The organism is Kineosporia mesophila (assembly GCF_021129235.1).
Classification (GTDB): Bacteria; Actinomycetota; Actinomycetes; order Actinomycetales; family Kineosporiaceae; genus Kineosporia; species Kineosporia mesophila.
The window spans coordinates 1-115,343 of sequence record NZ_JAJOMA010000020.1 but is presented as its reverse complement, the minus strand read 5'-3'; the positions used below and the strand labels follow the sequence as shown (position 1 = coordinate 115,343).

Below are 115,343 nucleotides of genomic sequence, written 5' to 3'. Positions count from 1 at the left end.
GTTCTCGAGGCCATCGGCGCCAGAACGCTGTGGGTCGGCGAGGTCGGCGCCGGCACCCGGCTGAAGCTGGTGGCCAATGGCTGGGTGGCCACCGTGACCGTCGGCGTGGCCCAGTCGCTGAAGATGGCCGAGGCCTTCGGCCTGGACCCGGCCCTGTTCCTGGAGTCGGTGAAGGGCGGAGCCGTCGACGCCCCCTATGTGCAGATCAAGGGCCAGGCCATGCTCGACGGCGCCTTCGACCCCTCCTTCGCCCTGAGCGGCGCCCTGAAGGACGCCGGCCTGATCGAGGAGGGCGCCCGCGCCGCCGGCGCCGACCCGGCCTTCGTGGCGATCGCCCGTGAGCACTTCGCCCGCGCCGAGCAGGACGGCCACGGCGACAAGGACATGGGTGCGGTCTACCTGTCCTACTAAAAAACCCTTCCGTGATCATGCAAAACCTCCCCGGCGTTCTAGAACTCTCGAGACCACAGTTCTAGAACTCTGGGGAGGTTTTGCATGATCACGGACGAAGGGGCGGGGACGAGGGTGCCCACCTCCTCGACGAAGAGGCGGGCACCCCATCTCACCTCTAGCCGACCGTGACCTTCTGCTTCAGGTCGTTCAGCCCCGTCGCCGCGTCCCAGGTGCCCTGGTTGGCGACCTGGACGGCATAGTCCCCGGAAGCCGACGAAGCCGACGGGACGGAGAGGTAGACGTCGTACGTGCCGGCCGGGACCTCATCCAGAAGCCCTGTGAGCGTGACCGTCTCACCCGGCGCCCAGGTCCGTACGTCGGAGTGGTCCTCGAAGGCCACCGGGTGGGTGGCGTCCGCGCTCTTCAGCACCAGCTGCGCCGTGCGCAGGTTGTAGGGCGCGGCCCAGCCGTCGTTGCGTACGCTCAGCGACACCGAATCGTCCGAGACCGTGCTCTCCGTCATCACGAAGCGGTAGCCCAGCTTCTGGGCCGTCTCGGTGAGACCGGTCTCGCCCCAGCTGTTCAGCACGTCGGCGTTGTAGTCGCGGTTGAGGTAACTGTAGTGATAGCGCTGCATTTCGGCCGAGGCACTGGCCCACTCCGAGCGCGGTGCGTTCACTCCGCAGGTCTCCCCGCCGACCGGCAGGTAGGCGCTGTCGGCCTCCAGGTACTCCTGGTCGAGCGTGATCGGGTCGGACAGGAACGTGCCGTAGTCGTCGGCCGAGGCCAGGAAACAGTCGTTGTGATGGCCGATGCGGGCCTGGTCCGATCCGCTGAAGCCGTCCGACGCCGTCAGCGGATCGGCCGACCCCACGTACTGCTGCTTCGAGAACATGGTGCGGGCCGCCACCATCCGCTCGTCCGGCACCGCGTCGAGCAGGGCCTTCAGCACGGCGTTGCGCTTCTCCCAATCGGCGGCCGTGACCACCCCGGGGTTGGCCGGGTCGGCCACGAAGTGGTCGGTGTAGTAACCCTCACCCCACAGGCCGATGAAACCCTGCTGCACGAGCTCGATCACGTCGACGTAGTCACTGAAGACCGGTTTCAGCTGGTCGATGTGAGCCAGCACGGTGTCGAGCGAGGCGTCGCCGTAGGGCGCGCTGTACGGCCAGTCGCCGCCCTGCGCGTAGGCGAAGCGCACGATGACCGAGATCCCGGCCTCCCGCGCGGTGTCGAGGTCGGCGCGCACCTTCGCCAGGTAGGCGTCACTGATGGCGGCGCCGGAGGCGAAGTCTTCCAGGTAGAACACCCGCAGAATCTGGGTGATGCCCTGATCCCGGTATCCGGCAAGGGTTTGCGCGTTCAAGGGGGTGTAGCCGGTGCTGTGCGTCTCGGTGTGCTTGTAGAAGCCGCGTTCGGGGTTGGCGATCACGGCGTCGCTGGCCGTATAGGTCACCGTCTCGGGTTCGGCCGCCGAGGCGGAGAACGCAATGCCGCCGCACAACATCAAACTCGCTACCGTGCCCGCAAGGATCCGCTTGGTGTGTCGCATGGGTCGCAGGCTAAGGAGCGTCAGGTCAGCGCGGCATTAGATTGACGTTATGCCAACCATCGCCACCGCGAAGCGCGTGGAGCTCGAGGAGCTGCTGGAGTTCATCCGGCCGCGCCACCGGGCCACGCTCGTCACCACCCGCTCCGACGGCAGCCCACAGCTGTCCCTGGTCTCCTGCGGTGTCGACCCACAGGGCCGGATCGTCATCTCGACCTACCCCGAGCGGGCCAAGGCCATCAACCTGAAGCGCCGTCCCACCGCGTCGGTCTGCATCCAGTCCGACGAGTGGAACGGCGCCTACGTCCAGGTCGACGGCACCGCCGAGGTGATCGACCTGCCCGACTCGGTCGAGCCGCTGGTCGAGTACTTCCGCAGCATCGCCGGTGAGCACCCGGACTGGGACGAGTACCGCGAGGCCATGGTCAAGCAGGGCAAGAGCCTGATCCGGATCACCCCCGAGCGGTGGGGACCGATCGCCACCGGCGGGTTCCCGCCGGGGAGAGCACCCGCGTCCTGAATCGGTGAAAGCCCCTCAGGCCTCGGTGACGATCTCGAAGGCCCAGATGCTCGAGCCGGTGGCGGCGGGACCGTCGCCGGCCGGGCGGGCGCTGCCCTCACCGTGGCCCCGGGCGAAGGCCTGCGAGGACTGCCAGGCCTCGAAGTCCTCCTTGGTGTTCCACCGGGTGTAGACCAGGTACTGGTCGGTACCCTCGACCGGGCGCAGGAGCTCGAAGTGCTCGAAGCCCTTGCTGTTCTCCACCATGCCGGCGCGGGTGCTGAAGCGCTGCTCCAGCACCTCGCCGCGTCCACCGGGAACGGTCAGTACGTTGATGACCACATAAGACATGCCCCCATCCTGGTACACCGGGCGATCGGCCCGATAGGCGCAGTGCCGCGGCGCCCCCATTAGAGTGCCTCCTCGTGAGCAGCATCCTGTCCGGCCCGGTGATCGCCCTCGGCCTGATCACCTCGATCTGGAGCGTTCTGCTCTTCGCCCGGGACCGCCGGGCCAGCAACACCATGCTGCTGGTGCTGATCGCCTTCGAGGTGCTGCTGCTGGTCCAGCTGATCGTCGCGATCGTGCTGGTGACGCGCGGCGAACGGCCCGACGAGACCGCCACGTTCATCGCCTACGCCGCCAGTGAGCTGCTGATCCTACCCGCAGGAGTGTTCTGGTCGGCCGCGGACAAGTCCAGGACCAGCGTCCTGGTGATCTTCATTGCCTGCTTTGCCGTGGCCGTGATGACGGCCCGGATGTTTCAGATCTGGAGCACCGTCGGTGGATGACCCCCGCACCTCTGGCCCGGGACGGCTTCTCGTGGCCGTCTACGCGATCTTCGCCCTGGCCGCCTGCTCCCGCGCGATCGTCCAGATCGCCACGGAGTTCAGCAACGCCCCTCTGCCCTACCTGCTGTCGCTGCTCTCCGGCATCGTCTACGTGATCGCCACCCTGGCTCTCGCCCGCCCGGGAGCGACCTGGCGCCGGGTCGCGCTGGCCACGTGCACCTTCGAACTGGTCGGCGTGATCGGTGTGGGCCTGTTCAGCGTGCTCGACTCCGGCGACTTCCCCGACGCGACGGTCTGGTCGAACTTCGGGCAGGGCTACGGCTACGTACCGCTGGTGCTGCCGATGATCGGCCTGTACTGGCTGTGGCGCACGCGCACCCAGGTCCCGGTTACGCCGGTCTGACGCCACCTCCTCGCCCCACGGGGAGAACTCCGGCCGCGGTGGACCCGAAGAGGACCTACGACAAGCACTGGGCCCGGTAGAGGTCAGGTAGCGCTGACGGGGACCCGGGTGGCCAGCTGCCGCAGTGCCCGCTCGGTGGCGCTGCCCGGGTCGGCGGTGATGAAGACGACCTGCTGATCGTCTTCCGGCACCGCGAGCACGTCACAGTTCAGGCGCAGGCGGCCGAGTTCCGGGTGCTCGAGCGTCTTCACCTGGTGGCCGGGCAGTCTCACCGGGTTGCGCGCCCAGAGCTCGCGGAATTCCTCACTGCCGTCGCGCAGGTCGTTCAGTAGCCGGTTCAGGGCGGCGTCGTGCGGGTATCGCACGGCCGCGCCCCGCAGCCGGGTCACCACGATCTCGGCGAACTCCGGCGCCATCACCTGGGCGGCGTGGGCATCGGAGAGAAATCGGCGGCGGGCCAGGTTGCGGCCCTCCTGCGGCCCGAGAAGCGCTGCGGCAAGCGGATTCCAGCCCACCACGTCATAGTTCGCGGCAGTTACCACGGCCGCCGTGCCCGGCATCCGGTGCAGGAGACCGGCCACGTGAGGACGAACACGGCGAGCCGGCGCGGACGGCGCCTGCGGGGCGCTGCCGGCCAGACGGAACAGGTGGATGCGCTCAGCCGGCCCCAGACGCAGAGCTCCGCCGACCGCCTCAAGCACACCCGGCGAGGGACGCGGGCCCCGCCCCTGTTCCAGCCGGGCGTAGTAGTCCACCGACATCCCGGCGAGTTCGGCGACCTCCTCACGGCGCAGCCCGGGCGTGCGGCGACGACGGCCCGGGGGCAGCCCGGCGTCCACGGGGCGCAGCGCCTCCCGGCGGTCGCGCAGGAACCGGGCCAGTTCGGTTCTCGGCATGTTCCCTGAACGCGCTTTTCCCCGTGGTTATTCGGGTACCACCTGTACCTGGATAACTAGGGACGCGGGCGGCAGCGTTGGTCTCATGACTTCCACGATTGCGCTGGTCACCGGCGCCAACAAGGGCATCGGCCAGGAGATCGCCCGGCAGCTCGTCCGGGCCGGCCTCACCGTGCACCTGGGTTCCCGCGACGCCGGGCGCGGCCTCCGGGCGGTCGAGGAGATCGGCGGAGACTGCCACTTCGTCCAGCTCGACGTCACCGACAAGACGAGCATCGCGGCCGCTGCCTCGGCGATCGGCGCCCTCGACATCCTGATCAACAACGCCGGAATGATGGTGGACGGGGCCATCGGCCCCGAGGCGTCGGTGGACAGCTTCCGCACCACCTACGAGACCAACGTCTTCGGCGTCGTAGCCGTGACGAACGCCTTCCTCCCCGCCCTGCGCCGCTCGTCCGCACCCCGCATCGTCAATATCTCCAGCGGCACGGCATCGTTGGGGGCCAGCACCGACGAAGCTGTGCGGGCGTCCGCCGTCGGAGCCCCCGCCATGCACTCCCCCGCCGCCGTGAGCTACCGCTCGTCCAAGACCGCCCTGAACATGATCACCACGCTCTACGCCCAGGCCCTGCCCGAATTCCGGATCAACGCCCTGGCCCCCGGCCTGAGGGCGACCGACCTGAACGGCCGCGCCCGATCCCTGGGCGAAGACCCGGCCGAGGCCGCCGAGGGAGCGGTACGCCTGGCCCAGCTCGGCGACGACGGCCCGACCGGTGCGTTCTTCAGCTGGGACGGAACGGTGATGCCTTGGTAGTCAGGCGGTTTCGGCGTTCTTCAGCCAGCCGTGCCGGGTGATACCGGGGTCACCGCCGAGATATCCCCGCAACCCCGCGGCCGGATAGGGAATCAGGTTCTCGGGCAGATCCTGCACCGCGAACCACCGCAGCTGCAGGCACTTGTCCGGCTCCCGGTTGACCGGCTCAGGTCTCCACGCCTGCGTCCATCAACCGGACACGAAAGCCGTCCGCAATGGTCGTCCAGGCCCGATGATCGGTGGTCAGAACAACAGCCGCCATGGACTCTCCTTGATGCGGTGCCTCGGGCATGAAGACACGGGGCAGCCCAGTCCACTACGCCGATAGCGCAGTCGGGGAGCGGATCCCGGCTGGCCGAGTACACCGACGACGATCACGGTGGGGACCGGTGCCGGCTTGGGAAGGAGGTCCCGGGCACCGGCCCCCGCAACCTTCGGAAGGCCCACCCCGTTTGAGCCGTCCGAAGGTCTCAGGACCGCCCGACGCGGCCGACGGAGGGAGACCGCCGGGACGGACGGCCGATCAGGGTGATCCCTCTATCTGCCCCATCGGCAGCCACGAGGGAGTAACGAACAGGACGTCAGCGCCCCGTCCTATCGATGGCCTCTGTGCGCTACGTACTTCCGGGAGCGCTTCGATGCCCTCCAGCAGTGCCTGGAACTGGCGTGGTGCGATACCGGCGGGAAGGTAAACCTGGAACTCGCCGGTATCCAGAGTGGCAACGTATTTCACCGGAATGTGCTGGCTGCTCAAATGGCGCCGGAACTGCCCGGCGGTGAGCCTGGTGGGTCCTCCCGTCGGACTTCCGACGGCAGGTGCGCTTGTTTCTCGGTGAAGCTCGGCCTCAGGGGGAGGGCCTGATGCGCCTACGGACGTGCTGGTCATAACACTCCCATCTTCGAAAGCTACTGCTGTGCCAGGTTCCTGACGCGTTTCCAGTAGACGGCTCCCAAGGCGGAGTGGATAGCGGCGCGGTCGCCCGATGCTCATCAACTTGCAAACCATGCAATTCGTCTTCTGCAGTCGCTGGATCGGAGTTAAAGTCCGACAGGGGTGGAGCGGCTGCACGGGGGAACGGGGCTGAATGTCGACGTCCGCAGTGATGACGGGCTTGGTGGTACGCCGAGCCCGGCTTGGGCGCAGGCTTACTCAGGCACAGCTGGGACAGCTGACGGGGTACTCCTCCGCTCAGGTTTCCCGGTACGAGCGCGGCATCTCGCCTCTGACTGATGTCGATGTCCTACGCCGGTTCTGCACGGCGCTGGACATTCCTGTGGCCGAGGTCGGTCTGGCCGAAGCCGTATCCGAGCAGTATTCGATGGCAGCTCGACAGACCGGAACTACGGCCTACCCGCGTCTCTCCCCGCCTAAGGTGGACATCCTCAGGCAGGAGGACGACGTGCGGCGGCGAGCATTCCTTGCTCTATCAGCGACCAGCGCAGCTGGTCTGCCCGTGCTCGGGGAGCAGTCGGCGTCGTCATCACCGCAGACCACTGCTGCCGATGCCCTCGTTGGAGGCATCCGCGATGCGATGCTCGGCCTCAACGATCCTGGTTCCGATACAACCAACGGGATGCCTCGGCCGCTGTCGGCACAGTTGAGGCTCGTGATCGAGCAGGATGCAGGGTGCCGGTACAGGAGCCTGGCCCAAACTCTGCCTGCGCTGATCCGCGCCGGGCACCAGATGACCGAATCAGGCTGTGTACCCACGGAGGAGACCACTAGCGGTGATGCGCATGAAGCAGTCCTGGCGCAGGCATACCTGGTCGCAACCCGGGTCCTGATCAAGTTCGGCGACCAGCCGTTGGGGTGGATGGCCGCCGACCGCGCACGACAGCTGGCCACCGATCGCGATGACGCGCTCCTGGCCGGTGAGGCCACCCGACAGTTGGCCGTCCTGGCCCGCCGTTCCGGCTGGACCGATCAGGCGCTCTCCATCGCACTATCGGTGGCCGACGACCCGCGTCTGCGGCGAGCCGGCCGCGAGGGCACGGCGATGCGAGGTCTGCTGGTGCAGTCGGCCGCCTACACCGCTGCGAAGATCGGCGACGGTCAGGGCATGCGCGAACTCACCACTGAAGCCGCCGTCATCGCTGCCGGCCTGGCGGACGGTCCTGTGGTGCGCCGATACGTCGGCGGGTTCACCCCTGCGACGGTGGCTCTGCATCGCATCTCGGCCGAAACCAGCACGGGCGATCCCGTTACAGCCCTAGCCACAGCGCACGCCCTCACCCCGTCCCGCCTACCGACGATCGAACGGCGGGCCCGGTACTGGGGCGACGTCGCAACGGCCCAGGCCCTACGCGGTGACCGCGATGAATGTCTACGGGCACTGCTGGCCGCCGAGCATCTGGCCCCAGAAGAGACTCATGCCCGCCCCGCGATCCGAGCCCTGATCTCGGGTCTGCTGATGTCCGGGCGGACAACCCCCGACCTGCGGGCCCTGGCCTCTCGTAGCCGTGTCTCCCCCTGACACATTCGGACCAGGACGCACCGGCCGGGTCTGACCGCGCCCTTCGTCCTACAGGCCTGAGAGCCTCTCCTCAGCTGCTCAGCTCTCTGATCCGAGTCTCGAAATTCTGGATCGCCGCCATCTGCTCATCGCAACAGAGAGCGAACAGCGCCAAATCTGTTTCCTCGTACATGGCCAGTGTCGCGTTGCGGAGGGCACCCATGAGTTCATGCAGATGCTCAGCACCGGGAAGCGTGAACAGTTGCGCCGTGGCTATGTACCGATCATCAGGCCAGATGTCCTTGTGATTCAGGGTCTGACCTTGACGATGGACCACGATCAGGTGGCTTCTGGCATGGAGGTAGGACGCAATGACACCAGCAGCTGCCAAGCGCAACTGCTCACGCCGATCGGCCCGTCGTTCAATTCGACGAGCCATCAGATCGCCCAGGGTCACGAGTAGCCCGCCGATTACTGCCCCAATGAGACCCACGACTGCAGACGCCATCTGCCTACGCTAGGTAGATCCGGCACAGCTGTCCGTGTCTCGCCTCATTGTGCACTCCCGGAGCGACGAGATCTAACAGCATCGGCACTGGTCAAGGCACCTCTGTAGCCTCTGAACTGGAGCCCGCTATCGGATTCGAACCGATGACCTGCTGTTTACAAGACCACGATCCATTTCGGTCCTGACCAGGCGAATCATGGTTTGCCCTATCTCCTGGGACACGGATGGGGCACGAACCAGTCGAACGGGGTCTTTGGACGCCCCGCGCCGGCCGATCTGCGTGCCACATCTGAGTTGGCACCTGCACCCAGTGCCAGGTCGAGGTCTTGCCTCAGTTCGAGGCCCGATTAAACGGAAACCAGCCGGACCGGTGCGAGAGACTAGCGCTGTGATGGTGCAGTCAGCGCCTCCCAGGAGCGTGGGATGTCGTTGCGGGTCGCGATGCCCCGCCGGGACAATGCCAGCGGCTGGCCTGCACCGCCGAATAGCTCTCTTCTAGATCAAGGAGGTCGGAGTTTATGCCAGTTGAAACCATCGTCGTTGAGCTAGGTCTTCCATGGGGATTAGGAAAGATTGGTGGAACATGGCGCCCAGATGAAAGCGAGCGGGAAGCCGCATGGGAGATACTCGTTGAGCTGAGCACACGAGTTAGCCTAGCGCCCATTCAAGAGGGCCAAGGGGTGCTCAGGGAGACTTTGACTTCCTATTACTCCATATTTGGTATAACTCGAAATGTCCTGCGAGCCCATGGGCCATCGGTGGCAAGGCCAGAGTCTTCTAGAAACAATGTCTCTTTCGCATCTCTGGCTGTCACGGTTCTCAATTCGGGAATCAGACCGCTCCTGACTACATGGCACCCCGCACTCCTTGACCATGAGTTCCAGCGTCCGGAGAACGTTAGCCCGGTGCAATGGGAAAAAGATTGGCAGCGGGCACCAGAGCTCTATCGAGCCATTAGTGAGGTTCAGGAGCTTCTGCGTCTTTTCGCCGGAATTATGGCCGATGCCTGTGATGCGCGCCAAGTATTGACGTCAATCGAGGTCCCGCCTCCGAGTTCAAGGAATGGCTAGATGCGTATTTAGGAATAATATTTGGAATGTTCTTATCTCCAGACGGCATGTTGGCATTTCCGGATACCATGATCATCCGAGTGGATCGTCGGGGATCATCAAGAGGAGCTAGCTTGTGAGTGTCGAACCAAATTCCCAGACGCAGATGAAGAGTCCAGTAGCATTCATTAGCCACTCTAGCCAAGACAAGGATCGGTTCGTAATAAAGTTTGCGACTGAGCTCCGAGCTAATGGCGTGGACGCATGGGTCGACCAATGGGAAATGCTCCCAGGAGATAGTCTGATCGATAAGATCTTCAATATTGGAATTGCCAACGCAAATGCGATAATTGTAATTATTTCAGCAGCGAGCATTGAGAGTAAGTGGGTAAAAGAAGAACTTGATCTTGCAATGGTGAGGCGCCTCGAAACAGGGGCAAAGGTCATTGTTGTGCGCTTGGACGACGCTGAAGTCCCGACATCCCTACAGGGTCTTCTTTATGAAGCAATTGATCCAAATATTGACTGGAATTCTCAATTTGATCGTATTCTTCGTGCCATATTTCAAGTGCCAGATAGGCCGCCCCTGGGGCCACCTCCCAGCTTCGTGGGGAGCCTTCAAGCTAAAGAACTAGATCAAGGTGATGTTCGCCCGCCGGCCACCGCGCAAACTGTGATGGAACTGATTGCCGATCCGAGGAATAGAGTCCAGCTACATCAAACAGTTAAGCGGACGTGTGATCGTCTGGTTCAACGTCTGGGCGACGCGTCTTATGGCCAGAACGCAGAACAGCCTAACGGTGAACGGATCCAGGCAAGATTGGATCAATATGACGAAGATTGTGCTGATGTGGCCAGTTCAATATCAGTCGGTGTCTATTATGGCACTGCTGAGCACGATGGTCTCTGGGTGGGCAGCCTAAAGCAAATCATTGCTACTGCCAATCAACCTATCACCGGAACATACCACGCCGTATGGGAAGATATGCGCAAATATCCCGCGCTCAGGCTCTTTTATGCGGCTGGCATTGCTGCTGTCGATGCGGGTCATTGGCAGACATTGCGTGAGCTTTCTATGGTTAAGGTGCAAAGTTGGCGCGCAAGCAATGACGTACAGACCGCAGTGAATTATCTTGGCCCCGGGAAAGTGATCGAAAACGAGACAATGCACACTCTGCCAAGGGCTGAGGGCTCAAGGTATTATCATCCGGTATCTCGACATCTCCACCAAGTAGTCAAAAAAGATGTCTCGCCAGTCATTGACGGAGATGCCTTTCCACTGGCTTTCGAGCGCTTCGAAGTTCTCCGAACTTTATTAGAGGCCGATGCTACTGGTAATCACTATTTCTCCATGGGCGAGTTCGGGTGGCGAGCAGCAAAGAGGCAAACGTCAATACTCGACGAAGTCAATTCAGAATTAGATGATCTTGGTGAGGATTGGCCATTGCTCAAAGTGGGCGCCTTTGGTGGGGACATGAAAAGAGTCGCGGATTCACTGGCTGCTGTTCGTGATGTTGTCGGCTCCTCTCGGTACTGGCTCTGACCTTTGTCGGTATTCGCTAAGTATTTGAGCATCTTCAAGCCGTAGACGGGCCGTCCGTCGTCTCGGGTCGACCTGGGGTATGGACCCCAGGTCGGCTCCAGGCTCTTAGGAACGTAGATCCTGTTTCGAAATTGTACTTGTGCCCTATCGTTTAGACAGATAGCTAGGTATGTTAGGTACCCTAGACCTTTTTTGGTCGGATATGCATTGTCCATGCCAGATGGTTCGATCGGCTGGCGTCTAGCGAGATCTTGAAAACTGATAGCACGCTGCGCGTGTGACGTTACCCGTCCGGCCCGCGCGTGACTACGCATGTCGTCAGCGAGACACCGCGCGAGGCCGATCACCTCGGTCTGTCGGCTCACCTCCTGCTTTCAGTCACAACGACAAGCATTCCTTGGAGGCGTGGGAGACACAGAGGCGACGGGGCTTGCCTCCCGTTACCAGGTGCCGGCCGTGGAAGGAGATGTCACAATTTCCCCATGAAGTACCCGGATGACTGGTCAGGGATCCAGCGTGCAGGCGGCCCTTCGCGTTGTCTCGATCGTGATGGGTCTCTCGATGCTCTGGATCGGGTTCGACACAGACCGTGACGGCGTAAGGCTTCTCTTATTCATTGCCGGCGGTGCCGCACTTTTGGACGGCGTCATCAGACTCGGGCTCTAGGTATCGCGAGAACGTCGCGCATCCAACTCCCAATAGCGTCCAAGTAGCCTATCGGCGTAGAGGGCGTTCAGGCGCAAGTGATTCTGCGGTAATCACTTTGAGAGCCAACTCAGCGGTAGGCCAATCGTCACGTACACGACCTCAGAGCATCGGACTGACGAACCCCAATCCAAAGTGGCTCCGGCCGTGCCGCTGTCGCGGACAGAGGCACGGCCGGAGCCTGTTTCGTGACGCAGCCCGGCGGAGGGAGTGCTGAGCGCGTCACGTTGGTGGCCCCCACGGCGCGAGGTCTTCCCCGTCACTCGGCGCGGTGGGGGCGGTCTACGGGCGGGAAGTCGGCTTGGTCCCCGTAGTGCCGACTCCCCGCCTGTCCCCTGGCGCTGCCTGCCCGGGACAGCGCCTCCCCTGTTTCCCGCAGGGCTGCCGGCATCCGGTGCCGGGGGCGGGTGGGGTGCGCCTTGCTGACGTGAGGCGCGGGGCTTTGTGATTCCACTGCCGGCCGGTGGCTGCCTGGTCGATCACTTTCTGGATCACCGAGGCCTCCATCGGTCGGTTGGTGTTGTCAGGAAGCTTGTCGCGGATGTCTCCTGGGTGTCACGGTCCCGCTGGGGCACCCTCGGAGCGGGACGCGTCTACTGGGACGTTTCTGTTGGGGAAAACCATTCTGAAGATTAGACTTTGGGGATGACCGAATCGGGGATCGGCGCGGTACGGCGTTCGCTGGCACGGCAGTTGCGGGAAGCTCGCCTCAAGTCCGGAGTGACGTACCAGCACATGAAAGATGTTCACTTGGCGTCGAAGTCGGCGTGGGCCCGCTACGAGAACGGCCAGGTTCGCCCGGGCGTGGCCATGGTTCGCTATGCGTGCGAGGTCTTCAAGGTCGTCCCCGAGAAGCGGGACCTTCTGATCTCCCTGGCGGAGCAGGCGGACGAGCCGACGTGGTGGGAGCAGAAGGGCCGGGGGCTGCCGACGACTCCGGGGTTCGTCATGTACTTGGAGATGGAATCGTTCGCCTCGCAGATCCAGGTTTTCTCGCCGCTGGCCGTGCCGGGCCTGATCCAGTCCCCCGGCTATCAGCACGAACAGTTCGCAGTGACTCCCGGATTGACCACGTCTACGGCAGCGCGATTGGCGGAGGTCCGCACGACGCGCCAGACCGAGACGATCGGGCGGGCGCGACTGTCGTTCGTGATCGGGGAAGAGGTGCTCGCGCGCCAGGTCGGGGGCGCTGAGGGGATGCGAGACCAGGTGGCGTTTATGCGGGGCCTGGACGAGCGGGACGACGTGGAAATTCGGGTGCTTCCCTTCGCCGTTGGTGCGCATCCGGGCGGGCGGGGTGAGTTCAATCTGCTGACGTTTCCGGACAGCTCTGAGGAGCCGCCGCTCGTCTACGTTGAGGGGTACCTCTCGGGCCAGTACAGCTCTGATCCTGAGGTGGTCGCGGACCTAGCTGACAGGTTCGCGGTGCTCCACAGCAGCGCAGTCCCCATGAAGGAGTTCCTGACATGAGCGATACGCCTTGGATCAAGGCGCAGGCCAGCACCGACACCGGAAGCTGCGTCGAGATGCGCCAGCACAACGGGCAGATCGAAGTACGTGACACCAAGGCCCACGGCACCGGCCCGACCCTGACGTTCACCAAGGCCGAGTTCTCGGCCTGGCTGGACGGAGCCACCAAGGGCGAGTTCAACCACCTGATCGGCTGATGCCGGCCAATCGCAGGTAAGGCAAAACGAACGGCTCCGGCTATAGGTAGTAGCCGGAGCCGTTCTGCATGCAGATCACGACGGTACGTCGAATCAGTGGCGCAGCGTCTCGGTAGCTTCCTGCGCAGTGAGGTCCCAGTTATTGCGAGTCTCGCTCCACATGTCCAGAACATCGGCCAGGGCCGCAACGGGTGCGCCCGGGTAGCCGGCCGATTCCAGTTCAGCGGCGGCTACGGTGAGGTCCGGTTCGCTGAGGTAGCTGCCACTGCGCTGCTGAGCCAGGGCGAGCAGTTCGTCCCGGACGCCGTGCTCGTCGCCCAGGGCGTGGGCCAGGGCGGTCAGGACCCGGGCCCCCTTTTGATAAATCGAGTAGGCGGACTTCAGTGCTGAGGCTTTCCCCAGCTCCGGCCCGAGGTCTTTCACGATCACGTCAGTTCCCTCGAAGAGGGACCGCAATGCAGCCGTTGCCTGGCCCGGACCGGCCACGTACAGTGCTGGTTTCTTTCCCGTGCCGGGTACCGATCCGATGATGGCGCCATCCACGATCGTGGCACCGGGCAGGGACTTGCCGATGTGATCGAGCTGCTGACTGGTGACCGGGTTGGCTTCCACGAAAATCTTTCCGGTGACGTCGTACTGGCCGACGTCGGTGGCCACGGTTTCGGCGAACATCGGTGGGCAGATGCTCAGGATGATGTCGGAGCGCTCGACCAGGTCGCCGATGCTTAGCACGGCAGTGAGGTGACCGGCATCGGCGCGGGCCGTGGTCGCTTCACTGCGCCCCTGGGGACACCACAGCACGTCAGCGGCGTTCGTTCGGGCTTGGGCGGCGATCCCGCTCCCCATCCGCCCGGGATGCAAAATGCCGACGGTGGGCTGGTCCTTCAGCGTCACAGAGTCTCCTGACGTGCGGTGGTGGCTTCTACTTCGCGGCCTTCAGGACCTTGTCTACCAAGGCTGACGCCTGCGTCTGCAACGGCGAGCTGGATGCCGAGTTGTCGATCAGCTCGAACGGCCCGTGCGGGCGCATGTCCAGGTTGATGCTGTCCAGGTAGGCGGGCCAGTCAGCCAGCTTCGTAGTGTCCCGGGCGGCGCTGCGCTGTCGCATGTAGCGATGCATGGTGTCGGGCTCGCAGTAGACCCACACCAGCGTCGCTTCGCCACCCTTGGCTGTGATGGAGGCTGTGGTGCGGTCGACCCACGACTTGGCCTGGAACTCCCGGATGAACGGGGCAGCCACAATCGCGCTGTTGCCGCACTCGACGTTCTCCAGATAGGTCGCCTCGGTCGCTTCGTACTCCCGGGGCCGGATGCGCTCGACGTACTCGGACGACTCCCGATCGTGGGGAGAGTGCTCCAAGATCTCTAGGGCCGCCTCGACCACGGGCCGGGTGAGCGTGTCCTTGTCCAGCATCGGCCAGCCGGTCAGCCGCGCCAGGACGCGCGCGAGCTCGGACTTGCCCGAGCCGGGGAACCCGCCGATCAGGAGCACCTGAGGGGTGGCCGGCCGCCACGGGGTCGGGGTTGTCTCGCCGGGGAAGTTGACCAGGCGCCGGGACCGGGAGTGGTTCACGACCAGGCCTTCGGCCGCGAGGACCTTCATGGCCTCCGTGATCGTGAAGACGCTGACCTTCCACTCCTCGGCCATCTGGCGCGAGGACGGCAGCGGCTCGCCGTCCCGGAGCCGGCCGGACTGGATCTGGTTGCGAATGCTGCGGGCGATCTGCTGGTGCAGCGCCTCACCTCGGGTCAGCGGGTGCCCGTCCGTCGTCATCCTTCGCGTCTCCTGTCTGCTGCCTGCGGCCAACCATTCAGAGCCTAACAGTCTGATTGGTTGCATCGTCCCAGGTGAGAAGCAATCTTCCAGTCCAGTTGTTCCTAACAGTTGACTCATTCCCCATTCAGTTGTTAGCTTCCTCCCATCGCACCACGGATCATCACGAGGGGATACGAGATGAGAGCGGTTGGGGAAGAGCCGACGCGGGCCGAACTTCGCGAGATCGAGGCCGAGATGCCTCTGATCGAAGCGGCACTGGCCGTGGTCGATGCGGAAATTGCTATCGCACTAGCTGATTCGCACGCGGATGATCTGGCCTGGCGCCGGTTGCGCCGGGCTGAGGCCCGGGTGACGCGCCGGATGCAGGACTTCTACGCCGTGAGCTTCGGGCCGCTGGACGGTGCGGCGTGAGTGCGCTGAGCGCCGAACGGCGTGCGCATGAGGCCGCGACCTTTACCCGTTCCCTGTCGGGACGGGTCGGGCGTCAGGCGGCCATCGGCTACCTGGTCCTTCTGATCGTGACGCCGGGCGCCACGGCCATCGTGCACTGGGCCAGCAAGGAGAGGGACGCGGACTCTTCGGATCCGGTCTCTCGTGTGGTCGAGGTGCGTTGCTCCGGTGGGCACCTGGTCGCCGGAATCGACACCGGACGAGCGGACGGCGCACTGCTGGCCAAGAGCCTGCCGGAGAGCTGCTGATGTCCCGCTGGCTGAGCCCGTGCCCCAACTGCGGCATAACGGTCCATCTTCTGCTGAGCACTGATTTCTACTGCTCCACAACGTGTTACCGAACGCACTACCTGGCCAACGGCTGGCCGTTCGAAGATCTGAGCGACGGGGAGGCTCACCGATGAGCACCACACCGCACGACACCGACTCTCCAGGCGCGACTGCGGCGCCCCGACAGGGACGCGCCTGGCCCGTGCTGCTGCTGGCCCTGCCCGCGTTCGTCGCCATCTGGTCGGGCTGGGTTGAACTCGGGCGCCTGACCGGGTTCGGGCCGGTCAACCCGTTGCCGGGGATCTGGGAGGACGCGCGGATCAACACCGCGATCACCTTGCCGATCGGGGTCGAGACGTACGCGGCCTATGCCATGTGGGTCTGGCTCGGGATGGACGTCGGCCGCCGGGCCCGGACGTTCGCCCGGTGGTCCGCGATCGGCTCACTTGCCCTGGGAGCTGGTGGCCAGGTGGCTTATCACCTGATGGCAGCGGCCGGGATGACGAAAGCGCCTTGGCCGATCGTGGCCCTGGTCGCCTGCCTGCCGGTCATCGTGCTCGGAATGGGAGCCGCCCTGGCCCATCTGGTCCACGACGCTCCCGACACCGTGCGGGATGGCGCCGAGCGGGAGCGGCACGAAAAGGGGACGGCCGAGTACCTGGATCACCTCGACCGCCTCGCCCAGGGTGGCGCCGATCAGCCCGCCGGAGCTGGAACGCATCCACAACCCTGGCCGTCTGCGGCGGAGGCCTGGACCGAGAAAGCCATCACCGAAACCTTGATCCGCGAGCGTCAGCACGACCAGTCTGCGGAGACGATGCCGATTCGGCCAGCATCGGTTGACCAGGCAAAACGCAGCAACGCCAGCGCGGGCCGAAGCGTGAAGCGAACGGGTCGCAGTAATGCTGAGAAGGCCCGCACCCTGCGGGAGAAATATCCGGACTGGACAGTCGCCCGGATCGCTGAGCGCGTCGGGGTGACCGAGCGAACCGCCCGCCGCTACCTCAACGCCGCCCCGGCTCCCGAGACCGCCGAGCCGCAGGCCGACACGGGCACCGAGCCCGCATCCCTGGCCGCCTGATCTAACACCCGAACCACCGCACCGCGTCCACCCCGCACGGTCTGAACGCGGCGGTCCGTCATGCCCAGAAACGGACGGACCGCCACCCAATCAACGGGACTCGCAGCACCATCTTGGAAGGGGAACCACGGATGAGCACCGCCCCCAGATACGGCACCCCGCCGGACAAGACCCCGGACAACCACCCGGACACCAGCACGGACAAGCGAGAGACAAACGTCGTCGACCTGGCCGCCGCCCGCATCCGCTCGCTCCCGGACAACCACCCGGACGCAGGCCCGGACAGCAACCCGGACACCGAACCGGTCATCGGCGAGGTGCACGAAGGCCATTTCGACGTGGCCCTGGACGACGAACCGCAGACCGGCGGAGCTATCGTCGACGCCCTTCCGCTGCGGGGCGGAACCGAGAGCACCGGGTCCCGGTTGCCGATCATCCCGCCGAACCTGAGCGGATGGCAGAACGTCAAGGCCACAATTGAGGACGCGGTGCGGCTCGCCGCTCACATCAGTGCGTTTCACGCGGTCCGGGCCCCCTGGTACGCGGTTCAGGTGGCGTTCTGGGCCCTGGTCGGTGTCCCGGTGGTCATCGGTCATCAGCTGCGCTGGTGGTGGTTGGTCGAGCAGTTCGGCCTTCGTCAGCAGGCCGCCGCTGACAACGACGCGCAGGTCTGGTTGCGCCTGCACCGCGAGGTCAAGGCCACCCGCAGGTGGCGCGGCATCGTCCTGACCGGTGAAGCCCTGGCCCTGGCCATCGGTGCACCCGCGCTGTGGTTCCTGGCCCCGACGTGGCTCCTGGTCGCGATCCTGGCCGGTGCCGCGCTGCTGCTGGCCCGGATCGCACGTCCGGCGGACCGTTCGATCGTGGCCAAGGCCGTGGTCACCGGACGGTTCCGGCGAATGAACCCCGACATCGTCCTGCGTGCCTACTACGCGGCCGGTCTCGGGAACCCGGACAAGGCCGACAAGGTCATCACGTTCGCGACCCCGATGTCCCGCGACACCACAGGAACCGGTTCGCAGGTGGCGATCGACCTGCCGTTCGGCACCGGGTTCACCCACGCCCGCAACGCCCGGGCCGCTATCGCCTCCGGTCTGGATGTGTCGGTGCACCAGGTGTTCCTGACTCCGGATGAGTCCTCGGAGCGCCGTCACGAGCTGTTCGTGACCGACCGGAACCCGCTGGCCATTCCGGCCGGCCGATCCCCGCTCCTGGACTGCCAGCCCCGTGACATCTGGGCCCCGGCCCCGTTCGGCCTGGACGAGCGCGGACGCAACGTCTGGCTGGACCTGATGTGGATCTCCATCCTGATCGGTGCTCAGCCCCGTAAGGGCAAGACGTTCGCCGCCCGGGCCCTGGCGCTGTTCGCATCCCTGGACCCGTACGTTCGGATCCTCCTGGCCGACGGCAAGAACTCGCCCGACTGGGACAAGTTCCGGCTCGTCGCGCACCGGGCCGTGTTCGGAACCGTGCCCAACGCCCGGGACAACGATCCCGTGCGGCACCTGGTCGAGATGCTGACCGAGGTCAAGAAGCACATCGAAGACGTGAACGAGTTCCTGGCCACCCTGCCCACCAGCGAGTGTCCGGAAGGCAAGATCACGCGGGAGCTTTCACGGAAGTACCCACGGCTTCGGGTTTGGCTCCTGGTGATGGAAGAGTTCCAGGTCTACTTCGAGCTGGACGACCAGGAGACGAACAAGGAGATAGCCAAGCTCCTTTCGTACATCATGGCGGTCGGGCCGTCTGCCGGAGTCATCCTCCTGTCCAGTTCGCAGAAGCCGTCCGGGATCGGGGCCGGTGACGTCGGCCGGCTGTTCAACCGCTACCGCGACAACCACGCCGTGCGGTTCGCCCTCAAGTGCGGCAACCGCGTCGTCTCCGACGCCGTGCTCGGTGGCGACGCCTACCAGGAAGGATTCGACGCCTCCGCCCTGCCCTCAGCCCGGAACAAGTTCAAGGGCATCGGGATCCTTTACGGCGCGACGGATGAGACCCCCATCGTCAGGACGTACCTGGCCGACCACGGCGACGCCGAGAACATCCTCAAAGCCGCCCGCCGCCACCGCGAACGAGCCGGAACCCTCTCCGGCCACGCCGCCGGAGAGGAAGCGCCCCGCGAGGTGCGCGACGTCCTGGCCGACGTCGCCGCCATCTACTCACACGGTGAGCCCGGCCTGCACTGGCAGCACATCGCCGCCCGCCTCGCGACCACGTTCCCCGAGCACTACGCCGACATCAGCGCCGAGACCATCTCCGCCCAACTGCGGGCCCTGAAACTACCGTCCGTCAACGTCAAGGTCGCCGGGGAAACCCTCAAGGGCCTGCGCCACAAAGACCTGACCGCCGCCATCGAATCCCGCCAGGCAACCGCCTAAGACCCACCACGACACCCGATCGGCCTCGGGCTCAAGCCCCATCGTCCCGGCCGGGATCCGGCCCGGAAGGTAGCGGCAGCACCGCTACCCGGTAGCGGCAGCGCTACCCACCCCGCTACCACCCCAACCCCCACCTGACCTGCACCGGCGCTACCTGCGAGAAAGCAGGTAGCGGGTAGCGCCGGTGACCTCTCACGCCCAAAAACAGGCCCTGGAGGCCAGACGATGCGCTCCCTAGCCGCTACCGCCACCCACCACACCGCCGCTCTCCTGCTGGCCCGGGCCCCGATGCCGGCCGAACTCCTGGCCACCGGCGAATCGACCGCTACCAGCCACATCGCCGCGTGGTTCGCCACCACCGCAGGACTCCTCACCCTCACCGCTTTGATCACTTCCGGTTACGCGTTTACGTGCTGGATCTGGCCGTTCAAGCCCTGCCGCTACTGCCACGGGACCGGCAAGCGCCGGGCCCCATTCGACATCCGCGCCGTGCGAATCCACGGCCGCTGCAACGGCACCGGCCTGCGCCTGCGCTTCGGCCGCCGGGTCTACGAGTACCTGCGCACCGAACAACGCGGCACCCGCCGCTGACCCGAACTCTCCCCCATCGAAACGAGGAAAGCCGCTGTGACGACTGCCAACTCCGCCCCTCAGAGCAACCCGGGAGCCGAACTCCTGGACCGGGTGCGGGCTGCTCTGACCCGCTACGTCATCCTTCCCAGCGACCCCGCCGCCGACGCCGTCGTGTTGTGGATCGCAGCCACCCACGGCCTGAAGTTCTGGACGCACGCCGCCCGCCTGGTCATCCGAGCCCCCGAGAAGCGTTGCGGTAAGTCCCGGCTCCTGGACATCGTCGAGGCCCTGTGCTGGAACGCTCTGCTGACCGTGAATGCCTCCCCGGCAGCGGTTTACCGCAGCATCGGCAGCGATGACCCGCCCACGCTCCTGATCGACGAAGCCGACACCATCTTCGGCCCGGCCGCCGCCGGAGCGAACGAAGACCTGCGAGGACTGCTGAACGCTGGTCACCAGCGCAACCGGCCGACGATCCGCTACGACGCGTCCAAGAGCAAGGTCGAGAAGATCCAGACGTTCACGATGGCGGCCCTGGCCGGGATCGGCGCCATGCCCGACACCATCGAAGACCGGGCCGCCGTAATCCGGATGCGCCGCCGCGCGGACGGCGAATCCGTGGCCCCCTACCGCGAGCGTCGTGACGGCCCGGCCCTGCGCAAGCTCGCCGCCGAACTGAACAAGTGGATCCGCTCCCACCCCGAACTCCAGCACGCCGAACCTCCAATGCCGGTCGAGGACCGCGCCGCCGACACGTGGGAAGCCCTGGTCGCCGTCGCTGATCTCGCCGGGGGCACCTGGCCCGAACGCGCCCGTGCCGCCTGCGTCGACCTCACCACTGAACGCGAGGCCAACGCCGACCAGCCCCTACAGGTGCGGCTTCTGGCCGACATCCGCACCGCATTCGAGGGTGACGACGCGTTGGCCACGGCAACGCTCCTGGCCCGGCTGAACCTCGACGAGGAAGCACCCTGGATCGACTACGGCCCCCGGGGCGAAAGCCTCACCGCGACCCAGCTCGCCAAGCTCCTGCGGGAGTACGACATCCGGGTCAAGAACATCCGGTTCGCCAACGGCCACCAGGCCAAGGGCTACAGCCAAGCCATGTTCGCCGACGCTTGGGCCCGCTACTGCCCCCAGACGCCGGCCGACACCGAACCGGAGATCGAGGCCCAGGGACCCCTGTGGGAGCCGTCCCAGCCGTCCCAGCCGTCCCCGCCCTGGTCAGAGCATCCCCGCAGCCGTCCCACAGCCGTCCCCCATGCCGTCCCAGAGACGTCCCAACCGTCCCACTCCCCGACCGTCGGCAACGGGCCCGCCGGTCTGTTGGGACGGCCCGACCCCACCCGTGGGACGGCATTTGGGACGGCAAACAGCGATGCCACACCGCCCCTGACCAGCAACGGGACGGCTGGGACGGCTGGGACGGCATTTCAGGACACGCCCCCGGCCACCTGCATCCGATGCCGCGAACCCATGACCTACGACCACGGCACCCGCACACACCCCGCCTGCGCCTAACCCTCACGGACGAGGAGAGCAATGACGCCCAAGCCGACCGAACTCCTGACCGTCGCCGAAGTCCTCGCCGAACTCCGCATCCCCCGCCGCACCTGGCAGCGCTGGCGCGAACTCGGCACCGGACCCCAGTGCGTCCGACTTCCGAACCGAGAGTTGCGCGTTCGCCGCTCCGTGTTGGCCGCTTGGCTCGAAAACCTCCAGGAGGCAGCGTGAACCAGTACGACGTGACGATCTACCCGCTGGACATCCGCAAGGGAAACAATCGCCCCTACTCGGTTCGGTGGCGGATCGGTCGCAAGTTCAAGCGTCGCTCCTTCAAGAACCGTGCGCAGGGGGAGAATTTTCGCTCCGATTTGATGCAGGCCGCCAAGAAGGGGGAGGGATTCGATTCCGAGACAGGACTGCCGGAGTCGATGACGGAAGCGGAACCGTCCCTGACGACGTACGACCTGGCCCTCACCTACTCAAAAATGAAATGGTCTGGTGCTGCCGCGAAAACGCGTCGGACGACGGCTCAGGCTCTGGCGACTGTGCTGCCTGTCCTGGTCCGGTCCGACGCGGCGAACCCTCCGGCGTCCGACGTTCTGCGGAACGGGCTCATCAATTGGGCCCTCAACCCTCCGCGTCGAGACACGCCACAACCTGTGGAGGTCGCCGCCGCCCTGGCCTGGCTCGAAAAGAACGCGGTACCGCTGGACGCCTTCAACGATGTCTCCCAGCGGCCGGGGCTGATCCGGGCAGCGTTGGATGCTTGTGCGACCAAGCTGGACGGAAAGCCGTCCGCTGCCTCGACGCGACGCAATCGGCGATCCGTGCTCCACAACTACTTCGGGCACGCGGTCGAGAAAGGCCACGTGACGGTCAACCCCGTGGGCACTGTTCAGTGGAAGGCGACGAAGGTGGCCGACGCGGTAGACCGTCGAGTCGTCCTCTCGCCCGCACAGTTCAGTCAGTGCCTGGTGGCCCTCTCGTACGTCGGGAGGTACGAGGGGCGGGGAGCCAAGCTGTCGGCGTTCTTCGGGCTCATGTACTACGCCGGGGCGCGGCCGGCCGAAGCTCTGGCCGTCGTGCGGGATGACTTCACCCTCCCGAAGAAGGGATGGGGGATGGTGACCCTGGCTCGTTCGGAGCCGGAAGCCGGAACCGCCTGGACTGACGACGGTGCCCGCAACGAACAGCGTGGGCTGAAATGGCGGGCACGTAAGGAGGTGCGGGCCGTCCCGATCCCCCCGGCTCTGGTGCGGCTCATCCAGGCACACCTCAAGCGCTGGGGCACCGGCCCGGGCGGCCGGCTCTTCCGCACCGCGACGGGCGGTAGGTACAGCCAGACCGCTTATAACCAGACCTGGGACGCCGTCCGGGCGATCGCGCTTCAACCTCACCAGGTCAACAGCACGCTCGGGCTCCGCCCGTACGACCTGCGGCACGCTGCCGTGACGCTGTGGCTGAACTCCGGCGTCCCGATCCCCGAGGTCGCCCGCCGGGCCGGGCACAGCTCAGACGTACTGCTCAAGGTCTACGCCGGGTGCATCGACAGCGGGTCGGCCGCCGCGAACGCGCGGATCGATGAGGCTCTGGGCGACGAGCTCTAATCAGTCCGGTCACTGACGAGGGGTACGGCGAACATGCCGTGCCCCTCGGGGGGATTCTGGGGCAAGCATGGGGCAAGGACAGTGGCTATCAGCAGCACCGAACGGCATTCGGCTGCACATGAGGATGCCTGCCCGAGTGGGCATTGATGCTGGTCAGGGCGACTTTTAGACCCCCGACCATGGAGCCCGCTATCGGATTCGAACCGATGACCTGCTGTTTACAAGACAGCTGCTCTGGCCAACTGAGCTAAGCGGGCGAGTTCCTGCACGGAGGACTCTACCGGTCATGCGGGCCCCGATGTCGCACCAACGGCCGTTCTGTGCGAATCGTCGGTTGAGAGGGCAGGCCGGGACGAACGGCTTCCGAAGATCACCAGTGCCGCCCCCGGCACCACGAACTTCTGGACGTGCGTTCGAAAATCCGCTATTCAGAACAGCAATCCGAGCCCCTCAACTCACCGCGAAGCAGACATAACCGAATAGCGTTACCTGATAGGAACGTCCGTTTGGTCTTCATGATTTGCGTCACCTGCCACCGCCAAATGGTGCTGGGAGCAGGGATTCCGCTGGTGAACAAGTGACCAAGTGCCTAGTTTCAGCCTGTGACAAATGGACCGCGAACCGTACTTCTGGGGGCCACCGGATATCTGGGCGCCATCACGGCCCGGGCCCTGGTGGAGAGGGGTCTCACACCGATCCTGGCCGGGCGGGACGGCCACAGGCTCTCGCAGCTGGCCGGTGAGCTCGGAGGGCTGGACTTCCAGATCGCCGACGCCCGGGATCGCGGTTCCCTGACCGCCCTGATCAGCCCCGGCGACGTGGTGATCAGCACGATCACGCCCTTCCGGGCGGTCGGTGAGGAAGTGGTGCGGGCGGCCGTGACGCGACGGGCGCATTACCTCGACGTGGCTCCCGAGCCGCCTTGGGTACGCACGGTGTTCCAGAAGTGGGGACGCCCGGCACGGGAGGCGGGGGTGGTGGTCATGCCCTCGGTGGGCTTCAGTTTCTCCCCCGGCAACATTGCCGGCGCCGCCGCGTTGCAGGAGGCCGGGCCGGAGGCCACCCGGGTGCAGGTGGCCTACTTCGTGCTCGGTGACTTCGAGCAGGACTCGTTCGGCGCGGGTGTGCTGGAGTCGGTGACGGGTGCCCTCTTCGAGCCCGGCCTGGTGCGCCGGGACGGGATCATCGACACCGAGATGCCCGGACGCCGCGAGCGCACCTACACGATCGACGGCCTGGAACGCCGGGCCATCAGCGTGGGCGGGCCGGAGCACTTCACGCTGGCCCAGTTCCAGCCCCGGGTACTGGACGTCGACGTGTTCATCGGCTGGCTCCAGGTCGATTCCAAGGGCCGGTCACTGCTGCCGAAGTCGGCGACGAGCACCGCCCGGCTGTCCCCGGGGCGGGCGATGACGAAGTTCAGGCACCGGCGGATGGTGCGCGACGCCGCGGAGGGGCCCGACTCGGTGGGTCGTACCGGGATGGTGAGCATGGTGGTGGCCGAGGCGATGGACCCGGCCGGCAACACGCTGTCGCGGGTGACGCTGACCGGGCCGAACCCCTACGACCTCACCGCCCGGCTGCTGGCCTGGCACGCGATCGCAGTGCCGAACTGCGGGCCCGCGGCGGCGGGGGCGACCGGGCCGGTCAACGCGTTCGGCCTGACCTCGGCGATCGAGGGTGCTCGCCAGGCGGGTCTCGAGCGCGTCGACTGAACCAGACTCAACCAGACTGAACCACTGACCTCAGGGGACGCTGACCGGCCGACGCTCGCCGTCGTCCTCAATTTCGGAGACCGCGGGAGCGTCGGGCCGCAACGGCGACGGCTCGACCCGCAGGAGCCGGGCCAGCCAGACGGGCAGCCACCAGTTGTACTGACCGAACAGGGACACCAGGGCCGGCACCAGCAGCGAGCGCACCACGGTGGCGTCGAGCAGGATGCCCACGCCGAGCGAGGTGGCCAGCACCTTGATGTCGGTGTCGGGGGCCGAGGCGAGTGCGGCGAACGAGAAGAACAGGATCAGCGCGGCCGAGGTGATGAGGCGGCCGGTGCGGCCCAACCCCTCGACAACGGCGCGTGAGGTGGAGCCGGTGCGGTCGTACTCTTCGCGCATCCGGGCCAGCAGGAACACCTCGTAGTCCATCGACAGACCGAACAGGAAGGCGAAAATGAGGACGGGGAGCCAGAATTCCATGGCCCCGGTCTCGGTGACGCCGAACAGGGCCTGGGAGCCGTGGCCCTCCTGCCAGAAGAACGTAGCCAGCCCGAACACCGCGGCCACGCTCACCAGGTTCAGCGCCACGGCCTTCAGCGGCAGCAGCACCGACCGGAAGGTGCGCATCAGCAGCACGAACGTGATCAGGGCGATCAGCGCCAGCACCAGGGGGAACCGGTCGTACACGGCGTTCTGGTAGTCCTGCACGATCGGCCCGGCCCCGGCCAGCCCCTCGTAGCCGGGAAGGCCGCTCACCGCCTCCCGCACGTCGTCGGTGATCGCGACCGAGTTGTTGTCCACCGTCTCGTCGTCGGGCACCACGATCACGTCCACCGGGCCGGACGACGAGGGGTCGAGCGGCACCACCATCCGGACCCCGTCGACCTGGCCGGCCGCCTCGACGATCGCGGGGACGTCGGCGGGTGAGGCCACGACGGCGCTGATCGGTGAGAGCACCCCGCTGCCGACGCCTCCCTCGCCCAGGTCACTCAGCGCGTCGTGGGCGGGGCCGGAGTCGGCCAGGGAGGCCGAGCTGGTCATGCCGAACTGGAGGCCGAACACCGGGGCGATGGCCAGCGCCAGCACCGCGACACCCACCCCGGCCGCGACCCAGCGGAACCGCACCACGCCGCGGGCCCAGGCCGACCAGCCCCGGGAGGCCTTGCTCTCCCGGCGGATCCGGGGCCAGTCGACGCGGGGGCCGACCAGGCTCAGCAGGGCGGGCAGCAGGGTGAGCACGACCAGGGTGCTCATCAGGGGGATGAGCATGCCGCCGAAGCCCATGCTGCGCAGCAGCGGCACGGGCACCAGGATCAGGGCGATGAGGCTGATGGCGACCGTGACGCCGGAGGCCAGGACGGCGTGCCCGGCCGTGCGCACCGCCGTCACCACCGCGTCGTCGTTGGTGGCGCCGTGGGCCCGTTCCTCCCGCCAGCGCGACACCACCAGCAGCGAGTAGTCGATGGCCACGCCCAGGCCGATCAGGGCGACGAGGAACTGCACCACGAACGAGACGTCGGTGATCTCGGTGAGGCCGAGCACCACCAGGAAGGTGGACAGGATCGCCACCGCGGCGATCAGCAACGGCACCAGGGCCAGGAACGAGGCGAAGACGAAGATCAGCACGATCAGCGCGCCGAACGCCCCGACCAGGGTCTCGACGAGCACGCTCGGGCCCTCGGTACTGTCGGCTGAACTGGTCGAGAGAGCCTGGTATCCGGTCAGTCTCACGTCCAGGCCGGAGCCCTGGCCGGCCTGGGCCAGGGTGCTCGTGATCTGCCCGGCCATCGGGTCGGCGAATCCCTCGGGTGTGGGGGTGAACAGCAGGCTGAACGCACTGCGCCCGTCGTCGGTGAGGAAACGCTCGTCGCCGGTGCCCGCGTATCCGATCACCTGCGCCCCCGGCAGATCGGCGAGAGCCGCGTCGATCCGGGCGATCTCGTTGCGGTGCCCGGAGATGTCACCGTCCGGCGCGGTGTAGACGGGTACCGAGGACATGTCCCCGGCGATGCCGTAGGCCTCGGCGAGCTTCACCGAGGTCTCGTAGCCCTCCTGGCCGGGTAGGGAGAAGTCGAAACTCAGCCGGTCGGGAACGACGGACGAGGCTCCCGCCCCGGCGACGAGCATGACCAGCCAGAAGCCGATCACCCACCAGCGGTGTCTGACGGCGAACGTGGCTGTACGCGACATGGATCTCTCCCCCCCTCGGGACGGGTCCCCACCCGTCATGACTCCCGAGTATGTCGCGGGTCACAGCGGTAACGGATCAGGGATGTCCCCGATGCACCCTCCGGAGATTTCCGGGATCCGGGCGACCGAACCGGGATCAACGGTCTCGTTTCGCAAAGGACGCTCCCGACGGGATTTTTCAGAAGGCGTGGCGGGTCGTGGGCCAAAGCGGATTAACCCGGGCACCGGAAAGTGTCAACGGGACGAGGGGCTCCCCGTGTCGTCCCGGATGCGTGGCGTGAGGGTTCATAGACTGCCGGTGAGGAACGCCGGGTCTCGTTCGCGAGGGCGCGGCACACGATGAGGAGAGTCATGCCGCGAGGAGATCTACGCCGGGCCCGGCACGATGGGGCCCGCGTGTCCGTCGCCGAGTCGGAGGCCCGCCACCGGGCCCTGCTCGGCGCACTCCCGGACGGCGTGCTGCTGCAGGACCTGAACGGCAGCGTGCTCCTGGCCAACCTGCGGGCCGGGCAGCTCCTGGACCTGAAGCTGCTGGAGGAGTCCAGCTCCGGCGTGCCGGCCCAGCGACGCGCCGACGAGACCGGTCCGATGGTTCTCAACGGCCATCGCCGGGTCGCCGACCCCCGCCCCGGCCGCATCGAGGGGGTGAACCGGATCAGCTCGGCAGCCCTGCGCAGCGGCCAGATGCAGAGCGGTTTCACCGATCCGGTGCTGGTCGACGGGGTCAGCCAGCTGTTGCAGGTCACCTCGATCCCGCTGCTCGGTGACGACGGCATGCCCCGCGCCGTGGTCAGTTCCGTGGCCCCCGCCACCGACCCGGCCGCGGTCCCGTCGGCGGCGCAGGAGGCGGGCGGGGACGACATCTTCCGCCGCACCATGCAGCACAGCCCGATCGGGATCGCGGTGGCGACGCTGAACGGTCGCTTCCTGCGGGTGAACCGCACGCTGTGCCGGATGCTCGGCTACCGCGCGGACGAGCTCCAGGCCCGCACCCTGGCCGACATCGTGCACCCCCAGGACATCGCCACCGTGCGCGCCCGGATCGCCGGCCTGATCAGTAGTGACGAGGATTCCCTGCGGCTGGAGCGGAGTTTCGTCGGGCACGGGGGCATGCACCTGTGGGGCACCCTGGTGATCACGCCGATCCGCGACTCCTCGTCGCGCCCGGTACAGCTCGTGGTGCAGGTCGAGGACCGCAGCGATCTGTACCAGGCGCAGGGCCTGATGACCCACATGACGCTGCACGACCGGCTCACCGGCCTGCCGGGCCGGCCGCTGGTACTCGACCGCGTGCAGAAGGCCCTCGACCGCACCCGCCGCAGTGGGCTGCGCGCGGCCGTGCTACAGGGCGACGTGGACCATTTCCGGGTCGTCAACGACAACGCCGGATACGAGGACGGCGACGAGGTACTGGCCGAGATCGGCCGCCGGGTGGCCGCTTCCCTGCGCGCCGGCGACACCGCTGGGCGGCTCGGCGGCGACGAGTTCGTGGTGGTCTGCGACGACATCACCGACGAGGGCGAAGCCGGCGCGATCGCCGACCGGGTACGGGCCGCGGTGAACGAGCCCCTGGTGCTCGGCGGGCGCACGCTGCGCCCCACCATCAGCATCGGCATCGCGCTCTCCACCTCGGCCGACAACGACCCGCTGATGCTGCTGCGCGACGCCGAGATCGCCACCTACCAGGCCAAGAACCGGGGTCGCGACCGCTGGGACACCGTCGACACCGGTCTGCGCAAGGCCGCCTCCGAACGTCTGGACCTGGAGTCGCAGCTGCGCACCGCGATCAGCGACGGCGAGCTGGAGCTGCATTTCCAGCCGATCGTCGGGCTCACCGGACGCCGGGTGATCGGCCGGGAGGCGCTGGTGCGCTGGCGTCACCCCCAGAAGGGGCTCATGCCCCCGATCACGTTCCTGCCGATCGCCGAGGAGTCGGGGCTCATCGTCGAGCTGGGTGCCTGGGTCCTGCGCGCCGCCGTGCGGGCCGCCGCCGCCAGCCTGGACCCCGGCTACGTGGCCGTGAACGTGTCACCGAACCAGATGATCCGCCCCGGCTTCTCCGCTCAGGTGGAGACGGTGCTGGCCGAGTCCGGTCTGCCCGCGGGGCAACTCGTGCTCGAGCTGACCGAGTCGGTGATGCTCAGCGCCGCCCCCGCGGCCCGGCTGGAGATCGATCGGCTGCACCGGCTGGGCGTGCGGATCGTGGTGGACGACTTCGGCACCGGTTTCTCGGCCCTGTCGTACCTACGGGACCTGCCCGTCTCCGGGATCAAGGTGGACCGCAGCTTCACCGCGGGGCTGGGCGACGACCCGCAGTGCGACCGCATCGTCGAGGCCCTGATCGGTCTGGGGCACGGGCTCGGCATCGACGTCATCGTCGAGGGGGTCGAGACCGAGCGGCAGAGCGACCTGCTGGTCGGGATCGGGGTGCAGCACGCGCAGGGCTACCTGTTCGGAAAACCCAGCCCGCAGTACGAGTTGCAGAATGCCTAGTCAGCGGTGAGTTGCTGGACCAGCCAGGTGCTCTTCAACGGGCCCCAGTCGGCCTTGTGCTCGTTGTTCTGCAGCACCACGAGGCAGGAGAGCAGCACCAGCACGATCACGGCCCAGGCCACCAGGCGAGCCGTCGGGCCACCGGTGATGGCCGCGGCCACCCTCTCGGTACCGCGGCGCACCGGGCCACCACCCGGACCCCACCAGGCCGTGAGCAGCAGGGCCACCATGCCCGCGGCGAGCGGGATCGGGGAACCGGGCACTGCGCTGGACGAGGCCGCACCGGACTGCACCGAGGCGACGATGAAGGCCACGCTCACGCCGATCAGGGCCGGCAGCACCAGCCCGAAGACGGTGGACAAGGCGCCGCTGAGAATGCGCCAGGGCATCGACAGCGCCGTGACCAGGCCGTCGCTGGCCCGGGACCCGCGCGTGTCGCGGCGGTGGCCCAGGGCCGTGCTGGTGCGGTCGACGACGCGGGCGGCGATCATGCCCACCGCGACGATGACGATGGCGCCGTAGGGAGCCACCGCGGCCACCGAGGCCAGCACCACCAGCAGGCCGAGCAGGAACAGCGGCATCGAGCCCAGCGGCAGCCGGTCGAGCACGCTCTCGCTGCGCTCTTCCTCTTCGTGGTGCGGCTGGGACTGGTTCGGGTCGTCGCCGATCGGGCGCCCCTTGGCCAGGACCGGGGCCTGACCACGGTTCTGGCCCGGGTTCTTCGGACCCTGGTTCTGCAGCCCCTGACCCTGCTGCGGACGAGCCTCGAAACCGTTGGCCGGACCGCCGTTCTGATTCTGGGCGGGGTTCGGCCTCGGCGCGTCGAAACGGCGGGTGGACTCCGGCGCGGACCCCCAGGACGGCGGGATCACCGAGGTCTCACTGTTGTTGCCGCCGTGCCCGAGAGCATGCGGAGGGATCACCGACGTCTGGGCGTTCGCCCGGGCCGACGGCGGCGGGATGACCGAGGTCTGGTTGTTGTTGCCGCCCGAGGCGTGGGGCGGGATGACCGAGGTCTGATCGTTGTTCCCGCCCGAGGCGTGCGGCGGGATCACCGAGGTCTGCGCGTTCGCGAAAGCGGTGTTGAACGACGGCGGGGGGGTGCGGGCCGTGGGCATCTCGTCCGCGTCGTCCGGCTCGGGCAGCCGGATCTCGGTGGAGTCGCCGGGCCGGATCTGGCGGCCGGCCGCCATCTCGTTCGGGCCGGGCTGACGCTGCGTCTCCTCGTCGGGGCTGACGTACACGTCGCCCCGCGAACCCCAGGACGGGGTCTGCGAGTTCGGCCCGGTGCCACCGGGCCGGGAGGGCGCGGCCGCGGCCAGGCCGGCGATCAGCTCGTCGTGGTGCGGGCGCAGGCGCGGGTCGACCGAGAGCGCGGCGGTGAGGGTCTTGCGCAGACCGTCGTCCACCCCGTCCACGTCCATCGCACCGCGGCGGACGCGGTCGAGCACAACCTCGATCGGGCCGGTGCCGAACGGCGGGCGGCCGGTGGCGGCGTAGGCCAGCGTGGCGCCCCAGCCCCACCAGTCGGTCGCGGCACTCACCGCGTCACCGCCGATGATCTCGGGCGACAGGTATCCCGGCGTGCCCATCACCAGACCGGTGTGGGTGATGCGGGACTCGTCGGCGACGTGCGCGATGCCGAAGTCGATCAGCACCGGCTCACCGTCGAGCAGCATCACGTTGGCGGGCTTCACGTCGCGGTGGACGACCCCGGCGGCGTGGATCGCGCGCAGGGCGTCGGCGAGCACCTGGCCGATGCGCGCGACGTGGCCGCGCGGCAGGGGCCCGTGGTCCCGGACGTGCTTCTCCAGCGTCTTGCCCGGGACGAAGCTGGTGACGACGTAGGGCGTGTCACCCTCCACGTCGGCGTCGAGCACGCCGGCCACGCGCGGGTGACGTACCCGGCGCAGCGTGGCGACCTCGCGGGCCAGGCGGCGACGCGCGTCCGGGTCGCCCGCGATGTGCGGGCGCAGCACCTTGACGGCGACGGCCTTGCCGTTCTCGTCGAGCCCGAGGTGGACAACGCCCATCCCGCCTTCTCCCAGGCGCTGAACAAGGCGGTACTGACCGATCCGCCCCGTGTCGCCTGCTGCACGGGCGGTTGCATCGTGCGGCATGGTGAACACGGTAGGCCAAACGACCGACTTCCCGTAGCGGCTCCCCCGGACGGGAAGCTGCTACGCGCACCGGATCGCCCGGATCAGGTGTTGATGTAGGCCTGCAACTGGTCGCGCTCACCCTCGAGCTCGTCCATGCGGTGCTTGACCACATCCCCGATGCTGACGATGCCCACCAGCCGGTCACCGTCCACCACCGGCACGTGCCGGAACCGGCCGTTGGTCATGAGCTTGGCCAGCTCCTCGATCTCAGTGGCCGGCGGGCAGGTCTGCACCTGCCGGCTCATGATCTCGCTGACCGGCTCCTGCAGCAGGTCAGGGCCGAATCGCTGGAGCTTGCGCACCACGTCCCGCTCGCTGACGATGCCGTCCACCGACTGCCCGTCGGCGGAGACCACCAGCGCGCCGACGCCGTTCGTGGCCAGCTTGTCGAGGAGTTCGGTGACGGGCCGGTCGGGGCCGATCGTGACGACCAGCCCGCCCTTCTGCCGGAGTAGTTCGCTGATCCGCATGCGGGTGGACCTCCACCGATTCAGGCGATACGTGGACGGGATCCGGGCGGCCGGGAACGTGCTACTGGGCCTTCACCGAGGGTAGGTGAGGCCTGCACGAAGGGGAACCCCCGAACGTGTCCAGGATCACAACCCTTCGGCCTACTGAAGGGCCGCCGGGACCGAACCCGTGGACCCCCGCACCACCAGCTCCGGACGGAAAAGATATTCGGTCCGGGGTGCAAAGGCCCCGTGACCTCCTCCGTGGATGTCGTCGAGCAGGGCCCGCACCGCCGCCGCCCCCATCGCCTGGACCGCCTGGCGCACAGTCGTCAGCGGCGGGTCGGTGAAGGCGATGAGCGGCGAGTCGTCGTACCCGATCACCGAGACGTCGGCCGGTACCCGCAGCCCGCGGTCACGCACCGTCCGGATCACGCCCAGCGCCATCAGGTCGCTGCCACAGATCACGCCGGTGCAGCCGGCGTCGATCAGCCGGTGCGCGGCGGCCGCCCCGCCCTCCACGCTGAACAGGGAGCACTCGATCGCGTCGTCGACGTCGTCGCGACCCAGGTGCCGCCACATCGCCGTGCGGAACCCGTCGATCTTCCGGATCACCGGCACGTACTGCCGCGGGCCCAGCGCCAGGCCGATCCGCCGGTGCCCCTGCGCCACCAGGTGGTTCACGGCCAGGTCCATCGAGGTCACGTCGTCGTTGCTGACGAAGGGCGCGTCCAGCCCCTCGACGTAGCCGTTGACCAGCACGATCGGCAGCCCCCGGCGCCGCAGGGCCACGTACCGGGACGGATCGGCGGAGGTGTCGGAGTGCAGCCCGGACACGAAGACGATGCCCGCGACCCCGCGCTCGGTGAGCATCTGGGTGTACTCGTCCTCCCGCACCCCGCCGGGGGTCTGCGTACAGAGCACCGGCGTGTAGCCGTGGTGGGCCAGCGCCGACTCGATCACCTGAGCGAAGGCCGGGAAGATCGGATTGTCCAGCTCCGGCACGATCAGCCCGATCAGCCCGGCGGAGTGCTGGCGCAGCCGCACCGGGCGCTCGTAGCCGAGCACGTCCAGGGCGGTGAGCACGGCCTCGCGGGTGGCCTCGGCCACGCCGGAGCGGCCGTTGAGCACACGACTCACCGTCGCCTCGCTGACACCGGCCTGAACCGCGATGTCCGCGAGCCGGGCGCGGGGTGCTGACGCCATCGACCGGGCTCCTGAAGATTCTCGTCGGCCTTATATAAGAACAGACGGAATCCGACATTAGCGACGAATAGCGGTCCTTTCCGCCCGGATCATCTCCAGCCCATGGTGCCGAGCCGGGCGAGAAAGGCCGGGAATCACCCCGCCCGGGGTCCAGTGGGACGCAGATGACATCGACTACCCCTATGCGCCGGGCCGTTCGGCGGTCTTAGATGTACCCCGTGGCCGACGACGCCCCGTGCGCCGCTCAGCCATCGTTCGACCGGGCCCCGCGCGGGTCCGGAGCAATCCGGTAATGACCCGGTCGCCAACCCCGGCGGCCGGTTCACCCTCCACTCGGATCGTCCGGCACGTTCCTGCCGGTGAAGGGAAGTGGCAAAGTGGCCACCGTCACATATGACCAGGCAACCCGTATTTACCCGGGTGCTACCAAGCCGTCGGTCGACAAGCTCTCGCTGGAGATCGAGGACGGCGAATTCCTGGTTCTCGTCGGGCCCTCGGGCTGCGGCAAGTCCACCTCCCTGCGCATGCTCGCCGGTCTGGAAGACGTCAACGAAGGACGTATTCTGATCGGCGACCGGGACGTCACGCAGATGCCGCCGAAAGACCGCGACATCGCCATGGTGTTCCAGAGTTACGCGCTCTACCCGCACATGACCGTCGGCGAGAACATGGGTTTCGCGCTGAAGATCGCGGGTATCAGCAAGTCCGAGATCCAGCAGCGGGTGGCCGAGGCAGCCAAGATCCTCGACCTCACCGAGTACCTGGACCGCAAGCCGAAGGCCCTCTCGGGTGGTCAGCGGCAGCGTGTGGCGATGGGACGAGCGATCGTCCGCCAGCCCCAGGTGTTCCTGATGGACGAGCCGCTCTCCAACCTGGACGCCAAGCTGCGTGTCCAGACCCGTACCCAGATCGCGTCGCTCCAGCGGCGTCTGGGCGTCACCACGGTCTACGTCACCCACGACCAGACCGAGGCCATGACGATGGGTGACCGCGTCGCGGTGCTGAAGGACGGTCTCCTGCAGCAGGTCGGCTCCCCCCGTGAGCTGTACGATCACCCGAACAACGCGTTCGTGGCCGGCTTCATCGGCTCGCCTGCGATGAACCTGCTGAACCTTCCGGTCGTGAACGGCGGCGTGCAGTTCGGCGACGAGGTCTACCGGATCTCGGAGCAGACGCTGAACGCCGGCGGTCGCCACGTCACCCTGGGTGTGCGTCCGGAAGACCTCTCCCTGTCCGACCACGGCCTTCCGGTCCAGGTCGAGCTGGTCGAGGTTCTCGGTGCCGACGCCTACCTGCACGGCACCCTGAAGAGCGAGGGCACTGACCTGCCCGTCATCGCTCGGGTCGACGGGCGTCGTCCCCCGGAGAAGGGCCAGACGGTCCACCTCCAGGCCAAGGAAGGCCACACGCACCTGTTCAACAGCGATTCGGGTGAGCGGCTCGGCGCCTGATCGCGTCACTGCTCAGTTCGACGACCGCACCGGCCGGTTCCGACCGGCCGGTGCGGGGTCGCCCGCGCACGAGCGGGGGTTTCGAGAGATGACTACTACCAGAACACTCCAGATCACTTCCGCGGCACCGGATCCGGCGTTGCTGGACCTGCCGTGGCACCTCCCTCTGGAGAATTGGCCGGCCAACCGGCTGGCCACCCTCCCCCGCGGTATCTCGCGGCACGTCGTACGTTTCGTGAACCTCTCGGGAAACGTGCTGGCCGCCAAGGAGATCACCGAGGAGTTCGCCCGGCGCGAGTACGGTCTCCTGCGCCTGCTGCGCCGTCTGGGTCTGCCCGCGGTCGAGCCGCTGGGCATCATCACCGGGCGCACCGACAAGAACGGTGAAGACCTCGACCCGGTGCTGCTGACGCGACACCTCCAGTTCTCCCTGCCTTACCGCGCGGTGTTCTCCCAGACCATGGGCCCCGAGCCGGTCATGCGGCTGATCGACGCCCAGGCCGTGCTGATGGTGCGTCTGCACCTGAGCGGCTTCTGGTGGGGCGACGTCTCGCTCTCCAACACGCTGTTCCGGCGCGACGCGGGCGCTTTCGCCGCCTATCTGGTGGACGCGGAGACCGGCGACCTCTACGACAGCCTGTCCCGGGGCCAGCGCGAGCACGACCTCGACCTGGCGCGCACCAACATCGCCGGCGAGCTGATGGACCTCGAGGCCGGCGGCCTGCTCGACGAGGCCCTCGACCCGGTGAAGACCGCCGACGCGTTCATCGAGCGCTACCGCACGCTCTGGTCGGAACTCACGGCCAAGGAGGCGTTCGAGACGGACGAGCGCTGGCGGGTCGACGCCCGCATCCGCCGTCTCAACGACCTGGGCTTCGACGTCGGCGAGCTGAACATCAACACCGATGTCACCGGCACCTCCATCGAGATCCAGCCCAAGGTCGTGGACGCCGGTCACCACCGTCGCCGTCTCCTGCGCCTGACCGGGCTCGACGTCGAGGAGAACCAGGCCCGCCGCCTGCTCAACGACCTCGACACCTACCGGGCCGCCACCGACCGGCAGAGCGTGGACGAAGACGTCATCTCGCACGAGTGGCTGGCCCGCCGGTTCGAGCCGGTGGTGCGGGCGGTCCCGGCCGACCTACGCGGAAAACTGGCCCCGGCCGAAGTTTTCCACGAGGTACTGGAACACGGCTGGTTCATCTCCGAGAACCAGGGCCGCGACGTCGGTATCGACGAGGCAGTCGCCAGCTACATCCGTAACGTGCTGGTGCACCGGCCCGACGAGCAGGCCGTGCTGGGCGTCGACACCCAGGAGATGCCGGTCGTGATCGATCCGATCGCTTAGGGGCCCACAGAATTGAGGACGCCGCTGAGACTCGAGTCTCAGCGGCGTCCTCAATTCTGTGGTTGGCTCTATTCGGCCCGCAACCGCGAGACCTCGTACAGCGCAACACCCATCGCCACACTGGCGTTGAGTGACTCGGTGCCGCCGATCATCGGGATCGAGGCGATGGCGTCGCAGTTCTCCCGCACCAGACGGGAGAGCCCCTTGCCCTCGGCCCCGGCCACCAGCACGAGCGGACCGGTCGCGAGATCCAGCCCGGGCAGCGACACATCGCCCCCCGCATCCAGACCGACCACGAAACAACCTGCCGCCTTCAGCGATTCGATCGCCCGGTTGACGTTCGAGGTGCGGGCCACCGGGGTTCGCGCGGCCGCACCGGCCGAGGTCTTCCAGGCGGTGGCGGTCATGCCGGCCGACCGGCGCTCGGGCACGATCACGCCGTGGCCACCGAACGCAGCCACCGAACGCACCACGGCGCCGAGGTTACGCGGGTCGGTCACGCCGTCGAGAACCACCAGCAGGGGCGGCCTTCCACTGCGGGCCGCGGCCTCGAGCAGGTCGTCCGGGTGGGAGTAGTCGTATGCCGGGACCTGGAGAGCCAGGCCCTGGTGCACGGCGCCACCGGTCAGCCGGTCGAGGTCGGTGCGGGATGCCTCCATCAGCGGCAGACCGGCGTCGGCGGCCGTCTTGATGGCCTCCCGCACCCGGTCGTCACTGTCGATGCGGGCGGCCACGTAGAGCACCTTGGCCGGCACGCCGGCCCGCAGCGCCTCGACCACCGGGTTACGCCCGGCGACCATCTCGGAGCTGCTCGAGGACGACGAGCGCTTCTGCTGCGAACGGTTGCCACCGGTGCCGGCGGGACGCTGCTGCGAACCCCCGGTCTTGGCGGCGGAACGGGCCCGGCGCGCGGCCGGGTGGTACTCCCGCTCCGCGGCCTTGGGCGTGGGCCCCTTGCCCTCCAGGCGCTTACGGGACTGGCCACCGGTGCCGACCGTCGCGCCCTTCTTCGAACCGGGCCTACGGAGGGCCCCCTTGCGCGACGAATTACCGGCCACTACTGGCCTCCAGACTCCAACGGGCGCCTTCCGGCGTGTCCTCGACTACCACTCCGGCTGCGACGAGCCGGTCGCGGATGGCATCCGCAGTGGCGAAATCTCTTTCCTTACGGGCGGTCGCGCGGGCATCGAGCTCGGCCCGCACGAGCACGTCGAGCGCGGCGGCCAGGGCGTCGTCGGCCGCACCGCCGGTGCCCCAGGCCGGGTCGAGCGGGTCCAGCCCCAGCACCGCGGTCATCGCCCGCACCTGGTCCAGCGCCCTCTCCAGCGCCGCACCGTCGTTCTCGGCGAGTGCCCGGTTGCCCTCCCGCACGGTGTCGTGCAGAACGGCCACCCCCGCGGGCACGCCCAGGTCGTCGTCCAGCGCCGCCGCGAACGCCGGCGGCACCTTCTCGGTCGATCCGGGTGCCCCCAGCCGCTGCGCCGCCCGGTGCACGAAGTTCTCGATGCGCTCGTAGGCGGTCGTGGCGTCGGCCAGCGACTCCGGGCTGATCTCGATGTTCGACCGGTAGTGCGGCGTCGCCAGCACGTACCGCAGGACCACCGGGCGGACCGTGCGGGTCAGCTCGGCGATCGTCATGGTGTTGCCCAGCGACTTGCTCATCTTCTCGCCGGACATGGTGACCCAGGCGTTGTGCAGCCAGTAGCGGGCGAACCCGTCACCCGCCGCGCTCGACTGGGCCAGCTCGTTCTCGTGGTGCGGGAACCGCAGGTCCAGACCGCCCCCGTGGATGTCGAACTCGGCCCCCAGGTAGCGGGTGGCCATCGCCGAGCACTCCAGGTGCCAGCCCGGGCGCCCCCGGCCCCACGGCGTGGGCCAGGAGGCGGTGGCGGGCTCGCCCGGCTTGGCGCTCTTCCAGAGCGCGAAGTCGCGCGGGTCTTTCTTGCGGGCGTTCGGCGCGGTGTCGGCCGCGGCCTCCATGTCGTCGATCTTCTGCCGCGTCAGCGAGCCGTAGGCGGGGAACGAGCGCACGTCGAAGTAGACGTCGCCCGAACCGTCGGCCGCCGGGTAGGCGTGACCGGCCGCGATCAGCCGCTCGATGAGCTCCACCATCTCGGTGATGTGGCCCGTGGCCCGCGGCTCGATCGTCGGGCGCAGCACGTTCAGCACGTCGTAGGCGTGCGTGAACTCCTGCTCGTAGAGGAAGGCGTGCGCCCACCACTCCCGGCCCGCCCCGGCCGACTTCGCGAGGATCTTGTCGTCGATGTCGGTGACGTTGCGGACGTAGCTGACCTCCAGGCCGCCGTGCGTCAGCCAGCGCCGGAGCACGTCGAAGTTGACCTGGGCCCGGACGTGGCCGATGTGCGGTGAGCTCTGCGGGGTGGGCCCACAGACGTAGATGCCCGCCTTGCCGGGGACGACGGGGACGAAGTCCCGTACCTGCCGGGTCGCGGAATCAAACAGTCTGAGGCTCACCTGTCAAGGTTACCGGTCCCACCCAACTGCTTTTACTGCTGCTGGACGACGAGGGCCGTCGCGACGGCCGCCACGCCCTCTCCCCGCCCGGTCAGGCCCAGCCCGTCGGTGGTCGTGGCCGAGACCGTCACCGGGGCCCCGCAGGCGTTCGTGAGCACCGCCTGGGCCTCGTCGCGGCGCGGTCCGAGCTTGGGCCGGTTGCCGATCACCTGGATCGCCACGTTGCCGATCACCCAGCCCGCCTCGCCCAGCCGCCGGGCGGTCTCGGCGAGCAGCGTGGTGCCCGCCGCCCCCGCCCACTCCGGCTGCGAGGTGCCGAACTGCGAGCCCAGGTCGCCCAGGCCGGCGGCGGACAGCAACGCGTCGCAGGCGGCGTGTGCGGCCACGTCGGCGTCGGAGTGCCCGTCCAGCGCGCGCTCCCCCGGCCACTCCAGCCCGGCCAGCCACAGCGTCCGGGTACTGCCCTCCGGGGCGTACCCGTGCACGTCGACACCCAGTCCGGTCCGCGGCAGACCGCCGATCCGGTCGTTGACTGAAAGATCACTCACGGTCGCCAGTGTGGACCATCTAGAATCGAGGATCGTGACTGAGCCGGAAAAGCCTTGTCCCGCAGGTGCCGCAGCCTTCGTGGTGCTGGCCGGTGGCAGTGGCACCCGAGTGGGTGCCGGTGAGAACAAGGTCTATCTCCCCCTCGGCGGCCGTCCCGTCGTGTCCTGGGCGCTGTCCTGGGCCGACGCGGTGCCCGAGGTGGGCCGGGTGGTTCTGGTGATCCGCCCGCAGGACGAGGCCCGGGCCCAGGAGGCCGTGTCCGCCGCGGGTATCCGCCTGCCGGTCGAGATCATCCACGGCGGCGTGACCCGGCACGGGTCCGAGCAGAACGCGCTCGACCACCTGTCCTGGCCGATCTGCGCCGGCTCGCTGCAGGTGGTCGCCATCCACGACGGCGCCCGGCCGCTGGCCGGCCCCGGCCTGCTGCGCACCGTCATCCAGGCCGCGGCGGCCCATGGCGGCGCCGTGCCCACGCTGCCCGAGAACGAGGCCTGGGCGATGGACGAGGCGGGCCGGCTGAACCCGCCCCCGCCCGGCGAGACCCTGCACCGGGTCCAGACCCCGCAGGCGTTCCGGGCCACCCCCCTGCTCGAGGCCTACGCCCAGGCGCTGCGCGACGGCACCGAGGGCACCGACACCTCTGCCGCTCTCGAGGGCCGCAACGGGGTGCGTGTGGTAGCGGTGGCGGGCAGCCCGGAGAACCTCAAGGTCACCTTCGCCGAGGACATGACCCGGGCCGAGGCCCTCCTCCCCCACCTCCCCTCTTCGTGATCATGCAAAACCTCCCCGAAGTTCTAGAACTGTCCTGGGAAGAGTTCTAGAACGCCGGGGAGGTTTTGCATGATCACGGAAGGTTGGGGGGGGTTTCTAGTGCTCGGCCGCCACCACGGTGGCCCCCGCCGCCGCCAGTGCCGCCAGGAGCTCACCGGTCGTCGTCGCACCCGGCTCGCGCCGCCGGGCCTCCCTCAGCAGCCCCAGGCGGGTTGCCACCGGCAGCGTGACGAACCGGTGGTGCTCGCGATCGGCCGTGCCGTTCAGGCCCCCGTCCGGCCCGACCCGCTTGAGAGTGTCGGTGACCGGTCGGACGCTCGCCACCGCCGCGCCCTCGTCCTCCGTCAGCAGCCTGGCCAGCAGGGGCTCCAGCGGCCGGGTCGAGCCGTAGTCGGTCAGTACCGCGATCGCGTCGTCCGGCTCGGTGCAGGCGGCGAGGTCGTGCAGCGTGAGCACGGCGACGGCCCCGGCCGGCCCGGGGAGGCCGGCCGGAAGATCATCGGTACGGATCACCGCGACAAATGCCGTGGGCATGGGCGAGCACCTCATCAGAATTCCGGGAGTCATGATCATCCGAATCGCGACCGGTGGATTCGGGGGTTTTACGAATTCATTCACCCGGACAGCTCTGGCGATTGACCTAAAACATCGCCCGGATGATTTCGCAGCGAAACGGTACCCGATCTTCAAATGACAAAAGAAAACCGGCGCCACCACCGAAGATCGCGATGAGGTCCAGAGAACCCCGGAAACGATTTCGGCGAGGACGCCGGTTTCAGGACTTACGAAGATCCCCACCCGGCATCAGGACCGGGGAAGGTTGCCACCACCAGGGCGGCCGGGTGGATCAGGAAGCCAGGACCTCGTTGAGAAGGGCCTCGGCCTTGTCTTCGTTGGTGTGCTCCGCCAGGGCCAGCTCGGACACCAGGATCTGCCGGGCCTTGGCCAGCATACGCTTCTCACCTGCGGAAAGGCCACGGTCCTGGTCGCGGCGCCAGAGGTCACGAACAACCTCGGCCACCCGGACGACGTCGCCGGAGGCGAGCTTCTCCAGGTTGGCCTTGTACCGGCGGGACCAGTTGGTGGGCTCTTCGGCGTAGGGGGCGCGCAGCACCTCGAACACCTTCTCGAGACCTTCCTGGCCCACGACGTCCCGGACACCTACGAGGTCGACATTCATCGCCGGCACCTCGATGGTCAGATCTCCCTGAGCAACCTTCAGGACGAGGTACTGACGCTCCTCGCCTTTGATAGTACGGGTCTTGATCTCCTCGATGAGTGCCGCCCCGTGATGGGGGTAAACGACAGTCTCGCCGACCGTGAAAGCCATGTGTAAGTATCCCCTTTCCCAACTACAGACTACCACGTCCGACTCGGGAGGGACCAGAGGATCATCAGTATTTTCGCAGGTCAGAGGCATAGCAATGATGCGGCTGAACGAAAGGATGCAACACGGCTCGGTTTCGACTGATCACACGGCGTCACTTCGCCCCTGTCCCGGCGCGGTCGCCGGACCCCCGAACGCCCGGGGAACGCGCCCGGCCCGGGGGCTTGTCCCGCGCCCGGTAGTGGCCGATGCAGTAGCCGAGGCGGTTGCGGCGTGGGGTGCCTGAGGAGCTGTGCGGGGGCCCGATAGGCTGCGACCGCACTTTTCGAATCCGCAGGAGGCCAGCGCCGTGAAGCGCACCCGTGTTCTAGCCGCCAAGACCGCCCTCGCGATCGGTGCCGTCGCTCTCGGCCTGGCCGGATGCTCGGTCACCTCCCCCGCCGTGATCAAGACGCCCTACCCGGCGTCGGACGGCATCGACGCCGACCTGCCCGGCACCCAGGTGGTGCTGCGCAACCTGCTCGTGGTCGGCGCCGAGAAGGGTGGCCAGGCCGAGCTGATCGGCTCCGTCATCAACCGTGGCACCAGCGACGCCCGCGTCCAGCTGCAGGCCGCCACCGGTGAGACCGGGCAGCCCAGCCAGACCACCGTGGCCGTGGCCGCCGGTGAGTCCGTGCAATTCGGCCCGGGCGCCAACCAGACCGAGGTCGCCATCAGCGAGCTGGCCGTGGAGCCGGGTGACAACACCGGCCTGACCGCGTCCACCACCAGCGGTGGCCGCGTCGACCTGAACCTGCCGGTGCTGCCGCCCGAGGGCACCTACGCGGGCGTCACCGCGGCCCCCACACCCAGCGCCACGCCCACCGCCACCCCGACCGGCAACGGGAAGGGCAAGGGCAAGGGGAACGGCCAGTCGCCCGACGCCACCGGCACCCCCGGGGTGTCCGGCACCGCCGGCGCCGGGGAGACCGCCGCAGCCGAGGAGACCTCGGCCGCGGAAGAGACCACATCGGCCAACTGAGGCCGGTACCCGCCTGAGGGCGGCCACCCCCACAAGGGTGGCCGCCCTCAGGCGTTCACGACCGCTTCTCAGGCCTCGAACTTGTAACCCAGGCCGCGCACGGTGACCAGGTAACGGGGGCTGGCCGGATCGGGCTCCAGCTTGCTGCGCAGGCGCTTCACGTGGACGTCGAGGGTCTTGGTGTCACCGACGTAGTCGGAGCCCCACACCCGGTCGATGAGCTGCATCCGGGTGAGCACCCGGCCGGCGTTGCGCAGCAGCAGCTCGAGCAGCTCGAACTCCTTCAGCGGCATCGGCACGGCGGCGCCGTTCACGGTCACCACGTGCCGCTCGACGTCCATCCGGACCGGGCCGGCCTCGACCGTCGCCCCCTCGGCCACGTCCGGCTCGGTGCCGCGGCGCAGCACGGCGCGGATCCGGGCGACGAGCTCACGGGACGAGTAGGGCTTGGTGACGTAGTCGTCGGCGCCCAGTTCCAGGCCGACCACCTTGTCGATCTCGCTGTCCTTGGCGGTCAGCATGATCACCGGCACCTTGCTGCGCACGCGCAGCTGGCGGCAGACCTCGGTGCCGGGCAGGTCGGGAAGCATGAGGTCGAGGAGAACCAGATCGGCGCCGTTGCGGTCGAACTCGTCCAGGGCCGCCGGACCGTCGCCGGCGACTGCCACCTCGTAGCCCTCTCGGCGCAGCAGGTAGGACAGCGGGTCGCTGATCGACTCCTCGTCCTCCACCACCAGGATGCGGGTCACGGGGTTGCTCCTTTCAGCGCGGACCCCGCGTCCTGCGGGAGTCCTTTCTCAGCGGTCCCGTCGGCACCTGCGGTGTCCGGACGGGGTGGTGCGGTCTGGGTGGGGGACGCCGGCGCGTGCTCAGCCGGCTCCCAGGTCTCCGCGGTGGAGTGGTCGGAGGTGGGGCGCTGGTCGTGGGTCCCGGCGGGCTGCACGCTCTCCGGCAGGCGCAGGGTGAAGGTGGAGCCCTGACCGGACCGGCTCCACAGCATCACCTCGCCGCCGTGGTTCGCCGCCACGTGCTTGACGATGCTCAGGCCCAGGCCGGTGCCCCCGGTGACCCGCGACCGGGCCGGGTCCACCCGGTAGAAGCGCTCGAAGATCCGGTCCTGGTCGCTGGCGGTGATGCCGATGCCCTGGTCGCTCACCACCACCTCGCAGATCCCGCCGACACGGCGCACCCCGACCCCCACCCGGGTGTTCTCCGGGGAGTACGAGATGGCGTTGTCGACCAGGTTGCGCACGGCCGTGACCAGCAGGTTGTGATCGCCGTAGACCACCGCGCCGTGGTCGCCGCCGACGATCACCTCGATGTTCTTGGCGCGGAAGGCCATCTGGCACCGGTCCACGGCCTCGGCCACCACGTCGTCGATGCCGACCGGCTCCGGCGGGTGCAGGGCGTCGGCCACCTGGAGCCGGGACAGGTCGATGATCTCCTGCACCAGCTTGGTCAGGCGGATCGACTCCCGCTGCATCTGGCCGGAGAAGTGGCGCACGGCGTCCGCGTCGTCGCAGGCGTCGGCCACCGCCTCGGCCAGCAGGCTCAGGGCCCCGATCGGGGTCTTCAGCTCGTGACTGACGTTGGCCACGAAGTCGCGGCGGATCTCCTCGACGCGCTTGGCCTCGGTGCGGTCTTCCACCAGCACGAGCACCAGGTCGGGGCGCAGCGGCGCGACCCGCGCGTAGACCACCAGGCGGCCCCGGCCGAGCGGGCCGCGGGGCAGCTCCAGCTCGCGCTCGCGGACCAGGCCCAGGGTGCCGGCCTCGACCGCCATCTCGCGCAGCTGGGCGTGCACCAGCTCGCGGCCGCGGACCAGGCCGAAGGCGTGCGCGGCGGGGCTGGACTTGATCAGGCGGCCGTCGGTGCCGAGCACCACCGAGGCGGAGGCGAGCACGTTGAGTACGTCGGCGGCCCCCTCGGGGAGCGGGCCGGTGGGCGGCGGCGGGATCACCGGCGGCCGGGTGTCCCGGCGCCCGGCGACGCCCAGCACGCCGACGACCAACCCGACGACCAGGCCGATCCCGATGGCGATGGCAAAGGCCAGGGGCGTGCTCACCATGTCAGCGTAAGCTGATCCCGGGGCAGTTCTGCCGCCGAGGGCCCGGCCGGGCCAACCCTTCGGCGCCTGTTCACCTTCAGCTCGTGATCTATTCACGGGCCGCTGCGAGCGTGATGAGCGATGTGCCGTCGATCCGTCACCTGCGGTGAAGACGTCTGCCCCACCAGGTGAAGTGAGACAGCCGTGGCCGAGTCCAGAACAACAGGAGTGACAGTGAGCGGCGGTATCCGCGAGCAATTCGAGATCGATCTGCAGTCGATCGACGACCAGCTGGTCGAGATGACCAGGCTGGTCGGGTCGGCGATGGCCCGGGCCACCACCGCCCTGCTCGACGCCGACCTGAGTCTGGCCGAGAGCGTCATCGCGGCCGACGAGCAGGTCGACGCCCTGCACCACGACCTGGAGGAGCGCGCGCTGGTCCTGATCGCGCGCCAGGCTCCGGTCGCCACCGACCTGCGCACGCTGATCGCGGCGCTGCGCATGAGCGCCGACCTGGAGCGGATGGGTGACCTGGCCCGGCACGTGGCCAAGCTGGCCCGGCTGCGCTATCCGAACTCCGCGGTGCCGGCCGAGCTGCGCACCGACATCGTCGAGATGGGCCACATCGCCGAGCGCCTGGTGATCAAGACCGGCTCGATCATCGCCAGCCGCGACGTGAAGTCGGCCGAGGAGCTGGAGGCCGACGACGACGCGATGGACCGCATCCACCGCGAGCTGTTCGCCAAGCTGCTGTCGCCGGACTGGAACCACGGCGTCGAGTCGGCTGTCGACATCACGCTGCTCAGCCGTTACTACGAGCGCTACGGCGACCACGCGGTCGGCGTCTGCCGCCGCGTCGTCTTCCTGGTCACCGGTGACCACTCCGCCGCGCACGGCGAGCCGGTGAACGACCAGAACTGAACCATCCGCAAAAATGAGGGACGCACGTGGGCTGCCCACGTGCGTCCCTCATTTCTGGTTTCGGGAGACTCAGCGGCCCTGGTTGGCGACCGCGGCGACGGCCGCCGCGGCGGCGTCCGGGTCGAGGTACCGGCCGCCCTTGACGAGCGGCTTGAAGTCGTCGTCGAGCTCGTAGACCAGCGGGATGCCGGTCGGGATGTTGAGCCCGGCGATGTCTTCGTCGGAGATGCCGTCGAGGTGCTTGACCAGCGCGCGCAGCGAGTTGCCGTGCGCGGCCAGCAGCACGGTCTTACCGGCCTTGAGGTCGGGGACCACGTCGCTCTCCCAGTACGGGATGAAGCGCTCGACGACGTCTTTCAGGCATTCGGTGGACGGCCTGTCGGCACCGAGGTCCGCGTAGCGCGGGTCGCCGGCCTGGGAGAACTCGTCGTCGGCCGCGATCGGCGGGGGCGGCGTGGCGTAGGAACGGCGCCAGAGCATGAACTGCTCCTCACCGAACTCGGCCAGCGTCTGCTTCTTGTCCTTGCCCTGCAGAGCGCCGTAGTGACGCTCGTTGAGGCGCCAGTTGCGCTTGACCGGGATCCAGTGCCGGTCCGCGGCGTCGAGCGCCAGGAAGGCCGTGGTGATCGCGCGGCGCAGCAGCGACGTGTGCACGACGTCGGGAAGGATCCCGGCATCGGTCAGCAGCTTGCCGCCCGCAGCGGCCTCCTCGCGGCCCTTGGCCGACAGGGGTACGTCGACCCAGCCGGTGAACAGGTTCTTCGCGTTCCATTCGCTCTCGCCGTGACGGAGCAGCACGAGGGTGTACGCCATACCCAGCACATTAGTGGACGCGGTTTGGCCGGCCGCAGGTCACTCGCCCTGAAGCAGGTGACGAAAGGCCTCGAGGTTGCGGGTCGACTCGCCCCGGTCCACCCGCCAGGCCCATTCCCGTCGCATCGAGGTGAGGAATCCGAGCTTGAGCAGGTCGTTGAACGAGCCGTCGGACACGGTCAGGATCACCCCGAGCAGGTCGTCGATCGTGGCCGGGTTCACCCCGGCCAGTGGCAGCCGGCCGGTCAGGTAGACGTCGCCGAGCGGGTCGAGGGCGAAGGCGGCGCCCGGCAGCCGGGTGTTGCGTTGCAGCATCCAGCGGTAGAACGCCTCGTGGTTCTCGTCCGGGCGCCGCATCACGAACGCCGAGACGCTCAGGGCGCGGTCGGTGACCAGCAGCGAGACGCCCGTGCGGAGCTTGGCCTCACCGGGCAGCTCGACCACGTACTCGCCTCGGCGGGTACCGCTCTGGCACTCGATCCCCACCCCGGCGGCCCAGTCGCGGACGGCCTGTTCCGCGTCCTCACGCTCGTGGCTCATGCTGTCAGCCTGCCGCAACCGTCAACTGGGGTCCCCCGGCCACCAGGCGGCCGGGAGGTGCCCCCAGTCTGTGGTCGGCGCACGCGGCCGCGTACGTCTCCAGGGTGGTGTCCACGGTGTGGTCCCAGCTGAAGCTGTTCGCGTGGCGCACCGCCGCCGCCGCCATTCGCTGCCGCACGTGCGGGGCCCGCAGCAGGTCGTCCAGGGCGCGGGCCCAGCGCACCGGCTCGTGCCCGGTGATCAGCAGACCGGTGCGGCCGTCGCGCACCGCCGAGGCCAGGCCGCCCACCCGGGCGGCGACCACCGGCGTGCCGCAGGCCTGGGCCTCCACCGCGACCAGACCGAACGACTCGCTGTAGGACGGCATGGCCAGCAGGTCGGCCGCGCGGTACCAGTCCGCCAGCACCGGCCGGTCGGCCGGCGGATGGAACGCGACCAGGTCGCCGATGCCCAGCTCGACCGCCAGCTTCTGCAGCTCCTCCGGGCGTTCCAGACCCGAGCCGCTGGGGCCGCCGAGCACCGCGACCACCAGGTTCGCCCGGCGGGCCGGGTTCTCGGCGACCAGCTCGGCGATCGCCCGCAGCAGCACGTCGGGCGCCTTCAGCGGCTGGATCCGGCCGACGAAGAGCACCACGTCGGCGCCCTGGGGCAGGCCCAGCCGGGCCCGCGCCCCGGCCTGGCCGCCGCCCGCGGTCGGGCTGAACACGTCCAGGTCCACGCCCGGCGGGATCACCGTGACCAGCTCCGGATCGGCGCCGTACAGGCCGATCAGGTCACGCGCCTCCAGATCGGTGTTCGCGATCAGCCGGTCGGCCGCGGCCACCACCTGCTCCTCGCCGATCACCCGGCCGGCCGGTTCCGGCTTGTCGGCCCCCGCCAGCGACAGGTTCTTCACCTTGGCCATGGTGTGCATGGTGTGCAGCAGCGGCACGTTCCAGCGCTCGGACGCGAGCCAGCCCACCTGCCCCGACAGCCAGTAGTGCGAGTGGATCAGGTCGTACCAGCCGGCCGCCAGGCGCGCCTCGGTGCGCAGCACCCCGGCGCTGAAGGCGCACAGCTGCCCGGGCAGGTCGTTCTTGGCGAGACCGTCGTACGGGCCCGCGACGATGTTGCGCACCAGCACGCCGGGCAGCAGCTCGGTCAGCGGCGGCAGGTCGCCCGAGGTGGCCCGGGTGAAGATCTCCACCTCGGTACCCCGCTGCGCCAGACGCTTCGCCGTCTCCACGACGTAGACGTTGAGCCCGCCCGCATCGCCCGTACCCGGCTGCTCCAGCGGAGAGGTGTGCACAGAGAGCATTGCGACCCGTCCGGGAGTTCCGTCCGGCCTCATCAGCCCCATGCGTCCTCCTTGCTCGATGCTCCACGCCTGAAAATCCCCCGAAGGAAGCTAACTCACCAGACCAGGCCGGTCTTCCCGAACCTCCCCAGGGTGATCGTCACCACGTGGTCACGAGGGGGTGCAAATTCGTTACGAACCGGGCGGCTGCGGGAGTTCGGTGATGAGGAATCGCCCTAGGGTTGGCCTCGTGACACCCCGCCCCCACGCCGTGCAGGGCACCATCACCCGGGGCACCACCAACCCGAACCGGCTGCGCCGGGTCGACCGCTGGCTGTCCGGGCCGGCCGCTCCCCGTCTGCGCCGCGCGGCCGATCCCCTGGTCGTGGACCTGGGCTACGGCGCCAGCCCGATCACCGCGGTGGAACTGCGCGAGCGGCTGAGCGTGGTGCGGGCCGACGTCGACGTGGTCGGTATCGAGATCGACCCGGTCCGGGTCGCCGGGGCCCGGCCGCTGGAACGGCCGGGGCTGACCTTCCGGGTGGGCGGGTTCGAGCTGCCGCTGGATGGTCGCCGACCGGTCCTGGTGCGGGCCTTCAACGTGCTGCGGCAGTACGCGGAGTCCGAGGTGGCCCCGGCCTGGGACCTGGTGCGCTCACGCCTGGCCCCCGGCGGGCTGCTGGTGGACGGCACCTGCGACGAGATCGGCCGGCGCTCCACCTGGATCGCGGTGGACGGTGCGGACGGGCCGGTGTCGCTGAGCATCTCGCTGCGGCTGGGTGGGCTGGAACGGCCCTCGGACGTGGCCGAGCGCCTGCCCAAGGCCCTGATCCACCGCAACGTCCCTGGTGAACGGGTGCACGCGTACTTGAACGCCCTCGACTCGGCCTGGGCCCGCAACTCCCCGCTCAGCTCGTTCGGGGTGCGTCAGCGCTGGCTGGCCGCGGTGTCGGCGGTGAAGGCGGAGGGCTGGCCGGTGCTGGACGGCCCGGCCCGCTGGCGGCTGGGCGAGATCACGGTGAGCTGGGACGCGGTCAGGCCTCGATGAGGATGGTCATCGGGCCGTCGTTGACCAGTTCGACCTGCATGTCGGCGCCGAACCGGCCGGTGGCGACCTTGAGCCCGTGCTCGCCGCGCAGGACTTCGGCCAGGGACTCGACCAGGGGCTGCGCCACCGGGCCGGGCGCGGCCTGGTTCCAGGACGGGCGGCGGCCCTTGGCGGTGTCCGCGTAAAGGGTGAACTGGCTGATCAGAAGCACTCCGGCGCCGAGGTCGACCGCCGACTTCTCGCCCGCCAGGATGCGCAGGGTGGCGACCTTCTTGGCAATGGTGGCCACCTGGACCGGGCCGTCGTCATGGGTGACTCCGACGAGGACCACCAGGCCGGGCCCGTCGAGGGCGCCGACCTCCTCACCCTCGACCGTGACCCGACCGGATGACGCGCGCTGAACGACTGCTCTCACGGTCGTTCAGCGTAGTAGCTACCTCAGAACCGGTCGGCCAGGCTCACCTGGTCGAGCTGGTAGCGGCGGGCCACCTCGGCGGTCAGCGTGTCCACGACCTGCTGAACCGCCCGGCGCGAGGCGGAAGTTCGGCTCTCGATGTCGATCAGCTGGCGGATCGCGGACTCCAGCTCGGCGTCGGGCATGTCCAGGTCGGACACGCTGACGTCGGAGACGGCCCGCTCAGCCTCGCGGCGGTGCTCGCCCACCCGGCTCGGGGTGGCGGCCAGGTGCCGACCCAGACCGCGGTCGGTGCGCTTCTCGCCACCCAGGATGCGCTTGAGCGTCTCGGCGATCGCCTCGTCGGTGCGGTTGCCGAGCACCGGGGCGTCGGAACCCTCCCCGCTGCGGCGCTGCTGCTCGGCCCGCAGGATGTCGATGCGGCCCTGCAGCAGACGGCGGGCGTAGGAGAGGTCGACCTCTTCCTGGTCGGCCTCGGCGCGGCGGACGCGGACCTCGTCGAGGTCGAGCACGTCGATCCCGTCCAGATATCCCGGCGCGAGTACCCGGTCGATCCGGCGACGCCCTCCGGGCCTGTACTCGGTCATGGACCCTCCTGAGGTCGGGCAATCACGCTGACACCGCTGAGCTCGCGGGTTGCGAGCGCGGCGACGAGAGCCGACTCTAGCGGCTCTTCGGTGGCGAAGCGTGACTGCGCGACCCCGTTCCGCGACGAGTCGCGCGGAAGGGGCCGGCCCGGAGGGACTACCTCACCAGCGGCCGTAGGGCCCGCTGTTGCCGCCGCCGGTGATCGACTTGATCGCGGGGCGCACGTCGGCGAGGTACACGCAGGAGGCCACGAAGGCGATGAGGTTGAAGAAGTTGAACGGGTAGATCTGGATCGCGAAGATCGTGCCGATGGCCGTCGCGACGCCGAGGATGGTCAGCCACAGCGGCTTGGTCAGCTTGCCGGCGGCGGTGAACGCGTCTGCCCGCTGGCGCAGTGCGTCGATGAGGGCGTAGGCCATCACGGCGAGAGCCAGGACGGCGATCGCCACCGTCAGCATCTTCTCTAGGCTCCAGAGCGCGTTCATACGCATACCTTAAGGTGTCAGGGCGATCCCCGGTCGTCCCTCCGGGGGATGGTCTGAGGAGACAACGATCGGAACCGGCGATCGTTCCCGCCGGTTCTGTCCCGGTACTTCGCCCCTATTCGCCCACCTTCCGGACCGTGCTCCTCGGGGCCCGCGGCGCCGCGTTGGCCGCCTTGCGGGCGGTCGTGGTCTTCGCCGTCTTCGTGGCAGCTGCACTCTTCCGGGTGGTCGAGGTCTTCTTCGCCGGGGTGCGGGGGCGCGTGACGGCCTTGTCGCCGCCGTCGCCGACGGCCACGGCGCGGAGCACGGCCTCCTCATTGAGCCTGGTCGGCGTTGCGGTCGGCTCCGTGGTTCCGGGGCGCCCCGCCCGGAGTGTGCCACGCAGGGCGGTCGCGGTGTCGTCGGCGGCCCGGCGGGCGACCGTGACGGCGGCCCGGCCCCGGTCCAGGGTGCTGCCGGCCTGGGCGCGGAACGTCTGGGTGTCGGACTGCGTGGAGACCCGCTCGACCAGGTCCTTACCGCGCCGGGCCAGCTCCGAGTAGACGGCCTCGGCGCGGACCGCGACCTCCAGGGCCCGCGCGACGGCACGGGTGGGCGCCTGCTCGGCCTGCTCGCGCAGCACCTTCGGGTCGATCGAGGTGACGCGCTTCTCGACGTCCGAGGCGAACTTCTGCTGCAGCGACGCGGCGCCGGCCGCGGCGGCCCGCACCTGCTGGACGGCCAGGTCGGTCGCGCCGAGGGCGGCGAAGAGCGGCGTGGTACTGAGCGAGGGGCGGCCGTTGCCCGTGCTCGTCGACTCGGTGCTGGTGGCCATGAGGTCCTCCTGGTCAGGTGCCGGATTCGGCTGCTGCCGCGAGGAGCCGCCGGGTGGGCCCGCCGGCGGCGCTGCCGATGGACGGAAGTTCGGTGAGCCGTTCAGTCGTCGGTGCCGACCTCACGCAGCGAGGGCTTCGGCGCCGGCGAACGCCGGGTGCGGGTGGTGCGGGGCGCCCGCCCGGTGGCCGGTTTGAGCACGCTGCGGCGGCCGGTGCCGGCCGGATGGTCCTCAGCCGCGACCACGGGCTCAGTTGCCTGGTCGGAGTCCGCCTCGGCGGACTTGAGACCGCTCTTGGCGATCAGGGGCACGACGGTGGCCGCGACCTCCGCGGCCGCGTCACCGGCGTGCCGGCCGGCCTCGGCGTCGTCGCGCGCGTTCTCCGCCCGGAACGTCTCGTAGATGTCGAGCAGCACCCGCTTCTGCCGGGCGGTCAGGCGCATGTCGCTCTGGATCGCCACCTCGGCCTCGACGCCGACGGACTCCTCCAGCAGGCCGGCCCGCTGGAACAGCGCCTCGGCGGAGATCTGCAGCCCCTTGGCGATCTGCGTGAGCACCTCGGCGGAGGGCTTGCGCAGACCGCGCTCGATCTGGCTCAGGTAGGGGTTGCTGACCCCGGCGACGTGCGAGAGCTGCCGCAGCGAGAGCTTCGCGCTCTCCCGCTGTTCCCGCACGAAAGCTCCGAGGTCACTCACCCGGTCGGGCACTTTGATGGTCGCCACCCGGCCACTGTGCTTGCTCGAGTTAGCACTTTGCAAGCTGACCGACGTCCCGGTACACATGATGCGGGTCACAGCAAAGCGGGCAATCCGATCAGCTCGCGGGCCTCGACGACGCTCATCGCCGGGCGTTGCAGGGTGCTGGCCAGGGCCGCGGCGCGGGCCACCAGCTCGGCGTTGCCGGTGACCGGGCGGCGCGGGGCGTAGAAGGTGTTGTCCTCCATGCCGACCCGCAGGTGCCCGCCCATCGCCAGGCTCGCGGCGAGCACCGGGAGGTGGCCGCGCCCGATCCCGGTGGCCGACCACGAGGTCACCCCGGCGGGCAGCGCCTGGATCCCGGCGACCAGGGCCGGCCCGGTCGCGGGCAGGCCGCCGGGCACCCCCAGCACGAAGTCCGCGTGCACCCGGCCCCCGGCGGGCGGGCCGAACTCGTCCAGCAGCCGGGCCATCGACGTCACCTGGCCGAGGTCGAACAGCTCGAACTCCGGCACCACCCCGGCGAACTGCGTGCGGCGGTAGAGCTCGGCCATGAACGGCCAGGGATTGCTGAACACGTCGTCGCCGAAATTGACCGTGCCGCAGGTCAGAGAGCAGGAGTCGGGCTCCGCCTCGAGCACGGCCAGCCGGGCGTCGAGCGGGTCGTGCACGCTGCCACCGGTGGAGAGCTGCACGATCAGCGCGGTGCTCTCCCGCAGCGCGGCCACGGTCTCGCGCAGCCGGCCGAGGTCGAGCGTGGGCCGGTGCTCCTCGTCGCGGATGTGCACGTGGATCATCGCCGCGCCCGCCGCCTCGCAGGCCCTGGCCTCGGCGACGAGCTCGTCGAGGGTCGTGGGCAACTGCGGGCAGCCGGCCTTGTCGATCTCGGCGCCGGTCGGGGCAACGGTGATCAGTGTGCGACTCATCCGGCCATCGTGAACGCGGACCGGAAATTTATCCAGAGAAGCGAGGCGCGGCCGCAAGATCTTCGCCCACCCGTTCATTCGTGATCAGGCAGACCTTTCCCGGTTCTGGGTCGAGGGTCTGCCTGATCACGAGAGTTGGGGGGCAGATCAGGCCTGCGGCAGGCGGCGGATCTTCGGGACGACGGCGGAGGGTCCCGAGGCGGCGTCCACCACGATCTCCTGGCCGGCCTCGACCCCACCGGCCACCAGCTGCGCATCGGCCGGGGTGGAGCGCTTGAGCACGGCCAGGGCGATCGGGCCGAGCTCGTGGTGCCGGGCGGCGGTGGTGACCCGGCCGACCTCGCGGGTGCCGTGGAGCACGGTGGCGCCGGTGACGGGCAGCTCGTTCATCGTGCCGTCCAGGTGCAGCATCACCAGGCGGCGCGGCGGGCGGCCCAGGTTGTGCACGCGGGCGACGGTCTCCTGGCCGCGGTAGCAGCCCTTCTCCAGGTGGACGGCGGTACGCAGCCAGTCCAGCTCGTGCGGGATGGTGCGGTGGTCGGTCTCGAAACCGAGCCGGGGCCGCCAGGCGGCCACGCGCAAGGCGTCCACTGCCCACGTGCCCGCGGCGTCGTCGAACTCCCCCGCCGCCACCCGCGTCCCAAATTCTTCTCTCGGGATCAGCACCTCGCGCCAGGCCCAGGCCGGGTGACCTTCCACCTCGATCTCGGCGGTGGTGTAGAGCGCGGCCCCGACCCCCTGCTCGGGCCACGGGTCACGCCACGCCAGCGGTTCGCCCGGAGTGCTCTCGGCGTCGACGGGCTCACCGATCACGGCCCAGTCGGCCGTCACGTCGGCGACCTCGACCCGCAGCATGAACTGCATCTTCTTCAGGAACGCGACCAGGGCCGGCGCGGTGCCGGGCTCGACCGTGATCCAGACCGCCGTGCCGTCGTCCACCAGGTGCAGGTCGTGCTCGACGTGCCCGTTCGGCGTGAGCAGCAGCGCCTCGGTGGAGGTGTACGGCGCCAGGCCGCTCAGCGCCTGAGTGGTCATCGAGTGCAGCCAGGTCAGCCGGTCCGGCCCCTCGATGCGCACCACCCCGCGGTGGGAGAGGTCGGCCTTCGCCGTACCCGCCTCCAGCCGCCGCTGCTCCGCCGTCGGATTGCCGTAGTGCCAGGCCAGACCCGCGTCGGGGCCCTCGGCCGGAACCGCCCCGGGCCGCTCGAGCAGCGGACTGCGGTAGGTCAGCTCGGTGGGACTCCCGGGCACAGCGACGTCACTCATGTCTGTCTCCAGCGCGCCGGGCCGCACAGAACTTCCCGGATCAGTGATGTCCGTGGCCCGTGTCTTCGTCACCCCGGCACTGCGCGCAGGTGCCGTGCAGCGACAGGTGGGCCAGGTCGGTCTCGAAACCGTGGGCGGCGCGCACGGCGTCGGCCAGCGGGCGGGCCAGGTCGAGGTCGGCCTCGTCGATGCGCCCGCAGCCCCGGCAGACCAGGTGCAGATGATTGACGTGGCTGGCCACCTGGTAGGTCGGCGAACCGTGGGTGAGGTGGGTGTGGCTGACGACGCCGATCTTCTCCATCAGCTCCAGCGACCGGTAGACCGTGGAGAGATTGACCGTGTCGCCCGAGTCGGTCTCGACGAAGTCGCAGACGTCTTCCGGGGTGGCATGACCGAGCTCGGAGACCGCGCGCAGCACCGACCGGCGCTGGGGGGTGGCTCGCAGGCCACGCTCCCGCAGCGCCTGGTCGAGTGCCTGCGCGGTCACCTTGCCCACCGCGTCAGACCCGCTTGAGCCGGGCCGAGGCGTGGGACTGCAGCGGCTGCCCCTCGGCCGCCATGTCCAGCGCCCAGAGCAGGTCGGACTCGACCAGGCCGTAGAGCCGCGTGGCCGCGGTGTACTCCTTGGCCGTGGACGTGCGCGCGACCAGGTCGGTCTGCAGGTCGATGCGCGGGCCGTCGACCCGGCCCAGGTAGATCTCGCAGATGCCGGTGGGGTGCACGAGCAGCACCTCCAGCTCGGTGCCCGGGTTCTCGGGGTCTTCCGACGTGGCCACCGGGCGCCAGTAGCCGGTCTCGGTGGCCAGCGGCTCGACCTGGTTCCCCGCGTCGTCCAGCCGCCACATCCGCGAGACGTACGACAGGAACGGCCGCCCGTCGTGCGAGAACTCGATCTCCTGGCCGAACTGGGCCTCTTCGATGGTCGGGTAGCCGATCACGCCGGCCCCCTCCCAACGCCCGATCAGCCAGGCCAGGGGCGCGAGCGGGGTGGGCAGGTCGGTGTCTAGTTGGAACGCCACCCGCCGATCGTAAGCGGCGCACGGGCCGAACCCGAACCCGAAGCCCCGTCCCCCGTGATCATGCGAACCTCCCCCCGCCCCCCAATCCTCCGTGATCATGCAAAACCTCCCCGGCGTTCTAGAACTCTCACGCGGACAGTTCTAGAACTCCGGGGAGGTTTTGCATGATCACGGAAGGAGGGGCGAGCCCTCGCGGTAGCTTCGCCACGTGGACGGATCAGCTGCATCGCTCGTCATCGAGGTGACCGTCGGGCCCGAGGAACCGGAGCGCTGCCATCAGGCCTTCACCGTGGCGGCCGCGGCGTGTGCGTCCGGGGTGCCCGTGCACATCTGGCTGAGTGGTGACGGCAGCTCGCTCGCCCGGCCCGGCCGGGCCGCCGACGTGGAACTGGAACACGCCCCGCCGCTGCCCGAGCTGATCGATCTCGTCCTGGAGTTCGGCAGCGTGTCGGTGTGCTCGCAGTCGGCCGCGCGCCGTTCGATCACGCCCGGTGACGTGCTGCCCGGCGTCACGATCGCGGGGGCGGCCACCTACGTGGAACGTCTCCTGCGGCCGGGGACCCAGGCGCTCGTGTACTGAGGCTCAGCCGATACCGAGGCGGAAGACGGCGTAGGCGGCGGTGCCGGCCGCGGCGATCGGGGCCGCGGCCCGGGCCAGGGTGGCCGGTTGCAGGCGGGTCATCAGCCCGTCGGCGTCGACCAGCCGGTCGATCGCGATGCCGACCCCCGAGACGGCGACCCCGACGGCCGCCGCGGTGAGCACCGGAACCCCGCCGACCACGAACGACGCGATCACCGACGCCGCCGGACCGGTACCGAGCCCGGCCCAGGTGAGCACGGACGGGGACAGGGGCAGGGCCAGGGCGACCCGGGCGGCCGCGGCGCCGGCGGCGGCCACGACCACGGCCTGCGCACCGCCGCTGTCGGCGACCAGGATCCAGCCGGCGGCCAGCACCGCGACGAACTGGCCGGCCAGTGTGCCGGTGACGGACTCGACCAGGTCGTGGCGGCCGTCCTGACGCACGATCTCGTGGCCGAAGCTGCTCAGGACGGCGCCGGCCATCACGCCGGAGAACACCGAGAGCGGCTGGTCGACGTCGATCCGGGGCGAGACCGCGACGGTCCCGGCCACCAGGCCGCTCACACCGAGAACCAGGACCAGGGCGGACGTGCCGGGACGATGCGGGAGCCGGAGCAGGTCGCTCCAGCCGATCGCCAGGGCCAGAACGGTGAGCCCGGCCGCGGCCGCGATCATCCATCCTCCGGCGTAACCGGCCACGGCGAGAACGGCGGCCGCCACGATGGCGAGGCCGGCGGGAAGCGGGGCGGTCACGGTCGCATCCTGACAGATGGCCGCACCCGGCCCCCGGCTGAGCGCGTCTTCGGGCACCTCCGGCCGGGCTCGCGGGCCGATCCCGGCCTGATCACGGGCAGAAGCCGGACCTCGATCCCGGACAAATCCGCCCGCACCAGCACGCGGTGACGATCCGCCGGTCACCGATGCCGCGAGAGTCACACCTCACACCCCTTGGCGGGAACGCACCGAACCGGATTCACTGCAGACACCCTCCGGAAACGCTCCGGTGAGGTCACGTTTACGTTCAGATCCGCGCTTACGTGATTCATCTGTGACGTTGCGTGGCGACAAAACCCCGGTAACCCCTGTGCCAACAACGTGTTGTCACATACGCTTGAGCCGGTTGCGCTCCGCAAAGACGCGGCAACACGGGGGTTCGCCACCTGCACGGTCGGACGACGCGGAGGTCTCACCAGATGGCTTCACTCCTTCTCTTGACGAATGCCCTCGCTCCCTCCGCCGAGGTGCTGCCGGCTCTCGGCCTGCTGCCGCACCAGATCCGGGTGCTGCCGGCCGAGGCGGCTGTTCTCGTCGACGCCCCACCGGCCGACGCCGTGATCGTCGACGGTCGTCGCGACCTGGCGGGCGCACGCTCCCTGTGTCGTCTGCTGCGCACCACCGGTCTGTCCTCACCGCTGCTGCTCGTGCTGACCGAAGGCGGGATGGCCGCCGTCGTCGCCGACTGGGGTGCCGACGACGTGCTGCTCGACTCCGCCGGCCCGGCCGAGGTGGAGGCCCGCCTGCGGCTCGCCGCCGGTCGCAGCCGCCTGGCCGAGGCGCAGCAGTCCGACGAGACCCCGGAGATCCGCGCCGGTGACCTGATTGTGGACGAGGTCACCTACAGCGCCCGGGTGCGGGGCCGTGCTCTCGATCTCACCTACAAGGAGTTCGAGCTGCTCAAGTTCCTCGCGCAGCACCCGGGCCGGGTCTTCACCCGCGCGCAGCTGCTGCAGGAGGTCTGGGGCTACGACTACTTCGGTGGCACCCGCACCGTCGATGTCCACGTGCGGCGTCTGCGCGCCAAGCTCGGTCCCGAGCACGACGCGCTGATCGGCACCGTGCGTAACGTCGGCTACCGGTTCGTGCCCCCGGGTCGCGAGCGGGTCGGTGTCGAGGAAACGGTGGACGCGTAGGTGAACATCCGGGTGGACGCGTAAAGCGTTCGCCATCCGTTCACATCGGGCCCGAGGTCACCTCGGGTCGAGGTCTCGCCGTCACGACATATGCTGCGAACGGTGATCCCCAGCGTGCAGATCGTCGTATCCGACCAGCTTTCCGAGGCCGAAGCCGAGGGCGTGCGGGCCGTTCTCGCCGCCGCGACGGCTGCCGACAAGGCCGCACCGATCTCCGAGCACGTGTTGCTTCAGCTCGGTCCCGCGGTCGGGTCGGGCCGTCACCTGGTGGTGCGCGACGCCTCCGAGGCGATCGTGGGCTACGCCCACACCGAGATCTCCCCGGAGAAAGACGGTCCCCGCACGATCGTGGACGCCGAGGCGGTCGTCGCCCCGCAGAGCCGTCGCCAGGGTTTCGGGCGGGCTCTGCTGGAGAGAATGGGGGACGCGGATCACCTCGCCCGGATCTGGTCGCACGGCGATCACCCCGGGGCCCGGGCGCTGGGCGCCCGGCTGGGCTACCGCGTGGTGCGCGAGCTGCTGCAGCTGCGCCGCCCCCTGACGGGTGCCGACGACCTGCCCGAACTGCGGGTTCCGGAGGGCGTCACCCTGCGCGCGTTCCGGCCCGGTGAGGACGATGCGCAGTGGCTGCGGGTGAACGCGGCCGCGTTCAGCTGGCACCCCGAGCAGGGCCGCATGACCCAGGCCGACCTGGACGCCCGCAAGGCCGAGCCGTGGTTCGACCCGTCCGGGTTCTTCATCGCCGAGCAGGACGGCCGCATGCTCGGTTTCCACTGGACCAAGGTGCACCCCGAGGGACTCGGCGAGGTCTACGCCGTGGGGGTGGACCCGGAGCGCCACGGTGGCGGGCTGGGCACGGCGCTCACGCTGGCCGGGCTGCGGCACCTGGCCGGGCTGCGCCTATCCGCCGTGGGCCCGAACCCCAACGAAACGGGCCTGGACACCGTTCTGCTCTACGTGGAGGCCGACAACGCCCCGGCGCTGAAGGTCTACCACCGGCTGGGATTCACGCCCTTCGGCGTCGACGTGGTGCACGAGGGCCCGTACGCCGACGCCGCGAAGGACTGAAGTTGCGGCCCTCGCACGCCGAACCAGGCCGTAGGGATGGACTTTCGCCCGCGGCTCCCCGCGGGTCAGAACCGACAACCGCACTGATCCGGGCTCATCGCCGGGATCGGGACACCGAGCGCGAGACCAGGACAGTGAGAGCATGGCGGACATGACCAGCTCGGACGGCCCCTCCCCCACCCCGGCGGCCACCCGGAAGTCCAGCGCGGCCGGCAGCCCGACGAACGCCCGTCCGGGCCCGTCGACCGCTGCCGGGACATCGCGCACCCGGAAGACCGCGTCATCCCCCACCCGCACCCCCTCAACCCGGAAACGGGCTGCTGCACAAGAGAAACCGACCGCTGCAGCTGACGGGCCGGTCGGCGGGGCAGCCGCCCCGCAAGACGGCTCCGCCGTCACGGCGACCACCCGTCCCCGCCGGGCAGCCACCCGCCGCGCCCCGGCACCGAAGATCGCCACGACCGCGTCGGACAGCGCCGCGGGAGCCACGACCACCGCGACGGCCACCGCCGAGCCGGACCGGACGCCGGGCGGCCGGACGCCGGGCGGCCAGACGCCGGGCGGCCGGACGCCGGGCGGCCGGACTCGGACCAACGAGAGTCAGGCGGACCAGAGCCAGGGCGATCCGAACCAGGCCGACAGGGCCCAGCCGGCCGAGCCCCGGGCCGATTCCGAGACCCCGGCCGAGTCGGCGGCCCAGGCCGAGTCGGCGGCCCAGGCCGAGTCGGCGGCCCAGGCCGGACAGGATGATCCGGCCGGCCCCACCCGGAAAGCCGCAGCCGGCAAGACCGCCGTGCGGCGCCCCCCGGCCCAGAAGGCCGCCACCCGCAAGACTGCCACCCGCAAGACCGCCACCGCGCGCACCGCTGCGGCCCGGCAGAGCACGGCGCGGAAGGCGACGAGCGTGGTTGGCCGAGCCGTCGCCGAGCCGGCCGGACAGACCGGGCAGGCCAATCGGGCCAATCCGGTCAAGACAGCCGAGACAACCGGGACAACCGGGACAACCGGGACGGCGCTCGCCGGACCGACGCCGGACCCGGCGGCGCCCACCGCGGCGACCCGGCGCAAGCCGGCGACCCGAAAGGCCGCGGCGCGTACGTCGTCCTCAGGCACAACGGCCGCCACCCCGCAGGAGGCCACCGTGAGCAGAACCGGAAAGACCGCCGCCGGCCCGACCGCGCCGGACGGGCCGGACGCCGGCCGGCGCAGTTCCCGGAAGACAGCGAAGACGGCCAGGAAGTCGACGCCGAACCGGGGGGCGCGGTTCGCCGGCGAGCCGCCGGCGTCGACCGTCGACGACCTGCCCGAGGCCCTCCTGACCCCCGAACCGCCGGCCGCCCCCGTCGAAGCGGTGGCCAGTAAGGAAGACGTGACCCCCGACCGCAACTCCTCCACGGACAGCCGTTCCGACGCCGTCAGCTCACTCGTCGCCGCCGCCGAGGACGCCCAGCTCACCGCGTTGTTCCGGGAGGTGGAGCAGCCGCCGGTGCGACGGTTCCTCGACCGCGAGCTGAGCTGGCTGGCGTTCAACGAGCGGGTGCTGGAGCTGGCGCGCGATGCCGATCTCCCGCTGCTGGAGCGGGCCCGGTTCCTCGCGATCTTCGCGAGCAACCTGGACGAGTTCTTCATGGTGCGGGTTGCGGGATTGAAGCGGCGCATCGCGACCGGTCTGGCGGTGCGCGCGGCGAGTGGTCTGGAGCCGCGGGACCTGCTGGGGCGCATCCGTTCCCGGGCGCACGAGCTCCAGGCGGAGCACGCCAAGCTGTTCTCCGCCGACATCGCCCCGGCGCTGGCCGAGGCCAACATCACCATCGCCCGCTGGGACCAGCTGGCCGAGGACGAGCAGGGGCGTCTGCACCGGTTCTTCCGCGAGCAGGTGTTCCCGGTGCTGACACCGCTGGCGGTCGACCCGGCCCACCCGTTCCCGTACATCTCCGGGCTCTCGCTGAACCTGGCCGTGGTGCTGCGTAACCCGGTCACCGAGAAGGAGATGTTCGCCCGGGTCAAGGTGCCGCAGCTGCTGCCGCGCCTGGTGAACGTCGACGCCGACGACGAGGCGAACAACGTCGACGAGGGTGACGACCTGCCGCGCGCGCGGTTCGTGCCGCTGGAAGACATCATCGCCACGCACCTCGACCAGCTCTTCCCGGGCATGGAGGTGCTGGAGCACCACACCTTCCGGGTGACCCGCCAGGAAGATCTGGAGGTCGAGGAGGACGACGTCGAGAACCTCCTCAAGGCGCTGGAGAAGGAGCTGCTGCGGCGGCGTTTCGGCCCGCCGGTGCGCCTGGAGGTGGCCGAGGACATCGGGCCGCACATGCGTGAGCTGCTGGTGCGCGAGATGGGCGTCAGCGAGTCCGAGGTGTTCCCGCTGCCGGAGCCGCTGGACCTGCGCGGGCTGAACCTGGTCGCCGACCTGGACCGGCCGGAGATGCACTACCCGAAATACGTCGCGGCCACCCCGCGGCAGCTGTCGGAGGTGGAGCGCTCCAAGCCGACCAACGTCTTCGACGCGATCAAGCGCCGCGACATCCTGCTGCACCACCCCTACGACTCGTTCTCCACGACCGTGCAGGCGTTCCTGGAGCAGGCGGCCGACGACCCGCAGGTGCTGGCGATCAAGCAGACGCTGTACCGCACCTCGGGCGACTCGCCGATCGTCGACGCGCTGATCGACGCGGCCGAGGCGGGCAAGCAGGTGCTGGCCGTGGTGGAGATCAAGGCCCGCTTCGACGAGCAGGCCAACATCGCCTGGGCCCGCAAGCTGGAACGCGCGGGCGTGCACGTGGTCTACGGCATCGTCGGCCTGAAGACACACGCCAAGCTCAGTCTGGTGGTGCGCCAGGAGGCCGACGGGCTGCACCGCTACTGCCACGTGGGCACGGGCAACTACAACCCGAAGACCGCGCGGCTGTACGAGGACCTGGGTCTGCTGACGTGCGACCCGCAGGTCGGCGAAGACCTGTCCCGGCTGTTCAACCAGCTCTCCGGCTACGCCCCGAAGACGGCCTACCGCCGCCTGCTGGTAGCCCCGCGCTCGCTGCGCACGGGCCTGGTCGACCGCATCGAGCGGGAGATCGCCAACCATGAGGCGGGCCGCCCGGCCGGGGTGAAGATCAAGATCAACTCGATTGTCGACGAGGTGATCATCGACGCGCTGTACCGGGCTTCCAGTGCCGGGGTGAAGGTGGACGTGATCGTGCGCGGTATCTGCGCGATCCGGCCCGGCGTGCCCGGCCTGAGCGAGAACATCCGGGTGCGCAGCATCCTCGGCCGGTTCCTGGAGCACTCCCGGGTGTTCTGGTTCGCCGGCGGCGGTGAGCCGGTGGTCTACATCGGCAGCGCGGACATGATGCACCGCAACCTGGACCGCCGGGTGGAGGCCATGCTGCGGCTGCGCGACCCGCGGGACGTGGCCGAGCTGGAAGAACTGCTGAACGTGTCGATGGACGCGGACACGTCTTCCTGGCACCTGGACGGCGAGGGCGTGTGGACGCGTCATCACCACGACTCGGAGGGCCAGCCCCTGCGCGACCTCCAGTCGTACATCATCGCCAGCCGCCCGCCGAAGAGGTCCGGACGCAGGCGTTAGGCCTCTTGCGTGATCATGCGAACCCTCCCGGGGAGGGTTCGCATGATCACGAGGGAGGGGTGGGGGACGATCACGTACCCCTGAGGGGCACACTGTCCCCATGACTGACCAGACGCCGACGTCCACCGATCTGCTCGTCATCGGCGCCGGGCCGGCGGGGTCGGCCGCGGCGGCCTGGGCGGCCCGTGCCGGGCTGAACGTGGTGCTGGCCGACAAGGAGACCTTTCCCCGCGACAAGGCCTGTGGTGACGGCCTGACGCCCCGCGCGATCGCCGAACTGGACCAGCTCGGTCTGAGCGGGTGGCTGGCGTCCTACCCGTCGAACCGGGGCCTGCGGGCCTGCGGTTTCGGGCAGGAGCTGTACCTGCCCTGGCCCGGTGGCTCGCTGCCCGGCCGGGGCTCGGCGGTGCCCCGCACCACGCTCGACCACCGCATCCGCGAGGAGGCCCTGGCCTCCGGCGCGCGCGGGCTGGAGAACGCCCGGGCGATCGACGTGATGCGCGACGGTGACCGGGTGATCGGCGTGGTGTTCGCCGGTGGGAAGGACAAGCCGAACTACACCATCGGCTGCCGGCGCCTGGTCGTGGCCGACGGCTACCGCTCGCAGCTGGGCCGCGTGCTGGGCCGGGAATGGCACCAGAACACCGCGTACGGCGTGGCGGCCCGGGCCTACGTGAAGTCCGACCGCAGCGACGACGAGTGGATCACCTCCCACCTGGAGCTGCGGGGCGCGCAGAACGAGCTGCTGCCCGGCTACGGCTGGGTGTTCCCGCTCGGCAACGGCGAGGTGAACATCGGCGTGGGTGCGCTGGCCACTGAGAGGCGGCCGGCCGACGTGCACCTCAAAGACCTGATCAACATCTACGCGGGCCTGCGCAAGGACGACTGGCAGCTGAGCGGTGAGCCGCGCGGCGTGCGCTCGGCGATGCTGCCCATGGGTGGCGCGGTGAGCGGCGTGGCCGGGCCCAACTGGGCGCTCATCGGTGACGCCGCCGGCTGCGTCAACCCGCTGAACGGCGAGGGCATCGACTACGGCCTGGAAACCGGCCGGCTGGTGGCCGAGCTGTTCGCCGCGGGCGCCGGCACCGGCCGCGGAACCGGGCGCAGCTACGCGGATCTCAACCGCGCCTGGCCCGCCACCCTGCGCGAGCACTACGGCGAGGCGTTCTCGATCGCCCGCCGCCTGGCCACCCTGCTGACCGTGCCCGGCGTGCTGACCTACGGCGGCCCGGTCGGCATGCGCTCGAAGTTCCTGATGACCATCGCCCTGCGGGTGATGGGCAACCTGGTGCTCGATGAGGACAAGGACTACGTGGCCCGCCTGTGGCGCGGCGCCGGGAAGGTCTCCCGGCGCTTCGACGAGCGGGTGCCGTTCGGTGAGCTGAAGCCCTAGAACTACTTGATCAGCGCCGGGAGGCGCTGCTCGGCGTAGTCGGCGACGAGCTTCATGCCCCGGGCGTTGGGGTGCACGCCGTCGTCGGTCAGGCCGCTCTTGAAGCGGCCGTTCCAGGTGCTGAGCAGCGGGGCGACGTCGAACAGAGCGACGTGGTGCTTCTTCGCGTACTTGCGGATCGCCTTGTTCAGCGCCATCGCCTCACCGGGCGTGGCGTTGCGCGGGGCGATCGTGCAGAGCACCACGGTGGCGCCGGAATCCCGGATCTGGGTGACGATCTCACCGATGTTGCGGATGCTCTGGGCGGTGGTGAAGCCGTACAGCATGTCGTTGGTGCCGGCCATCACCGTGACCACGTCGGGGTGCAGGTCGAGCACGTCGGTCTGCAGGCGGCTCAGCATGCCGGCGGTGGTGTCACCGCGGATGCCGGAGTCGCGGCAGGTGTTGACCACGCCGGAGCCGCAGACCCGGCGGAACCACGAGCCGGACCGGTAGGTGATCGAGTCACCCAGGCCCACGGTGAGCCGCAGCGCGCCGTCGGTCTTCTCCGGGGGCGCGACGATGAGGTCGGGCAGGTCCTGGCCGCCGTAGGCGACGGTGCCGCCGCTCTCGGTCGTGGTGGCGCCCTCCGCGGCCTGGACGGCCGCCTGGCGGCGGGCCTTCGCCCGGGCGGCCGCGGCATCCTGCGCCGAGGTGTCCGGGGCCGAGGTGTCCGGCGCCGCGGTGTCCGGCGAGACGCTCGCGCTCGGGGTGACCGAGGCCGGCGCTGCCGAGGCGGTCACGGTCGCGGTGCCGGAGACCGGTGCCGCGTCGTCTGTCGCCGTCACGGACGGCGACGCCGAGGGGGGTGGGGACGCTGCAGCTGCGGTCGTGGACCCGCCACCGGAGAACCCTCCGCTGACCACCACACCGACGACGACGCCGGCAGACAGCATGGCTGCTCCGGTCCCGATCCTACGCACGGTCGACAGAGTAGTGACCAATGCTGTCGATTAGTACACCAAGGGCGGTCGAACAACGTTTGCCCAGTGTGAATCTGCCCGCATTGACAGGGGAACCCGCACGTCGCGACGCCGTGGCAGGGGGCCCGAAAAGTGCGCCTCGGGGGCAGTCTTCGCAGGTCGGGGCCGACAGGACGAGGGCGCGGGCATCTGCGATAGTCGCAGGGTGAGCCGCCGTCCCACCCGCTCGTCCATCCGTTCCCGAAAGACCGGATCCCGCAAGATCCAGCGGAAGGGACGAAGCCCGATTCCCCGTCGCCGGCGCCACCCCGCTCCCCCCGACCGGCCCGCCGTCGTCTCGGCGGGGGCCCTGTGCTGGCGCCCCCGCACCCCCGGCGGCGCCGTGAGCGGCCCGGAGGACATCGAGGTGCTCCTGGTGCGCAGTGCGCGCTGGGGTGACTGGTCGTGGCCGAAGGGCAAGATCGAGCCCGGCGAGAGCCTGCCCGAGTGTGCCGTGCGGGAGGTGACCGAGGAGACCGGCGTGCGTCCGTTGCTCGGTCGTCCTCTGCCCTCGGTCGACTACGTGCTGCCCGACGGGCGGGACAAGACAGTTCACTACTGGAGCGCCACGGCCGGGGTGCAGACCGCCCGCACGGCCGGCGCCGACGAGATCGACGATGTGGTCTGGCTGCCGGCGGCCCGGGCCCGGGCCCGATTGACCCGTCCGGGCGATCTGCCGCCCCTGGAAGCGCTTCTCGAGCACGCCGCGGCCGGGGTGCTGCAGACCCGGGCCCTGGTGGTGCTGCGTCACGCCAAGGCCCGGGCGCGGGCGCACTGGCCGGGGACCGAGGCCGACCGCCCGCTCACCTCGGTGGGCCGTTCCCAGGCCAACGCGCTGCCCGGCCTGCTCGCGGTGTGGGACCCGGACGTGCTGCTGACCTCGCCGTGGGCGCGCTGCATGCTGACGCTGACGCCCTACCTGCGTGAACGCAACGGGGCGGCCGATCCCTACGCCGGGGTGGAGGTGCTGCCGCTGCTGTCGGAGCAGGGCCTGCGCAACGACCCGCACCGGGTGCCCGAACTGCTGCGCTCGATCCTGGCCCCGGACTTCGCCTCCGGGAGCTCACTGGTCTGTACCCACCGGCCGGTGCTGGCGGCGGTCATGGCCACGCTGGCCGAGGCCTGTACGCCGCAGGCATTGACCGGGATGCCTGAGGAGAACCCCTGGCTGGGCACCGGTGAGGCCCTGGTCGCACACGTCGCGACGTCGGGGCGGATCGTGAGCGTCGAGCGCTTCCGGGGCGCGGTCCGGCGTTCCTGAGAGCCACCCCAAAATGAAGGTCCCCCAGCCCTAGCGGGCCGGGGGTGCCCCCAGCGGACGGGCACCCGGGTGCCCGTCCGCGTCCTTCATTCGGTGGTGCCCTACGACATCAGGTCAGCGGCCTTGATGTAGCCGCTGTCGACGAGCAGGGTCTTGTAGTTCGTCTTGTCGACGGCCACCGGGTAGAGCAGGTACGTCGGGACCTTCTTGACCCCGTTGTCGTACGTGGTGGTGTCGTTGACGATCGGGTCGGTGCCGGTCAGCAGCGCGTTGCCCTGCTGCACGGCGACCTTCGCCAGTTCCCGGGTGTCCTTGAAGATCGTCGCGGTCTGCTCACCGTCGATGATCGACTTCACCGAGGGCAGCTCGGAGTCCTGGCCCGAGGTGATCGGCCAGGGCTTGGCGTCCGTGCCGTAACCGTCGGCCTTGAGCGCCTTGATGATGCCGATCGTCATACCGTCGTAGGGCGACAGCACGGCGTCGAGGTCCTCGGAGGCGTAGTTCGCGCGGAGGATCTTCTTCATCCGGGCCTCAGCCAGATCACTGCTGTACAGGTCGATAGCGGTCTGGGCGAAGCGGTTCTGGCCGCTTTTCACCACGAGCTGGCCTCTGGCGATGTACTTGCGCAGCACGCTCATGCTGCCGTTCCAGAACGACTTGGCGTTGGCGTCCCCGGAGTGACCGGCGAACAGCTCGATGGTGAACGGGCCACTGTCGGCCGACTTCAGCCCGAGCTTGTCCACGATCAGGTTGGCCTGCATGACGCCGACCCGGGTGTTGTCGAACGTGGCCTGGTAGTCGATGTTCGGGGTCTTGGTGAGCAGACGGTCGTAGGCGATGATCTTGATGTTCTTGGCCGCCGCCTTGGCGAGCACATCCGTCATCGAGCTACCGTCGATCGCCGTGATCACCAGCAGGTCGACGTCTTCGTCGACCATGGCCTGGACCTGCTTGACCTGCTTGGCCGCGTCGTCGGCGCCGTACTTGACGTCGACCGTGTAGCCCATGGCCTTGAACTGGGTCGCCATCGCGCCGCCGTCACCGGCCCACCGGTCGGAGGTCTCGTTCGGCAGCGAGATACCGATCTTGGCGCCGACATTCGCGTACACGCTGTCGGCCGGCACCGCGTCCGAACCGCAGGCGGTGAGCGCGAGCGCCAGACCGGCGGTCGCCAGACCGGCCAGGACCTTGCGTAACAATCTTCCTCCTCGTTCAGCCACGGGTACGGTTCTTCGCCCGGGCCAGAATGCGGCGCAGCAGGGTCAGCACCACGGCCTTGACCTGCTCGCGATCACGCGCGTCGACAGCGACCACCGGTACGTCGGGGTCGACGTTCACCGCGTGCCGCACCTGATCGAGGGTCAGGGACTCGCGGCCGGCGAAGGTGTTCACCGCCACCACGTAGGGCAGCTGGATGTTCTCGAAGTAGTCCAGCGCGACGAAGCACTCCTCCATCCGGCTGGGGTCGACCAGCACGACGCCGCCCAGGGCGCCCTCGGCCAGGTCGTTCCACATGAAGCCGAAGCGGTCCTGCCCCGGCGTGCCGAACATGTAGAGGATGATGCTCTCGTCGATCGTGATGCGGCCGAAGTCCATGGCCACCGTGGTGGTGGTCTTCTGGCTGCCGACACCCGCGTCGTCCACACCGATCGAGGCCGACGTCATCGGCGCCTCGGTGCTCAGCGGGTCGATCTCGGAGAGCGCGCCGACCGTGGTGGTCTTGCCCACGCCGAAGCCACCGGAGATCAGGATCTTCACCGGGATCGGAGGGCGTTTGCCCCCGTCGGGCTGGCCCCCCGCCACATTTCTGGTCTCAGAGTGCAGAGACACCGTGAATCAACCTCTCGATGAAGGCGACGTCGTCCGCCAGGGACTTCGACGTCGCGGACCGCTGGAGAACACCGGCCGCGACCAGGTCTCCGGCGAGCACCTGGACCACCCCGATCGGCAGGCCGATGTAGGCGGCCACCTCGGCCACCGCGAGCGCCCTGTCGCAGGTGCGCACGATCATCGCCATCTCCGGCGACCAGGCGTTGTTGGGAACCGCGCCCGGGTCGCGGATCAGCAGCGTCTCGATACCGATGCCGGCGGCGCCACCGCCGGTGCGGCCACCGGTGATCAGGTACGGGCGGTTGTGGCCACCCGGGGTCTCGTCCACCGGCTCGGGAGCGAAACCGTGATCGGCCTCGGACCGGATGACGCGGCCGAGGAACGGCCGGCCGAAGCTCTCCTGCTCTTCGTTGAGCCCGTCGTAGTCGCTCACCGCGCCAGGTTCGCCTTGAGCTCGGAGATCAGTTCGGGCGTCAGCAGGGCGCCGACCCGCTCGACCAGCATGGCGGTCTCGTAACCGACCAGGCCGAGGTCACACTGCTGGGAGGTGACGACACCCAGGCAGGCGCGGCCGTTGATCATCGAGCAGAGCAGGTAACCACCGGAGAACTCGATGATGACCTGGGTCAGGCCGCCCTTGTTCAGCAGGTGACTGGCGCTCTGGGCCAGGGTGGTCAGACCGGAGACCGTGGCCCCGAGCTTGTCCGCGTCACCGCGGTCCATCCGCACCGACATGGCCATCAGCAGGCCGTCGGAGGAGACCCCGATGATCTGCTCGACGCCGGCGGTCTCGCGGACGAAGTTGTCGAGCATCCAGCTGACGTTCTGGGCCGCGGGGCTCAGGACTGCCGTCGCGCCGTATCCGTTCGGGCTCATTCGTTGCTCCCCATGGTCTCTTCATCTCCTGCGTTGGGCCGGCCCGTCTCACGGGTGGCCCGGGTGGTTCCGGCCTGCAGGCCCGACAGCTGACGGCCGATACCCGCGGCGTCGCGGGGCAGACCGCGGAAGGCGCCGCCGGAGCCGGTGTCGAGGTCGGAGAGCTGCGCGCCGCGGACCCGGCGGACCGGGGCGGTGGGCGGCGGCGGGTTCTGGGGGGCCTGCTCACCGGTGGGGCCGGCCTCCCGGCGTGCGGCCGCCACCCCTGACTGAAGCGAAGACATCTGCGACCTCACGCGATTCGGATCGACGGTGCTGTTCTGGGACTCTCCCGGAGCCCCGGCGCCGAGTTCCCCGAGCTGCGCGCCCCTCACCCGGCGGACCGGGATCGGGTTCTGCGAGCTGACCGGGGTCTGAGCGGTGGCCGGGGGCCGGTCGTTCTGGGGAGCGGCCTGGTCGTGGCCGCGGCGGGCCGCGGCGACTCCGGACTGCAGCGAAGACATCTGCGACCTCGCGAGTTCAGGATCAACTGCGCGCGGGGCCTGATCGCGCAGGTTCGAGCCGAGATCGCCCAGCTGGGCCCCGCGGACCCGCCGGGACGGGTTCTGCGGGTTCTGCGACGCCGACGAGAGGCCGGAGGGCAGCCCGGCCGGGGCCGGAAGGTTCGGTGAGGAGCCCGAGGTCAGCTGTGGGCGCTGCGGCATGTGTCCTTGGGCCGGGGCGCCGATGGGCGCGGACGAGCCTCCCGGAAAGGGCTGGACCACGCCCCCGCCGGCCGGCTTCGGGGACTGGCGCCCGGCCGGGGCCGCGGTGGGCGTACGCCGGGGCGTGGGCGCCAGGGCGGGGGCCGGGGGTTCGGACGCGTCGGCCTTCTTGCTGGGCGCGGGGCTCAGCATCGGGACGTCGGTGACCTCGTGGAAGTTCGTCGGCAGCTTCGCGTCGCTGATGACCGAACCGGGCACGAGAACCTGCGCGGTGAGGCCGACCTGGTCGGACGGCAGCAGTTGCACGACCATGTCACGACGGGCGGCGATCCGGCCGACCACGTGCAGGCCCAGGACCTTCGCGTCCGGCCGGCGCTGGCCGGCGTGGGCGATGCGGTCGTTCGCCGCGTCCAGCTCTTCCTCGGTCATGCCGAGGCCGGAGTCGATGACGTCGAACTGGTAACCGCTGGGGATGAGCCGTCCGACGACCTGCACCTGACGCTCCCGCGGGGAGAACCGGGTGCCGTTCTCCAGCAGCTCCGCGAGCATGTGCGTGAGGTCGGCCGCGACCGAACCGGCCACCTTGGCGTGGTCCATGTGGTGCACCGTGACCCGGTTGTACTCCTCGATCTCGGAGAGCGAGGCGCGCACGACGTCCTGCATCGCGATCGGGTGGGACCAGGTACGGGTCTGCTTGGCACCGGCGAGGACCAGGAGCGATTCGGCGTTCCGCCGGATACGGGTGGTGAGGTGGTCCAGACGGAACAGGCGGTCCAGGGACGAGGGGTTGCTCTCGTCCCGCTCCAGCTCGGTGACGTAGCCGAGCATACGGGTCATCAGGCTCTGGTTACGGCGCCCCAGGTTGACCAGGGTCTCCGCGTTGGCCTGCTCGTTACGCCTCTGCTCCAGGGCCAGGCCGACGGCGCTGTCCTGCAGGGTGCTCAGTGCACCGGCCAGTTCGGAGAGCTCGTCGCGGGTGTTGACCTGGAACCGCGGGAGGCTCGGCGCGGGGGCCTCGGCCGGCAGGTCGTTGATCTCCGCCACGACCTTGGGCAGGCGGTCGTTGGCGACTGCGAGGGCGGCGTTGGTCAGCGAGCGCACCGGGCGCACGATGCCCCGCACGACGATGACGGCGAAGCCGGTCGCGAGCAGGAGCAGCAGCACGCCACCGAGGTAGATGAGGCGCAGACGGCTCGAGGTGGAGTCGTTCTGCTGCTGGATCAGTTCCTGGGCGGACCGGGTGCGGTAGTCGGCGATGACGTTGACCAGGTCGTTCGGGAACTGCTCGAGGCCCTCCGCCGAGCTGCTGACCTCGTCGACGGCCTGGTAGCGAGAGGCGACGAAGGCGTTCAGCGCGGCGGTGTACTGGATACCGACGGCCTTGTGCGACGACTGGAACTCGTTCAGCGACGTCTTCAGCCGCGGGTCTTCCGGCCCGACGTTCTTCAGCAGCTCCTCGTTGAGCCCGTTGACCGTGTCGACCTGCTGGTCGTACACACCCTTGAGACGCTTGTAGTCGTCGGCGTTCCGGGCCTGCAGCAGGATCTGCTGGAAGGCGGTCACCTGCCGCCCGAAGGCCACCAGCATCGTGCGGGAAGTCTCACGCTGCTGGATGTTGCCACTGATCAGGTCCTTGTACTCCCGGGAGGTCGACGAGAGCTGGGCCGAGAGTACGAGAATCGTGACCAGTACCGCCGCCAGGAGAGCACCGACCAGCAGGCCGAGCTTCTGTGCGATCTTCATCGATGTGGACTCCTGTGGCGCTTGGCGTGCGCGCAGTAGGGCGTTGCTGCGGAGGTGCCGGCTGTCAGTCCGGGCGGGGGACGGGGTGTTTCGGCTGGGAGCAGTGCGGCGGGCAGTGCGTCAGGGGGTGCGTCAGAAGGTGCGTCAGGGGGTGCGGCAGGGAGTCGGCTTCAGCGACGGCCGGTCGGTCCGTCACGGGTCGGTCACTGGTCAGGGGGTGGGCTCGCCCATCCCCTCCCAGAGCAGTGCGGCCAGGTCGGAGACCACCAGGTCTTCCGAGCTCGCGCCCGGCATCGCATCGGTGATCTTGCTGGGGACCAGGTCGATGGGCTCGGTGACCGGGCCCATCGCCTGCGGCACGAGCGAACCGCGGATCACCTGACGGCCCTCGGCCAGCGGCTGGGACACCATCGGCTGCGGGACGGGCTGCGAGACCGGCGGGGCCGCCGGTTCCGGGAGCTGGGCGGGCAGTTGCGTACCGGTGTAGGGCACGTCCAGCTCGACGACCTCGACCTTGACCTCGCCGTGCAGCTGCTGGATGCGCACCCCGAGCGGAGCACCGGGAAGAGTGAGGACGATGTCGAAAGTGGTACGGCGGGCCGCGAGGCCGGCCAGGGAGGCGAGGGACGCACGGAACGAGCCGTCGAAGTCGAACTGCTCGACCGTCATCCCCGCCCGCGAGGCGATGAGTTCAACCTGCTCGCGGATGGCGAGTTCGAGATCTCTGACCCGGTCGAGACGCTGCTGCATCATCTGGCGCCGGCCGATCAAATCACTGGCCACCGGGGTCTTCCCTCACCATCTTCGCTGATCCATCCTTCCGGAACGGCTGTAACAGTTACCTGGAGCAAACGAATCCGCCCCACCGCGGCGAAAGCACACGACTAGAGCAGGGTTCTAGCTGCAGAGGATAATTACCACCGAAAGGGATGCAGCGTACCGCGATTGCACTATTTGTTGTAGCAAGGTAAGGGCCGCCCAAGCCCGTTCGCAAGGGCCCTAATTGGTGCAACTCTTCGTCAGGAACTCTTTACGTTCAGTAGTTTTCGCTAATAAAGCGGACATTTAGGCTTCGTTTGAATGTATTTCAATGGCTTATTGCGGTCGGTCAAACACGACGAGTGACAAGCCGGCGAACAACGGGGTGTTACGACTTGTTCACGATTGTTGATCGGCGCACAACAGGTCGGCCGGGGCATTTCCCGAGGCCCGGCGATGCGAACCCGACACTTGTCACAATGAATGCGCTTCGGGATGCAGCGCCCAGCCTATAGCACTCCCCCACCTTCCCGGTACATCGACAAAACAGAGGACGGCGCCGGCCTCACGGCCCGGCGCCGTCCTTTCGTTACAGCGACAGAAAGGTCAGACGATCACCCGAAGCGGCCCGAGATGTAGTCCTCGGTGGCCTTCTCGGTGGGGTTGCTGAAGATCTTGTCGGTGTCGTTGATCTCGACCAGGCGGCCGGGCTTGCCGGTGGCGGCCAGGTTGAAGAAGGCCGTGCGGTCGCTGACGCGGGCGGCCTGCTGCATGTTGTGGGTGACGATCACGATCGTGTACTCGGTCTTCAGCTCGTTGATCAGGTCCTCGACGGCCATGGTCGAGATCGGGTCGAGCGCCGAGCAGGGCTCGTCCATGAGCAGCACCTGCGGCTGGACGGCGATCGCGCGGGCGATGCACAGGCGCTGCTGCTGACCGCCCGAGAGACCGGCTCCGGGCTTGGCCAGACGGTCCTTGACCTCGTTCCACAAGTTGGCGCCGCGCAGTGACTTCTCGACCCGCTCCGCCAGCACCTTCTTGCGCTTCTCACCGTTCAGGCGCAGACCCGCGGCGACGTTGTCGAAGATCGACATGGTCGGGAACGGGTTCGGGCGCTGGAACACCATGCCGACCGTGCGGCGCACGGCCACCGGGTCGACCTCCTTGGCGTACAGGTCGCGGCCGTTGAGCTGGACGCTGCCCTCGACCCGGCCGCCGGGGATCACCTCGTGCATACGGTTGAGCGTGCGCAGGAACGTGGACTTGCCGCAGCCGGAGGGGCCGATGAAGGCCGTGACCGTGCGGGGGTCGACGGCCATCGAGACGCCCTCGACGGCCTTGAACGAGCTGTAGTAGACGTTCAGGTCTTTGACATCGATGCGCTGGGCCATCAGATGCACTCCCTTGCTGTCCGGGCTTCGGGGAGAGCCCGGGTACGGATGGTGGATACGGGCGATGGCCCTAGCGGCTGACCTTGCTGCGGCGGGCGATGACGCGACCGGCGATGTTGAGCACCATGACCAGCACGATCAGCGTGAGCGCGGCGGCCCAGACCCGGTTCAGGGCGGGGTCGTACGACTCGACGCGGTCCTGGTTGATCATCGTCGGCAGCGCGGCCATGAACCCGCCGAAGAGGTCGGTGTTGATCGACTTCGAGTACGGGCCGAGGATCAGCAGCGGCGCGGTCTCACCCATGATGCGGGCCAGACCCAGCAGCACACCGGTGACGATGCCGCTGAACGAGGTCGGCAGCACGATCTTGAAGATCGTCTTCCACTTCGGCACGCCGAGCGCGTAGGAGGCCTCGCGCAGCTCGTTCGGGACGAGCTTGAGCATCTCCTCGGTGGAGCGCACCACGACCGGGATCATCAGCAGCACCAGGGCCAGGCAGACGGCGAAGCCGACCCGCTCCAGGCCGAAGGTGGTCACCCAGACCGCGTAGATGAACAGCGCGGCCACGATCGAGGGGATACCGGTGAGGATGTCGACCATGAAGCTGACCGTGCGGGCCAGCTTCCCCCGGCCGTACTCGACCAGGTAGATCGCGGTGAACACAGCGATCGGCACCGCGATGATCGCGGTGACGGCCGCCTGCAGCAGGGTGCCGATGATGGCGTGGTAGGCGCCACCACCCGCGACCCGGGCAACGATGCCGCGCTGGGAGTTCGTCCACCAGTGGGGATCGAACAGCAGGTTCGCGCCCCGGTCGACGACCGTGTAGAGGATCCAGACCAGCGGGATGATCGCGATGCCGAAGGCGGTCCAGACCGCGACCGTGGCCAGCTTGTCCTTGATCGCGCGGCCGGCGCTCGGCTTGTCGATCGGGGAAGCCGGAGCGGGGGACAGGGTGTCTTGCGTCAGCGCGCTCACTCGGAGAAGGCCTTCCTGCGCTCGATGATGATCCGGGCCGCTGCGTTGACCAGGAAGGTGAGGATGAACAGCACCAGTCCGGCGGCGATGTAGGCCCCGGCCTTGGTCGAGGAGCCCAGCTCACCCGCGTTGTTCGCGATCTTCGAGGCGAAGGTCTCGCCGCCGGAGAACAGGGAGAAGCGGAACGCCCCGGGGTTGGTGCTGACGATGATCGTGACGGCAATGGTCTCACCGAGCGCGCGGCCCAGGCCGAGCATCGCCGCGGAGATGACACCCGGCGTCCCGAACGGGATGACGGCGGTGCGGATCATCTCCCAGCGGGTGGCGCCCAGGGCCAGCGCGGCTTCCTTGTGGGTCGAGGGCGTCTGGGCGAAGACCTCGCGGGAGATGGCGGTCACGATCGGCAGGATCATGATGGCCAGCACGATCGAGGCCAGGAACACCGTGCCGAGGGAGACCGGCTCCTCGAGCAGTTTCGTCCAGCCGAAGTAATCGGCCAGCCAGTTCTGTACCGGCTCCACGTACTCCCGGAAGACGAAGAAACCCCAGAGGCCGTAGACGATCGAGGGCACGGCGGCCAGCAGGTCGACCAGGTATCCGAAGGGCGCGGCCAGCCGGGCCGGCGCGTACTGGGTGAGGAACAGCGCCACCAGGATCGCGATCGGCACCGCGATGATCATCGCGACCAGGGACGAGACGACGGTGACGTACAGCAGGTCGGGGATGCCGAACCGCAGTTCGCTGTCGTTCACCTCCCAGACCCGGTCGAGGAGGAAGTTGGCCTTGTTGTCGAGCAGCGCCGGGATGGCCTGGCTGAGCAGGAACACCGCGACGGCGACAACCAGGACGATGATGAAGATGCCGGAGCCGGTGGCCAGCCCGCTGAAGATGCGGTCGCCGCGCCTACCGGTGGAAGCTGAGTCGCCGGATGGCTCGGCGTCGAGCTCGGAATGGCCGGTGATGGTGGACATCCGTGGATCCTCGGGGCTAGAGGGCTTTCGGGACTGAGCGGACGGAGACCGGGCCGAACCCATCGGCTCCGGATGCCCACCCGGGTGAACGAACTGCAGCCCCGCGTCCCCGATGCCGTCCCTGACGGGACGGGACCGGGGGCCACGGGGCGTCGGTCATTACTGGTGCTGCAGACCCTAGAGGGTCAGGAGATCGCGTCGATCGCGGTGTTCACCTTGGTCTGGATCTCGGCGGGAAGCGGCGCGTAACCGGCCTCCTGGAGACCCGACTGGGTGTCGGCGCTGGCGAAGTGCTTGAGGAAGGACTTCAGCAGCGTCGTCTTGTCGGCGTCCAGACCCTTCGAGCAGACGATCTCGTACGTCACCAGGACGATCGGGTAGGTACCCGCGGTCTGGGTGGCGTAGTCGAGCTTCAGCTTGAGGTCGTTGCCCTCACCGGCGACCTCGGCGGCGGTCAGGGCCGCACCGGCGCTCTCACCGGTCAGCTCGACGGCGCCCGCACCGTTGTCGATCTTGGCGACACCCAGGTCGTTGGAGGTCGCGTAGCTCCACTCGGCGTAGGTGATGCCACCCTCGACGCTCTTCACGCCCTGGGCCACACCGTCGGACTTGGCGCGACCCTCGCCGACCTTGCCCGGCCACACCTTCGACGGCTCGGCGGTCCAGGCCTTCGGGGCGGAACCGGACAGGTACTTCTGGAAGTTCTCGGTGGTGCCGGACTCGTCCGAGCGGAAGAACACGGAGATCTTGGTCGAGGGGAGCGTGACGCCCTCGTTGATCGCGGCGATCTTCGGGTCGTTCCAGGTCTTGATCTCACCGAGGAAGATCTCGGAGGCAACCTCGGGGGTGAGGGTCAGGCCCTCGACGCCGGGGAGGTTGTAGGCGATGGCGATGGGGCCGGCCACCAGCGGAAGGTTCCACGCCGGGTTGCCGCCACAGCGCTCGGCGGCGGCGTCGGCCTCGACCACGCCGTCCACGGCCTCGGTCTTCAGGGCCGAGTCGGAGCCGGCGAAGTCGACCTGCTTGGCGATGAAGTTCTTGACACCGTCGCCCGAGCCGGTCGGGTTGTAGTTGACCGTGGCGTCCGGGTTGTTGTCACCGAAGGTCGAGATGACCTCTTCGATGGCGTTCTTCTGGGCCGAGGAGCCCTCACCGTTCAGCGTGCCACTGACCGAGGTGCCGGTCTCGTCGGAGCCGCTGCTGCCGGTGCTGTTGTCATCCGAGCCACAGGCGGTCAGCGCGAGGGCGCCTGCCAGCGCCACACTGGTCAGCGCGACGTGCTTGGAGAGCTTCAAAGGGATTCCCTTTCATGGAGCCGGGAACGAAGCCCAGCCAGTTCTGCAGGCGCTGCGATCGGCGCGGCGCCGGGGCACGGTTGGTTGCCCGCCACAGACGGTAGGGAGCCGAGGTGAAGCGATCGGCGGTCGATGGTTAACGGGCACCAAACGAACCCTCGACATCAGGCAAAGAGGTCTGGACCACACGGCGACTTCCAAGTGAACGACACTCGGAAGGGGCAGATTCTGAGCACGCTGCGTCACTCATTCGGTGGCTCTCGACCGGCTGATGCCCGTTTGAACCCCGCCTGCCGATTATTTCGGCTGCGGAGAGTAGGGGTCACGGGCAGATGTCACGCGTGACCGGATCGTAATGATCTTGAAGATCCTCCAACCTGCGGGTCACACCGCGAACGACGATCGGCGCCGGTCCCCTGGGGGGACCGGCGCCGATCACGTCAACGTCTCGGGACGCCGGACCGGGAGCACCTCACGGTGCAACGGCCGCTCTAGGCGGCTTCAAATGGGACCCGGGGCTACCGCAGTCCGACGCCCGGTGAGACCCCGAAGGGCGTCACGAGATCTATTAACTCATGACGGGGCGCCCGGTGTTCCCCCGGCGGGCCGGTTTCGCCCCGCTTGGTCAGCTCAGTTCTCCGTTGCGCCACATCTTCGCCGCCAGCTCCAATTCGGTGCCGGTGCGGGCCAGGTCGCCGGCCGAGCGGGTCAGGCTGTGGTCGTCCGGGTGCTGGTGCAGGTCGGCCTGCACGGCCCAGCCGGTGGCCACCACGTGGCAGAAGGCGGCGGCCCGCTCCAGCGCGTCGGCCAGGTCACCGGTGAAGGCACCGCCGAGGATCGCGTCGGACATGTCCTGCACCTCGGCCGGCCCCGGCGGATCGGCCACACCGGCCACCGCCTCGTGCACCGGCGCCCGGTGACGTCCCGCGTCGAAGGCCCGGGCCAGGCCCACCGGGTCGCGGCGGATGCCGGCCTGGAGCGCGTAGATCCGCCAGAGCGCACCGGGAAGGCTCTCGGCCGGGCGGGCAGCCCACAGCTCGGCGATCTCGTCGAGACCGTAGATGTCGGCCAGCGCGACGATGCGGGCCGTCACGTCCGGGTCCTTACCGCTACGGGCGTGCTCGACCAGAGCCGCGGCCGTGCGGTGAGCTGCCTCGATCCGCTGGGCCGGGTCAGGACCACCCTGGAACGTGTCCATCACCGCCGGGCCGAAGAAGGCCGGGCGCCGGGGACGGTAGCCACCTGAGGTCATTCGGCTCATGTTTCCACCGCTCGCGCTCTCGTGCAGCCCACGACCGACGCAACGAAGTTCACACCATGGGGACCGGCCGAATGCGCACCGTCGCGGAACAACCCTCCCGGCCCAGCGCCCCAGCCCTCTGAACAGCGAAAAGGCCGGTCCCCGCGGGATGCGGGCACCGGCCTCTCCACCACCGATCAGGCGGTCGGAACTCTCTGCGGTACTGATTCCCGGGCGTCCCGTACGTCTCCCGCTGCGGTCTCCTTGAAGGACGAGGTGGCCGGCTTTGAGGACGAGGTACGCGGCGGAGCGGCGGTGTCGCCCGAGGATGCGGTACCGGTCTCGGCAGTGGTGTCCGGCGAGGTGATCGGGTCCGGCCGGGACTTCGAGGACCGGCCGTCCGAGGCGTGCTCCGCGGAGTCGGTCACCGTGGCCTGCTCAGGAACGGTCCGCTGCACCGGGATGGCCGTGGGCGTCGGCATCGTGGCGACATCGGGTGTGGCCCCGGCCTGCTCCGGAGCTGCTCCGGTGCCGGTCGACGGGCTCGTGCCCGCCTTTGCGGTCACGGCATCCTTTGCCGCCGCATTTCCGGCCGTGGCTGCCTTGACCGCAGCCGTGGTCGCCTTCGCCGCCGCCGTTTCGACCCTCGTCGCCACCGACCCGGCCGAGGACACCTTCGCCCCTGGTCCAGCGGCCGTACCCGACCGCTTCACCACTGTCCCGGCCGAGGCCGAGCGCTGGGCGACCGTCCCGACGGAGGCTGACCTCTTCGCGACGGTCCCCGACCGGGATGAGCGCTTCGCGACCGTCCCGGCCGAAGTGGACCGCTGGGCGACCGTCCCGGCCGTGGTCGACCGCCGTGCAACCGTCCCGGCCGAGGCCGGTGTAGCGGTGGACGACTTCACCGACGGACGGCTGGCGCTTGCGTCCTTGGCCGTCGTGCTACGAACGGTGGCCGACTTCTTCGTCGCCGTGGTCCGCTTCTCTGCCGTAGTGGTTCGGGAGTCCGGGGCGGACGAGGCCTTCCGCACGGTGGTGGGCCGAGTGGCGGTACGCCTGGCCGAAGCCTTCGTCTGCGCAGTGGTCCCGCCACCGCGGGTCACCGACGTCCCACCGGAGGACGCTGTCGTCGTGCGGGTAGCGGTTCTCACCGCTCCCTTCGCGGCCGGACGCGTCGTGACTGATTTCCGCGCGGCCGGACGGGTGGCACTCGGCTTCTTCGCGGCGGTCCTGATGACCGGCCGAGGCGATCCGGTCTTCCCGGCCACGGTCTTCGGGACCTGACGCGTGGTGGCCGCCTTCCTCACCGTCGCTTTCGTGGCCGGACGGGTGGCGGACGTCGTCCTCACCGCGGTCTTGGCGGCCGGACGTGTCGCGAGAGCCTTCTTCCCCGTCATCCTCGTGACCGAACGCGACGCGACCGTCTTATCGGCCGCCGCCTTCACCGTCGAACCGCTCGCAGCGCCTTTTGCCGCCGCACGCGGGGCAGGCGTCTTCGCCGCGGCCCGTGGGGCGGCTGTCTTCCCGGCCGCGGTCCTCCGGGTCGCTGTCTTCGTCGCCGCTGTCTTCGTCGCCGGACGAGTCGTAGCGGTCTTCCTCACGGCTGTCTTCTTCGCCGGACGAGTCGCGGCAGTCTTCCTCACGGCAGTCTTCGTCGCGGCCCGCGCAGCAGTCGTCTTTCTCGGCGCAGTCTTCGCCGCTGAACCCGTGGTGCTCCGCGCCGCTGTCTTGGCAACCGGACTCTTACTCGACGCCTTCTTCGCCGTGACCGTCTTCCTCGCCGCAGTTTTGGTGGCCGGACGGGCACTTACCGACTTCCGCGCAGCACTCGTGGCGACCGGACGGGCACTCACCGTCTTACGCGCAGCAGCCGTGGTGGCTGGACGGGCACTCGCAGACTTCCGCGTCGCAGTCTTCGTCGCCGGACGAGCACTCGCCGACTTCCGCGTCACGGTCTTCGTCGCCGGAGAAGCACTCGCCGTCTTACCCGCGGGGGTCGTGGCGGCCGGACGGGTGCTCGCAGACTTCCGCGGGGTGGGCTTCGCGGCTGTCGTCTTCGCCGCCGAACGCGACGCGACGGTCTTCTTCGCCGCTGTCTTGGAGACAGCCTTCTTGACCGCCGCCTTCTTGAGCGCCGGACGGGTGCTTGCCGTCTTACGCGTGGCCGGCTTCGTGGCCGTTGCTGCCTTCTTCGCCGTAGCCGCCCTGCCTGCAGAAGCCTTGACGGCCGAACTCGTGGTGGCAGTCGCCTTCTTCGCAGCGACCTTCGTCGCCGGCGCCTTACGCGCAGCGCTCTTGGCCACTGTGGTCTTCGTCGCGGCGCGCTTAGTCCCCGTGCCCCTGGCCGCCGCGCTCTTCGTCGCCACGCCCTTGGTTGCCACGCTCTTCGTCGCCACGCCCCTGGTTGCCGCGCCCCTGGTTGCCGCGCCCCTGGTTGCCGCGCCCCTGGTTGCCGTGCCCTTCGTCGCCACGCTCTTGCTCGCCACGCTCTTGCTCGCCGCGCCCTTCGCGGCCGGGCGGGTCGTCGTCGCCTTCTTCGCAGCCGTGGCGGTGGCGCCAGCAGGAGCCGTGCGTGCTGTGGTGGCGGTTGTCTTGCGGGTCGTGGTCCTGGGGCCGACGGCCTTGCGGGTGGACGTCGCACCGGACGCGGTCGTCGCACGCGCCGCGGTCGTCGCACGCGTCGTGGTCGTCTGGCGGGCGGCCTTCTTCGCGGCGGCCGGCTTGGTCGCCGGGCGCGTGGTGGTCTTCTTCGCCGCCGCGCGGGCGGTGCTGCGCGGGGCGGCGGCCGACTTTGCCGCGGCCACAGCTCGCTTCGGGGTGGAGGTGCGCTTCGGCACCGGCCGGGCAACCCGGTCGCCGGCCGGCTTCGTCGCCGCGGTGGTGTTGTTCGAGGGCACTGTGCCTCCTGGGTGGTATCCGGGCGTTCGTCCGGATTCTGCGTGGCTTGAGCGACATGACGTCGCGCCACTACATCGGCGGCTTGACAAGCCGCTTTAACCCGTTCGGCAGATGTTTCAGCTGGTGATGTCCTTGCGGTCGAAGTGCCACCAGGACCAGGCGAGCAGCACGGCACTGTACCCGATCGACCAAAGTGCGCCCCGCACCATGGAATTCCAGATCAGTTCGGAACTGAGGACGTCGGTCCAGGCGAGGGAGTAGTGGGTGGGCAGGAAGCGCCGCCAGTCACCGAGAGCCGTGATGGAGTCAAGGATGTTGGACAGGATCACCAGCATCACGGCGCCACCGACAGCACCCAGCGGAGCGTCGGTGTAGACCCCGACGAGGAATGCGAGCGCGGCCACGAACAGCAGCGACACCGCGATGTAGCCGACCGCGATCGCCAGCCGCACAGCCAGTTCCGAGCCCTCGATGGTTCCGCCGAGCGGAGTCTTCAGAGGCGCCCAACCATAGAAGACACCCCCGACGAGGTAGGTCACGGCGGGCAGCAGCACCAGGGCGAGGAGGCAGTACCCCAGCGCCACCGTGAGTTTCCGGCGCAGCAGCCGGGAGCGGGGTACGGGTACGGCCAGCAGGTAACGCAGGCTCGACCAGCTCGCCTCGCTGGCCACGGTGTCACCGGCGAACAGGGCCACGATCACGACGAGCAGGAAGCCCGAGCTGACGAACAGCGTGAAGACCGTGAAGTTCGCAGCGCCGCTGGTGGCCAGGTCGACGAGGGCCGTCTGCGGGTTGCCGTTGCCGGGCTCACCGAAACTGAAGGCGGCGACCAGGATGAACGGCAGCACCACGAGGAATCCGAGCGAGATCTGGGTGCGCCGCCGGGTGAGCTGACGCCGGGCCTCGACGCGCAGGCCGAGGGTGCGCCGGGCGCTGTACCCGGGTGCGGAGCCGTCGGGGGAAACCGTTTCCGAGGGCGGGGGCAGGTGCTCCAGCCCTTCCGAATGACCGGTCGCGGGCATCAGGCCTCCTCCCCCACCAGAGCCAGGAACGTCTCTTCCAGACCGCGCGACGGCGCGACCCTGGAGACCGCGACCCCGGCTTGTACCAGTTCCCGCACCAGGTCGGCCCGGGCCTGAAGGTCGGCTCGCACGACGAGAACTCCGTCGACGACCCGGACCTCGTCCACTCCCGCAACCGTCTTCGCGACCTCGGCACCCTTCGACACCGGCTCCACCTCGACCGCGACCGACGCGCCGTCGCCGACCAGCTCGTCCACTCGTCCGTGAGCCACCAGCCGCCCGGCGGCCATGACGACCACGTGACTGCACGACTGCTCGACCTCGGCGAGCAGATGGCTGGACACCACCACGGTGCGCCCGGTGGCCGCGTAACGCCCGAGCACCTCCCGCATCTCGCGGATCTGCGGCGGGTCGAGCCCGTTCGTGGGCTCGTCGAGCACCAGCAGGTCGGGCAGGCCGAGCATGGCCTGGGCGATGGCCAGCCGCTGTCGCATGCCCTGGCTGTAGGTGCGCACCTTGCGGTCCACGTCGTCGCCCAGACCGGCGATCTCCAGCGCCACCTCGAGGTACGGATCGGCCGTGCGCCCCGTGGAACGCCAGTACAGGGAAAGGTTGTCGCGGCCCGACAGGTGCGGCAGGAAGCCCGGGCCCTCGATGAACGAACCCAGCCGCGACAGCACCGGGGCCCCGGGCCGTACCTCGTGGCCGAAGATCCGGATGCGTCCCTCCGAGGGCAGGATCAGACCCATCAGCATGCGCAGCGTGGTCGTCTTCCCGGCGCCGTTCGGGCCGAGAAGCCCCAGCACCTGGCCCCGTTCGACCCGGAAACTCAGGTCGCGGACCGCGCGGAAACCGTCGCCGTAGGCCTTGCCCAGACCTTCGATCGCGATGGGTGTGCCGGTCAGCGTCTCGTCGGGTCTCCCGCCGAGTTTGCGTCGATGGAGGACGAGGAACAGCAGCATGAGCAGGGCCACTCCACCGGCCACCCCGATCACGCCGCCCCAGGGCACCGCCGAACCGGCATCGGTCACCGTGAACCGGGCCTGCGGGATCGTCAGCATCCCGTCGCCGGCCAGGGACACCTGGTAGAGGCGAGCCTCCTGGGGCATCGCGTAGGCCTGGTCGGTGGTACTCAGCACCACCCGCAGCCGGTGCCCGGCCGGGATGTCCCGCACCACTGCGGGCAGATCGATCGTCACGTCCTGGGTCGAGCCGGCACCGAGCCCGGTCACCCGGATCGGCGCGACGAGCTGCGAGGGAAGGGTGGTGCCGCCGTCCTCGTCCACGTCGACGACCGAGGCGAACAGCGTGGCCTCCTTCGCGGACGAGGCGATGCCGACCGTCACCCGGGGCGAGCCGGTGACGGTGAGGGCCTGGGCCAGCGGTTCGGTCTGGAAGGTCGCCGACTCACCGGGCAGGGCGTTCAGGTTCAGGGAGGAACCGGCCGACCCGAGCGCGCTCAGCAACGCCCCCGCTCCCGGCAGCGAGGTGATGGCCGCGGGCGTCGCGCCCGGCGGGGCCAGGACGAACTGGCCGGCTCCACTCAGTTTCATCCGGGTGAGCGGGGCACTGCTCTCCCGCACCCGACCCGACGCGTCCCGGGACGGCACCCCCGGTGCCAGCATCGACGTCCTCAATTGGGAGGTGGGTGCAGTGGTGTCGGAGGCGAGCGCCCCGGAGGCCACCTCGACCTGAAAACCGGGGGTGCCGGCGAGCGAACCCCCCGAGAGCGCGGAGTCGAGGAAATCGGCCACCACGGGGCGCAGCGGTTCGGTGTCGAAGCCCGCGTCGTGCCCGCCGGTGTCCCAGTACAGCTTCACGTCACCACCTGCCGCGGCAATGGCCTGGGCATTCGCGTCAGCCTCGGAGAGCGGGAACAGGGAGTCCTGCTGCCCCTGGACCAGCAGCGACGGAATGGTGATCTTCGAGGCGACCCGCGCCGGACTGGACTTCCCGAGCAGGTCGAGCAGATCGTCCGTGGACTCACCGGTGGTCGCGGTCTGCACGTAGCCCTGGCAGAGGTCCTTGGCCAGGCGCCCGCACAGCGCCTGCTGGGTGTCGCCCTCGGCGAGGTTCTTCAGCTGGTCGGCCGACGGCGTGGTGCCCAGGGAACCCCCGGAACCGATCAGCGTGGAGCCGAGCAGCGAGGCCGTCCACTGCTTCTTGAAGACGCCGGTCCCGCCGGTTTTCGTGGACTGCGGGAACAGGGCCTGACGCAGGTCGTTCCAGGTGATCATCGGGACGATCGCGTCGACCCGGTCGTCGGTGCCCGCGAGCATCAGGGCCAGCGCACCGCCGTAGGAGGCACCGACCACGCCGACCACCGGGTCACCGCTGGAGTCGGTCTGCACCTGCGGACGCGCGGCGAGCTGGTCGAGCATCCGCTGCCCGTCCTTCACCTCGTAGTCCGGGCTGTCGAGGTGGATCAGCCCGCCGGAGGAACCCATGCCCCGGGCGCTGTAGGTGAGCACCACGTAGCCGCGTTCGGCGAGGTCCTGGGCATCACCCGCGACACTGGCCTTGCTCCCGCCGAAACCGTGGGCCAGCAGCACCGCGGGGGCCGGGGTGTGCTCGGGCAGGTAGAGCGTGGCATCCAGGTCGACCGGGTCTCCGTCGGCCTCGGGGGTGCCGCTGACCTTGAGGTTCTGCTGCGTGAAGGTCGCCGCGGAGGACCCGGCGCGGGCCCCGGCGAACCAGGCGGCGAGCACCACCACCAGGAGCAGCGGCAGCAGGATCCGGCGGGAGCGTAATCGGGCGGCCAACCGGGACTCCTGCTCCTACGGGTATGGATGCAGGGCCAAACTACGGCACGGGCCGCCGGCCGCGAGGCCGACGACCCGTGTGGGTACCGCAGGTCAGGGTGCGCTCTGCTCCTGCTGCACCTGGCTGTCGGCACCGGTGTCGCCGGTGTCGGCGCTGCCGTCGGCACTACCGTCGGCGCTCTGCGTCTGGTCGGTCGGCTGCACGTCGCCGCTGCCCGTGTCGGGGGCGGCGTCGGTGGCGGTCGGCGCAACGGTCTCGGTCGGCGCAGCGGTCTCGGTCGGGGCCACCGTCGCGCCGGCCGTCGCGGTCGGCGAGACGGACTCGGTCGGGGTGGCGGTCGCGCTGGGGGTGGCGGACTCGGTCGGCGTGGACTTGTCATCGTCGTCCGAGTTGCTGCTGGTGTTGCTGCTCGTCAGCTTGGTCAGCGTGTTACCGCTTTCACCACCCGAGATTGGGTGCCCCAGAACACCTTCGGTGCCCAGAATGAAGATGAAGGCGATCAGGAAGCCGGCCAGAGAGATCCCGGTCAGCAGGAAACCCGGTTTCTTCCACCAGGTTTGCTCCTGCGGCTCGGCCCGGCGGGCACTCGCGCGCCCGGCACCCGACGACCGGTAGGTCTGGGACCGGTGCTCGGCCGGCTGCTGTTGATAAGCGCCCTGCACCCGGGTCTGCTGCTGGTAGGACGAGTGCCCGTCCGCACCGGTGACCGGCGGCATCATCCGGGTGGCGGCGTCGCCGACCGGGTTCATCACCTGGGTCTCGTCGTTGATCGGCACCTGCATGTGCTCGACATCGACGTGACGAGTGTCTTCGGAACCCACCCGGTTCAGCGAGTCGGCGGCCGGCACCCCCGCCGGGCCGTTCATCCGGTGAATGCTCTCGGCCTGCGGCATGTCACCCGGGAACCGCTGCACGACAACGGCAGTCGTGGTCGCGACGACCTTGTGGGCCTTACCCAGGGTGTCGCTGTAGAAAGCACCGGCCACCGTCGACACGACGGACCCGAACGCGGCACCCGCGATGGTGCCACCGACCCCGAAGTACGAGGCAGCGATGGCGGAGGTCACCGCAGCACCCGCACTGGCGCTGACCTGGATGACGTTGACGGGGAGCTTCGGCTTCTTCGGTTCTTCGGTCTCGCCGACCGGCCCGGGATCCCGCCCGTGATGAACGGTCGTCGATCCGTGGTCACCGGCGCTTCGCGGCGGATACTGTCTGTCGGTCATTGATCTCCGGTCTTACGCAGTCGGCCAGCGAACAGTTTCTCCCATTCGATACCCGCCGCGCGAACCGGAACGCCCATTATTCGCGAGTTTTCAGCAAAGTCTCAGCGTTACAGTGATTTACGACAAAGATCAGCGATCACGAGACACCCCTCGCCGAGGGCTTCGCGACCCCCCGGATGCGGCCCGGGACCGACCGTGATCAGGCCGGACCCGTGATCGCCAATCCCACCTGCGGAACCCGGGATTCGGTGCCTGATGCAGTCTGCGTTCAGCACGAGAATTACGTCACTCGAAGGCCCTCGGACACCCCTGTGCACAGAGTCTTTACCTGGTCGCGAGGCACCCTTTGCGCGACGTGCCGACCGGATCCGGAGCGGGCCGACGGGACGGTCCCCGGCCGCTCCGGGGCCACCGGGTTCCCCACCGGAGGATCACCGTCCCGAACGCCGATACTGCACGTGTGGGCTGACACGATCGTGAATCTCCCCTGAACCCTCCCGTGACATCGGTACGTTTACGTCCGATGACACTCCGTCAGGACGTTCCCTCTCGTCTTGCGATTCGGCTCCTCGGCCCGCTGGACGTCACCGACGACGGAACATCAGTCACTCTCGGTGGCCGCCAATCACGGGCCGTATTCATTCTGCTCGCTCTGTCAGCCCGCACCCCGATCTCCACCGAGCGCCTCATCGACCAGTTGTGGGACGAGGCGTCGCCCAGGGGCGCCGTCAACACCATGCAGGTCTACGTGTCCCGCCTGCGCCGGGTGCTGGGCCCCGACCCGGTGCTGCGCAGCACCTCGCAGGGCTATCTGCTCGACGTGCCGCCCGAGGCCATCGACCTGCACCGCTTCGAGCAGGCCGCGGCCACCGGGCAGGCCGCGCTGGCCGCCGGTGACCCCCGCTCCGCCGCCCGCGAGCTGCGGGCGGCCCTCGGGCTCTGGCGCGGGCCCGCCCTGACCGACCTGACCAGCAGCATCGGTGAGGTGCACCGGGTCCGGCTGGAGAGCCTGCGGCTGTCGGCGCTGGCGGCCCGGCTGGACGCCGACGCGGCCCTCGGCCTGGACGCCGCGATCGTGCCCGAGCTGCAGGAACTGGTGCGCAGCCATCCCCTGGACGAACGGTTCACCGGCCAGCTGATGACGGCGCTGTACCGGTCCGGGCGGCAGGCCGACGCGCTGGCCGCCTTCTCCGCGGCCCAGCACCGGCTGGACGAGGAGCTGGGGGTTGATCCCTCCCCCGCGCTGCGTGACCTGCAGGCCGAGGTGCTGCGCCACGCGACCTCCCTGACCCCGGCCCGCCGGCGCAGCCCCCCGCGTCCTCGCACCGGCCTGATCGGCCGCGACCCCGAGCTGCGGGCCGCCCACGACCTGCTGGCCGGGGGCACCCGGCTGGTCACCGTGATCGGGCCGGGCGGGATCGGCAAGACCCGGCTGGCCCTGGAGATCGCCCACCGCACGGCCCCGGGACGCCGCACCGTGCTGACCGGCCTGGACGGGGTGCGCGGCCCCGAGGAACTGCTGACCGCGATCGGCCGGGCCCTGGGACACACCGGCCGGCAGGAGAGGCCTCTGCCCGAGCTGGTGGCGGCGGCGCTGGACGAGGAGCCGACGCTGCTCGTGCTGGACGAGATGGAGCAGGCCCCGCCCGCGGCCGCCGGGGTGGTGGCCGAGCTGCTCGACCGGGCCGGCTCGCTGAGCGTGCTGACCACGAGCCGCACGGCGCTGCGCCTGCGCGGCGAGCACCTGCTGCCCGTGCCCCCGCTGGCCCCGCCCGACGCCGTGCGGCTGTTCCGCGACCGGGCCGCGGCCGTGCTGCCCGGTTTCGAGGTGACCAGCGTGAACGCGGACGAGGTGGGCGCGGTCTGCGAGCTGCTCGACGGGCACCCGCTGGCGATCGAGCTGGCCGCGGCCCGGATCCGCACGCTGTCCCCGGAGGAGATGCGGCGGCGCCTGCGCCCGGCCGGACGGCTGGAGCTGCTCCGGCACGGCCCGTCCGACCTGCCCGAGCGCCAGCGCAGCCTGCGGGCTCTGCTGGACGAGGCGATGGCCCGGCTGCCCGACCGGAGCGTGCGGCTGCTGGCCGACCTGTCGGTGTTCAGCGGCGGCTGGACGCTCGAGGCCATGGAGGCGGTGTGCGAGGCCGGGGCCCTGGCCGAGCTGGACCGTCTCGTCGATCACAGTCTGGTGCTGGCCGACGGCTCCGGGCGCTTCGGCATGCTCGCCACGATCCGCGAGTACGCCACCGAGATGCTGGCCGCCCGGCCGCCCGAGCAGCGCCGGTCCGTCTCCGACCGGCACGCGCGCTACTTCGCCGGCCTGGCCCGCCAGGCCGCCGACGAGCCCGGCCGTAACCCCGACTCCCCCGTGCTGCTGGCGCTGGAGTCGGAGGCCGCCAACCTGACCGCCGCCCTGGAGCACGCGGCCACGGCCCGCGACGGCAGCCTGCTGGTGGGCCTGGTGCTGAGTCTGCTCGGCCACTGGTTCTACACCGGTCGGCTGCGGCAGGCCGACCACTGGGTGGAGGCCGCGCGGGACGCCGCCACCTCCGAGCACGAGCGCGCCCGGCTGCTGCTGATGGTGGGCAACCTGGCGCTGGTCGGCGCCGACCTGGAACGCGCGCAGCCCGCCCTGAACGGTGCCTACCAGGCCGCCCGGGCCATCGACGACGGTGAGCTGACCGCCCGCACCCTGGCCGCCCGCTCGGTCGCCGCCCGCTACTGCGGTCTGCCCGCCCACGCCCTGACCCTGGTCGAGGAGGCACTGCTGGCCGCCCGCCGGGCCGGGGCCTGGGCCCTGGTGGTGCGGCTGGGCAACGAGCACGGTGAACTGCTCGACGAGACCGGGCACCCGGACGCGGCCGAGTCGCTGTTCGAGTCGTTCCGGGCCTGGTCGCAGGTCGAGCAGGCCTCGAGCAACCTGGCCGTGGCCCTGGTGAACCTGGCCGCGGTGGCCGCCGACCAGGACGACGCGGTCCGCGCGAGCGACCTGCTGACCGAGGCGGCGGCCGCGGCCGGCGGCGGGCAGTCGGTGCCGCTACGGGCCGACGTGCTGGCCGGCACCGGGCTGGTGCAGCTGCGGCTGGGCGGGCCGGACGCGGCGGGCACGGCGCTGCGGGCCGCGCTGCCGCTGATGTACGAGGCCGGGCAGCTGCTCACCCTGCCCGACACCGTCAGCCTGCTCGGGGCGGTCGCACTGGCCCAGGGCGAGCGGCGAGCGGCGGTGCGGCTGCTGGCCACCGGCCGGGCCTGGCGCCAGACCCGGGGCCTGGCGGTGGTGGGCCGGCTGACCCGCGAGGTACTGGCGGCCACCGAGGCCGAACTGGAGCGGACGGGCCCGGGCCGGCACGACCTGGTGGACACCGAGACCGGGGCCGCGGTGCCGTTCGCGGTGCTCACCGGGCTCGGCGCACCGGCCTCCTGGGGCACCGCCTGGGTGCGGGGCGAACCATTCGATGAGCCCCGATTCGTCCCACCTGTCGGACCGGTTGTTCAGATCCCGGAACCAGGAGCACCGGCACCTCGGATTCTTCACCAGCGGATGACCCTCCCGGACGACGAGGAGCTTGCGGCAGACTCAAGCCCATGAGCGACGACTCCGCCCCGCCCCAGAGCCCCAGCGAGGCCGACGTCCAGCAGATGGTGGACGCCGATCACCGGGAGCCCGATGTCGGTCAGTTCGCCGGTGGCGTGGCCTCCGACGAGCAGCACACCGCCCTGCGGGCCTCGGTCCGGCAGCTCTCCACCCTGCTCGGCGAGGCCCTGACCCGGCACGAGGGACCGGAACTGCTGGCCCTGGTCGAGCAGGTCCGCGTGCTGGCCCGGCAGCCCGACGACGGTGAGCTCCACACTCTGCTGAGCGATCTGGACGACCCGACGGCGATCGTGCTGGGCCGGGCCTTCACCGCCTACTTCCAGCTCGCCAACATCACCGAGCAACTGCACCGCTGGCAGGAGCTGACGGCCCGCCCGGAGGGCCCGCTGCAGGCCACGGTCGGCCGGATCGGCGAGGCCATCGACTCCGGCGACATCGACCCGGAACTGGTCAAGGAGATCCTGGCCCGGGTCGAGCTGCGGCCGGTGTTCACCGCGCACCCCACCGAGGCCAGCCGCCGCTCGGTGCTCGACCTGCTGCGCAAGATCGCCGACCTGATCCTCGAGCAGGAAGACCCGCGCGGCCGGGCCGTCGACGAGGCCCGCACCCACCGCCGGCTGGCCGAGCTGGTCGACCTGCTCTGGCAGACCGACGAACTGCGCACCGAGCGGCCCAAGCCGACCGACGAGGCCCGCACGGCGATCTACTACCTGCAGACGCTCACCGCCCAGGTGGTGCCCGACCTGCTGGAAGAGCTCGACCTCCAGCTGGCCGGGATCGGCATCGAGCTGCCCGCCGGCGCCCGGCCGCTGCGCTTCGGCACCTGGGCCGGCGGCGACCGCGACGGCAACCCGAACGTCACCCCCCAGGTCACGCTCGACGTGCTCGGCCTGCAGCACGACTTCGGCCTGCGCGAGCTGATCTCGGCGGTCGACGAACTGGTGCTCGACCTGGCCTCCTCCACCCGCGTCGTCTCCGTCAGCGACGAGCTGAAGACCAGCCTGGAGGCCGACCGCCTGGCCCTGCCCGGCGCCTACGCGGCCTTCATCGGGCTGAACTACGAGGAGCCCTACCGGCTCAAGCTCAGCTACATCCGGGTGCGCCTGTCGCGGACCCGCGACCGCCTGGACAACGGCACCCCGCACGAGCCCGGCCGCGACTACCTGGGTTTCGACGAGGTCATCGCCGACCTGGAACTGATCCGCGACTCGCTGCTGGCCCACGACGGCGCCCTGATCGCGAACGGCCCGGTGCTGCGCCTGCTGCGCACCGCCGTGGCCGTCGGGATGGGCATGGCCACGCTCGACATCCGTGAGCACGCCGGCCGCCACCACGCCGCCCTGGCCACGCTGTTCGACCGCCTGGGGGAGCTCGATCAGCCCTACGCCGAGCTGGAACGGCCCACCCGGATCCAGGTGCTGTCCGGGGAACTCGCCCACCGTCGCCCCCTGATCGGCGCGGGCGTGGACACCCTCCCCCAGCCCGCCGCGGGCGTCCTCGATCTGTTCCACACCATCCGCCGGGCCCTGCAGAAGTTCGGCCCCGACGTGATCGAGAGCTACATCGTCTCGATGGCGCAGGACATCGACGACATCCTGGCCGTGGTGGTGCTGGCCCGCGAGGCCGGGCTGGTCGACACCGGCAGCGAGCAGGCCCCGGCCTGGGCGAAGATCGGCTTCGTGCCGCTCTTCGAGACGGTCACCGAGCTCGAGGCCGCCGGCCCGCTGATGGACGCCCTGCTCTCCGACGCCGCCTACCGCCGGGTGGTCACGGCCCGCGGCGAGGTCCAGGAGATCATGCTGGGCTACTCCGACAGCTCCAAGGACGCCGGGATCGCGGCCTCCCAGTGGCAGATCCACCGCGCCCAGCGGGCACTGCGCGACGTCGCCGCCCGGCACGGCGTGGTGCTGCGGCTGTTCCACGGCCGCGGCGGCTCGGTCGGGCGCGGTGGCGGCCCGACCGGCGAGGCGATCCTGTCCCAGCCGTACGGCAGCCTGAACGGCCCGATCAAGGTCACCGAGCAGGGCGAGGTGATCTCGGACAAGTACACGCTGCCCCAGCTGGGCCGCGAGAACATCGAGCTGGCGCTCGCCGCGGTGCTGGAGGCCTCGGTGCTGCACCGCACCTCGCGCCTGCCGGACGACGTGCTGAACGGCTGGAACAGCACCATGGACCTGGTCGCCGGATCGGCCCAGGTGGCCTACCGGTCGCTGGTGCGAGACCCGCTGCTGGTGCCGTTCTTCGTCACCGCGACCCCGGTGGACGAGCTGGGCAACCTGAATATCGGTTCCCGGCCCTCGCGCCGGCCCGGTGGCCCGGGTGGTCTCGACGACCTGCGGGCCATTCCGTGGGTGTTCGGCTGGACCCAGTCGCGGATGAACCTGCCCGGCTGGTTCGGGGTCGGCAGTGGCCTGGCGGCGGCCCGCGAGGACGGCCGTGAGGACACGCTCAAGCAGATGTACGGCTCCTGGCGCTTCTTCCGCACGTTCCTGTCGAACGTGCAGATGACGCTGGCCAAGACCGACCTGCAGATCGCCGGTCGCTACGTACGCACGCTGGTGGGTGACGACGAGGCCGCCAAGCTCTTCGCCGTCATCGAGGCCGAGCACGAGCGCACGGTGCAGGAGGTGCTGCGGGTCACCGGGCGCGACCAGCTGCTGGCCGCGTCGCCCGTGCTGCGCCGCACGCTGGAGCTGCGGGACACCTACCTGGCTCCGCTGCACGCGCTGCAGATCTCGCTGCTGGCCCGCTCGCGGCAGGCCTCGGCGTCGGGCCTCACGCCCGACCCGGATCTGCAGCGGGCACTGCTGCTCACGATCAACGGCATCGCCGCCGGGCTGCGCAACACCGGCTGACCGCCCGACGCGCGTCCTCGAGTTCGGGAAGAGAATTTGAGGACGCGCGTCCTGCCCTTCGGGTTCAAGACTCACCTCCCACGGACCGATCTCCTGGAAGGGTGGCGCTGCGCGCCACTGCACAACTGGGGAATGGGAGATCCGTGGTGTTTGGCAGAAAGCGCGCCGGCGGCACACCGGCACAGTTCGCCGCACCTCGCGACGTGGAGACGTACGCCGAGGTCATCGAGGCGCTGGGTTCGGTGACCAGCGAGGAGAGTGCCTATCGCATCTCGGTGGACGCCTTCGTCCGGGCCAGCGGTGTGGATTACGGCGCTGCCTGGCTGCTGGAGGCCGGTGAACTCCGGCTGATCCACGAGTCGGGAAAAATCGCCGGTTCCATGGCGGCGGCTTTCCCGGGTAAACGTAATTCCATGGACTCCAGCCTGGTGGGCCGCGCGTTCCGTTCCGGCGAGCCGATCTTCATCGACAACCTGGCCGACGCCCCCGGCTCGGTCCGGGCCCAGGCCGCGGACAAGATGGGCATGATCGCCGGCATGTTCTACCCCGTCAGCAACCAGGGCCAGGTCCGCGGGGTGCTGGAGTACTTCTCGTCCCACCCGATCGCCCCCAACGCCGGTCGCCGCGAGAAGATCGTGGAGATCGCCAAACTGGCCGACATGGCCGTGTACCGGGCCGTCGCCCAGGCCCAGCTCCAGGAGGTCGCCGACGACCGGCTGGCCGTCACCGAGGTGGTCAGCACCCTGAACCAGGTCGTCGACGAGTCCGGATGCAAGCGGGCGGCCCTGGAGGCTGTCCGGGACTCGTTCGGCTGGGCCTACGGCTCCTTCTGGAGCATTGCCGAAGGCGAGGACGTGCTGCGGTTCGAGCTGGAGTCAGGATCGGCCGGCGACGAGTTCCGCCAGGTCACCCTGGCTGCGAGCTTCGCCGAGGGCGTGGGCCTCTCGGGCCGGGCCTGGCGGGCACGTGACCTGATCTTCGTGAAGAACCTGGCCGACCTGACCGACTGCGTGCGGGCTCCCGCAGCCGGCCGGGCCGGGGTGAAGTCGGGCATCTGTTTCCCGATCATCATCGGCGGCCGGGTGATCGGCACGATGGACTTCTTCACCACCGAGACGATCGAGCTGTCCGAGTCGCGGATGGGTGCCCTGCGCAACGTGCAGCAGCTGGTCTCCCAGCGGGTCGAGTCACTGCGCCGGGGTGAGTCCGAAAAGTCCGGTGCCCGTGCACTTTTTGACACGGTCCAACAGCTACGCGGAGCCACCCAGGACGCCACCCGGGTAGCCGGTGAGGCCGTCGACCGGGCCGGGGAGATGACCGGCGAGGTGGAGAATCTGGGAGCGGCCTCGGCGGCGATCGGTGACGTGATCAAGATCATCTCCAGCATCGCCGACCAGACCAACCTGCTGGCCCTGAACGCCACGATCGAGGCGGCCCGGGCCGGTGACGCCGGTAAGGGCTTCGCCGTGGTCGCGGACGAGGTGAAGCAGCTGGCCCAGGAGACCGCCCGGGCCACGGGACAGGTGTCCGACCAGATCGCCGCGATCCAGACGAACGCCCGCTCCGTGGCCACCGGCATCCAGAGCACCAGTGAGATCATCGGCCAGATGGACTCGGTGCAGAACCGGATCCAGGAGATCCTGGAGATCCAGGCCCGGATGGCCCAGGAACTGGAGTCGTCCTAGAGCGGCTTCCAGAGGGAGAGCGAGAACCGGCCGTCCGGATCGGTCCACCAGCCGTCCGGCGCGAAACCGGCCTGTGAGAGCTCTTCCTCGAGACGGGGACGGGTGAACTTGGCGGAGATCTCGGTGCGCAGTTCCTCGCCCGCGCCGAACTCGACAGTGAGGTCGAGATCGGCGAACCGCACGGTGAGGTCGTTCTTCGCCCGTAGTCGCATCTCGATCCAGGCCTCCGGCTCGTTCCAGAGCGCCCGGTGTTCGAACGATCCGGGAGCGAAATTGGCTCCCAGCCGGTCATTCAGCACCTGTAACAGGTTCAGGTTGAACGCCGCGGTCACCCCGGCCGCATCGTCGTAGGCAGGCACCAGCACGGCGGGCGACTTCACCAGGTCGGCGCCGAGCAGGAACGAGTCCGTGGGCCCCAGGCCGTCCCGCACGGCCGAGAGGAAGGCCTGGCGCTGTTCGGGGCGAAGGTTGCCGATCGTTCCACCGAGGAAGGCGATGAGGCGATGCCCCTCGTCCGGGCCACTCTGCAGCACCGCGGTGAGGTGTTTCTCGAAATCCGCACGCACGGCCTCGATCCGGAGCCGGGGATAGGCAAGACGCAGCGCCTGGGCGGCCTGTCGCAGCGCACTTCCGCTGACGTCGAGCGCCGTGTAGACGGCCCGGTCCTGATCCAGCCGATCGAGCAGCAGCCGGGTCTTCCCGGACGACCCCGACCCCAGTTCCACCAGATGCCGGGCACCGGCCCGCCCGACGATACCCGCCGCGTCCACCTGTAAGATCGCCCGCTCGCTGCGCGTCGGGTAGTACTCCGGCAGCCGGGTGATGTCCTCGAACAGCTCACTGCCGGTCTTGTCGTAGAACCATTTCGGGGGAAGCCATTTCGGTGTCGCCCCGAATCCGGTGAGCACGTCGGCGCGCAGGCTCTCGTCGGCGAAGTCCTCGGGCAGATGATCGGTGAAACCGTAGTCCATGGGATCCATTTCTGCTCTAGAGCGGATTCAGCGCGATGTCGCCGTCCTCCACCGTGATCAGCTGCCCGTCCGGCACGTCGTGCCAGCCGTCCTCGTCGTCGTACGCCTCGGAGGCCACCACCACCCCGCCGTGGGTGCGGCGGTAGGAGAGACTGGCGCCCTGCGCGGTGCCGGCAATCCGCCGGCCGTCGGTGAGCAGCAGGTTCACCCGCCCTCCGGTGGTCTCGAGCGTGCGCCGCACCACCTGTCGCAGGGCCTGCTCGGGGGTGTGGCCCGCGTCCAGCCGGTCGAGGGTCAGGGCCCAGAGCGCGGCGGCGTCGGTGGGTGCGTCGAGCCGCAGGAGCCGTGCCGGTTCGATGTCCTTCACCAGCTCGGCGCCCGATGCGGGCCAGCCCGGCAGGGCGCCGTTGTGGCTGAACAGCCAGGGACCGTCGCGGAACGGCGCGGCCGCCCCCCGCCCCGACACCATGCCCTCGGTGCCGGAGCGGACGGCCGCGAGCAGCCCGGTGGTGCGCACGGTGCGGGCCAGGTCGGCGAAGGTCTCGTCGCCCCAGACCGGGCCGTCGCCACGGTGCCGGGCCGGTTCCGGATCGCCCGGGGCATACCAGCCGAGCCCGAAACCGTCCACGTTCATGATGCCGTGGGTCTGCCGGCGCGGGGCCCAGGCCTGGCGGACGAGGGCGTGCGGCGGATCGGTGACGAGCTCACCGATCCGGACCGCAGGACCGGCGTAGGCGAGGTGTCTACACATCCCGCTCGGCCGGGGTCAGGTCGCGGGCACACCGGAAACCGCTGAATATCTGCCGCCGGATCGGGTAGTCCCAGTTACGGAACGTGGCCCGCACGGCCGAGGGGTCGGACCCGAACGAACCGCCCCGCAGCACCCGGTGGTCGTGCCCGAAGAACACCTCCGAGTACTCCCGGTACGGCCAGGCCCGGAATCCGTCGTAGCCGTTGAACGTGCTGGAGGTCCACTCCCAGACGTCGCCCATCAGCTGGTGCACCCCGAGCGCGGACCGCCCCGCCGGGTAGGCACCCACCTCGGCCGGTTCCAAGTGCCGCTGGCCGAGATTGGCATGCTCGGCGGACGGTTCCTCGTCACCCCACGGAAAACGCCGCGAGCGCCCGGACACCGGGTCGAAGCGGGCCGCCTTCTCCCACTCCTCCTCGGTCGGCAGCCGGCGACCGGCCCAGCGGGCGTACGCGTCGGCCTCGTACCAGTTGACGTGCACCACCGGCTGGTCGTCGTGAAGCGGTTCAGTACTCCCGAAAACCCGCCGGGTCCAGGTGCTTCCCTCGCGGTTCCAGAACTGCGGGGCGCTCAGCCCGGTCTGCTGCCGGTACGCCCAGCCCGCCGGGTGCCACCAGCGCGCATCGTCGTAGCCGCCGGCCTCGACGAAGTCGCGGTAGGCGCGGTTGGTCACCGGGGTGGTGTCGATGAAGAACGCCGGTACGTCGACGGCGTGGGCCGGACGCTCGTTGTCCAGGGCCCAGGGCTCGACGTCGGTGCCCATGGTGAAGGGGCCACCCGGCACCAGGACCTCGGGCGGGAGATTCTTGGTGGACGCCCGCGGTGGCCGCGGGGCGCTCAGCAGCGCCTCTCCGGTGCGCAACTGGTGGGTGGCCAGCATGGTCTCGTCGTGCTGCTGCTCGTGCTGCACGATCATGCCGAAGGCGAACCCCCGGTTCAGCAGCGGGCGCCCGTTCAGCGGGATCCGCTCCAGCACGTCGAGCACCTTGTTGCGCACGCCGTCCACGTACTGACGGGACGGGCCGGCCTCCAGCAGCGGCAGCTTGGGCCGGTCCTTGCGGGGGTACTGGAATGCGTCGTAGAGCTGGTCCACGGTCTCGGGCAGCAGCGGGTCGCGGCCGGCCACGTCCCGCAGCAGCCACAGCTCCTCCTGGTTGCCGATGTGCGCCAGGTCCCAGACCAGCGGCGACATCAGCGGCGAGTGCTGGTGGGTGAGCTCGGTGTCGTCCACGTCCGTCAGCTGCTTGGTACGGTCGCGGGCACGGATCAGGTCGGCGGCCAGGCGCTCCCGCAGCCGCTCGTCGTCCATCTCCGCGGGGGGCTGGTTGCTCGTCACCACGGTCGCTCCTCCACTTCGCCCGGTTCGGTCAGGGCCACGCGGTCGAGGTACTCGGAGGTCTGCTGCGCCAGTTCGCCCAGCCCGTCACGGTCCAGGGCCTGCGCGGCGTACTCGAGCACCTTCCGGGCCGCCTCGCGCACCCGGTCGTTCTCCAGGCCCTCGCGGGCGGCGAGCTCCCAGGCGTCGCGCACCGGCTCGCAGGCCTCCAGCGCGGCGTCGCCGGCCGAGTCGTCCTGCATCAGCGCGGCGACCGTGGCGGCGGCCACCCGCCACCAGGGGCCGGGCTGCTCGTCCAGGTAGCGCACCTCGTAGAACCCTCGCGCCCGCACCGGCGGGAACAGCGTGGTCATGTGGAACTTCAGGTCCTCGAGCGTGGGCGGGCCGGCGTCCGGCACGGCCCGGGCACCCTCACGCAGCCACTGGCGGAAGGTCAGGTCGCGGGGCGCCGTCCAGGGTCGTCCGTTTCGCCGCACCGCGAGCACGGGGGCGTCGAGAACCCAGCGGGTGTAGGCGTCCTGAAGCGTTTCACCGGAGGTCGGGACGGGGGCGTGGCAGCGCGCCGGGTCGAGGCGCCGCCAGATGCCCTGACGCAGAAGGCGATAGCCCTTCAGGCGGGGATCGGCGACGGGGTGCCGGGTGGGGCGGCCGAACGCGGCGGCCGTGGCGGGGCCGATCGCGTGCAGGAGTTCCCAGCGCCGCTCGAACTCACCGGGTCCGGCACCGATGCGCGCGGCCTCGATGTTGACCTGGACCGAGGCGCTGGCGCGCATCATCACCCGCCCGGCCGAGCCGGTGCGGTCGAAATACTCCTCCATCGCGGCATACCGGGGTTCCTGCAGGTACCGGCCGGGCAGCGGGAGGGAGTCGATTCCGGTTCCGGTCAGCCGGGCCCCGTGGCGACTCGCGACGGCGGTCAGCTTCTCGAGATCTGCTGTCAGGTCGGCGATCGCACCGGGAAGATCATCGGCCGGGAGGGAGCTGAGCTCTACCTGCCCACCGGGCTCGACCGTGAATCCGGATCGCAGCGCCTGGGTCTGGATGTCGTCGTGAAGCAGTTTCAGTTTGTCCGGCGCCAGATGCTCCGGCGGGTTCACGTCCCGGTGAATCAGGTATTCCAGCTCGATACCCACCGTGCGCGGTGGGCCACACTTGAAACAGGTTCGGGGGATCCAGCCTTCGGCATCGGACTCGGTGAGTGGCTGACCGTCCAAGGGGTCACTCACCGTCCCTGCCGCCGGACCAGCTGCCTGGGCGAGGTCTTCGATCGACACGCCGACCATAGTGCGCATCCGGTTACGGATAGCGCTACCCGAAACTTCGGATCAAGTTCGGTAGACGTAGCCGGGAATGCCGTCACCTGCAACGATGCTGAAGTGTTCGATTAAATTTGCCACACCCCAAGAAATAGCGAGAGGAAGCGACATGGCGCGTACCGGCTTCGGCCGCGGGCAATTGCCCGACCCCCGGCTGCCCCCCGGCCAGTACGACACCGGCAGTAGCTGGCCGGTGCTGACGGCGGAGGTCAGCCCCAAGCTCACCGCCGACAACTGGAGCTTCCGCGTCGACGGGCTGGTGCAGCAGGCGAAGACCTGGGACTGGCCGGCCGCACACCGGCTGGAGAGCTCGACCTGGTCCGGCGACATCCACTGCGTCACCAGCTGGTCGAAACTGGGCACCGGGTTCTCCGGCGTCAGTGTGGACACTTTCCTGGCCGAGGCCGGGGTGCTGCCGGAGGCCACGCACGTGGTGGCCTGGAGCCACACCGGCTACACCACCAACCTGCCGCTGGCCGAGATCACCGGCGGCCGGGCCTGGGTGGTCTGGCAGCACGAGGGCAAGCCCCTCCCCCACGAGCACGGCGGTCCGGCCCGGCTGCTGGTGCCGAACCTGTACTTCTGGAAGAGCGCCAAGTGGATCGGTGGCCTGCGGCTGCTCGACCACGACGAGCCCGGGTTCTGGGAGCAGCGCGGCTACCACGAGCTCGGCGACCCGTGGCTGGAACAGCGGTACTCCGGTGACTGACGGCCTTCCCGCTCTCCCCACCCTGGGGCCGGTCACGCGGCGGGTCCCGCCCTCCGGGGCCCGGCGCCTCTGGCTCCCGGCGGTCGTGACCCAGGTCCGCGACGAGACCGCCCGGGCCAAGACCTTCCGGCTCGCGATCCGGGGCGAGAACGTTGACCGGCACCTTCCCGGTCAGCACTACGACGTGCGGCTCACCGCTCCCGACGGTTCCACCGCGCAGCGTTCCTACAGCATCGCCTCCGCCCCCGGGGACGGCTCCGAGGTGGAGCTCAGCGTCGAGCGCATCGACGACGGCGAGGTCTCCCCGTACCTGCACGAAGAGATCGGGGTCGGCGACGAGGTGGAGGTCCGGGGGCCGTTCGGCGGCTGGTTCGTCTGGCGCGGAGACACCCCGGTGCTGCTGCTCGGCGGTGGCTCCGGCGTGGCGCCGCTGATGGCCATGCGGCGCTACTGGCACACCCAGGGCGAGCCGGTGCCCCTGCGCCTGCTGGTGTCGGTGCGCCGGCCCGAGGATCTGTACTACCGGGGCGAGTACGGCCCGGAGACCACGGTGATCCACACCCGGCGGGCGCCGGACGGCGACGGGCGCCCGGTGGGCCGCCTGACCGCGGCCGACATGGAGCCTCTGCTGGCAGCCGTGCCTGGAGCCACGGCCTATGTGTGCGGTTCCGCGGGTTTCACCGAGCACGCCTCCCAGCTGCTGGTGACCCTGGGCCTGCCCGCCGCGGACGTCCGGATCGAGAGGTTCGGGCCGGGCTGAGGATTCCTTGCGGAAACCTTGCGAGCGGGGTGGTTCTGAACAGAACCGCCCCGCCGACTCCTTAGGGGTACCCACCACTGCCCAGCAAGGAGAGCACGGCCCATGAAGCTCGGACTGACCACGATGACCGGCAAGGTTGTTGCTTCCGTCGCCGTCCTCGGCTCGGCGGCATCGGTGGCCGGTCTGGGAACTTTCGGTACCTTCACCAGCTCGACCTCGGCCAGCACGACGGTCGCCACCGGCACGGTCACCATCGCCCTCGGCACCGCCGGCGCGGCCGCGAACCGGCTGACCCTGGGCGCTACCGGCCTGGTGCCGGGCGACACGATGCAGCGTGCCGTGGACCTCACCAACACCGGCACCCAGAACCTGGCCGGTGTGGCTCTGACCACCGCCGCCACGTCCAGCAGCCTGCTCGACACCAGCGCCGCGATGGGTCTTCAGCTGAAGATCGACGATTGCTCCACCGCCTGGACCGAGGCCGGTACCGCCCCGGCGTACACCTACACGTGCGGCGGCACCACCACGGCGGTGCTCGCCAGCACCCCGGTGATCGGCTCGGCCCTCGCCCTGAGCAACCTCAACACGCTGACCGCAGGCGCCGTCGACCATATGCGCGTCACGCTGACTCTGCCCGCCACGGCGGACAACACGCTTCAGAACCAGAGCAGCACCGTCGGATTCACCTTCCTCGGCACCCAGCGGACCGCCACGAACAAGTAAGTTCCACCCGCCTACCGGCCGACCGTAAGGATTGACAGTTCTACCCGCCCGGGGAGGTCGAGGACATGGTCGTGGTCGCCACCGCGCCGGCCCGCGATCTCCCCGGTCCGGTTTCACCCGACTCGGTCTCCTTCGACGAGATCGTGCAGGGAACGGGCCGGGCGTCCGAGTTGGGACTGGGTTCGGGTTCGGGGTCGGGTTCGGGTTCGGGGTCGGGCCCGCGGACGACGCCCGCCCGATCCGTCACACCGCCCCTCACCCTGGTACCCACCGGTCCGGCCGCGCACTTCCGCAGGATTCTCGGCGTCTTCTCCTACCAAATCGGAAACATTTTCAGCACAATAGCTTTCGCCCTTTTCCTGTTCCTCGCCATCGGTCCCCATCTGTTCCCGTACCAGACCATGACCATGCTGACCGGCAGCATGGTGCCCACGATCAACCCGGGCGACGTGGCCGTGGACACCCGTACCTCGATCTACGACCTGAAGCCCGGCGACATCATCACCTACCAGATTCCGGTCGACGACCACCGCATCGTCAGCCACCGCATCGTCTCGGTCACCACCGAACCCGACAGCAGCGTCACGGTCCGGACCAAGGGCGACGCGAACTCCTCGAACGACCCCTGGACGGCGAATTTCACGAACGGAACGATGTGGCGCGTCGACACGGTGATCCCGAAGGTCGGTGAGGGCATCCGCTTCTTCCGGCAGCCGAAGGTCTCCCGGGTCGCCGTGTACGTGGCACCCGTCGTCGGCGCAGCCATGGCCCTGACGATCATCTGGAAACCGCGGCGGCGAAAGAACAAGCAGCCCGACCCGCACGACGTCCAATACCACCAGAGCCCTTTCGCGAAGGATTACGTCAGATGACCTCCCCGCTGAGTGGTCTGCGCCGCCAGCCGATCCTGATCGCCCTGGCCGCGATCGTCTTCGTGCTGCTCGCGCCGATCCAGGCCCGGGCGGCGTTCCAGGTGGGCGCGACCGCAAGCAGTACGTGGACCACCGGCATTCTGGCCGCCCCGAGCAGCCCTCAGCTGACCACCACCTGTGGCACGACGGTCCTCGTGCAGGCCACCATGACGGTCAGCTGGACGGCTACCACCTCCGCCTACGCCACCGGATACGTCGTGACCCCCGTGCTCAACAGCACTGCCCAGACCGCGGTCAACGTGTCGTCCTCAGCGACCTCGGTGACGGTGAACGTGAACAGGAACGGCGTTTCCACCACCAGCAGCTACGCGTTCCGGGTGCAGTCCTCGTTCAGGAGCTGGACGAGCTCCGCCGTGACGACGAGTTCGGCGAACTGCCCGTTCCTCTCGGTCTGACGGCCACGAAGGCCTCAGCGGCCGAAGCCGGCCACCTTCCCGTGCGCGATCCTCCAGCCTTCGGCCGGGAAGGTTCGCATGATCACGAAACCGGAGGAGTGGCCCGGCCGGCCACGACTTTCAGATCGCCCTAGTAGGTGGTGGGCAGGCCCGCGTGGTGGCCGGAGGACTGGGCCGGGTCGACCGGGGCCATCCGGTAGCCGATGCCGCGCACGGTCTTGATGATGGGCAGGCCCGCTCCCGCCACGTCGGCGAGCTTGCGGCGCAGGTTGCCGATGTGGACCTCGACCACGTGATGGTCCGACCACTGCCCGCCCCAGACGATGTTGAGCAGGGTCTCGCGGCGCCAGACCCGGCGCGGGTTGCCGGTCATCGTGGCCAGCAGGTCGAACTCGATCTTCGTGAGCGGGAGTTCGGTGCCGGCGTAGGTCGCGGTGCGTCCCTCGACATCGATGGCCAGGTGCCCGTGCCGCAGCAGGCCGTGGTCCTCCTCGACGACCCCGGAGGTACCGGAGAGCAGGGAGGGGCCCCAGGGTGGGACGTCGGGCACGGTCTCGCCGCCCGGCACCGCGTAGGCGTGCCGGCCCTCCGAGAAGGGGCGCTGGGTGGGAACGCTGTGCCGGGGGACCGCGTCGAGGTAGCTGCGCCGGCCGAACACCGGCTCCTCGTCGGAGTTCCGGGGCTCGGCGCGGGCCACCCGGCGCGGGCGGCGGAACATCGCGGCGACCCGGGCCTGCACCTCACGCGGACTGAACGGCTTGGTCACGTAGTCGTCCGCGCCGGTGGCGAGCCCGACCAGCCGGTCGGCCTCGTCCGAGCTGGCCGTGATCATGATGATGTAGGCGTCGGTCTGCTCACGGATCCGGCGGCAGACCTCGACGCCGTCGAACCCGGGCAGGACCAGGTCGAGGGTGACCAGGTCGGGATTGTGCTCCCGGACGCGAACCACTGCCTCGTGCCCCGTCGTCGCCTCGAAGACCGTGAACCCGGTCGACTCCAGCGCAGCGCGCAGAATCATCCGGATCTCCGGGTCGTCGTCCACGATGACGGCAGTTCTCACCCCCTCGACCATGCGCTGACCTTCGCCCCGGTTCGGGTCCGGGTGTAGGTGACCGGGCGGGTCCAGCCCGAACGGCCCCGGCCCGGTCACCCTCCGCACACGGGAGCCCTAGCCGTTGAAGAACGAACTACGCAGCATCGCCCGGAATCTCAGTAATTCCTCGGCCGTGGTGGACGGGGACAGCGGCAGCGGGTCGGGCATCCAGTCGATCAGCAGCACATGACCGGCCTCGTGCGGCTGCGGCACCCGGCTGACCGCGCAGATCCAGGCGATCACGTCGGCCGCGTTCTGCGCGGTGCCCGAGCTGATACCGATCGCCTCACCGCTGCGGTGCAGGCCGAGCACCACCCCGCGAGCGCTGCCGGGCTGGTGCAGCCCGGGCAGGTGCAGGTACGACCCGAGGATGTCGGCCACCTGCCCCTGGGCCCGCACCTGCACGGCGTCGGGCCAGACGTGCGGAGCCAGGTCGGCCAGCAGCGCCGGGTCGAACCGGAACCGGCCGCCGTTGGGCGTGAGCATCGCCTCGATCACTGCGCCACCACCACGATCCCGGGAATGGCCAGCCGGTCCATCCGCGCCTGCACCGACTCGGCCACCCGCTGGTCGCTGACCACGACCTCGACCGCGCGGAACGGGTTGCCCGGATAGTTGACGACCGTGGTGAATTCGATCAGCCGGCGGTCGAGTTCGAGATCGGCGCGGTGCCGCACCATGTCGGGCAGCGCCGGCGGCAGGCCGGCGGACACCTGCCACGACGAGCCGCCCGAGTACCAGAGGCCGAACACGCACAACCCGTACCGCAGCGAGCGCTCGGTGGTGCCGGACGACCAGATCTCCGGCCGCCCCGACACCCGGAACTCGTACCGGCCGCACTGCCGCACCCGCCACTGCGCCCCGTCGCCCTCGGGTTCCGGCTCGTAGCGGTCGAGACCGTTCAGATGGGCCGTGAACTCCCGTTCGGCGTCCGGGCTGAGCGGTGAGAGCAGGCGGCCATCAGCCAGTTTCAGCGCCGGCAGTTCCTCGCCCGGCTGACGCCGGCGCACCGCGGGGAGCACGTCGGGCTCGTCGTCCTCGTCGTCGATCTGAACCTTCCCGGCCCGGATCTGACGGCGGCGCCGCTCGATGAACGATCGCGGGTCGGCCCGGAAGTCACCGATCGCCGCGCGGATGGCACTGCCGGAGGGGTGGGTCTCGGCGCGGCTGGGCAGGGTGCCGGCGAGCAGACAGGCCAGATCGACGATGGCCCCGGAGAACCCGGTGCCGCGCAGGTATTCACCGATGGAAGCCCGCCCCTGAGGTACCGGGCGGCGGCTCAGGAAGGTGTTGCGGTAGCCCAGGGCCGACCAGTCGGCGGCCCCGGCCAGCAGCGCCACGACGGCGACCAGCAGCACGATCCAGAACGTGCCGGTGAAGCCTTCGGGACCGGGCCGGCCCAGGGCGTCGGCGGGCCAGGCGGCCCCCGGCAGCTCACCGGTCAGCCCGGTCAGGAGCCGGTCGTCCAGTTGCCCGGCCCAGTACGGCCCGAGCAGCGCCACGGTGGCACCCAGCACGAGCAGGCCGGCGATGGCGGAGAACCGGTTCCGCCGCAGCGCGCTGCGGGTGGCGGGGTCGGCGGCCAGCCCGATCGCCTCGGCCCGCACCCAGCGCACCATCACCCCGGCGGCCCGGCCGCGGCTGATGGCCGTCCAGCGGGCGGCACCGGAGCCCCGGCCGCTGCGGCGCACGGCGGCGAACACCACGCCCAGGTCGCGCCCGGCGAAGGCGACGACCGAGCAGGCGGTGGCGACCAGCCAGACCAGGCCCGTGACCGTGCGGGTCTCGCTGGTCCCGGCCCAGCGGGTGGCCCGCCCGGCCCAGGCATCGGCGGCCTGCACCGGGTGGAAGGGATGAGGAACGGGGTCGGGTTCCAGTTCGGCGGCGTTGCGCAGGCGGCCCGCGTCGACCAGGAGGGCGAGCACCATCAGCGCGACCAGGAGCCAGCCCAGGGCCGCTCCCTCGAGACCGGCCCGCCAGCCGGCCACGAGTTCCGGCGGCACCGAGGTGGTGTCGCCCCCCAGGACGGCCACGGTCTGCGCACTGACCGCCAGCCACCAGACCAGCAGGGGCAGCAGCGCGGTCAGGCCCAGCCAGAGCAGCCGGCCGGGCAGCGAGAGCGAGGCCTTGTTGGCGTGACGGCGGGCCGCCACGGCGAAGCCCAGCGCTCCACCCCCCAGCCCGGTGAGCACCGGCTGCCCGGGAAGACCGGGCAGGCTGCCGGCGAACAGGCTGAACGAGAAGCCGGGCGCGGTCCGCGGCCCCAGCAGCGCGTAGGTGAGCTCGAACCCGGCGCCGATCACGACCCCGGTGAGCAGCCAGTCGGCCATCGAGAACCGCCGGGCCCGGGTGGGGGCCAGCAGGACGAGCAGGAGCAGCGGCACGAGCAGCAGCGACTGCTGGGCGACCGCGGACATCACCGATGCGTGGGCCACCACGGGCAGTGACGACCCCAGGGTCTCCTCCAGACCCCAGGCGGCCAGGCCGACGAGCGCGGCCCAGGGCACGGAGGCCAGCAGCAGGAGCACCACGTACGACCACGAGGTGGTCTTGGTACGGGCCGCGACGAACCACACCAGCACCACGTAGGCGGCCCCCAGCAGGGCCAGGGAGCCCGGTCTCACCCCCGGCAGGAGAGCCGCGGCGATCAGGACGGGCAGGGCCGCCCAGCCGGCCAGAGCCCGGGCGATACCGATTCTGCCTCGGGGTTTCTTCCGGGCCGCGGTCTGCGGGCGGTTCGCCCGCGGGGTTCTGGACGGCGTTCTGGAGGGGCGCGAAGGACGCACGTCAGAAGTGACCGGGGAGACCGGTGCCCCGGCGAGTACCCCGGGAGGACGGCGCATGGTGCCCATGGCGCGATGACGCTCCTAATCCGAACCGACCACCAGATGACCGCCGACGTCACGCGACGGAAGGACGATTCTGGCGTATCGGCAGGGGCCGTGGCCATTGCGTCACTGTGAGTGCCCGCAGTAGCACCCTCCCCCCGGGAACCGGTCCGTGACCCCGGAGGTGACCCTGGAAGATCCGCCGGATCATGATCGGCTCCCTGGGGTGACCCCCTGGGGTCGGCGCATCACCCTGGGGTCGGACCCTGATCCGCCCCGGGCCGTTGGTCTCTAGCGTTTTCGGTGTACTTCCACGAACTTCCCGGAGGCCAGAGCCATGACCGTTCTCGACGTGATCGAAGAGACCGACCGCAGGCAGCTGTACGCGGCCGGCGCCGAACGCACCGTCTCGGACCTGGTTCTGGCTGCCCGTCGCGGTGACCGGCGGGCCTACGAGGAACTCGTGGAGCGCCACCAGCGCCAGGTCTGGGCGGCGGTGCGCGGCTTCCGGCTCAGTGAGGCCGACGCCGGTGACGCGGTGCAGATGACCTGGCTGCGCCTGGTCGAGAACCTGAACCGGCTGAACGACCCGGAGCGGGTCGGGGCCTGGCTCACCACCACCGCCAAGCGCGAGTGCCTGCGCCTGATCCGCCGTCGGGGTCGCGAGGTCGGCACCTCGGACGAGTTCTTCGCCGCAGTGCCGGACGAGTCCAACCCGACCCCGGAGAAGCAGGTCACGGACGACGCGATGACCCAGGTGCTCTGGGACTTCGTCGACGAGCTGCCCACCCGCGGCGCCCACCTGCTGCGCGCGGTGACCGGCTCGGACCGCCCGGCCTACGCGGAGATCTCGAAGGAGACCGGGATGGCCATCGGCAGCATCGGCCCGACCCGGGGTCGTTACCTCACCCGGCTGCGCAAGCGCCTCGAGGAGTCCGGCCTGGATGCCCAGGCCTGGCGCTGAAACGTTCGGTGGGGGCGCGCGGGGCACCGTGGAGGGTGTGACCCCGCGCGAGCAGGGGGAGAGGGACGTCGACGGGATCAGGGGCCCGTCGGCGTCCCTCATTTTGCTGCTTGTGCTTTTACTGCTTGAGGACGCGGGTCACCCCGGACGCACTCGGGTCACCCGGGTGCGTCGGCGAACTGGGCGATGAGTTCGGACCGCGAGCGCAGCCCGGTCTTCCGGTAGACGTTGCTCAGGTGGTACTCGATCGTCTTCTGACTGAGGAACAGCGCCGCGGCGGCCTCGGAGTTACTGGTGCCGCGGGCCACGACGAGCGCGACCTGTAGCTCCTGCGGGGTGAGTTCGGCCGCGATACCGGTACCGCGGGCCAGGGTCTCGCCGGTGGCCTTGAGCTCGTTGCGGGCCCGGCCGGCCCAGCTCGGGGCGTCGAGCTGCTCGAAGATCTCCAGGGCCTGACGCAGGTGGGTACGGGCCTCGGCGCGCTGGCGGCCGCGGCGCAGGCGCTCGCCGAAGTAGAGCAGGGTGCGGGCGCGCTCGAAGGGCATCGGCAGCTGGTCGTGCGCGGCCAGGGCCAGCTCGAAGGCCTCGGCCACCGGCACCTTCCCGGTGGCCAGGAGCCCCCGGCAGCGCCAGGTGCGGGCGATCAGCAGGTCGGAACGGCAGCCGGGCGGGGCCTCGTCCACGGCGATCTCGTCGAGCAGGGCCTGCGCCTGGGAGGTGCGGCCGGCCCGGGCGTAGGCCTCGACCAGGTCGAAGGCCCAGGGCACGATGCTCTGGTCTTTCGTGTGCACGGCGACGGGCAGGCGGCCGGTCTCCTCCAGGCGGGCGACGGCCTCGTCCAGCTCGCCGTCGCCGAGCGCCAGCAGGCCCAGCACGTGGGTGGTCTGGAACAGCAGCCCGGTGGCCTCGTAGCGGCCCAGCACGTCGTTGGTCAGGTCGATCATCGAGTGCGCGGCCTTGGCCCGGCCGTGCACGGCGTGGTTGCGGGCCACGAAGTAGAGGCCGTAGACGTTGGCCTGCCGGGTCTCCTTGGCCAGCTCGACGCTCCCGTCGGCGTAGGCCTGGGCCTGACGCCAGCGGCCCTGCCGGAAGGCCAGCTCGGAGGCGATCGAGAGGGCCTGGGGCAGCACGCCGAGCGCGCCGTTGGCCCGGGCCTCGGTGATGATCGCGTCGAGCAGCTGCTCGGCCAGGGGGTAGTCCTCCAGCCACATCGCGATGAACGCGGCGTGGGCGAACTCCTGCGCCCGGGGCAGGGGCGGAACCTCCAGCAGCAGCGGCACCACCTGGGACAGCAGCGACTGGCCCTCCGCGCGGTGCCCGTTGATGACCAGTGAGCCGCTGTAGGCCACGGCCGCGACCAGCTGGGCCACGCCCTCGGTGCCCTCGCTCAGCTCGAACGCGCGCTTGGTGGCGGCCAGCAGCTCGACCGGCTCGCCGAGCATGAAGTGGGCGATCGCGGCGTCGGCGTACATCAGCGAGGCGCGGGCCGCGTCGACCTTCTCGGCCTCGTTGGCGCCCTCGATCATCTCGGCCAGGCCGTCCCGCGGAAGTGCCCGCCACATCCGCACGTAACCGCGCATGTGCCGGATCAGGGCCCGCAGCTTCGGGTCGGTGGTGAGTTCCAGGGCCTCGTCGAGCAGCGGGATCATCTTCCCGGTGCGCCCCGCCAGCTGCCAGCAGCGCGCCGCGCGCAGCAGCAGGGCGGGCCGCGCGGCCGCCGTGCCGAATCGTGCCGCCTGCTCGAAAGCCTTCGCCGCTTCCCGGTTTCCGCCGCGGAAACGGGCCCGGGTGCCGGCCTCGGCGAGCAGCGCACTGACCTGGTCGTCCGGCGGCAGCGCGGCCTGGGCCAGGTGCCAGGCGCGGGCGTCGGCAGCGGTCTCGCCGGGCACCTGGGCCAGCGCCTGGGCCAGCGCCGAGTGCGCGGCGGTGCGCTCGTGCAGGGTGGAGGCGGAGTTCAGCACCGACCGCATCAGGGGGTGGCGGAAGTCGACCTGCTCGTCGTCCGCGAGCAGCAGCCCGGAGTCTTCGGCCGGGGCGAAGTCGGCCAGTTCCAGCCCGATCACCCCGGCGGCCCGGCGCACCACGTCGGTGCGCCCACCGCCGGCGGCCGCCACCAGCAGCAGGGCCTGGCGGGTGCGCCCGGGCATCTGGCTCAGCCGGGCGGCCAGCGTCTGGGTGAGACGGGACGACTGGGCGGGCACCGTAGGACCCCCGGCGACGGGGCGGCCCAGCGCTCCGCAGAGTTCCTGGATACCCAGGGGGTTCCCGGCCGTGTCCGAGTAGATCTGCTCGATCTCCTCGGGCGAGGCGGAGGGGCGCAGCAACTGGCAGAGGTCGCGAGCGTCGGACTGGCCCAGGCCCGACACGGCCATCTGCGCAAGGCCCGCGTACTGCCGGTCCAGAGCGCGCTCGTGGGGTGCGCGATCGGGCTCGGTGCGCAGGGCCACGAGCAGGCCGACGCCGTCGTTGGCCAGGCGGCGCCCGGCGAACAGCACGGCCTCGCGGGAGGAGACGTCGAGCCACTGCAGGTCGTCGATCACCACCAGCAGGGGCGTGTCGGCGGCCGCGGCGGCCAGCACCCCGACCGTGGCGGCGCAGACGGAGAACCGGTCACCGGCCACCGGGGGGCCGAGGGAGAGGGCGCTCTGCAGGGCCGCGGCCTGCGGCGGCGGGAGCTGGTCGAGCAGCGGCAGCACCGGGCGGATCAGGTCGGCCAGGCCGGCGAAGGGGATTTCGGACTCGGATTCGAAGCCGCGCACCGACAGCACCCGCATGCCCTTGGCCTGCTCGTGCGCGTACCCCAGAAGGGTGCTCTTGCCGATGCCGGCCTCGCCATGGATCACGAGAGCCGCCCCGCGGCCTTCTCGCACGCCGCTGAGCAGTTCGTCGATCACCACTCGTTCGGTGATCCGCCCGAATACCATTCGCCGAGTCTATGTGAGGATTCAAACTGGTTTAGCACGTTCTGAGCCCTTGGTACGCCCCATCGTGTGATGTGAATACCCCAGGGTCCAACCCCGAAGCGGGCCGTCCGGCCGCCCCCTAGCGTCGGGGGGTCGGGCCTTTCTTCCACCACCGGTATTGCGTTCGGTAATGACACGAACACTCTACGGTGATCGGCCCGTCAGGACGAGAGCAATCCGGAATTCATTCCCAAGGAGGGGGCCATATGTGGTCGCAACAGGACGGCGACCCGGTGGCACCGGTCGGCAGGCTCCAGCGCCTGAGTGCCGGGCTCGGTCACGGGGCAGGGACGCTCGAAGACCATCCGGATCCCACCGATCCCGGAGAACTCGACATCATCGCCGCCAACCGATCCGGCCGGGCCACCGGCCTGACCACCTTCACCCCGCTCCCCCGCCTCTGGTCCCCGGTGGTGCGCGCCGTACTGCGGCTGAAGTCGTGGTCGGGCCCCGACAGCACCCTGCGCCGGCTCTCGTTCATCCACGTCGCGTACTGGGTGATGGTCGACCGCTTCCCGGGCGAATCGCGTAAGCGCCGGTACAGCTATCTGATGTTCGTGAGCAATTTCAACGGCTCGTGGCTGGACTACATCGACGCCTTCTCCCGGGCCACCCCGCAGAAGATGGTTCTGCTCTGGGGCTCGGCATTCGGCTTCCCCGGGCCGATGCCGCCCCGGCCGTTCACCGATTACATCCGCGGCAACGACTGGCGGCTGGCGCATTACTTCTCCGCCTATCCGGGGGCCACGGCCACCGAGATCGCGTCCGCCCTGCGGGTGCGCGCGGGGCTGACCGAGCGCCTTCCCCGACCGCAGGAACTCGACGACGCGCAGCTGGTGCGGGCCTGGCGCGGCCTGCTCGCCGACGTCCAGCGCGACCTGTAGAACTTTTCGCGAGCTTTTACGGAGCCGAGTCATGCCCACTTCCCCCACATCCCCGGTTTCCCCCACCGGCCGGAAACCCCGTCGTCTCCTGGGCCGGGTACTACCGGGCGCCCTGGTCCGCCGCCTGCCCCCCGGGCTGGTGCACGAGTACATCAACCCGCCCCGCGGCTCCCGGCAGCGCGTGATCACCGTGCTGGCCCGGGTGCCCGACGACGCGGTGGCGCAGTTGCAGCGCAACCTGGCCCGGATCCGCGGCGGGTCCAGCCCGTTCCTCGACGTGCCGGGCACCCACTTCGCCCGCCTGGCCGTGATGCCGAGCCACGAGTTCCGCCCGCAGGCCCGCCCCGACCGCCACCGGATGGCCCGGGGCGCCCGGCTTCTCGACCTAGTCACGCACGGCGGGCGGCCGCAGGAGGTGGACCGGCCGGAGACCTCCTACCTGCTCTTCACCGCCAGCTACGACGGCGAGGGCCACAGCGCCGCGCGCGACCAGGCCGACTACGCCGAACGCCTGCGCGTCGGCCTGGGTGAGCGCGCCGACGAGATCTGGCAGCTCTGCGACGACTACCCGGGCCGGGCCGACCGCGAGGCCTTCGCCCGGTTCCTCGGCGAGCACGCCCTGCGGTCGGGGTACGTGTTCTCGGCCAGCGACGCCGAGCCCTCGGTGGAAGACGTGCACGGCGCCCTGGAGGTACGCCGGCGGGTGGCCGCGCTGGCGGTGGAGACCGACGGCCTGAACGATGCCGAGCTGGCCGCGCGCCTGCGGGAGGCCTGGGAGGCCGCCACGGCCGAGCCCGCCCCCGACCGGCCCGGCGACCGGCCCGGCCGTCCGCAGACGCCCCTGGACGAGACCTCCGCCGAGAACCTGCTCAGCACCCTCGACGACGACCTGGCCGACCTCACCCCGGGCGACCTCAGCCTGCCCGCCACCCGTTACGGGCACCGCAAGTCCGACCGGGTGCGCACACCGGCCGGCGCCCTGCCCCTGCGCTACCCCGAGCAGCGGCCCGTACCGGCCCAGGCCGATCCGGAACGGGGCTCGATCCAGCGGCTGGGCACCGGTGCCCAGCTCACCGATCCCGACCTCACCGACGTCCAGAATCTCGTCACCTCCGGCTACCCGCGTCACCACGCGGCGCGTCACCTGATGTTGCGGGTGACCGACTCCGCGCCGGCCCGGGCCTGGCTGGGCCGGATCGTCGACGAGATCCCCACCGCCGGCTGGGCCGAGCACCTGGTCGACCGGCTGGAGCGCGACGTGGAGGGCGCCGACGCCGGCACCCCGACCCAGAAGCGGCCCAGCTCACCGACCTTCGCCGTGCACGTGGCCCTCAGCTACGCCGGCCTGCGGGCCTTCGGCCTGCCGACGGCCGAGCTCACCGGTTTCCCGGCCGAGTTCAGCGCCGGCATGGCCTCGCGCGAGGCCGGCCTGATCCCCGGCACCGGCACCGACACCTGGCAGGCCCCGTTCACCCAGGCCCAGGACCTGCACCTGCTGCTCATGGTCTCCGCCCCCACCCACGAGGTCCTGGACGCCGAACTGGCCTCCCGGCCGGGACTTCTCCCGGGCGCGGACTCCGGCCTGATCGTGCTCGACACGGTCGAGGCCGGCCGCATCACCGATGCGCCCAGCCCGGACGGCGCCCGCGCCGCCGGGTTCCGCGAGCACTTCGGGTTCGTCGACGGCCTGTCCCAGCCCCGCGTGCACGGCGTCACCACCGGCCGCCACACCGCCGAACTGCCGCCCGGTGAAGCTCTTCTGGGCTACCGGGACATCGACGGCGACACCGCGGGCGCAAACCTGGCCACCAGCGTCGGCCTGAACGGCAGCTACCTGGTGTGGCGCAAGCTGGAGCAGGACGTGGCCGGTTTCGACGCCCTCACCGAGGACCTCGCGGGCAACCTGGCCACCCGCGTACCCACCGGCACCGACCCGAAAGAGCTGGCGGCAGCCAAGATCATGGGGCGCTGGCGCGACGGCACCCCGATCACCCTGTCCACCGACGGCCCCCGCCCGGCCCTGGCCAAGGCCACCTTCGACTACCAGGCCGGCGACCCCGAGGGCTTCGGCTGCCCGGTCGGCGCCCACGTGCGCCGGGCGAACCCCCGCGACTCCCGCCCCACCGATCCCGATCCCGACCGCATCGAGGGCCGCAGCGCCGAGCTGGAGGGCACCCTGGCCCTGCGGCACCGCATGCTGCGCCGCGGAATTCCCTACGGCAAGCCAGTTTCCGCCCATCTCTGGGCCGGTGAGCCAGCCCCCTCCGACACCGGTGACCAGAACGAGCGCGGCCTGCTCTTCGTCGCCCTGGTCGGCGACATCCACCGCCAGTTCGAGTTCGTCCAGGCGCACTGGATGAGCGACGGCAACTCCTTCCGCCTGGGCGCCGACCGCGACGTCATCTCCGGCGCCGCCCCGAACGGCTGCAAGTTCGTGGTCCAGGGCCCCAGCCCCGCCTTCGTCGAGCAACCCCACCAGATCGTCACCTGCCGAGGCGGGGAGTACTTCCTCCTGCCTGGCCTCAAAGCCCTCCGCCGCATAGCCGCCGGCTAAAAACCCCGCAAAAAACCTCCGTGATCATGCAAAACCTCCCCGGAGTTCTAGAACTCTCAGCGCCAGAGTTCTAGAACGCCGGGGAGGTTTTGCATGATCACGGAGAAGGTTTGCTGGGGGTGCCCAGGAGCCAGGCGCGTTTGGCGTCGGAGTTCCAGCGGCGCAGGGCCATCGCCTCGCCCTCCAGGTCGCTCACCGGCCCGAGCACCTCGATCGCCTCGCCCACCTGCTGCGGCGTGAACTTGTGCCCGAGCGTGACGTGCGGCGACCAGTGCCCCGGGGTCAGGTGCCGATCGGTGCCGGGCAGCCCCTCGAAGCGCCGGGCCGCCTCTTCCTGGAGCCGCAGGAGGTCCTGGTTCACCACGATCGGGCGCACGATGATCTGCCGGCCGTCCGGTCGCCCGAAACACTGCAACCCACCCAGCCCGACCCGGACCGGAACCCTCCCCACCAGGTCGTGAAGCTCGTCCTCCATCGGCTTCGGAAGGCTGCTCGCGACCGCGAGAGTGATGTGCGGGGCATTGCTGGAACCGGTGTGCCGGCCCTGGCTGGGCAGCCCGGCGTCGATCAGCCGCTGCCACTGCTCACGAACGGCGGCGTCGAGCTGCGGGTCGAGGAGGAGTTCGAGGCTCTGCGTCACCTGTCCATCCTGGAGCAGGTCACCGGGTCCGGCGGGTCATCCGGGCCAGCACCCGGCGAACGGTCCAGCTCGCGGTGATCAGGGTGATCGCGGTGGCGAGACCGCCGGTCACGGCCCCGGCCGAGAAGATCGCCCAGGCGGTGCGCTGGAAGGAGAAGCCCCCGTCGGCGCCGCGCCAGTTGACCACGCTGACCCCGGTGATCGAGACCGCCGATGCGCCACCGGTCATCGTGGCGGTGAGCAGGTGTTCGCCGGGCCGGCCGTCGGCGAGCATCACGTACCGGCCGGCCCCCGGCACCGGGAAACGGGTCTGGGCCACGAAGGCGGGCACCGCGTCCACCGCGATCTGGATCTGAACGTTGTCGTCGTCCTCGGTCTCGAGGTCGAACTCGACGAGGAAGTCCCCGGGCACGCTGTTGATGATCAGCGCGGCGTCCGGGGCCTGCGAGCTCAGGTACAGATCGGCACCGACGACCGGGGTGTGCTGGATCGGCAGCGCGGCCATCCGTCGCGCCCCCGGGGTCTGCGGCAGGTCGCGCCGCGAGCGCAGGTCGAGCGGGCGACGCGGGAGGGCCGAGAAGTAGGACGACGACAGGGCCGACAGGTCGGCACCGGTCAGCGGCGACCAGCCGTAGCCCACCCCACGGTCCGGTTCGAGCACCGAAAGCGCATACCATTCAACGGCATACAGATGGGCCCAGTTGATGGCCCGACGCGGGTCACGCATCGGCGGGCGGCCCGGGGTCAGAGCCACGTCCACGACCGCGGAGAGCCCGGGTTTGCGGTGGTAGGGCCGGCCGAAAACGCTGGTGTACGAGTCGACGAAGGGCGCGTCACCGTCGCGGCCGGGGGCCAGGCGGGGCAGGACCGCGTCGATCAGGTCGGCCGCTCCACCGATCCGCGTCATCGCGCTCTCCGGGGCGTCGAGCAGCGTGACCTGTTCCGGGGACCGGCCCAGCGAGACCGCCGCGTGCACCGCCACGGCGCTGCCGTGACTGTGCCCGATCAGTTGCAACCGGGCATCGGGCCGCCCCGATGCCTGTTGCAGCGCCAGGGCCAGCCGCCGGCCGTTGATCTGGGTCGCCTGACGGGACCGGAAAGCCAGCAGAAGGTCGGTGTCCGTGGCCGATTCGTCCAACCAGGAATACCAGAGGACGCAGTGGTCCGGTCCCCGGGACACCAAGGCGTCCAGCAGCGCCTGGTAGTAGGAGATCAGGGTGCGGCCGGTGGCGTCGGTGAGGCGCGGGTCCCAGGCCGGGAGGGCGTGGAGCACGTCGGTGAGGGCGTGAAGACGTTCCTGGCGCTGAAATCCCGGCTGCCAGCCGTGGACGAAGACGTGCACGAACGGCGCGTCGACGCTGCCCTCGGGCACGGTGTGGAAGGTCGAGCCGTCGAAACGGCTCAACCGCCCCAGCGGGTTCTCGCCGGGCGGCAGGTGGTTCGTGGTCATGGTGTGTCGGCCTCGTTCATCCGGCGGGGTCTGGGGCGATCATGCCCGTCCCGGGCGGGATGCGCATGATCGCCCCAGTGACCGATCGCGGGCTCAGTGCCCCGCGGGCACCGGGTGATCTGCGGAACCGGCGGGCTGCCCGAGCTTCTCGGTCAGGGCCTCGCCCTCGATGTCGAAGTCGGGCAGGGCCCGCTCCAGCCACTTCGGCAGCCACCAGATGCGCTCGCCCACGATGGCCATCACGGCGGGGACGATGAGCATGCGCACCAGGAAGGCGTCGGCGATGACGCCCACGGCCAGACCGAAGCCGATGGTCTTGATCATGACGTCGTCGCCGAGGGCGAAGCCCGCGAACACGCCGAACATGATGATCGCGGCCGCCACCACCACGCGGGCGCTGTGGGAGAAGCCCTCGATCACGGCCTGCCGGGCCTGGGTGCCGTGCACGTAGGCCTCGCGCATGCGGGTGACGAGGAAGACCTCGTAGTCCATGGCCAGGCCGAAGAGCACGCCGGTGAG

The 115,343-nt window shown here is 69.7% G+C and carries 100 protein-coding genes, 1 tRNA gene and 1 pseudogene (1 of these 102 running past the window's edge); 44 read left to right on the top strand and 58 right to left on the bottom strand.

Features of this window, described 5'->3' with window-relative positions:
- Positions 1-411, top strand: the end of a protein-coding gene (locus LR393_RS25445; protein WP_231487234.1) for an NAD(P)-dependent oxidoreductase. 468 nt of this gene lie to the left of the window's left edge; 411 of the gene's 879 nt are visible here — the last part of the coding sequence; the start codon falls outside the window, past its left edge; it ends in the stop codon at positions 409-411.
- 157 nt (positions 412-568) lie between these two features.
- Here LR393_RS25445 and LR393_RS25440 read toward each other — a convergent pair whose 3' ends face one another.
- Positions 569-1,945, bottom strand: coding sequence for a DUF4832 domain-containing protein (locus tag LR393_RS25440; protein WP_231487233.1), 1,377 nt, complete (start codon positions 1,943-1,945; stop codon positions 569-571).
- 49 nt (positions 1,946-1,994) lie between these two features.
- Here LR393_RS25440 and LR393_RS25435 point away from each other — a divergent pair, with 49 nt between their 5' ends.
- The gene (locus LR393_RS25435; RefSeq protein ID WP_231487232.1) at positions 1,995-2,462 is read left to right on the top strand and encodes a PPOX class F420-dependent oxidoreductase; all 468 of its coding nucleotides are present in this window, start codon (positions 1,995-1,997) and stop codon (positions 2,460-2,462) included.
- Positions 2,463-2,477: 15 nt separating this feature from the next.
- On the opposite strand, the gene LR393_RS25430 is transcribed toward LR393_RS25435, so the two are convergent.
- Positions 2,478-2,792 carry an antibiotic biosynthesis monooxygenase family protein gene (locus LR393_RS25430; protein ID WP_231487231.1) on the bottom strand — a complete coding sequence of 105 codons (315 nt, stop codon included), beginning with the start codon at positions 2,790-2,792 and terminating at the stop codon, positions 2,478-2,480.
- A 74-nt stretch (positions 2,793-2,866) separates the two neighbouring features.
- Here LR393_RS25430 and LR393_RS25425 point away from each other — a divergent pair, with 74 nt between their 5' ends.
- Both LR393_RS25425 and LR393_RS25420 read left to right on the top strand, forming a co-directional pair.
- Positions 2,867-3,232 carry a hypothetical protein gene (locus LR393_RS25425; protein ID WP_231487230.1) on the top strand — a complete coding sequence of 122 codons (366 nt, stop codon included), beginning with the start codon at positions 2,867-2,869 and terminating at the stop codon, positions 3,230-3,232.
- A complete protein-coding gene (locus LR393_RS25420) occupies positions 3,225-3,635 on the top strand; it encodes a hypothetical protein (RefSeq protein ID WP_231487229.1) in 411 nt (136 codons plus the stop codon). The genes LR393_RS25425 and LR393_RS25420 overlap by 8 nt, the downstream gene beginning before the upstream one ends.
- A gap of 83 nt (positions 3,636-3,718) precedes the next feature.
- Here LR393_RS25420 and LR393_RS25415 read toward each other — a convergent pair whose 3' ends face one another.
- A complete protein-coding gene (locus LR393_RS25415) occupies positions 3,719-4,531 on the bottom strand; it encodes a helix-turn-helix transcriptional regulator (protein WP_231487228.1) in 813 nt (270 codons plus the stop codon).
- Between the two features lie 85 nt (positions 4,532-4,616).
- Here LR393_RS25415 and LR393_RS25410 point away from each other — a divergent pair, with 85 nt between their 5' ends.
- Positions 4,617-5,345 (top strand): SDR family NAD(P)-dependent oxidoreductase, encoded by a 729-nt coding sequence (locus LR393_RS25410; protein ID WP_231487227.1) that lies wholly within the window; start codon positions 4,617-4,619, stop codon positions 5,343-5,345.
- A gap of 1,085 nt (positions 5,346-6,430) precedes the next feature.
- Positions 6,431-7,819: a helix-turn-helix domain-containing protein gene (locus LR393_RS25405; RefSeq protein ID WP_231487226.1), complete on the top strand. Its 1,389-nt coding sequence runs from the start codon at positions 6,431-6,433 to the stop codon at positions 7,817-7,819.
- A gap of 70 nt (positions 7,820-7,889) precedes the next feature.
- Here LR393_RS25405 and LR393_RS25400 read toward each other — a convergent pair whose 3' ends face one another.
- A complete protein-coding gene (locus LR393_RS25400) occupies positions 7,890-8,306 on the bottom strand; it encodes a hypothetical protein (protein WP_231487225.1) in 417 nt (138 codons plus the stop codon).
- Positions 8,307-9,521: 1,215 nt separating this feature from the next.
- On the opposite strand from LR393_RS25400, the gene LR393_RS25395 reads away from it, so the two are divergent.
- The 3 genes from LR393_RS25395 (at position 9,522) to LR393_RS25385 (ending at position 13,270) form a co-directional block, all read left to right on the top strand.
- Positions 9,522-10,898, top strand: a complete 1,377-nt coding sequence (locus tag LR393_RS25395) for a toll/interleukin-1 receptor domain-containing protein (protein ID WP_231487243.1) — start codon at positions 9,522-9,524, stop codon at positions 10,896-10,898.
- A gap of 1,350 nt (positions 10,899-12,248) precedes the next feature.
- Complete coding sequence (locus LR393_RS25390; protein WP_231487224.1) at positions 12,249-13,073, top strand: helix-turn-helix domain-containing protein; 825 nt, start codon at positions 12,249-12,251, stop codon at positions 13,071-13,073.
- Complete coding sequence (locus LR393_RS25385; protein WP_231487223.1) at positions 13,070-13,270, top strand: DUF397 domain-containing protein; 201 nt, start codon at positions 13,070-13,072, stop codon at positions 13,268-13,270. The genes LR393_RS25390 and LR393_RS25385 overlap by 4 nt, the downstream gene beginning before the upstream one ends.
- 93 nt (positions 13,271-13,363) lie before the next feature.
- Here the strand turns inward: LR393_RS25385 and LR393_RS25380 are convergent, their stop codons facing one another.
- Together LR393_RS25380 and LR393_RS25375 are read right to left on the bottom strand one after the other, a co-directional pair.
- A complete protein-coding gene (locus LR393_RS25380) occupies positions 13,364-14,164 on the bottom strand; it encodes an NAD(P)-binding domain-containing protein (RefSeq protein ID WP_231487222.1) in 801 nt (266 codons plus the stop codon).
- Positions 14,165-14,192: 28 nt separating this feature from the next.
- A complete protein-coding gene (locus LR393_RS25375) occupies positions 14,193-15,044 on the bottom strand; it encodes a GntR family transcriptional regulator (RefSeq protein ID WP_231487221.1) in 852 nt (283 codons plus the stop codon).
- Between the two features lie 180 nt (positions 15,045-15,224).
- Between LR393_RS25375 and LR393_RS25370 the strand changes: the two genes are divergently transcribed.
- From LR393_RS25370 to LR393_RS25335, 8 genes and pseudogenes are all read left to right on the top strand, one after another.
- Entirely contained in the window at positions 15,225-15,458 is a 234-nt protein-coding gene (locus LR393_RS25370) for a DUF6284 family protein (protein WP_231487220.1), read from the top strand.
- On the top strand, positions 15,455-15,745 hold the full coding sequence (locus LR393_RS25365; RefSeq protein WP_231487219.1) for a hypothetical protein: 291 nt from the start codon (positions 15,455-15,457) through the stop codon (positions 15,743-15,745). Before LR393_RS25370 ends, LR393_RS25365 begins: the two co-directional genes overlap by 4 nt.
- Positions 15,746-15,956: 211 nt before the next feature.
- A pseudogene (locus LR393_RS37180) lies at positions 15,957-16,361 on the top strand (ABC transporter permease); the annotation flags it as partial.
- 617 nt (positions 16,362-16,978) lie between these two features.
- Complete coding sequence (locus tag LR393_RS25355) at positions 16,979-19,225, top strand: hypothetical protein (protein ID WP_231487217.1); 2,247 nt, start codon at positions 16,979-16,981, stop codon at positions 19,223-19,225.
- Between the two features lie 225 nt (positions 19,226-19,450).
- A complete protein-coding gene (locus tag LR393_RS25350; RefSeq protein WP_231487216.1) occupies positions 19,451-19,816 on the top strand; it encodes a hypothetical protein in 366 nt (121 codons plus the stop codon).
- 36 nt (positions 19,817-19,852) lie between these two features.
- Positions 19,853-21,319 carry a DUF3631 domain-containing protein gene (locus LR393_RS36650; RefSeq protein WP_231487215.1) on the top strand — a complete coding sequence of 489 codons (1,467 nt, stop codon included), beginning with the start codon at positions 19,853-19,855 and terminating at the stop codon, positions 21,317-21,319.
- A gap of 21 nt (positions 21,320-21,340) precedes the next feature.
- Positions 21,341-21,532, top strand: coding sequence for a helix-turn-helix transcriptional regulator (locus LR393_RS25340; protein WP_231487214.1), 192 nt, complete (start codon positions 21,341-21,343; stop codon positions 21,530-21,532).
- Positions 21,529-22,911, top strand: a complete 1,383-nt coding sequence (locus LR393_RS25335) for a tyrosine-type recombinase/integrase (protein ID WP_231487213.1) — start codon at positions 21,529-21,531, stop codon at positions 22,909-22,911. The genes LR393_RS25340 and LR393_RS25335 overlap by 4 nt, the downstream gene beginning before the upstream one ends.
- Positions 22,912-23,091: 180 nt before the next feature.
- On the opposite strand, the gene LR393_RS25330 is transcribed toward LR393_RS25335, so the two are convergent.
- Positions 23,092-23,168: transfer RNA gene (locus LR393_RS25330), tRNA-Thr, on the bottom strand.
- A 345-nt stretch (positions 23,169-23,513) separates the two neighbouring features.
- Here LR393_RS25330 and LR393_RS25325 point away from each other — a divergent pair.
- Positions 23,514-24,626, top strand: coding sequence for a saccharopine dehydrogenase family protein (locus LR393_RS25325; protein WP_231487212.1), 1,113 nt, complete (start codon positions 23,514-23,516; stop codon positions 24,624-24,626).
- A gap of 30 nt (positions 24,627-24,656) precedes the next feature.
- Here the strand turns inward: LR393_RS25325 and LR393_RS25320 are convergent, their stop codons facing one another.
- Positions 24,657-26,816, bottom strand: coding sequence for an MMPL family transporter (locus LR393_RS25320; RefSeq protein ID WP_231487211.1), 2,160 nt, complete (start codon positions 26,814-26,816; stop codon positions 24,657-24,659).
- A 351-nt stretch (positions 26,817-27,167) separates the two neighbouring features.
- On the opposite strand from LR393_RS25320, the gene LR393_RS25315 reads away from it, so the two are divergent.
- The gene (locus LR393_RS25315; protein ID WP_231487210.1) at positions 27,168-29,309 is read left to right on the top strand and encodes a GGDEF domain-containing protein; all 2,142 of its coding nucleotides are present in this window, start codon (positions 27,168-27,170) and stop codon (positions 29,307-29,309) included.
- On the opposite strand, the gene LR393_RS25310 is transcribed toward LR393_RS25315, so the two are convergent.
- The 3 genes from LR393_RS25310 to LR393_RS25300 form a co-directional block, all read right to left on the bottom strand.
- Positions 29,306-31,429 carry a serine/threonine-protein kinase gene (locus LR393_RS25310; RefSeq protein WP_269327851.1) on the bottom strand — a complete coding sequence of 708 codons (2,124 nt, stop codon included), beginning with the start codon at positions 31,427-31,429 and terminating at the stop codon, positions 29,306-29,308. The genes LR393_RS25315 and LR393_RS25310 overlap by 4 nt on opposite strands.
- An 83-nt stretch (positions 31,430-31,512) precedes the next feature.
- The gene (locus LR393_RS25305; protein ID WP_231487208.1) at positions 31,513-31,941 is read right to left on the bottom strand and encodes a CBS domain-containing protein; all 429 of its coding nucleotides are present in this window, start codon (positions 31,939-31,941) and stop codon (positions 31,513-31,515) included.
- Between the two features lie 141 nt (positions 31,942-32,082).
- Positions 32,083-33,126 carry a LacI family DNA-binding transcriptional regulator gene (locus LR393_RS25300; protein ID WP_231487207.1) on the bottom strand — a complete coding sequence of 348 codons (1,044 nt, stop codon included), beginning with the start codon at positions 33,124-33,126 and terminating at the stop codon, positions 32,083-32,085.
- A gap of 377 nt (positions 33,127-33,503) precedes the next feature.
- On the opposite strand from LR393_RS25300, the gene LR393_RS25295 reads away from it, so the two are divergent.
- Positions 33,504-34,577, top strand: coding sequence for an ABC transporter ATP-binding protein (locus LR393_RS25295; RefSeq protein ID WP_231487206.1), 1,074 nt, complete (start codon positions 33,504-33,506; stop codon positions 34,575-34,577).
- 88 nt (positions 34,578-34,665) lie between these two features.
- On the top strand, positions 34,666-35,925 hold the full coding sequence (locus LR393_RS25290; protein ID WP_231487205.1) for a DUF4032 domain-containing protein: 1,260 nt from the start codon (positions 34,666-34,668) through the stop codon (positions 35,923-35,925).
- Positions 35,926-35,993: 68 nt separating this feature from the next.
- On the opposite strand, the gene rlmB is transcribed toward LR393_RS25290, so the two are convergent.
- The 3 genes from rlmB to ispF are packed head-to-tail and all read right to left on the bottom strand — an operon-like array spanning position 35,994 to position 38,957.
- Entirely contained in the window at positions 35,994-36,983 is a 990-nt protein-coding gene (rlmB, locus tag LR393_RS25285) for a 23S rRNA (guanosine(2251)-2'-O)-methyltransferase RlmB (RefSeq protein WP_231487204.1), read from the bottom strand.
- Positions 36,973-38,400 carry a cysteine--tRNA ligase gene (cysS, locus tag LR393_RS25280; RefSeq protein WP_231487203.1) on the bottom strand — a complete coding sequence of 476 codons (1,428 nt, stop codon included), beginning with the start codon at positions 38,398-38,400 and terminating at the stop codon, positions 36,973-36,975. The genes rlmB and cysS overlap by 11 nt, the downstream gene beginning before the upstream one ends.
- 32 nt (positions 38,401-38,432) lie before the next feature.
- On the bottom strand, positions 38,433-38,957 hold the full coding sequence (gene ispF, locus LR393_RS25275) for a 2-C-methyl-D-erythritol 2,4-cyclodiphosphate synthase (RefSeq protein ID WP_407937352.1): 525 nt from the start codon (positions 38,955-38,957) through the stop codon (positions 38,433-38,435).
- A gap of 25 nt (positions 38,958-38,982) precedes the next feature.
- Between ispF and LR393_RS25270 the strand changes: the two genes are divergently transcribed.
- Positions 38,983-39,720 (top strand): IspD/TarI family cytidylyltransferase, encoded by a 738-nt coding sequence (locus tag LR393_RS25270; RefSeq protein WP_231487201.1) that lies wholly within the window; start codon positions 38,983-38,985, stop codon positions 39,718-39,720.
- Positions 39,721-39,816: 96 nt separating this feature from the next.
- Here the strand turns inward: LR393_RS25270 and LR393_RS25265 are convergent, their stop codons facing one another.
- Both LR393_RS25265 and LR393_RS25260 read right to left on the bottom strand, forming a co-directional pair.
- Positions 39,817-40,254 (bottom strand): 2-C-methyl-D-erythritol 4-phosphate cytidylyltransferase, encoded by a 438-nt coding sequence (locus tag LR393_RS25265; RefSeq protein ID WP_231487200.1) that lies wholly within the window; start codon positions 40,252-40,254, stop codon positions 39,817-39,819.
- Between the two features lie 313 nt (positions 40,255-40,567).
- On the bottom strand, positions 40,568-41,050 hold the full coding sequence (locus LR393_RS25260; RefSeq protein ID WP_231487199.1) for a CarD family transcriptional regulator: 483 nt from the start codon (positions 41,048-41,050) through the stop codon (positions 40,568-40,570).
- Positions 41,051-41,396: 346 nt separating this feature from the next.
- Here LR393_RS25260 and LR393_RS25255 point away from each other — a divergent pair, with 346 nt between their 5' ends.
- Positions 41,397-42,068: a hypothetical protein gene (locus tag LR393_RS25255; protein ID WP_231487198.1), complete on the top strand. Its 672-nt coding sequence runs from the start codon at positions 41,397-41,399 to the stop codon at positions 42,066-42,068.
- 68 nt (positions 42,069-42,136) lie between these two features.
- Here LR393_RS25255 and LR393_RS25250 read toward each other — a convergent pair whose 3' ends face one another.
- Complete coding sequence (locus LR393_RS25250; RefSeq protein ID WP_231487197.1) at positions 42,137-42,817, bottom strand: response regulator transcription factor; 681 nt, start codon at positions 42,815-42,817, stop codon at positions 42,137-42,139.
- A complete protein-coding gene (locus LR393_RS25245; protein WP_231487196.1) occupies positions 42,814-44,136 on the bottom strand; it encodes a sensor histidine kinase in 1,323 nt (440 codons plus the stop codon). Before LR393_RS25245 ends, LR393_RS25250 begins: the two co-directional genes overlap by 4 nt.
- 225 nt (positions 44,137-44,361) lie before the next feature.
- On the opposite strand from LR393_RS25245, the gene phoU reads away from it, so the two are divergent.
- A complete protein-coding gene (gene phoU, locus LR393_RS25240) occupies positions 44,362-45,036 on the top strand; it encodes a phosphate signaling complex protein PhoU (RefSeq protein ID WP_345718688.1) in 675 nt (224 codons plus the stop codon).
- Between the two features lie 69 nt (positions 45,037-45,105).
- Here phoU and LR393_RS25235 read toward each other — a convergent pair whose 3' ends face one another.
- From LR393_RS25235 to mshA, 3 genes are read right to left on the bottom strand one after another with little or no spacing between them, the layout of a single operon-like run.
- Positions 45,106-45,849: a phosphoglyceromutase gene (locus LR393_RS25235; RefSeq protein ID WP_231487194.1), complete on the bottom strand. Its 744-nt coding sequence runs from the start codon at positions 45,847-45,849 to the stop codon at positions 45,106-45,108.
- A gap of 39 nt (positions 45,850-45,888) precedes the next feature.
- Positions 45,889-46,389 (bottom strand): YbjN domain-containing protein, encoded by a 501-nt coding sequence (locus LR393_RS25230; protein WP_231487193.1) that lies wholly within the window; start codon positions 46,387-46,389, stop codon positions 45,889-45,891.
- A 4-nt stretch (positions 46,390-46,393) separates the two neighbouring features.
- Positions 46,394-47,728 carry a D-inositol-3-phosphate glycosyltransferase gene (mshA, locus tag LR393_RS25225; protein ID WP_231487192.1) on the bottom strand — a complete coding sequence of 445 codons (1,335 nt, stop codon included), beginning with the start codon at positions 47,726-47,728 and terminating at the stop codon, positions 46,394-46,396.
- A 160-nt stretch (positions 47,729-47,888) separates the two neighbouring features.
- Here mshA and LR393_RS25220 point away from each other — a divergent pair, with 160 nt between their 5' ends.
- Entirely contained in the window at positions 47,889-48,713 is an 825-nt protein-coding gene (locus LR393_RS25220) for a methyltransferase domain-containing protein (protein ID WP_407937349.1), read from the top strand.
- Here LR393_RS25220 and dtd read toward each other — a convergent pair.
- The 9 genes from dtd to LR393_RS25175 all read right to left on the bottom strand — a co-directional run bounded on the left by dtd (position 48,700) and on the right by LR393_RS25175 (position 54,921).
- On the bottom strand, positions 48,700-49,128 hold the full coding sequence (gene dtd, locus LR393_RS25215) for a D-aminoacyl-tRNA deacylase (protein ID WP_231487190.1): 429 nt from the start codon (positions 49,126-49,128) through the stop codon (positions 48,700-48,702). The genes LR393_RS25220 and dtd overlap by 14 nt on opposite strands.
- Before the next feature lie 23 nt (positions 49,129-49,151).
- Positions 49,152-49,715 (bottom strand): RsiG family protein, encoded by a 564-nt coding sequence (locus LR393_RS25210; RefSeq protein ID WP_231487189.1) that lies wholly within the window; start codon positions 49,713-49,715, stop codon positions 49,152-49,154.
- A gap of 162 nt (positions 49,716-49,877) precedes the next feature.
- On the bottom strand, positions 49,878-50,201 hold the full coding sequence (locus tag LR393_RS25205; protein ID WP_231487188.1) for a DUF2516 family protein: 324 nt from the start codon (positions 50,199-50,201) through the stop codon (positions 49,878-49,880).
- A 115-nt stretch (positions 50,202-50,316) separates the two neighbouring features.
- Entirely contained in the window at positions 50,317-51,015 is a 699-nt protein-coding gene (locus tag LR393_RS25200) for a hypothetical protein (RefSeq protein ID WP_231487187.1), read from the bottom strand.
- Between the two features lie 101 nt (positions 51,016-51,116).
- Positions 51,117-51,737, bottom strand: a complete 621-nt coding sequence (locus LR393_RS35710; protein ID WP_331282981.1) for a helix-turn-helix domain-containing protein — start codon at positions 51,735-51,737, stop codon at positions 51,117-51,119.
- A 68-nt stretch (positions 51,738-51,805) separates the two neighbouring features.
- Positions 51,806-52,636, bottom strand: coding sequence for a BKACE family enzyme (locus LR393_RS25190; RefSeq protein WP_231487186.1), 831 nt, complete (start codon positions 52,634-52,636; stop codon positions 51,806-51,808).
- A gap of 147 nt (positions 52,637-52,783) precedes the next feature.
- The gene (gene ygfZ, locus LR393_RS25185; RefSeq protein WP_231487185.1) at positions 52,784-53,902 is read right to left on the bottom strand and encodes a CAF17-like 4Fe-4S cluster assembly/insertion protein YgfZ; all 1,119 of its coding nucleotides are present in this window, start codon (positions 53,900-53,902) and stop codon (positions 52,784-52,786) included.
- A 40-nt stretch (positions 53,903-53,942) separates the two neighbouring features.
- Positions 53,943-54,389, bottom strand: a complete 447-nt coding sequence (locus tag LR393_RS25180) for a Fur family transcriptional regulator (protein ID WP_231487184.1) — start codon at positions 54,387-54,389, stop codon at positions 53,943-53,945.
- 13 nt (positions 54,390-54,402) lie between these two features.
- Complete coding sequence (locus LR393_RS25175) at positions 54,403-54,921, bottom strand: FABP family protein (protein WP_231487183.1); 519 nt, start codon at positions 54,919-54,921, stop codon at positions 54,403-54,405.
- 208 nt (positions 54,922-55,129) lie between these two features.
- Between LR393_RS25175 and LR393_RS25170 the strand changes: the two genes are divergently transcribed.
- Complete coding sequence (locus LR393_RS25170) at positions 55,130-55,501, top strand: DsrE family protein (protein WP_231487182.1); 372 nt, start codon at positions 55,130-55,132, stop codon at positions 55,499-55,501.
- A gap of 3 nt (positions 55,502-55,504) precedes the next feature.
- On the opposite strand, the gene LR393_RS25165 is transcribed toward LR393_RS25170, so the two are convergent.
- Positions 55,505-56,254 carry a hypothetical protein gene (locus tag LR393_RS25165; RefSeq protein ID WP_231487181.1) on the bottom strand — a complete coding sequence of 250 codons (750 nt, stop codon included), beginning with the start codon at positions 56,252-56,254 and terminating at the stop codon, positions 55,505-55,507.
- A 440-nt stretch (positions 56,255-56,694) separates the two neighbouring features.
- On the opposite strand from LR393_RS25165, the gene LR393_RS25160 reads away from it, so the two are divergent.
- The 4 genes from LR393_RS25160 to LR393_RS25145 all read left to right on the top strand — a co-directional run bounded on the left by LR393_RS25160 (position 56,695) and on the right by LR393_RS25145 (position 63,464).
- A complete protein-coding gene (locus LR393_RS25160; RefSeq protein ID WP_231487180.1) occupies positions 56,695-57,411 on the top strand; it encodes a winged helix-turn-helix transcriptional regulator in 717 nt (238 codons plus the stop codon).
- A gap of 90 nt (positions 57,412-57,501) precedes the next feature.
- The gene (gene mshD / locus LR393_RS25155; RefSeq protein ID WP_269327844.1) at positions 57,502-58,479 is read left to right on the top strand and encodes a mycothiol synthase; all 978 of its coding nucleotides are present in this window, start codon (positions 57,502-57,504) and stop codon (positions 58,477-58,479) included.
- Positions 58,480-59,938: 1,459 nt separating this feature from the next.
- Positions 59,939-62,071 (top strand): RNA degradosome polyphosphate kinase, encoded by a 2,133-nt coding sequence (locus tag LR393_RS37175; protein WP_407937351.1) that lies wholly within the window; start codon positions 59,939-59,941, stop codon positions 62,069-62,071.
- A gap of 100 nt (positions 62,072-62,171) precedes the next feature.
- A complete protein-coding gene (locus LR393_RS25145; RefSeq protein ID WP_231487177.1) occupies positions 62,172-63,464 on the top strand; it encodes a geranylgeranyl reductase family protein in 1,293 nt (430 codons plus the stop codon).
- Positions 63,465-63,466: 2 nt separating this feature from the next.
- Here LR393_RS25145 and LR393_RS25140 read toward each other — a convergent pair whose 3' ends face one another.
- Positions 63,467-64,426: an SGNH/GDSL hydrolase family protein gene (locus tag LR393_RS25140; RefSeq protein ID WP_231487176.1), complete on the bottom strand. Its 960-nt coding sequence runs from the start codon at positions 64,424-64,426 to the stop codon at positions 63,467-63,469.
- A gap of 205 nt (positions 64,427-64,631) precedes the next feature.
- Here LR393_RS25140 and LR393_RS25135 point away from each other — a divergent pair, with 205 nt between their 5' ends.
- A complete protein-coding gene (locus LR393_RS25135; protein WP_231487175.1) occupies positions 64,632-65,726 on the top strand; it encodes an NUDIX hydrolase in 1,095 nt (364 codons plus the stop codon).
- A 101-nt stretch (positions 65,727-65,827) separates the two neighbouring features.
- Here the strand turns inward: LR393_RS25135 and LR393_RS25130 are convergent, their stop codons facing one another.
- The 12 genes from LR393_RS25130 to LR393_RS25075 form a co-directional block, all read right to left on the bottom strand.
- Complete coding sequence (locus tag LR393_RS25130; protein ID WP_231487174.1) at positions 65,828-66,925, bottom strand: substrate-binding domain-containing protein; 1,098 nt, start codon at positions 66,923-66,925, stop codon at positions 65,828-65,830.
- 13 nt (positions 66,926-66,938) lie between these two features.
- A complete protein-coding gene (locus tag LR393_RS25125; RefSeq protein ID WP_285594044.1) occupies positions 66,939-67,556 on the bottom strand; it encodes a GTP-binding protein in 618 nt (205 codons plus the stop codon).
- Entirely contained in the window at positions 67,540-67,989 is a 450-nt protein-coding gene (locus LR393_RS25120; protein ID WP_231487172.1) for a DUF742 domain-containing protein, read from the bottom strand. Before LR393_RS25120 ends, LR393_RS25125 begins: the two co-directional genes overlap by 17 nt.
- Complete coding sequence (locus LR393_RS25115; protein WP_231487171.1) at positions 67,986-68,432, bottom strand: roadblock/LC7 domain-containing protein; 447 nt, start codon at positions 68,430-68,432, stop codon at positions 67,986-67,988. The genes LR393_RS25120 and LR393_RS25115 overlap by 4 nt, the downstream gene beginning before the upstream one ends.
- Positions 68,429-70,879 carry an ATP-binding protein gene (locus tag LR393_RS25110; protein ID WP_231487170.1) on the bottom strand — a complete coding sequence of 817 codons (2,451 nt, stop codon included), beginning with the start codon at positions 70,877-70,879 and terminating at the stop codon, positions 68,429-68,431. Before LR393_RS25110 ends, LR393_RS25115 begins: the two co-directional genes overlap by 4 nt.
- A gap of 210 nt (positions 70,880-71,089) precedes the next feature.
- On the bottom strand, positions 71,090-71,662 hold the full coding sequence (locus tag LR393_RS25105; protein ID WP_231487169.1) for a hypothetical protein: 573 nt from the start codon (positions 71,660-71,662) through the stop codon (positions 71,090-71,092).
- A 590-nt stretch (positions 71,663-72,252) separates the two neighbouring features.
- A complete protein-coding gene (pstB, locus tag LR393_RS25100) occupies positions 72,253-73,029 on the bottom strand; it encodes a phosphate ABC transporter ATP-binding protein PstB (protein WP_231487168.1) in 777 nt (258 codons plus the stop codon).
- A 70-nt stretch (positions 73,030-73,099) separates the two neighbouring features.
- Positions 73,100-73,999, bottom strand: coding sequence for a phosphate ABC transporter permease PstA (pstA, locus tag LR393_RS25095; RefSeq protein WP_269327861.1), 900 nt, complete (start codon positions 73,997-73,999; stop codon positions 73,100-73,102).
- A 5-nt stretch (positions 74,000-74,004) separates the two neighbouring features.
- Positions 74,005-74,979: a phosphate ABC transporter permease subunit PstC gene (gene pstC, locus LR393_RS25090; protein WP_231487166.1), complete on the bottom strand. Its 975-nt coding sequence runs from the start codon at positions 74,977-74,979 to the stop codon at positions 74,005-74,007.
- Positions 74,980-75,164: 185 nt separating this feature from the next.
- The gene (gene pstS / locus LR393_RS25085) at positions 75,165-76,274 is read right to left on the bottom strand and encodes a phosphate ABC transporter substrate-binding protein PstS (protein WP_231487165.1); all 1,110 of its coding nucleotides are present in this window, start codon (positions 76,272-76,274) and stop codon (positions 75,165-75,167) included.
- A gap of 625 nt (positions 76,275-76,899) precedes the next feature.
- Positions 76,900-77,526 (bottom strand): hypothetical protein, encoded by a 627-nt coding sequence (locus LR393_RS25080; protein ID WP_231487164.1) that lies wholly within the window; start codon positions 77,524-77,526, stop codon positions 76,900-76,902.
- A gap of 185 nt (positions 77,527-77,711) precedes the next feature.
- Positions 77,712-78,080 (bottom strand): hypothetical protein, encoded by a 369-nt coding sequence (locus LR393_RS25075; RefSeq protein WP_231487163.1) that lies wholly within the window; start codon positions 78,078-78,080, stop codon positions 77,712-77,714.
- A 28-nt stretch (positions 78,081-78,108) separates the two neighbouring features.
- Here LR393_RS25075 and LR393_RS25070 point away from each other — a divergent pair, with 28 nt between their 5' ends.
- Positions 78,109-78,798: a hypothetical protein gene (locus LR393_RS25070; RefSeq protein ID WP_231487162.1), complete on the top strand. Its 690-nt coding sequence runs from the start codon at positions 78,109-78,111 to the stop codon at positions 78,796-78,798.
- 3 nt (positions 78,799-78,801) lie between these two features.
- Positions 78,802-80,511 (top strand): hypothetical protein, encoded by a 1,710-nt coding sequence (locus tag LR393_RS25065; RefSeq protein WP_231487161.1) that lies wholly within the window; start codon positions 78,802-78,804, stop codon positions 80,509-80,511.
- 17 nt (positions 80,512-80,528) lie between these two features.
- Here the strand turns inward: LR393_RS25065 and LR393_RS25060 are convergent, their stop codons facing one another.
- The 3 genes from LR393_RS25060 to LR393_RS25050 all read right to left on the bottom strand — a co-directional run bounded on the left by LR393_RS25060 (position 80,529) and on the right by LR393_RS25050 (position 85,423).
- Positions 80,529-81,434: an ABC transporter permease gene (locus LR393_RS25060; protein ID WP_231487160.1), complete on the bottom strand. Its 906-nt coding sequence runs from the start codon at positions 81,432-81,434 to the stop codon at positions 80,529-80,531.
- Complete coding sequence (locus LR393_RS25055) at positions 81,434-84,196, bottom strand: alpha/beta fold hydrolase (RefSeq protein WP_231487159.1); 2,763 nt, start codon at positions 84,194-84,196, stop codon at positions 81,434-81,436. Before LR393_RS25055 ends, LR393_RS25060 begins: the two co-directional genes overlap by 1 nt.
- A gap of 93 nt (positions 84,197-84,289) precedes the next feature.
- Positions 84,290-85,423 carry a RodZ family helix-turn-helix domain-containing protein gene (locus LR393_RS25050; RefSeq protein WP_231487158.1) on the bottom strand — a complete coding sequence of 378 codons (1,134 nt, stop codon included), beginning with the start codon at positions 85,421-85,423 and terminating at the stop codon, positions 84,290-84,292.
- Between the two features lie 523 nt (positions 85,424-85,946).
- Between LR393_RS25050 and LR393_RS25045 the strand changes: the two genes are divergently transcribed.
- The 3 genes from LR393_RS25045 to LR393_RS35705 all read left to right on the top strand — a co-directional run bounded on the left by LR393_RS25045 (position 85,947) and on the right by LR393_RS35705 (position 93,555).
- A complete protein-coding gene (locus LR393_RS25045; protein WP_231487157.1) occupies positions 85,947-89,009 on the top strand; it encodes a BTAD domain-containing putative transcriptional regulator in 3,063 nt (1,020 codons plus the stop codon).
- Complete coding sequence (ppc, locus tag LR393_RS25040; RefSeq protein WP_231487156.1) at positions 89,006-91,870, top strand: phosphoenolpyruvate carboxylase; 2,865 nt, start codon at positions 89,006-89,008, stop codon at positions 91,868-91,870. Before LR393_RS25045 ends, ppc begins: the two co-directional genes overlap by 4 nt.
- A gap of 146 nt (positions 91,871-92,016) precedes the next feature.
- Complete coding sequence (locus LR393_RS35705; RefSeq protein WP_331282980.1) at positions 92,017-93,555, top strand: GAF domain-containing protein; 1,539 nt, start codon at positions 92,017-92,019, stop codon at positions 93,553-93,555.
- Here LR393_RS35705 and egtD read toward each other — a convergent pair.
- From egtD to LR393_RS25010, 4 genes are read right to left on the bottom strand one after another with little or no spacing between them, the layout of a single operon-like run.
- On the bottom strand, positions 93,552-94,526 hold the full coding sequence (egtD, locus tag LR393_RS25025; protein ID WP_231487155.1) for an L-histidine N(alpha)-methyltransferase: 975 nt from the start codon (positions 94,524-94,526) through the stop codon (positions 93,552-93,554). The two genes, LR393_RS35705 and egtD, sit on opposite strands and share 4 nt — an antisense overlap.
- Positions 94,527-94,542: 16 nt before the next feature.
- Positions 94,543-95,277, bottom strand: coding sequence for an ergothioneine biosynthesis protein EgtC (gene egtC, locus LR393_RS25020; RefSeq protein WP_231487154.1), 735 nt, complete (start codon positions 95,275-95,277; stop codon positions 94,543-94,545).
- Complete coding sequence (gene egtB, locus LR393_RS25015; protein ID WP_269327859.1) at positions 95,270-96,586, bottom strand: ergothioneine biosynthesis protein EgtB; 1,317 nt, start codon at positions 96,584-96,586, stop codon at positions 95,270-95,272. Before egtB ends, egtC begins: the two co-directional genes overlap by 8 nt.
- Before the next feature lie 23 nt (positions 96,587-96,609).
- Positions 96,610-97,887 (bottom strand): glutamate-cysteine ligase family protein, encoded by a 1,278-nt coding sequence (locus LR393_RS25010; RefSeq protein ID WP_231487152.1) that lies wholly within the window; start codon positions 97,885-97,887, stop codon positions 96,610-96,612.
- Between the two features lie 151 nt (positions 97,888-98,038).
- On the opposite strand from LR393_RS25010, the gene LR393_RS25005 reads away from it, so the two are divergent.
- The 5 genes from LR393_RS25005 (at position 98,039) to LR393_RS24985 (ending at position 101,448) form a co-directional block, all read left to right on the top strand.
- Complete coding sequence (locus LR393_RS25005) at positions 98,039-98,638, top strand: molybdopterin-dependent oxidoreductase (protein WP_231487151.1); 600 nt, start codon at positions 98,039-98,041, stop codon at positions 98,636-98,638.
- The gene (locus LR393_RS25000; RefSeq protein WP_231487150.1) at positions 98,631-99,398 is read left to right on the top strand and encodes a ferredoxin reductase; all 768 of its coding nucleotides are present in this window, start codon (positions 98,631-98,633) and stop codon (positions 99,396-99,398) included. Before LR393_RS25005 ends, LR393_RS25000 begins: the two co-directional genes overlap by 8 nt.
- Positions 99,399-99,500: 102 nt before the next feature.
- On the top strand, positions 99,501-100,121 hold the full coding sequence (locus LR393_RS24995) for a TasA family protein (RefSeq protein ID WP_231487149.1): 621 nt from the start codon (positions 99,501-99,503) through the stop codon (positions 100,119-100,121).
- 65 nt (positions 100,122-100,186) lie between these two features.
- Positions 100,187-100,993: a signal peptidase I gene (locus tag LR393_RS24990; protein WP_231487148.1), complete on the top strand. Its 807-nt coding sequence runs from the start codon at positions 100,187-100,189 to the stop codon at positions 100,991-100,993.
- Positions 100,990-101,448 (top strand): hypothetical protein, encoded by a 459-nt coding sequence (locus LR393_RS24985; RefSeq protein ID WP_231487147.1) that lies wholly within the window; start codon positions 100,990-100,992, stop codon positions 101,446-101,448. Before LR393_RS24990 ends, LR393_RS24985 begins: the two co-directional genes overlap by 4 nt.
- 130 nt (positions 101,449-101,578) lie before the next feature.
- On the opposite strand, the gene LR393_RS24980 is transcribed toward LR393_RS24985, so the two are convergent.
- The 3 genes from LR393_RS24980 to LR393_RS24970 all read right to left on the bottom strand — a co-directional run bounded on the left by LR393_RS24980 (position 101,579) and on the right by LR393_RS24970 (position 105,393).
- On the bottom strand, positions 101,579-102,508 hold the full coding sequence (locus LR393_RS24980) for a response regulator transcription factor (RefSeq protein WP_231487146.1): 930 nt from the start codon (positions 102,506-102,508) through the stop codon (positions 101,579-101,581).
- Between the two features lie 108 nt (positions 102,509-102,616).
- Positions 102,617-103,039: a hypothetical protein gene (locus LR393_RS24975; protein ID WP_231487145.1), complete on the bottom strand. Its 423-nt coding sequence runs from the start codon at positions 103,037-103,039 to the stop codon at positions 102,617-102,619.
- A complete protein-coding gene (locus LR393_RS24970; RefSeq protein WP_231487144.1) occupies positions 103,036-105,393 on the bottom strand; it encodes a hypothetical protein in 2,358 nt (785 codons plus the stop codon). Before LR393_RS24970 ends, LR393_RS24975 begins: the two co-directional genes overlap by 4 nt.
- Before the next feature lie 313 nt (positions 105,394-105,706).
- On the opposite strand from LR393_RS24970, the gene LR393_RS24965 reads away from it, so the two are divergent.
- Positions 105,707-106,333, top strand: a complete 627-nt coding sequence (locus LR393_RS24965; protein ID WP_231487143.1) for an RNA polymerase sigma factor — start codon at positions 105,707-105,709, stop codon at positions 106,331-106,333.
- A 158-nt stretch (positions 106,334-106,491) separates the two neighbouring features.
- Here LR393_RS24965 and LR393_RS24960 read toward each other — a convergent pair whose 3' ends face one another.
- Positions 106,492-109,257: a helix-turn-helix transcriptional regulator gene (locus tag LR393_RS24960; protein WP_231487142.1), complete on the bottom strand. Its 2,766-nt coding sequence runs from the start codon at positions 109,255-109,257 to the stop codon at positions 106,492-106,494.
- 245 nt (positions 109,258-109,502) lie between these two features.
- Here LR393_RS24960 and LR393_RS24955 point away from each other — a divergent pair, with 245 nt between their 5' ends.
- Both LR393_RS24955 and LR393_RS24950 read left to right on the top strand, forming a co-directional pair.
- Positions 109,503-110,180 carry a hypothetical protein gene (locus LR393_RS24955; protein ID WP_231487141.1) on the top strand — a complete coding sequence of 226 codons (678 nt, stop codon included), beginning with the start codon at positions 109,503-109,505 and terminating at the stop codon, positions 110,178-110,180.
- 31 nt (positions 110,181-110,211) lie between these two features.
- Positions 110,212-112,734 (top strand): Dyp-type peroxidase, encoded by a 2,523-nt coding sequence (locus LR393_RS24950; RefSeq protein WP_231487140.1) that lies wholly within the window; start codon positions 110,212-110,214, stop codon positions 112,732-112,734.
- Positions 112,735-112,831: 97 nt separating this feature from the next.
- On the opposite strand, the gene LR393_RS24945 is transcribed toward LR393_RS24950, so the two are convergent.
- From LR393_RS24945 to LR393_RS24935, 3 genes are all read right to left on the bottom strand, one after another.
- On the bottom strand, positions 112,832-113,374 hold the full coding sequence (locus LR393_RS24945; protein ID WP_231487139.1) for a 2'-5' RNA ligase family protein: 543 nt from the start codon (positions 113,372-113,374) through the stop codon (positions 112,832-112,834).
- Between the two features lie 19 nt (positions 113,375-113,393).
- On the bottom strand, positions 113,394-114,824 hold the full coding sequence (locus LR393_RS24940; RefSeq protein ID WP_231487138.1) for a hypothetical protein: 1,431 nt from the start codon (positions 114,822-114,824) through the stop codon (positions 113,394-113,396).
- 93 nt (positions 114,825-114,917) lie between these two features.
- On the bottom strand, positions 114,918-115,343 hold a 426-nt coding region (locus LR393_RS24935; protein ID WP_231487137.1), incomplete at its 5' end, for an MMPL family transporter.

Excerpts from the sequence above, each read along its gene's own strand:
- LR393_RS24970 (WP_231487144.1), bottom strand. The coding sequence starts at position 105,393 with ATGGGCACCATGCGCCGTCCTCCCGGGGTACTCGCCGGGGCACCGGTC.
- LR393_RS25265 (WP_231487200.1), bottom strand. The coding sequence starts at position 40,254 with ATGCCCACGGCATTTGTCGCGGTGATCCGTACCGATGATCTTCCGGCC.
- LR393_RS25060 (WP_231487160.1), bottom strand. The coding sequence starts at position 81,434 with ATGCCCGCGACCGGTCATTCGGAAGGGCTGGAGCACCTGCCCCCGCCC.
- LR393_RS24995 (WP_231487149.1), top strand. The coding sequence starts at position 99,501 with ATGAAGCTCGGACTGACCACGATGACCGGCAAGGTTGTTGCTTCCGTC.
- LR393_RS25110 (WP_231487170.1), bottom strand. The coding sequence starts at position 70,879 with ATGAAGATCGCACAGAAGCTCGGCCTGCTGGTCGGTGCTCTCCTGGCG.
- LR393_RS24940 (WP_231487138.1), bottom strand. The coding sequence starts at position 114,824 with ATGACCACGAACCACCTGCCGCCCGGCGAGAACCCGCTGGGGCGGTTG.
- LR393_RS25340 (WP_231487214.1), top strand. The coding sequence starts at position 21,341 with ATGACGCCCAAGCCGACCGAACTCCTGACCGTCGCCGAAGTCCTCGCC.
- LR393_RS25400 (WP_231487225.1), bottom strand. The coding sequence starts at position 8,306 with ATGGCGTCTGCAGTCGTGGGTCTCATTGGGGCAGTAATCGGCGGGCTA.
- LR393_RS25390 (WP_231487224.1), top strand. The coding sequence starts at position 12,249 with ATGACCGAATCGGGGATCGGCGCGGTACGGCGTTCGCTGGCACGGCAG.
- LR393_RS25300 (WP_231487207.1), bottom strand. The coding sequence starts at position 33,126 with ATGGCGTCAGCACCCCGCGCCCGGCTCGCGGACATCGCGGTTCAGGCC.
- ppc (WP_231487156.1), top strand. The coding sequence starts at position 89,006 with ATGAGCGACGACTCCGCCCCGCCCCAGAGCCCCAGCGAGGCCGACGTC.
- ygfZ (WP_231487185.1), bottom strand. The coding sequence starts at position 53,902 with ATGAGTGACGTCGCTGTGCCCGGGAGTCCCACCGAGCTGACCTACCGC.
- LR393_RS24950 (WP_231487140.1), top strand. The coding sequence starts at position 110,212 with ATGCCCACTTCCCCCACATCCCCGGTTTCCCCCACCGGCCGGAAACCC.
- LR393_RS25415 (WP_231487228.1), bottom strand. The coding sequence starts at position 4,531 with ATGCCGAGAACCGAACTGGCCCGGTTCCTGCGCGACCGCCGGGAGGCG.
- LR393_RS25370 (WP_231487220.1), top strand. The coding sequence starts at position 15,225 with ATGAGAGCGGTTGGGGAAGAGCCGACGCGGGCCGAACTTCGCGAGATC.
- LR393_RS25435 (WP_231487232.1), top strand. The coding sequence starts at position 1,995 with ATGCCAACCATCGCCACCGCGAAGCGCGTGGAGCTCGAGGAGCTGCTG.
- LR393_RS25290 (WP_231487205.1), top strand. The coding sequence starts at position 34,666 with ATGACTACTACCAGAACACTCCAGATCACTTCCGCGGCACCGGATCCG.
- LR393_RS25190 (WP_231487186.1), bottom strand. The coding sequence starts at position 52,636 with ATGAGTCGCACACTGATCACCGTTGCCCCGACCGGCGCCGAGATCGAC.
- LR393_RS25115 (WP_231487171.1), bottom strand. The coding sequence starts at position 68,432 with ATGAGCCCGAACGGATACGGCGCGACGGCAGTCCTGAGCCCCGCGGCC.
- LR393_RS25160 (WP_231487180.1), top strand. The coding sequence starts at position 56,695 with ATGGCTTCACTCCTTCTCTTGACGAATGCCCTCGCTCCCTCCGCCGAG.
- LR393_RS25230 (WP_231487193.1), bottom strand. The coding sequence starts at position 46,389 with ATGAGCCACGAGCGTGAGGACGCGGAACAGGCCGTCCGCGACTGGGCC.
- LR393_RS25395 (WP_231487243.1), top strand. The coding sequence starts at position 9,522 with ATGAAGAGTCCAGTAGCATTCATTAGCCACTCTAGCCAAGACAAGGAT.
- LR393_RS24965 (WP_231487143.1), top strand. The coding sequence starts at position 105,707 with ATGACCGTTCTCGACGTGATCGAAGAGACCGACCGCAGGCAGCTGTAC.
- mshD (WP_269327844.1), top strand. The coding sequence starts at position 57,502 with ATGCTGCGAACGGTGATCCCCAGCGTGCAGATCGTCGTATCCGACCAG.
- LR393_RS25375 (WP_231487221.1), bottom strand. The coding sequence starts at position 15,044 with ATGACGACGGACGGGCACCCGCTGACCCGAGGTGAGGCGCTGCACCAG.
- LR393_RS25305 (WP_231487208.1), bottom strand. The coding sequence starts at position 31,941 with ATGCGGATCAGCGAACTACTCCGGCAGAAGGGCGGGCTGGTCGTCACG.
- LR393_RS24955 (WP_231487141.1), top strand. The coding sequence starts at position 109,503 with ATGTGGTCGCAACAGGACGGCGACCCGGTGGCACCGGTCGGCAGGCTC.
- LR393_RS24990 (WP_231487148.1), top strand. The coding sequence starts at position 100,187 with ATGGTCGTGGTCGCCACCGCGCCGGCCCGCGATCTCCCCGGTCCGGTT.
- LR393_RS25210 (WP_231487189.1), bottom strand. The coding sequence starts at position 49,715 with ATGACCGAGTACAGGCCCGGAGGGCGTCGCCGGATCGACCGGGTACTC.
- LR393_RS25005 (WP_231487151.1), top strand. The coding sequence starts at position 98,039 with ATGGCGCGTACCGGCTTCGGCCGCGGGCAATTGCCCGACCCCCGGCTG.
- LR393_RS25205 (WP_231487188.1), bottom strand. The coding sequence starts at position 50,201 with ATGAACGCGCTCTGGAGCCTAGAGAAGATGCTGACGGTGGCGATCGCC.
- LR393_RS25385 (WP_231487223.1), top strand. The coding sequence starts at position 13,070 with ATGAGCGATACGCCTTGGATCAAGGCGCAGGCCAGCACCGACACCGGA.
- LR393_RS25245 (WP_231487196.1), bottom strand. The coding sequence starts at position 44,136 with ATGGTGAGCACGCCCCTGGCCTTTGCCATCGCCATCGGGATCGGCCTG.
- egtD (WP_231487155.1), bottom strand. The coding sequence starts at position 94,526 with ATGGACTACGGTTTCACCGATCATCTGCCCGAGGACTTCGCCGACGAG.
- LR393_RS25235 (WP_231487194.1), bottom strand. The coding sequence starts at position 45,849 with ATGGCGTACACCCTCGTGCTGCTCCGTCACGGCGAGAGCGAATGGAAC.
- LR393_RS24985 (WP_231487147.1), top strand. The coding sequence starts at position 100,990 with ATGACCTCCCCGCTGAGTGGTCTGCGCCGCCAGCCGATCCTGATCGCC.
- LR393_RS25315 (WP_231487210.1), top strand. The coding sequence starts at position 27,168 with ATGCCGCGAGGAGATCTACGCCGGGCCCGGCACGATGGGGCCCGCGTG.
- LR393_RS25080 (WP_231487164.1), bottom strand. The coding sequence starts at position 77,526 with ATGACCTCAGGTGGCTACCGTCCCCGGCGCCCGGCCTTCTTCGGCCCG.
- LR393_RS25320 (WP_231487211.1), bottom strand. The coding sequence starts at position 26,816 with ATGTCGCGTACAGCCACGTTCGCCGTCAGACACCGCTGGTGGGTGATC.
- LR393_RS25355 (WP_231487217.1), top strand. The coding sequence starts at position 16,979 with ATGAGCACCGCCCCCAGATACGGCACCCCGCCGGACAAGACCCCGGAC.
- LR393_RS25350 (WP_231487216.1), top strand. The coding sequence starts at position 19,451 with ATGCGCTCCCTAGCCGCTACCGCCACCCACCACACCGCCGCTCTCCTG.
- LR393_RS25050 (WP_231487158.1), bottom strand. The coding sequence starts at position 85,423 with ATGACCGACAGACAGTATCCGCCGCGAAGCGCCGGTGACCACGGATCG.
- LR393_RS25145 (WP_231487177.1), top strand. The coding sequence starts at position 62,172 with ATGACTGACCAGACGCCGACGTCCACCGATCTGCTCGTCATCGGCGCC.
- LR393_RS25220 (WP_407937349.1), top strand. The coding sequence starts at position 47,889 with ATGAGGAATCGCCCTAGGGTTGGCCTCGTGACACCCCGCCCCCACGCC.
- LR393_RS25045 (WP_231487157.1), top strand. The coding sequence starts at position 85,947 with ATGACACTCCGTCAGGACGTTCCCTCTCGTCTTGCGATTCGGCTCCTC.
- egtC (WP_231487154.1), bottom strand. The coding sequence starts at position 95,277 with ATGTGTAGACACCTCGCCTACGCCGGTCCTGCGGTCCGGATCGGTGAG.
- pstB (WP_231487168.1), bottom strand. The coding sequence starts at position 73,029 with ATGGCCCAGCGCATCGATGTCAAAGACCTGAACGTCTACTACAGCTCG.
- mshA (WP_231487192.1), bottom strand. The coding sequence starts at position 47,728 with ATGGGGCTGATGAGGCCGGACGGAACTCCCGGACGGGTCGCAATGCTC.
- egtB (WP_269327859.1), bottom strand. The coding sequence starts at position 96,586 with ATGGACGACGAGCGGCTGCGGGAGCGCCTGGCCGCCGACCTGATCCGT.
- pstC (WP_231487166.1), bottom strand. The coding sequence starts at position 74,979 with ATGTCCACCATCACCGGCCATTCCGAGCTCGACGCCGAGCCATCCGGC.
- LR393_RS25440 (WP_231487233.1), bottom strand. The coding sequence starts at position 1,945 with ATGCGACACACCAAGCGGATCCTTGCGGGCACGGTAGCGAGTTTGATG.
- LR393_RS24960 (WP_231487142.1), bottom strand. The coding sequence starts at position 109,257 with ATGGTATTCGGGCGGATCACCGAACGAGTGGTGATCGACGAACTGCTC.
- LR393_RS25260 (WP_231487199.1), bottom strand. The coding sequence starts at position 41,050 with ATGGCTTTCACGGTCGGCGAGACTGTCGTTTACCCCCATCACGGGGCG.
- LR393_RS25310 (WP_269327851.1), bottom strand. The coding sequence starts at position 31,429 with ATGCCGCACGATGCAACCGCCCGTGCAGCAGGCGACACGGGGCGGATC.
- LR393_RS25430 (WP_231487231.1), bottom strand. The coding sequence starts at position 2,792 with ATGTCTTATGTGGTCATCAACGTACTGACCGTTCCCGGTGGACGCGGC.
- LR393_RS25405 (WP_231487226.1), top strand. The coding sequence starts at position 6,431 with ATGTCGACGTCCGCAGTGATGACGGGCTTGGTGGTACGCCGAGCCCGG.
- LR393_RS25200 (WP_231487187.1), bottom strand. The coding sequence starts at position 51,015 with ATGGCCACCAGCACCGAGTCGACGAGCACGGGCAACGGCCGCCCCTCG.
- LR393_RS25410 (WP_231487227.1), top strand. The coding sequence starts at position 4,617 with ATGACTTCCACGATTGCGCTGGTCACCGGCGCCAACAAGGGCATCGGC.